At 69.8% G+C, this 113,436-nt stretch carries 100 protein-coding genes and 1 pseudogene (1 of these 101 cut by a window edge); 44 read left to right on the top strand and 57 right to left on the bottom strand.

The features are described from left to right. Nucleotides 1-37 precede the first annotated feature (37 nt). The 3 genes from ACWTPI_RS33185 to ACWTPI_RS33195 form a co-directional block, all read right to left on the bottom strand. Nucleotides 38-2,641 (bottom strand): fimbria/pilus outer membrane usher protein, encoded by a 2,604-nt coding sequence (locus ACWTPI_RS33185; protein WP_454733897.1) that lies wholly within the window; start codon nt 2,639-2,641, stop codon nt 38-40. A gap of 196 nt (nt 2,642-2,837) precedes the next feature. After that, nucleotides 2,838-3,572, bottom strand: coding sequence for a fimbria/pilus periplasmic chaperone (locus ACWTPI_RS33190; protein WP_020202222.1), 735 nt, complete (start codon nt 3,570-3,572; stop codon nt 2,838-2,840). A gap of 89 nt (nt 3,573-3,661) precedes the next feature. Continuing rightward, a complete protein-coding gene (locus ACWTPI_RS33195; protein WP_441602038.1) occupies nt 3,662-4,180 on the bottom strand; it encodes a fimbrial protein in 519 nt (172 codons plus the stop codon). On the opposite strand from ACWTPI_RS33195, the gene ACWTPI_RS33200 reads away from it, so the two are divergent. After that, complete coding sequence (locus ACWTPI_RS33200; protein WP_231401588.1) at nt 4,065-4,352, top strand: hypothetical protein; 288 nt, start codon at nt 4,065-4,067, stop codon at nt 4,350-4,352. The genes ACWTPI_RS33195 and ACWTPI_RS33200 overlap by 116 nt on opposite strands. Before the next feature lie 619 nt (nt 4,353-4,971). Here the strand turns inward: ACWTPI_RS33200 and ACWTPI_RS33205 are convergent. The 3 genes from ACWTPI_RS33205 to ACWTPI_RS33215 are packed head-to-tail and all read right to left on the bottom strand — an operon-like array spanning nt 4,972 to nt 10,736. Beyond that, nucleotides 4,972-8,097, bottom strand: coding sequence for an efflux RND transporter permease subunit (locus tag ACWTPI_RS33205; protein WP_020202220.1), 3,126 nt, complete (start codon nt 8,095-8,097; stop codon nt 4,972-4,974). A 13-nt stretch (nt 8,098-8,110) separates the two neighbouring features. After that, nucleotides 8,111-9,334 carry an efflux RND transporter periplasmic adaptor subunit gene (locus ACWTPI_RS33210; protein WP_052165833.1) on the bottom strand — a complete coding sequence of 408 codons (1,224 nt, stop codon included), beginning with the start codon at nt 9,332-9,334 and terminating at the stop codon, nt 8,111-8,113. Between the two features lie 37 nt (nt 9,335-9,371). Beyond that, nucleotides 9,372-10,736 (bottom strand): TolC family protein, encoded by a 1,365-nt coding sequence (locus ACWTPI_RS33215; protein ID WP_369796874.1) that lies wholly within the window; start codon nt 10,734-10,736, stop codon nt 9,372-9,374. Nucleotides 10,737-11,324: 588 nt separating this feature from the next. Here ACWTPI_RS33215 and ACWTPI_RS33220 point away from each other — a divergent pair. Beyond that, entirely contained in the window at nt 11,325-12,089 is a 765-nt protein-coding gene (locus ACWTPI_RS33220) for a sulfite exporter TauE/SafE family protein (protein WP_454733898.1), read from the top strand. A gap of 30 nt (nt 12,090-12,119) precedes the next feature. Here ACWTPI_RS33220 and ACWTPI_RS33225 read toward each other — a convergent pair whose 3' ends face one another. Next, nucleotides 12,120-12,605, bottom strand: coding sequence for a GFA family protein (locus tag ACWTPI_RS33225; RefSeq protein WP_059411912.1), 486 nt, complete (start codon nt 12,603-12,605; stop codon nt 12,120-12,122). A 690-nt stretch (nt 12,606-13,295) separates the two neighbouring features. On the opposite strand from ACWTPI_RS33225, the gene ACWTPI_RS33230 reads away from it, so the two are divergent. After that, nucleotides 13,296-13,946: an HAD domain-containing protein gene (locus tag ACWTPI_RS33230; protein ID WP_454733899.1), complete on the top strand. Its 651-nt coding sequence runs from the start codon at nt 13,296-13,298 to the stop codon at nt 13,944-13,946. 25 nt (nt 13,947-13,971) lie between these two features. Here ACWTPI_RS33230 and ACWTPI_RS33235 read toward each other — a convergent pair whose 3' ends face one another. Together ACWTPI_RS33235 and ACWTPI_RS33240 are read right to left on the bottom strand one after the other, a co-directional pair. After that, nucleotides 13,972-14,838: a DMT family transporter gene (locus tag ACWTPI_RS33235; protein WP_454733900.1), complete on the bottom strand. Its 867-nt coding sequence runs from the start codon at nt 14,836-14,838 to the stop codon at nt 13,972-13,974. A 158-nt stretch (nt 14,839-14,996) separates the two neighbouring features. Beyond that, nucleotides 14,997-15,155, bottom strand: a complete 159-nt coding sequence (locus tag ACWTPI_RS33240) for a hypothetical protein (protein WP_454733901.1) — start codon at nt 15,153-15,155, stop codon at nt 14,997-14,999. Between the two features lie 192 nt (nt 15,156-15,347). Here ACWTPI_RS33240 and ACWTPI_RS33245 point away from each other — a divergent pair, with 192 nt between their 5' ends. The 3 genes from ACWTPI_RS33245 to ACWTPI_RS33255 all read left to right on the top strand — a co-directional run bounded on the left by ACWTPI_RS33245 (nt 15,348) and on the right by ACWTPI_RS33255 (nt 16,893). Beyond that, nucleotides 15,348-15,551 (top strand): SlyX family protein, encoded by a 204-nt coding sequence (locus tag ACWTPI_RS33245; protein WP_454733902.1) that lies wholly within the window; start codon nt 15,348-15,350, stop codon nt 15,549-15,551. An 80-nt stretch (nt 15,552-15,631) separates the two neighbouring features. Beyond that, entirely contained in the window at nt 15,632-16,222 is a 591-nt protein-coding gene (locus tag ACWTPI_RS33250) for a DUF1439 domain-containing protein (RefSeq protein ID WP_454733903.1), read from the top strand. 191 nt (nt 16,223-16,413) lie between these two features. Further along, complete coding sequence (locus ACWTPI_RS33255; RefSeq protein ID WP_020202209.1) at nt 16,414-16,893, top strand: hypothetical protein; 480 nt, start codon at nt 16,414-16,416, stop codon at nt 16,891-16,893. Nucleotides 16,894-17,276: 383 nt separating this feature from the next. Here ACWTPI_RS33255 and ACWTPI_RS33260 read toward each other — a convergent pair whose 3' ends face one another. Beyond that, complete coding sequence (locus ACWTPI_RS33260; protein ID WP_454733904.1) at nt 17,277-17,894, bottom strand: DUF938 domain-containing protein; 618 nt, start codon at nt 17,892-17,894, stop codon at nt 17,277-17,279. Between the two features lie 153 nt (nt 17,895-18,047). Then, nucleotides 18,048-20,075: a PhoX family protein gene (locus ACWTPI_RS33265; protein ID WP_454733905.1), complete on the bottom strand. Its 2,028-nt coding sequence runs from the start codon at nt 20,073-20,075 to the stop codon at nt 18,048-18,050. 308 nt (nt 20,076-20,383) lie between these two features. On the opposite strand from ACWTPI_RS33265, the gene ACWTPI_RS33270 reads away from it, so the two are divergent. Beyond that, nucleotides 20,384-21,019 (top strand): IMPACT family protein, encoded by a 636-nt coding sequence (locus tag ACWTPI_RS33270; protein WP_454734060.1) that lies wholly within the window; start codon nt 20,384-20,386, stop codon nt 21,017-21,019. Further along, entirely contained in the window at nt 21,016-21,357 is a 342-nt protein-coding gene (locus ACWTPI_RS33275) for a 2Fe-2S iron-sulfur cluster-binding protein (RefSeq protein WP_454733906.1), read from the top strand. The genes ACWTPI_RS33270 and ACWTPI_RS33275 overlap by 4 nt, the downstream gene beginning before the upstream one ends. Here the strand turns inward: ACWTPI_RS33275 and ACWTPI_RS33280 are convergent. The 18 genes from ACWTPI_RS33280 to ACWTPI_RS33365 form a co-directional block, all read right to left on the bottom strand. Next, nucleotides 21,293-22,405, bottom strand: a complete 1,113-nt coding sequence (locus tag ACWTPI_RS33280; protein WP_454733907.1) for an extracellular catalytic domain type 1 short-chain-length polyhydroxyalkanoate depolymerase — start codon at nt 22,403-22,405, stop codon at nt 21,293-21,295. The two genes, ACWTPI_RS33275 and ACWTPI_RS33280, sit on opposite strands and share 65 nt — an antisense overlap. A gap of 222 nt (nt 22,406-22,627) precedes the next feature. Then, on the bottom strand, nt 22,628-23,044 hold the full coding sequence (locus ACWTPI_RS33285; RefSeq protein WP_454733908.1) for a VOC family protein: 417 nt from the start codon (nt 23,042-23,044) through the stop codon (nt 22,628-22,630). A 35-nt stretch (nt 23,045-23,079) separates the two neighbouring features. Next, nucleotides 23,080-24,534 carry an N-acyl-D-amino-acid deacylase family protein gene (locus tag ACWTPI_RS33290; RefSeq protein WP_454733909.1) on the bottom strand — a complete coding sequence of 485 codons (1,455 nt, stop codon included), beginning with the start codon at nt 24,532-24,534 and terminating at the stop codon, nt 23,080-23,082. Between the two features lie 5 nt (nt 24,535-24,539). Beyond that, nucleotides 24,540-25,526 (bottom strand): Bug family tripartite tricarboxylate transporter substrate binding protein, encoded by a 987-nt coding sequence (locus tag ACWTPI_RS33295; protein WP_454733910.1) that lies wholly within the window; start codon nt 25,524-25,526, stop codon nt 24,540-24,542. Between the two features lie 78 nt (nt 25,527-25,604). Continuing rightward, the gene (locus ACWTPI_RS33300; protein WP_454733911.1) at nt 25,605-26,675 is read right to left on the bottom strand and encodes a threonine ammonia-lyase; all 1,071 of its coding nucleotides are present in this window, start codon (nt 26,673-26,675) and stop codon (nt 25,605-25,607) included. Nucleotides 26,676-26,686: 11 nt separating this feature from the next. Next, nucleotides 26,687-27,676, bottom strand: coding sequence for an N-carbamoyl-D-amino-acid hydrolase (locus ACWTPI_RS33305; RefSeq protein ID WP_454733912.1), 990 nt, complete (start codon nt 27,674-27,676; stop codon nt 26,687-26,689). A gap of 254 nt (nt 27,677-27,930) precedes the next feature. Then, entirely contained in the window at nt 27,931-28,890 is a 960-nt protein-coding gene (locus ACWTPI_RS33310) for a LysR substrate-binding domain-containing protein (RefSeq protein WP_231586456.1), read from the bottom strand. 53 nt (nt 28,891-28,943) lie between these two features. Further along, complete coding sequence (gene hutG, locus ACWTPI_RS33315) at nt 28,944-29,741, bottom strand: N-formylglutamate deformylase (protein ID WP_454733913.1); 798 nt, start codon at nt 29,739-29,741, stop codon at nt 28,944-28,946. Continuing rightward, nucleotides 29,738-30,691 carry a hydroxyacid dehydrogenase gene (locus ACWTPI_RS33320; RefSeq protein WP_231586457.1) on the bottom strand — a complete coding sequence of 318 codons (954 nt, stop codon included), beginning with the start codon at nt 30,689-30,691 and terminating at the stop codon, nt 29,738-29,740. The genes hutG and ACWTPI_RS33320 overlap by 4 nt, the downstream gene beginning before the upstream one ends. 35 nt (nt 30,692-30,726) lie before the next feature. Beyond that, on the bottom strand, nt 30,727-32,034 hold the full coding sequence (locus ACWTPI_RS33325) for a Zn-dependent hydrolase (RefSeq protein ID WP_454733914.1): 1,308 nt from the start codon (nt 32,032-32,034) through the stop codon (nt 30,727-30,729). Then, nucleotides 32,031-33,719, bottom strand: a complete 1,689-nt coding sequence (locus tag ACWTPI_RS33330) for an ABC transporter ATP-binding protein (RefSeq protein ID WP_454733915.1) — start codon at nt 33,717-33,719, stop codon at nt 32,031-32,033. The genes ACWTPI_RS33325 and ACWTPI_RS33330 overlap by 4 nt, the downstream gene beginning before the upstream one ends. Before the next feature lie 3 nt (nt 33,720-33,722). Further along, the gene (locus tag ACWTPI_RS33335; protein ID WP_059411926.1) at nt 33,723-34,559 is read right to left on the bottom strand and encodes an ABC transporter permease; all 837 of its coding nucleotides are present in this window, start codon (nt 34,557-34,559) and stop codon (nt 33,723-33,725) included. A gap of 11 nt (nt 34,560-34,570) precedes the next feature. Beyond that, nucleotides 34,571-35,560 (bottom strand): ABC transporter permease, encoded by a 990-nt coding sequence (locus ACWTPI_RS33340; protein ID WP_059411927.1) that lies wholly within the window; start codon nt 35,558-35,560, stop codon nt 34,571-34,573. Between the two features lie 71 nt (nt 35,561-35,631). Next, nucleotides 35,632-37,221, bottom strand: a complete 1,590-nt coding sequence (locus ACWTPI_RS33345) for an ABC transporter substrate-binding protein (RefSeq protein WP_454733916.1) — start codon at nt 37,219-37,221, stop codon at nt 35,632-35,634. Nucleotides 37,222-37,259: 38 nt separating this feature from the next. Continuing rightward, nucleotides 37,260-38,012: a LamB/YcsF family protein gene (locus tag ACWTPI_RS33350; protein ID WP_454733917.1), complete on the bottom strand. Its 753-nt coding sequence runs from the start codon at nt 38,010-38,012 to the stop codon at nt 37,260-37,262. A gap of 25 nt (nt 38,013-38,037) precedes the next feature. Further along, nucleotides 38,038-39,003, bottom strand: a complete 966-nt coding sequence (locus ACWTPI_RS33355) for a 5-oxoprolinase subunit C family protein (RefSeq protein ID WP_454733918.1) — start codon at nt 39,001-39,003, stop codon at nt 38,038-38,040. A 35-nt stretch (nt 39,004-39,038) separates the two neighbouring features. Continuing rightward, the gene (gene pxpB, locus ACWTPI_RS33360; protein ID WP_059411931.1) at nt 39,039-39,782 is read right to left on the bottom strand and encodes a 5-oxoprolinase subunit PxpB; all 744 of its coding nucleotides are present in this window, start codon (nt 39,780-39,782) and stop codon (nt 39,039-39,041) included. After that, nucleotides 39,782-41,008, bottom strand: coding sequence for a pyridoxal phosphate-dependent aminotransferase (locus ACWTPI_RS33365; protein WP_454733919.1), 1,227 nt, complete (start codon nt 41,006-41,008; stop codon nt 39,782-39,784). The genes pxpB and ACWTPI_RS33365 overlap by 1 nt, the downstream gene beginning before the upstream one ends. A 91-nt stretch (nt 41,009-41,099) precedes the next feature. Between ACWTPI_RS33365 and ACWTPI_RS33370 the strand changes: the two genes are divergently transcribed. Next, entirely contained in the window at nt 41,100-41,816 is a 717-nt protein-coding gene (locus ACWTPI_RS33370; RefSeq protein ID WP_231586458.1) for a GntR family transcriptional regulator, read from the top strand. Nucleotides 41,817-41,922: 106 nt separating this feature from the next. Here the strand turns inward: ACWTPI_RS33370 and ACWTPI_RS33375 are convergent, their stop codons facing one another. The 5 genes from ACWTPI_RS33375 to argE form a co-directional block, all read right to left on the bottom strand. Next, on the bottom strand, nt 41,923-42,630 hold the full coding sequence (locus tag ACWTPI_RS33375; protein ID WP_059411933.1) for a GntR family transcriptional regulator: 708 nt from the start codon (nt 42,628-42,630) through the stop codon (nt 41,923-41,925). A gap of 92 nt (nt 42,631-42,722) precedes the next feature. Beyond that, nucleotides 42,723-43,865, bottom strand: a complete 1,143-nt coding sequence (locus ACWTPI_RS33380) for an aminotransferase class V-fold PLP-dependent enzyme (RefSeq protein WP_454733920.1) — start codon at nt 43,863-43,865, stop codon at nt 42,723-42,725. Between the two features lie 22 nt (nt 43,866-43,887). After that, nucleotides 43,888-44,964: a porin gene (locus ACWTPI_RS33385; RefSeq protein ID WP_454733921.1), complete on the bottom strand. Its 1,077-nt coding sequence runs from the start codon at nt 44,962-44,964 to the stop codon at nt 43,888-43,890. Next, the gene (locus tag ACWTPI_RS33390; RefSeq protein ID WP_454733922.1) at nt 44,961-46,322 is read right to left on the bottom strand and encodes an MFS transporter; all 1,362 of its coding nucleotides are present in this window, start codon (nt 46,320-46,322) and stop codon (nt 44,961-44,963) included. The genes ACWTPI_RS33385 and ACWTPI_RS33390 overlap by 4 nt, the downstream gene beginning before the upstream one ends. A 22-nt stretch (nt 46,323-46,344) precedes the next feature. After that, on the bottom strand, nt 46,345-47,502 hold the full coding sequence (gene argE, locus ACWTPI_RS33395) for an acetylornithine deacetylase (protein ID WP_454733923.1): 1,158 nt from the start codon (nt 47,500-47,502) through the stop codon (nt 46,345-46,347). A gap of 419 nt (nt 47,503-47,921) precedes the next feature. Here argE and ACWTPI_RS33400 point away from each other — a divergent pair. After that, nucleotides 47,922-48,002: pseudogene (locus ACWTPI_RS33400) on the top strand (transcriptional regulator); the annotation flags it as partial. A 166-nt stretch (nt 48,003-48,168) separates the two neighbouring features. Beyond that, nucleotides 48,169-48,678, top strand: coding sequence for a DUF6630 family protein (locus ACWTPI_RS33405; protein ID WP_454733924.1), 510 nt, complete (start codon nt 48,169-48,171; stop codon nt 48,676-48,678). A gap of 73 nt (nt 48,679-48,751) precedes the next feature. Here the strand turns inward: ACWTPI_RS33405 and ACWTPI_RS33410 are convergent, their stop codons facing one another. The 6 genes from ACWTPI_RS33410 to ACWTPI_RS33435 all read right to left on the bottom strand — a co-directional run bounded on the left by ACWTPI_RS33410 (nt 48,752) and on the right by ACWTPI_RS33435 (nt 54,578). Further along, nucleotides 48,752-49,672 carry a LysR family transcriptional regulator gene (locus ACWTPI_RS33410; protein WP_454733925.1) on the bottom strand — a complete coding sequence of 307 codons (921 nt, stop codon included), beginning with the start codon at nt 49,670-49,672 and terminating at the stop codon, nt 48,752-48,754. Between the two features lie 104 nt (nt 49,673-49,776). Continuing rightward, nucleotides 49,777-50,862: a Zn-dependent alcohol dehydrogenase gene (locus tag ACWTPI_RS33415; protein WP_454733926.1), complete on the bottom strand. Its 1,086-nt coding sequence runs from the start codon at nt 50,860-50,862 to the stop codon at nt 49,777-49,779. A gap of 143 nt (nt 50,863-51,005) precedes the next feature. Beyond that, nucleotides 51,006-51,863, bottom strand: a complete 858-nt coding sequence (locus ACWTPI_RS33420; RefSeq protein ID WP_020202196.1) for a mechanosensitive ion channel family protein — start codon at nt 51,861-51,863, stop codon at nt 51,006-51,008. 272 nt (nt 51,864-52,135) lie between these two features. Further along, a complete protein-coding gene (locus ACWTPI_RS33425) occupies nt 52,136-52,960 on the bottom strand; it encodes an amino acid ABC transporter permease (protein ID WP_454733927.1) in 825 nt (274 codons plus the stop codon). Beyond that, entirely contained in the window at nt 52,953-53,705 is a 753-nt protein-coding gene (locus ACWTPI_RS33430; protein ID WP_020202189.1) for an ABC transporter permease subunit, read from the bottom strand. Before ACWTPI_RS33430 ends, ACWTPI_RS33425 begins: the two co-directional genes overlap by 8 nt. A 42-nt stretch (nt 53,706-53,747) precedes the next feature. Further along, entirely contained in the window at nt 53,748-54,578 is an 831-nt protein-coding gene (locus ACWTPI_RS33435) for an ABC transporter substrate-binding protein (protein WP_059411940.1), read from the bottom strand. 193 nt (nt 54,579-54,771) lie between these two features. Here ACWTPI_RS33435 and trhA point away from each other — a divergent pair, with 193 nt between their 5' ends. The 11 genes from trhA (at nt 54,772) to ACWTPI_RS33490 (ending at nt 65,773) form a co-directional block, all read left to right on the top strand. Beyond that, nucleotides 54,772-55,389, top strand: coding sequence for a PAQR family membrane homeostasis protein TrhA (gene trhA, locus ACWTPI_RS33440; RefSeq protein WP_020202187.1), 618 nt, complete (start codon nt 54,772-54,774; stop codon nt 55,387-55,389). Nucleotides 55,390-55,752: 363 nt separating this feature from the next. Then, nucleotides 55,753-56,739 carry a 2-keto-3-deoxygluconate permease gene (locus tag ACWTPI_RS33445; protein ID WP_029043417.1) on the top strand — a complete coding sequence of 329 codons (987 nt, stop codon included), beginning with the start codon at nt 55,753-55,755 and terminating at the stop codon, nt 56,737-56,739. Next, the gene (locus tag ACWTPI_RS33450; RefSeq protein ID WP_454733928.1) at nt 56,736-57,965 is read left to right on the top strand and encodes a four-carbon acid sugar kinase family protein; all 1,230 of its coding nucleotides are present in this window, start codon (nt 56,736-56,738) and stop codon (nt 57,963-57,965) included. The genes ACWTPI_RS33445 and ACWTPI_RS33450 overlap by 4 nt, the downstream gene beginning before the upstream one ends. A 72-nt stretch (nt 57,966-58,037) precedes the next feature. Next, complete coding sequence (gene pdxA, locus ACWTPI_RS33455) at nt 58,038-59,039, top strand: 4-hydroxythreonine-4-phosphate dehydrogenase PdxA (protein ID WP_020202184.1); 1,002 nt, start codon at nt 58,038-58,040, stop codon at nt 59,037-59,039. Nucleotides 59,040-59,116: 77 nt separating this feature from the next. Next, on the top strand, nt 59,117-59,896 hold the full coding sequence (locus ACWTPI_RS33460; RefSeq protein WP_020202183.1) for a DeoR/GlpR family DNA-binding transcription regulator: 780 nt from the start codon (nt 59,117-59,119) through the stop codon (nt 59,894-59,896). Nucleotides 59,897-60,344: 448 nt separating this feature from the next. Then, the gene (locus tag ACWTPI_RS33465) at nt 60,345-61,328 is read left to right on the top strand and encodes an ABC transporter substrate-binding protein (RefSeq protein WP_454733929.1); all 984 of its coding nucleotides are present in this window, start codon (nt 60,345-60,347) and stop codon (nt 61,326-61,328) included. 35 nt (nt 61,329-61,363) lie between these two features. Beyond that, nucleotides 61,364-62,131 carry an ABC transporter permease gene (locus tag ACWTPI_RS33470; RefSeq protein ID WP_020202181.1) on the top strand — a complete coding sequence of 256 codons (768 nt, stop codon included), beginning with the start codon at nt 61,364-61,366 and terminating at the stop codon, nt 62,129-62,131. A gap of 3 nt (nt 62,132-62,134) precedes the next feature. Next, entirely contained in the window at nt 62,135-62,953 is an 819-nt protein-coding gene (locus ACWTPI_RS33475; protein WP_454733930.1) for an ABC transporter ATP-binding protein, read from the top strand. 7 nt (nt 62,954-62,960) lie between these two features. Further along, a complete protein-coding gene (locus tag ACWTPI_RS33480; RefSeq protein WP_454733931.1) occupies nt 62,961-64,241 on the top strand; it encodes an amidase in 1,281 nt (426 codons plus the stop codon). After that, nucleotides 64,234-64,977 (top strand): sulfite exporter TauE/SafE family protein, encoded by a 744-nt coding sequence (locus tag ACWTPI_RS33485; RefSeq protein ID WP_454733932.1) that lies wholly within the window; start codon nt 64,234-64,236, stop codon nt 64,975-64,977. The genes ACWTPI_RS33480 and ACWTPI_RS33485 overlap by 8 nt, the downstream gene beginning before the upstream one ends. A gap of 10 nt (nt 64,978-64,987) precedes the next feature. Next, nucleotides 64,988-65,773, top strand: coding sequence for an IclR family transcriptional regulator (locus ACWTPI_RS33490; RefSeq protein WP_020202177.1), 786 nt, complete (start codon nt 64,988-64,990; stop codon nt 65,771-65,773). A gap of 68 nt (nt 65,774-65,841) precedes the next feature. Here the strand turns inward: ACWTPI_RS33490 and ACWTPI_RS33495 are convergent, their stop codons facing one another. Beyond that, complete coding sequence (locus ACWTPI_RS33495; protein ID WP_029043416.1) at nt 65,842-66,816, bottom strand: Bug family tripartite tricarboxylate transporter substrate binding protein; 975 nt, start codon at nt 66,814-66,816, stop codon at nt 65,842-65,844. Nucleotides 66,817-67,204: 388 nt separating this feature from the next. On the opposite strand from ACWTPI_RS33495, the gene ACWTPI_RS33500 reads away from it, so the two are divergent. The 4 genes from ACWTPI_RS33500 (at nt 67,205) to ACWTPI_RS33515 (ending at nt 73,407) form a co-directional block, all read left to right on the top strand. Continuing rightward, entirely contained in the window at nt 67,205-69,076 is a 1,872-nt protein-coding gene (locus tag ACWTPI_RS33500) for a CocE/NonD family hydrolase (RefSeq protein ID WP_454733933.1), read from the top strand. Nucleotides 69,077-69,145: 69 nt separating this feature from the next. Beyond that, nucleotides 69,146-70,132, top strand: coding sequence for a LysR substrate-binding domain-containing protein (locus ACWTPI_RS33505; protein ID WP_020202174.1), 987 nt, complete (start codon nt 69,146-69,148; stop codon nt 70,130-70,132). Nucleotides 70,133-70,620: 488 nt separating this feature from the next. Next, nucleotides 70,621-71,568, top strand: a complete 948-nt coding sequence (locus ACWTPI_RS33510; protein ID WP_454733934.1) for a Bug family tripartite tricarboxylate transporter substrate binding protein — start codon at nt 70,621-70,623, stop codon at nt 71,566-71,568. 81 nt (nt 71,569-71,649) lie between these two features. Then, nucleotides 71,650-73,407: a gamma-glutamyltransferase family protein gene (locus tag ACWTPI_RS33515; protein WP_454733935.1), complete on the top strand. Its 1,758-nt coding sequence runs from the start codon at nt 71,650-71,652 to the stop codon at nt 73,405-73,407. Between the two features lie 96 nt (nt 73,408-73,503). Here ACWTPI_RS33515 and purU read toward each other — a convergent pair whose 3' ends face one another. Then, nucleotides 73,504-74,394, bottom strand: a complete 891-nt coding sequence (gene purU / locus ACWTPI_RS33520; protein WP_052165831.1) for a formyltetrahydrofolate deformylase — start codon at nt 74,392-74,394, stop codon at nt 73,504-73,506. A gap of 263 nt (nt 74,395-74,657) precedes the next feature. Here purU and ACWTPI_RS33525 point away from each other — a divergent pair, with 263 nt between their 5' ends. The 3 genes from ACWTPI_RS33525 (at nt 74,658) to ACWTPI_RS33535 (ending at nt 78,861) form a co-directional block, all read left to right on the top strand. After that, nucleotides 74,658-77,108 (top strand): GcvT family protein, encoded by a 2,451-nt coding sequence (locus ACWTPI_RS33525; RefSeq protein WP_454733936.1) that lies wholly within the window; start codon nt 74,658-74,660, stop codon nt 77,106-77,108. A gap of 62 nt (nt 77,109-77,170) precedes the next feature. Next, the gene (locus ACWTPI_RS33530; protein ID WP_454733937.1) at nt 77,171-77,920 is read left to right on the top strand and encodes an electron transfer flavoprotein subunit beta/FixA family protein; all 750 of its coding nucleotides are present in this window, start codon (nt 77,171-77,173) and stop codon (nt 77,918-77,920) included. After that, a complete protein-coding gene (locus ACWTPI_RS33535) occupies nt 77,920-78,861 on the top strand; it encodes an electron transfer flavoprotein subunit alpha/FixB family protein (RefSeq protein WP_454734061.1) in 942 nt (313 codons plus the stop codon). The genes ACWTPI_RS33530 and ACWTPI_RS33535 overlap by 1 nt, the downstream gene beginning before the upstream one ends. Before the next feature lie 66 nt (nt 78,862-78,927). Here the strand turns inward: ACWTPI_RS33535 and ACWTPI_RS33540 are convergent, their stop codons facing one another. After that, entirely contained in the window at nt 78,928-79,536 is a 609-nt protein-coding gene (locus tag ACWTPI_RS33540) for a helix-turn-helix domain-containing protein (RefSeq protein ID WP_454733938.1), read from the bottom strand. Between the two features lie 167 nt (nt 79,537-79,703). Beyond that, complete coding sequence (locus ACWTPI_RS33545) at nt 79,704-80,597, bottom strand: LysR substrate-binding domain-containing protein (protein WP_063826850.1); 894 nt, start codon at nt 80,595-80,597, stop codon at nt 79,704-79,706. 118 nt (nt 80,598-80,715) lie between these two features. Here ACWTPI_RS33545 and ACWTPI_RS33550 point away from each other — a divergent pair, with 118 nt between their 5' ends. From ACWTPI_RS33550 to ACWTPI_RS33565, 4 genes are read left to right on the top strand one after another with little or no spacing between them, the layout of a single operon-like run. Then, a complete protein-coding gene (locus tag ACWTPI_RS33550; protein WP_454733939.1) occupies nt 80,716-81,492 on the top strand; it encodes an amino acid ABC transporter ATP-binding protein in 777 nt (258 codons plus the stop codon). A gap of 50 nt (nt 81,493-81,542) precedes the next feature. Continuing rightward, entirely contained in the window at nt 81,543-82,364 is an 822-nt protein-coding gene (locus ACWTPI_RS33555) for an ABC transporter substrate-binding protein (RefSeq protein WP_020203762.1), read from the top strand. Between the two features lie 12 nt (nt 82,365-82,376). Next, nucleotides 82,377-83,039, top strand: a complete 663-nt coding sequence (locus ACWTPI_RS33560) for an amino acid ABC transporter permease (protein ID WP_020203763.1) — start codon at nt 82,377-82,379, stop codon at nt 83,037-83,039. A gap of 2 nt (nt 83,040-83,041) precedes the next feature. After that, a complete protein-coding gene (locus ACWTPI_RS33565) occupies nt 83,042-84,328 on the top strand; it encodes a M20/M25/M40 family metallo-hydrolase (protein ID WP_454733940.1) in 1,287 nt (428 codons plus the stop codon). Nucleotides 84,329-84,367: 39 nt separating this feature from the next. On the opposite strand, the gene ACWTPI_RS33570 is transcribed toward ACWTPI_RS33565, so the two are convergent. Further along, the gene (locus ACWTPI_RS33570) at nt 84,368-86,836 is read right to left on the bottom strand and encodes a penicillin acylase family protein (protein WP_454733941.1); all 2,469 of its coding nucleotides are present in this window, start codon (nt 86,834-86,836) and stop codon (nt 84,368-84,370) included. A 287-nt stretch (nt 86,837-87,123) separates the two neighbouring features. On the opposite strand from ACWTPI_RS33570, the gene ACWTPI_RS33575 reads away from it, so the two are divergent. The 9 genes from ACWTPI_RS33575 to ACWTPI_RS33615 all read left to right on the top strand — a co-directional run bounded on the left by ACWTPI_RS33575 (nt 87,124) and on the right by ACWTPI_RS33615 (nt 98,040). Beyond that, the gene (locus tag ACWTPI_RS33575) at nt 87,124-87,960 is read left to right on the top strand and encodes an IclR family transcriptional regulator (protein WP_020203766.1); all 837 of its coding nucleotides are present in this window, start codon (nt 87,124-87,126) and stop codon (nt 87,958-87,960) included. A gap of 3 nt (nt 87,961-87,963) precedes the next feature. Continuing rightward, the gene (locus ACWTPI_RS33580) at nt 87,964-89,019 is read left to right on the top strand and encodes a cyclase family protein (RefSeq protein ID WP_020203767.1); all 1,056 of its coding nucleotides are present in this window, start codon (nt 87,964-87,966) and stop codon (nt 89,017-89,019) included. 68 nt (nt 89,020-89,087) lie between these two features. Next, on the top strand, nt 89,088-90,338 hold the full coding sequence (locus ACWTPI_RS33585) for an ABC transporter substrate-binding protein (protein WP_454733942.1): 1,251 nt from the start codon (nt 89,088-89,090) through the stop codon (nt 90,336-90,338). A gap of 11 nt (nt 90,339-90,349) precedes the next feature. After that, complete coding sequence (locus tag ACWTPI_RS33590; protein ID WP_454733943.1) at nt 90,350-91,492, top strand: thiolase family protein; 1,143 nt, start codon at nt 90,350-90,352, stop codon at nt 91,490-91,492. A 94-nt stretch (nt 91,493-91,586) separates the two neighbouring features. Further along, entirely contained in the window at nt 91,587-91,955 is a 369-nt protein-coding gene (locus ACWTPI_RS33595; protein WP_454733944.1) for a Zn-ribbon domain-containing OB-fold protein, read from the top strand. Nucleotides 91,956-92,011: 56 nt separating this feature from the next. Then, nucleotides 92,012-93,007 (top strand): tripartite tricarboxylate transporter substrate binding protein, encoded by a 996-nt coding sequence (locus tag ACWTPI_RS33600; protein ID WP_020423824.1) that lies wholly within the window; start codon nt 92,012-92,014, stop codon nt 93,005-93,007. 38 nt (nt 93,008-93,045) lie between these two features. Then, nucleotides 93,046-95,151, top strand: coding sequence for an acetate--CoA ligase family protein (locus ACWTPI_RS33605; RefSeq protein ID WP_454733945.1), 2,106 nt, complete (start codon nt 93,046-93,048; stop codon nt 95,149-95,151). Between the two features lie 149 nt (nt 95,152-95,300). Further along, complete coding sequence (locus tag ACWTPI_RS33610) at nt 95,301-96,713, top strand: McrB family protein (RefSeq protein WP_454733946.1); 1,413 nt, start codon at nt 95,301-95,303, stop codon at nt 96,711-96,713. Continuing rightward, complete coding sequence (locus tag ACWTPI_RS33615) at nt 96,706-98,040, top strand: hypothetical protein (protein ID WP_454733947.1); 1,335 nt, start codon at nt 96,706-96,708, stop codon at nt 98,038-98,040. The genes ACWTPI_RS33610 and ACWTPI_RS33615 overlap by 8 nt, the downstream gene beginning before the upstream one ends. Nucleotides 98,041-98,052: 12 nt before the next feature. On the opposite strand, the gene ACWTPI_RS33620 is transcribed toward ACWTPI_RS33615, so the two are convergent. The 5 genes from ACWTPI_RS33620 to ACWTPI_RS33640 all read right to left on the bottom strand — a co-directional run bounded on the left by ACWTPI_RS33620 (nt 98,053) and on the right by ACWTPI_RS33640 (nt 103,040). After that, nucleotides 98,053-99,765: a sulfite reductase subunit alpha gene (locus ACWTPI_RS33620; protein WP_454733948.1), complete on the bottom strand. Its 1,713-nt coding sequence runs from the start codon at nt 99,763-99,765 to the stop codon at nt 98,053-98,055. Continuing rightward, nucleotides 99,762-100,769 carry an FAD:protein FMN transferase gene (locus tag ACWTPI_RS33625; RefSeq protein ID WP_454733949.1) on the bottom strand — a complete coding sequence of 336 codons (1,008 nt, stop codon included), beginning with the start codon at nt 100,767-100,769 and terminating at the stop codon, nt 99,762-99,764. The genes ACWTPI_RS33620 and ACWTPI_RS33625 overlap by 4 nt, the downstream gene beginning before the upstream one ends. Before the next feature lie 115 nt (nt 100,770-100,884). Continuing rightward, the gene (locus ACWTPI_RS33630) at nt 100,885-101,712 is read right to left on the bottom strand and encodes a DUF4198 domain-containing protein (protein WP_020203777.1); all 828 of its coding nucleotides are present in this window, start codon (nt 101,710-101,712) and stop codon (nt 100,885-100,887) included. Between the two features lie 66 nt (nt 101,713-101,778). Further along, on the bottom strand, nt 101,779-102,303 hold the full coding sequence (locus ACWTPI_RS33635; RefSeq protein ID WP_454733950.1) for a DUF2271 domain-containing protein: 525 nt from the start codon (nt 102,301-102,303) through the stop codon (nt 101,779-101,781). Nucleotides 102,304-102,404: 101 nt separating this feature from the next. Next, nucleotides 102,405-103,040 carry a PepSY-associated TM helix domain-containing protein gene (locus ACWTPI_RS33640; protein ID WP_059411961.1) on the bottom strand — a complete coding sequence of 212 codons (636 nt, stop codon included), beginning with the start codon at nt 103,038-103,040 and terminating at the stop codon, nt 102,405-102,407. Nucleotides 103,041-103,422: 382 nt separating this feature from the next. Between ACWTPI_RS33640 and ACWTPI_RS33645 the strand changes: the two genes are divergently transcribed. Then, nucleotides 103,423-104,979 carry a methyl-accepting chemotaxis protein gene (locus ACWTPI_RS33645; protein WP_454733951.1) on the top strand — a complete coding sequence of 519 codons (1,557 nt, stop codon included), beginning with the start codon at nt 103,423-103,425 and terminating at the stop codon, nt 104,977-104,979. Nucleotides 104,980-105,033: 54 nt separating this feature from the next. Here ACWTPI_RS33645 and ACWTPI_RS33650 read toward each other — a convergent pair whose 3' ends face one another. The 6 genes from ACWTPI_RS33650 to ACWTPI_RS33675 form a co-directional block, all read right to left on the bottom strand. Then, the gene (locus ACWTPI_RS33650) at nt 105,034-105,447 is read right to left on the bottom strand and encodes a VOC family protein (RefSeq protein WP_059412046.1); all 414 of its coding nucleotides are present in this window, start codon (nt 105,445-105,447) and stop codon (nt 105,034-105,036) included. A 39-nt stretch (nt 105,448-105,486) separates the two neighbouring features. Next, a complete protein-coding gene (locus ACWTPI_RS33655; protein WP_020203782.1) occupies nt 105,487-105,924 on the bottom strand; it encodes an acyl-CoA thioesterase in 438 nt (145 codons plus the stop codon). Between the two features lie 40 nt (nt 105,925-105,964). Then, nucleotides 105,965-107,230, bottom strand: a complete 1,266-nt coding sequence (locus ACWTPI_RS33660; protein ID WP_454733952.1) for a CaiB/BaiF CoA transferase family protein — start codon at nt 107,228-107,230, stop codon at nt 105,965-105,967. 10 nt (nt 107,231-107,240) lie between these two features. Further along, complete coding sequence (locus ACWTPI_RS33665) at nt 107,241-108,035, bottom strand: enoyl-CoA hydratase (protein ID WP_020203784.1); 795 nt, start codon at nt 108,033-108,035, stop codon at nt 107,241-107,243. Beyond that, nucleotides 108,019-110,193, bottom strand: coding sequence for a hydantoinase/oxoprolinase family protein (locus ACWTPI_RS33670; protein ID WP_020203785.1), 2,175 nt, complete (start codon nt 110,191-110,193; stop codon nt 108,019-108,021). Before ACWTPI_RS33670 ends, ACWTPI_RS33665 begins: the two co-directional genes overlap by 17 nt. A 102-nt stretch (nt 110,194-110,295) precedes the next feature. Next, nucleotides 110,296-111,909 (bottom strand): hydantoinase B/oxoprolinase family protein, encoded by a 1,614-nt coding sequence (locus ACWTPI_RS33675; protein WP_454733953.1) that lies wholly within the window; start codon nt 111,907-111,909, stop codon nt 110,296-110,298. A gap of 118 nt (nt 111,910-112,027) precedes the next feature. Here ACWTPI_RS33675 and ACWTPI_RS33680 point away from each other — a divergent pair, with 118 nt between their 5' ends. Then, on the top strand, nt 112,028-112,987 hold the full coding sequence (locus ACWTPI_RS33680; protein WP_020203787.1) for a LysR substrate-binding domain-containing protein: 960 nt from the start codon (nt 112,028-112,030) through the stop codon (nt 112,985-112,987). A 26-nt stretch (nt 112,988-113,013) separates the two neighbouring features. Here ACWTPI_RS33680 and ACWTPI_RS33685 read toward each other — a convergent pair whose 3' ends face one another. Further along, nucleotides 113,014-113,436 carry the final stretch of a Bug family tripartite tricarboxylate transporter substrate binding protein gene (locus ACWTPI_RS33685; RefSeq protein WP_020203788.1) on the bottom strand. The gene runs 543 nt beyond the window's last position, so only the last 423 of its 966 coding nucleotides appear in the window; its start codon lies off the right edge, out of view — the gene reads right to left on this strand; the stop codon is at nt 113,014-113,016.

Raw genomic sequence — 113,436 nt, forward strand, 5'->3', positions numbered from 1 at the left:
GCGCGGCGCCGCCACCTGCCGTTGCCTTCGGCCGCCGTCAGTCGGCGGCGGGCCCGCAGGTCGTTTCGATCTGCTGGTAGCTGCGCGCGGGCTGCTGCCCCTTCGCCGCCGCCAGCGTGTACGGCATGGCGCACGACGCGCCGCCCTCGTTGCCCCAGCGCACGGTCAGCGTGCCGTGCTCGTCGAGGCCGCGCGCCAGGATGCGGCCGCCCTGGCCGACCACGCCGACCTCCGTGCCCGCCGCGTTGAGCACCTGGGCGCCGAACGGCAGGGCCTCGCCACCGGCCTGGCGCGCGGCGATCAGCGCCGCGCGGCCGACCACGGTCGGGAAGCGGATCAGCGGCACCGCGCCCGCGCGCGGCACCACCTGCTGCGCGGTCACGCTCAGCTCGACGTCGAGCGGCAGCCCCGTGGGATCGAGCTCGACCTCGTTGATCGAGTACGGCGTGAGCATCGGCACCACGGCATAACCGCGGCTGTCCATGCGCACCCCTTGCGAATTGAGCACGCGCGCGCCGGCCGAGCCCGGCGCCTCGACCACGGCGAAGGTGTCGGACAGCGGCTGCGACAGCGTGACGCCGCCGGGATGGACGACCACCCCGCCGCGCGCGCCGACCGAAGCCTGCTGGTAGCCCTGGCCGACGCCGGCGCTCGCCGTGAGCTCGGCATACGGCGCGCGATACACGACCGTGCCGCTGCCGTTGGTCGAGGCGCCGCCGTCCTGCGACGCATGGTTGCCCGACACGCTGTAGAACAGCGCATCGTCGCGCCCGGCGCTGCCCGACAGCGTGGCCTGCGCCTGCGCGCGCCCGTTGGTGTCGAACGACAGCGCCGAGGACGCGATGACCGGGCGCTCCCTGCCCAGCGGAATGCTCACGCTCGCGTAGAACGTCGTGTTGCGGTTGCCCAGGCTGCCGTTCTCGCGCGTTACCGACAGCCGGTAGGTGATCCGGCGGAACACGTTCGAATACGAGGCGGCATAGGTGATGTCCGAGCCGGGACGGTTCCAGTAATTGCTCCCCGACAGCGTCATGCCGAACTGCCCGAAGCGGGCGCCCAGGTTCTGGTTGACCGACAGCGACGCGCGGCTGCGCTGCCGGGCGATGTCGTCGGGCGAGCCGCCGCGCTCCACCTGGTCGCGCATGAGCATGGCGTCGTTGAGGCCGAAATAGCCGCTCGTCGAATAGCGGTACGCGGCGATGGCGATGTCGGTGGAGGTCTGCGTGATCGACTTCGCATAGCTCACGCGCGCGCTGGTGCCGTGAAAGCGCCGGGTGCCGGGCGCCACCGTGGTCGCCTGCGTGACGTCCACGCCGAACGCGCCCACCGAGGTGTTGAGCGCGCTGCCCAGCATGAACGACAGGTAGCCCTGCGCCGCGGTCACGCCGCCGTAGCCCGTCACCAGGTTGGTGAGGCCCTGCCGCCACGTGCCCTGCATGAACAGCGGGTTGCGGCTGCTCTGCGCGGTGCGCACCGCGCCGGCCACGAAGCTGTAGCGGTGCGTGCCCGGGCGCAGCGCCAGCGGCACCGCCGCGTACGGCACGGAGAACTCGTGGACCGAGCCGTCGGCTTCCTTGACCGAGACGTTCAGGTCGCCGCCGTAGCCGGTCGCGTACAGGTCGTCGATCTCGAACGCGCCCGGCGCCACGGTGGTCTCGTAGATCTTGACGCCGTTCTGGCTGACGGTGACGCGCGCGTTGCTGCGGGCGATGCCGCGCAGGACCGGCGCGTAGCCGCGCGCCGAGTCCGGCATCATCCGTTCGTCGGTCGACAGCTTGACGCCGCGGAACTGCGTGGAGTCGAACAGCTCGCCCGACGTGTAGGCTTCGCCGATGGTCAGTTGCGAGGTGAGCCTGGGCAGGTCGCGCTGCACGTAGGTGGCGATGTCCTGGTAATGCCCGCCGTTGTTGTTCGACCAGCTATACGAGCCCTGGTGGCGGAAATGCCAGTTGCCCACGTTGAAGCCCGCCGTCAGGCCGGCGAAGCCCTGCGTCAGCGACGGGCCGTCGTTGTTGCGCGTGGTGTACAGGTCGGCGCTGTAGTTCAGCATGCCGGTGGTCACGCCGGCTTCCCAGCGCTCCGGCGAGACGTAGCCGCGCGGCGTGCGGCGCAGCACGCCCTGCGGAATGCTGAGCGACAGGCGCTGCTCGTCGAACACGAATGCCGCGCTCGCGTCGGCGATGGCCTCGGGCAGCCCGACGCACGCGTCGTCCGCCTTGAGCCGGTCGCGCACGTCGCCGGGCAGCTTCAGCAGGTCGACGCCGAGCTCCTCCAGCAGCGCCCTGCCGAAGCAGGGCTGCGCGTCCTTGCCGTCGGCGGCGGCGCGGAACGGCACCTGCGCGCGCGTGACGCTGTCGCCGTTGACGTAGAGGTCGACGCGGTAGTCCCCGGGCAGCACGCCATTGCTTTTCTCGAAGCGGCTCAGGTCGATGCGCTGCTGGTCGGCGTGCACCAGGAAGCCGCTGTCGAACTGGACGTCGGTGGCGTCGGGCTGCGTGCTCGCCGCGGCGCCCTGGCGGCCCGCGGGCGCGGCCTCGGCCTGCCCTTGCCACAGCAGCAGCGTGGACAGGACGGCCAGGTACAGCGGGTTCAGTCGTGGCACCCGACCACCGTCGATGCCACCGTGGCAAAACAATGTCATATGACTCCTGAGATGTCTCTTGAGACCGGAGGCCGATAAAGCCGCGGGGCACCGGGCAAAGCGGGACCACGTAGCCGGGCAATGGGCGAACACCCGCCCCGCCGGCCGCTGTCGGGGCCTGCAAGGGCGAATGGATGAAACGGGGGCGGGCGCGGACCCGCGGGCGGTGCGCCCGGGATGCCGGCGCGTGGGCGCGTCAGTGGAGCGCGTCGCTCCTGGTGACGCTGGCCGCGGCGGCCGGGCGGATCACGCCCCAGTCGTCGATGCTGCTGAACGTCACGCTCGCGCCGCCAACGGGACCCGTGGCGAGGCGGGGAAGCGGCATGCGGGCCGCGTCTTTCGCGCGGACGTAGGTCGGTTCGACCTCGTATTTCTGCCCCGCCGCCTCGAGCGTCACGCTGCCCAGGTTCACCACGTAGGGGCTGGGATTCGACACCTTCAGCTCATGCTCGCCGCTGTCGTCGCGGCGCACGATCTCCCACCGCAACTGCCGCGCGGCATCTTCCGCGTTGCCGGCCAGCCCGGCCGGCCGGTACATCACCTTGATCCGCGAGCGGAACGCCAGCTGGATCTTGTTGGCTGCCTCGTCGTCGCGCGCCTTGGGCGGGACTTCCAGCACGTTCAGCCAGAACAGCGATTCCTTGTCCGTGGGCAATGGTTCGCCCGTGTAAAACATGCGCAACGTCTGTCCCTTCTCGGGATCGATCCGGAACATCGACGGCGTCAGGATGAACGGCACCTTGATCGACTCCGGCGCCGCCTTCTCGTCGCCCGTGTCCATCCAGGTCTGAACCAGCGCGGGCGTGTTCCCGTCGTTCAGAAGCCGGACGGTCACTTCGCGGCTGTCGCCCGGAAACACCACGCGCGTTCCGGTGATCACCACGCTTGCCTGGGCCATGCCGCTCAGAACGGTTGCGCTCAGAGCCAGCATGGCAACTGCCTTGGATACCCATCGACTCATCTGCTACTCCTTTCTGGTCATCGGGCGGGCGGCTGCCGCCGCCCGCCGCTTTCGTGGACTTACTGGTAGTTCAGCGAGTACTGGATGCGCGAATCCGCGGTGCCGGCGGTCGCCTTGCCGGTGGCCACGTATTCGGCGTAGTACTGCAGCGACGCGGCGCCGCCGTTCAGGTCGACCGTCTGCGAGTTCTGCGTGCCCACGGGCGCGCCGGCCACGATCGGGTTCTGCGCGTTGTTCAGCAGGCGGATGCGGACGTTCGCCGCCACCGGCTTGCCGCTGCCGTCGTCGATCAGGTTGATCTGGCCCGATGCCTGGTCGACCGTGTTGCCGGCCTCGAAGTAGGTCGAGACCTTGGTGGAGCCGGCGGTGCAGCCGCTCAGGTTGATCGAGAACGGCGTGCGGCCCGCGGTGTCGCCGGAGCTGCCCAGCGAGGACACCGACACGGTCGGCAGCTTCACCGTCATGTTGCTGGTGCCGGTCGCGCCGCCGCCGCCGGTGATGGTGCACGTGGTCGACAGCACCTGGCCGCTGAAGGTGATCTCACCATCCGCCGCCATTGCCGCCGGAGCCGACGCCACTGCCGCGGCGATCGCCAATGCCTTGAAAATGGAATTCGTGTTGATTTTCATTTTTGCCTTACCTGTCTTTATATGCCTGCATAGTGAACTCCCCCGGATCGGGTGGACGCTGACGGCGTGTCATTTCAACGCCAGCCCAGATTGTGGCAACCTTGCGTTTTTGGCGAAATAGGACTGCCGCGAAAGCTATTTACAGCCATTTAGTAATCGTACTAAAAGCACGGCAAGGGCCTATTAAGACCCATGATTTGGGCGCGCATCATGAAGATCGCGGCCCGGATCGCGCATCCTGCGGGGGTTTTCGAAGAAGATGAGAGCGGATTCGGGGGTGCTGTGGCGGCGAGGCAAGTCCGCGGGCGGGTGGAGCGGACGGCGCAAACCCGTTCCGGACCGGATTTTCCGATCCGGCGTAGCGGGGTGCCGCGTTATACACCCGGAGGCTGGCCGGTTTTCCGTTGCTCGGTTTATTCCGAATCAATATCGGAACTATCTCGTGTTTTCGGATTTTCGGCAGTAACCCGCGCGGCGATGGCCGCGATGGGAATCACCATATTCCGATAATGCCGGGAAATAAATCCGACGGGGCGATCAGAAAATACCGAGCGATAAACCGGCGGGCGCCGGCATGGCACAGGCCGGGAAATCCGGCGCCAACGACAAAAAAGGCCTGTGCCGTAAGACGGCACAGGCCCTGCTGACAAGGTCGGCTCGCGGCTTGTGGCCCCCCTCACCCGCAAGCGGGAGAGGGGAGCCAGCCGGCGGCAAACCCGGATGCCGCTTTGCCGCGCGGATCAGGCCGGCACCGAATCCGACAGGCGGTTCTCGTCGCCGTTGCCGCCGCCTTCTTCGTCCGGCCAGTTGCGGCCGACCATCCATTCGTACAGCGTGGGCAGCACGATCAGCGTGAGCAGCGTGGCGGTGATCAGGCCGCCGATGATGACGATGGCCAGCGGGCGCTGCGTCTCGGAGCCGATGGCGCGCGAGATGGCCATCGGGAACAGGCCCAGCATGGCCAGCAGCGCGGTCATCAGCACCGTGCGCAGGCGGTCCATCGAGCCGGTCAGCACGGCCTGGCGCACCGGCATGCCTTCGTCGCGCAGCTGGTTGAAATACGTCACCATCACCACGCCGTTGAGCACGGCCTGGCCGAACAGCGCGATGAAGCCGATGGCCGCCGACACCGACAGCGGAATGCCGGTGAGGAACAGCGCGAACACGCCGCCGATCAGCGCGAACGGGATGTTCGAGATGATCAGCGTGGCGCTCTTGAACGACTTGAACGCGTTGAACAGCAGCAGGAAGATCACCAGCACTGACAGCGGCACCACGATCGACAGGCGCGCCATCGCGCGTTCCTGGTTCTCGAACTCGCCGGACCAGCTGATCTTGACGTCGTCGGCCTTGACGTTCTTGGCCACCAGCGCCTGCATGTCCTTGACCACGCTGCCCATGTCGCGGTCGTGGATGAAGATGCCGATGGAGGTGGTGCGCTGGCCGTTCTCGCGGCTGATGTTCATCGCGCCCGATGCCGCGCGGAAGTGCACCAGCTGCGACAGCGGCACCTGCGCGCCGTCCGCGGTCTGCATGAAGATGTTCGGCAGGTTGGGCAGCTCGCGCTCGCCCGGCTTCAGGCGCACGACCACGCTGAAGTGCTTCTCGCCTTCCCACAGCTCGGTGGCGGCCTTGCCGGCCAGCGCGGTTTCCATCAGGTCCTGCACGTCGCCCACGTTGATGCCGTAGCGCGCGGCCTGGGCGCGGTCGAATTCCAGCACGTACTGCGGCAGTTCGCCGTCGCGGTCGATGAACGCGCGCATCACGCCCTGGACCGACTGCACGTTGGCCAGGATCTGGTCGGCCACCTGCTTGTTGTGCTCGAGGCTGTCGCTCTGCACCTTGATCACGATCTGGCCCTTGATCTGGGAGATGCTCTCGAGGATGTTGTCGCGCACCGGCTGCGAGAAATTGGGCTCGATGCCGGGCAGCTGGCGCAGGTTGGCGTTGATCTCGTTGATGATCTTGCGCTTGTCGTAGCCGGCGCGCCACTGCTTGTCCGGCTTCAGGTCCACCAGGATCTCGACGGTGTTGATCAGCTTGGGATCGGTGCCGTCGTCGGGGCGGCCCACCTTGGAGATGGTGGTGTTGACCTCGGGCGTCTTGCGGATCACGCCGCGCAGGCGGCGCGCCTGGTCGCGCGCCTCGTCGAGCGAGACCGAGGCCGGCAGGTCGAAGCTGACCCACATCGAGCCTTCGTCGAGCTCGGGCAGGAACTCGCTGCCGAGGAACTTGCCCACGCCCACGGTGGCCACCAGCAGGCCCAGCGCGATGCCCACCACGGTGCGCTTGTGGTCGAGCGCCCAGGCCAGCATCGGCTCGTAGATGCGCTTGCTGTGGCGGACCACGAAGTTGTCGTCGTGCGCGATGTTCTTGGTCAGCAGCAGGTGGCACAGCAGCGGCACCACCGTCAGCGAGATGATCAGCGAGCCGATCAGCGCGCCGGTCACGGTGTAGGCCATCGGCGCGAAGATCTTCCCTTCGTGGCGCTGCAGCGTGAAGATCGGGATGTGCGCGGCGATGATGATGATCATCGAGAACACGGTCGGGCGGCCCACCTCGGTGGTGGCCTGCAGGATCGCGTGCATGCGCGCGCGGCTGTCCTTGATCTGCTGCTCCTTGAGCTCGCCGAGGCGCTTGAAGATGTTCTCCACCACGATCACGGCGCCGTCGACGATGATGCCGAAGTCCATCGCGCCGAGCGACAGCAGGTTGGCCGGAATGCCCACCCAGGTCAGGCCGATGAACGTGGACAGCAGCGCCAGCGGGATCACCAGCGCCACGATGGCCGCGGCGCGCACGTTGGCCAGGAACAGGTACAGCACCGCCATCACCAGCAGCGCGCCCTCGACCAGGTTGCCGAACACGGTGTGCAGGGTCTTGTCGATCAGCGTGGAGCGGTCGTAGTACGGCACGATCTTCACGCCCTTGGGCAGGATCTGGTTGTCCAGCAGCTCGATCTTCTTCTTGAGCGCCTCCAGCACCAGCGAGGGGTTCTCGCCCTTGCGCATCACCACGATGCCCGAGACGATGTCGTCCTCGTCGTCCTGGCCCATCAGGCCCTGCGGCGGCGCCGCGCCGACCTTCACGTCGGCGATGTCCCTGACCAGGATCGGCGTGCCGTTGACTTCCGTCACCACCACGCTGGCGATGTCGGCCGAGGTGCGGAAGCTGCCCAGCGAGCGCAGCAGGAACTGCTGGCGCCCGTTGGCCACGGCGCCGCCGCCGGCGTTGGAGTTGGCGCGCTGCAGCGCGGTGAACAGTTGCGCCAGCGAGATCTTGGCGTCGCGCATCTTCGCCAGGTTGGGGTTCACCTCGTACTGCTTGATGGTGCCGCCGATGGTGACGAGGTCGGCCACGCCGGGCACCTGGCGCAGGTTCTTCTCCACCACCCAGTCCTGCAGCGTGCGCAGCTCCTGCGCGGTGTAGCCCTTGCCGGTCAGGCGGAAGCGGAAAATTTCGCCGATGGCGGTGGACAGCGGCGCCAGGTCCGGCTGCACTCCGTCGGGCAGGTCCACGCCGCGCAGGCGCTCGATGACCTGCTGGCGCGCCACCACGTCGGTGGCCTTGTCGTTGAACGTGACCATCAGGAAGGACAGGCCGAACTGGGTGTGCGAGAACACCCGCACGGAATTCGGCGTGCCCGCCAGCGCGGTCTCGATCGGGATCGTGACCTGGCGCTCGACTTCCTCGGCGGCGCGGCCCGGGTACAGCGTGATGACGTTGACCTGGATGTCGGAGACGTCCGGGAAGGCTTCGATCGGCAGGTTCTTGAAGGCCGCCAGGCCACCCCCGATGAAGATGGCGAGGCCGAGCCAGACGAACAGCTTCTGGTGCAGCGCGAAATGAACGATACGCGAAATCATGTGGCGGTCTTCCTCACTGCTTCGCGCCGGAGCTGCCGCCGGCTTCGCCGGCACGCGCGGCGTTCACCGCGGTGGCGTCGCGCAGGATGTCCTGCAGGTACAGGTTGCCGTCGGTCACCACCACGTCGCCCGCCTTGAGGCCGTCCACCACCTCGGTGGTGCCGGGCAGCGACACGCCCAGCCTGACCGGGCGGCGCTCGAAGCGGTTCTGCGCGGCGCGCACGAACACGTAGTGGCGGTTGTCGGCCAGGAACACGGCCTTGGACGGCACCGAGATGCCCTGGAACGAGGCCGCCGGCAGCCGGGCCGTGACGAACATCTCGGCCTTCAGGCGGCGGTCCGCGTTGGGCACCGACAGCCGCACCTTGATGCTGCGCGCGACCGGATCGACGTAGTCGGCGACCTTGACCACCTTGCCCGGGAAGGTCTCGCCGGGATAGGCGCTCGACACCAGTTGCACGCTCACGCCGGGCTTGAACAGCGCGAGGTCGGCCTCGGCGGCGTCCACCTGGGCCCACAGCTCGGTCGGGTCGGTGACCAGGAACAGCGGCGCGGCGGGCGGCTGGTCGGGGCGCAGCTCCATGCCGACGTTGATGTTGCGCTCCACCAGCAGGCCGTCGATCGGCGTGCGCAGGGCGAAGCGGTTGACCGCGCCGTCGCCCTGGGCGGGGGCGCCGTACTGGCGCAGCGCGGCCTGGGTGCGCTGCAGGTCGGCGCTGGCGCGCGCGGCGTCGGCCTGGGTCTGCTCCAGGTCCTTCTGCGCCACCACGCCGGCCGCGAACAGCTCGCGCTGGCGCGCCAGCGCCTTGCCGGCGTAGGCGGCATCGGCGGCGGCCTTGCGCGCGTCGGCCTGGGCCATGCCGAAGTCGGTCGAGGTCAGCGTGGCCAGCACCTGGCCGGCCTTCACGCCGGTGCCCGGCTGCGCCAGCACCTCGGTCACGCGCCCGGCGAACGGGCTGGACACGCGCACGGTGCGGTCTTCGTTCCACACCAGGCGGCCGGGCAGGCTCAGCATGCGCTCGCCGCCGCTCTTGACCGCTTCGCCGGCGATGCCGGGCAGGGTCTTCACGGAAGCGGGGAATTCGACCACGTTGCCGGCGACCTTGGGGTCGTCGCTGGGCGGCGGGGCTTCCTGCTTGCCGCAGGCGGCCAGCGCCAGCGCGACCAGCGAAAGCGTGGCCAGGCGCACGCGCAGGCCCGGGCGGGCGGGAGAGATCGAAGCGGGCGTAGCAGTCATCGGGGACATCGAAGCAGACATCGGAGCGGACACGGGATTAAGGGCGCGGCACATCGGTACGAGCCTGGGCATTGGGTGAGGACTGCAGGGCGGCGCGGTAGGCCGACAGCGACTTGGCGTACTCGCCCCGCGCGGCCACCGCGTCGAGGCGGGTCTGGCGCAGCGCGCGGCGCGCGTCGAGCAGGTCCAGCACGCCGCTGGCGCCCCTGGAATAGGCGAACTCGGCGCTGCCGGCCACGCTTTCGGCGGCGGGCACCACGCTCTCGACCATCTGCTTGAGCGACAGGCGCGCGGCCTCGAGCTGGCTGCGCGAGCGCTCCAGCTCGTTCTGCGCCTCGAGCAGCACGCGGTTGCGGTCGTCCAGCGCGGCGTAGTAGTCCACCTCGGCGCGGCGGGCCTCGCCGCCGAAGCTGTGGCGCACGAACAGCGGGATCGACACGAACACGCCGAAGCTGTTGCCGCTGCCGGTCTGGTTGGCGTCGGAGACCGGATAGTGCTCGGCCTGCGCGCCCACGGTGACGTCCGGCACGCGCCCGGCGCGGGCCAGGTCGCGCGCGCTGGCGGCGGCGGCCAGGCGAGCCTCGGCGGCGGCCACGTCGGGGCGGCGCTGCACGGTGTCGGCGTCGGGTTCCGGCACCGGCACGCCGAGCTCGGGCCAGTCGGCCACCAGCCGGTTGTCGGCCAGCGTGCCGGGCACGCCGACGGCCTGCGCCAGCGCGGCCTTGTCGCTGGCGTAGCCGGCCGTCGCCGCGCGCAGGTCGGATTGCGCGCGCAGCACATCGAGCTGGAGCTTGGTCACGTCGGCGCGCGACACGTCGCCCGCCTTCAGGCGCACCTCGTTGGCCTGCTGGGTGCGGCCGTACAGGGCCAGCGTCTCGTTGAGCACGGCCACGCGCTCCTGGCTGACCAGCGCCGCGAAGAACGCCTGGTCGACCGCGCTGGACTGCTGGGTGATGACCGCTTCCAGCATCTCGCCGGCGGCGCGGCTGGAGGCGCGCGCGCTTTCCACGCGCAGGTTGCCCTTGTTGGCGGTCTCGATCACCTGGTCCACGCGCAGCGTGGAATCCACGGTCTTGCTGCGCGGGCCGCCGGAGTTGAAGCCCTGGTGCGGGTTGATGTTGGCCACGCCCAGGCTGAGCACCGGGTTGGGCCGCTGCGAGGCGATCTGGATGTCGGCCTGGCTGGCCTCTTCATTGCGGCGCGCGGCGATGATGTCGCGGTTGCAGCGCACCGCGTCGAGGCGCACCTGCGCCAGGGTCAGCGCGGCCCTGGCGGGCGGCGCCACGCACGGGCCGTCCGCCGGCAGCGGCGCGCTCGGGGGGACATCCGAGCCGGCCACGGCGACGCCGGCAAGGGCGCTGAGCAGGCTCGTCAGCAAGAAACGTGGAAAGGAAAATGACACGATCAATCAGGCTCGGTTCGACTTTAGTGTGCGGTAAACGACCATGACGGCCGATCGGTGCACCGCGGCCGCGAACTTTCACTTATCTCCATGAAACATGCCGCGTTCGTGCCGGCATCCGCAAACGGGCGCCGGTCGGCCGAAGGGGCGCGACATATCCCGTGCGCATTCAAACTGAAACGCATTACAAACGGCTTTCATCAGCGCAGTAAAAGCCGGCGTAATCGTAGGAACGCGCCGATTTCGAGGGAAAACCCTGACGAAAGCGCCACTTTCGTGAGGAAAGCACGCGCGGGCGGCAGCCATCGGCAAAGGCTCGTATGATTACGCACTTTGCGTCCGCGAGACAGAGGCAGCGCGCCGGCATGGAAATGGGTGTTGCAGTGCCGCATCGGCCCGCCGTTTCCCGGCTTGCTTCCTGGCTGGTTTCCCGGCTTTCGGCCGCCCTGTCCCGGGGCGGTCATATTGTCCGGCTAGGCCGCCCGGCACCGTCCGCGGCATCGTTCCGTGCTGCCCGGTATTGCGCCGCGTTGCCCGTGTTGCCGGCGCCGTTTCGCCATTTCGCCATTCCCCCAGCCCTCCGTTCCCATGCCCGACCATTCCCTGCTGTCCTCCCTGATGATCTTCGGCCTTGGCGGGGCGCTGGGCGCTGTGGGCGGCCTGTTCGGCATCGGCGGCGGGCTGATCGCGATTCCGGCGCGGGGCCTGCTGTACGGCATGGACCAGCAGCTGGCGCAGGGCACCGCGCTGGTGATGATCGCGCCCAACGTGCTGATCGGCTTCTGGCAGTACCGCCGCCGCGCCGACATCGCGCTGCGCACGGCCGTGGTGCTGGGCCTGTCGGCGGTGCTGGCCACCTATCTGGCGGCCCGCGCCGCGACCGCGATGGATGCCGTGCTGCTGCGCCGCATCTTCGCCTGCTTCATGATCGGCATGGCGCTGTATTTCCTGTGGCGCCTGCTGCCGGGACGCGCCGCCACCGTGCAGCGGGCGCGCCTGTCGCCGCGCTGGATGCCCGCGCTGGGCGCCGTGGGCGGCGCGTTCTCGGGCTTTTTCAGCGTGGGCGGCGGCGTGGTGGCCGCGCCCGCGCTGGTCGGCCTGTTCGGCTTCCGGCAGGCGGCGGCGCAGGGGCTGGCGCTGGCGCTGGTCACGCCCGGCGCGGTGGTGGCGCTGGCCACCTACGCCAGCGCCGGCCACGTCGACTGGGCCAGCGGCATCCCGCTCTCGCTGGGCGGCATGCTGACCATCTCGTGGGGCGTGGCGCTGGCCCACCGCATGCCCGAGCGGCGCCTGCGCGCGCTGTTCTCGCTGTGCCTGATCGCCACCGCGGCGATCATGCTGGTGCGCGGCTGAGCGCCGCCATCCGCCTCCCCGCCTGAACGCCTACCCCAGCAGGCCCTTGCGCCGGTGCCACTCGGCCAGCGACTCCGCCGGCCACGTGCCGCAATGCACGTGGCCGCGGCCCGTGGGCACGTCCACCCACGGCGCGGCGTAGTCCAGCGCGGCCTCCACCACTTCGGGCGGCCTGGGCAGCGGCGTGTCGATGGCCGACGCCTGCGGGTGCACCAGCTCCGGCCAGCGCGGGTCCCACAGCCACAGCGCGCTGCCGCACTTGAGGCAGAAATGCCGCTGCGCCTGCGAGCGGTACGCGCGCCGGCCCGGCTCGCGCATCACGGCGTGATAGATGCCGACGTGCTTCCTGCCGCGGACCTTGAGCGTGGCGGCGTCGCCGCCGAGGTTGATGGCATAACCGCCGCCGCCGGCCGTCTTGCGGCAGATCGAGCAATGGCAGTGCATGAACGGATAAGGGGAATCGGCCTCGAGGCTGAAGCCGACGGCGCCGCAGTGACAGGAACCTTCGAGATGCATGGGACCTCCTGCTGGTTGGGGGAAAGTCCATTCTAGGCAACGCCGCCGGCGCGGGGCCGGCTGGACAGGACATGCCCGCTATGGCATAAGGACCAGTCCGGCGGCGGCCCGAGATTGCGGCCGTACGCCAACCGCCAACCCGAACCGGCCCGAACGCCGCATGCCCATCGTCCCGACCGCTCCGCGCGCCGCCCTCCCGCCTGCCCCGCAGGCCGCGCCGGCCTGCGCGCGCGCGGCGGCCCCCCGGGGTCTCGCCGCCGTGCTTTTCCTCGCCGTGCGGGGAAGGCGGGACATCGCCATGCTGTCCTGATCTCCCCGCACGGCACCTTGCCAGCGGGCGCGCGCGCCCTTTGTCCAACGTGCAACCGGGAGAACAGCCAATGTCCTCGATCTACCGCAAGACCCTCTGCGCCATCGGCGCCGTCGCCGTGGCCTACCTGCTCATCAACCTGTGAAGCCGCGGGACGCCGCGCACCGGCGCCGGCGTCCCGCGCGGGCGAGCTGGGCGAGTCGGGCGAGTTGTTTCGGCGCGAAACAACTCGCCGCGGCGAACGGATGAAATTTACGAAGCCGCATCTCAAGTTACAGATATGTTGCACATTAGGCCGCATAGCGCACTGCAGATTTCCCGGCCCGCGTCGTAATCTTCAACACGTGCCAACCACGGCGCTGCCACCAGAACAGGAAATCATGTCAGAACGCCTCATCATGCTCGACGTCCCCGGTGTCCTCTATTCGGGCCGCTCCGAGGCCCGGCTGGGCGGGATTCCCGATACCGGCACCCTGCGCGACGTCCGTTTCTTCGATCCGCTCGCGCTCGGCTTCGTGCGCCGCCTGTTCGGCCTCGCCGGCGCGCGCGTGGTGGTCTCCGAAGCGTGGCGCCGCGGTGTGCCCGCGGCGATCCTGCAGCAGCTCGACCTGCAGGTCGAAGGCATGACGCCCGACGTGCCCGGCGGCCATGCCGCGCGCGTCGCCGCCTATTTCGCCAAGCGCCCCGCGCCGCAGGCGTTCGCCATCCTGACCTGCGACACCGCGTCGCTGCGGGACGAGCAATACGCCTGCCTGCGCCCGCACACGGTCGCCGTGAATCCGGCCGAGGGCCTCACGCCGGCCAACTTCAAGCAGGCGCTGGACGTGCTCGGCGTGGCCTGCCCGTCCACGCTGAGCCTCGACACCCAGCCCGACGCCGGCCTCGAAGCGCGCCTGCAGCGCCTGCGCCGGCTGGCCCGCGAAGCCCCCGCGCGCTTCGCGCCGGGCGCGATCGCCACGCCGCTGCTGCAGGGCGTGCCCGAGCTGGTCCTGCCGGCGCAGGTCGTCGCCCCGGCAGTGGCGCACGCGTGACGGCGCGGCGCGCCGCCGCCCGGCGCTAGCGCTGGCCGGCCGCTCGCCCGAACACCAGCGCGAGCCCGGCCACGATGGCGCCCATGCCCGCGAGGGTGGACGCCGTGAGCCGGTTGCCGAGGAACAGGTAGTCCAGCAGCGCCGTCACGGCGGGCACGAGGTAGAACAGGCTGGTCACGCTGACGAGGTTGCCGGCCTGGATCAGCCGGTACAGCAGCAGCGTGGCGCCCACCGAGATCACCAGCGCGAGCCACGCCAGCGAGAGCAGCAGGCCCGCCGCCGGCGTGGCCGTCATCGGCTGGAACGGCACGAACAGCAGGCACAGCGCCAGCCCGGCGCCGTATTGCAGCGGCAGCACGTCGAGCGGCGCCTGCCGGATGCCTTTCTGCAGGATCGCGCCGAACGTCATGCAGGCCAGCGCGGCCAGCGCGAAGCCCACGCCGGTCGGCGACAGCCGCGCGCGGCCGATGCTCGCCGACACCACCAGCACCAGCCCGCACAGCGCGGCCGCGAGGCCCGCCAGCCGGCGCAGCGGATAGCGCCGCTCCACCAGCAGCAAGGTCAGCACCGGCTGCGCGCCCAGCACGGTGGCCAGCACGCCCGGCGTCACGCCGCGCGCCAGCGCGAGCAGGTAGCAGATCGAATAGGCGCCGGTCATCAGCAGGCCGGCGGCCATCACGCGCACGCGCGTGCCCGGCGCCGGCAGCCAGCGCCGCCGCCACGCGGCCAGCGCCAGCAGCACCAGCAGCGCGAGCGCGAAACGCGCGGCCAGCAGGGCAAAGGCGGATGCATACTCGAGCCCGAGCCGCGCGAAGATCGCGCCGCTGCTCCACAGCAGCACGAAGAGCGCGGTCGAGCCATGCGCGCCCAGGGCGGTTTTGTTCAATGTCATGATGTTCACCTGTCGAAGGCATCCGGCCCGTGGCCGGATGCCTTCGAAGACTTCGCGTCGAAAACCTTCGGCAAGCCGGTGCCGGTCACGCGCCGTGCGTGCGGCAGGGGAAAAAGCCGAAGATGGAAAGACGGGCCGGGAGTCGGGGGCCGGCCCGGTCAGCCCCGCGTGGACGGCGGCGGCGGCGCGGTGCCGGCCCGCGCGCGCGGCGGGGAGGCGACAGGAGGAGGAGGCGAGGCGATGAAGACCGCGCACGGCAGCGCCGCGCCCGCGAGGGGAGCGTCGGCGGCAAGCTGGAAGTGCGTGGCTGCGGTCATGATGGTCCGTGTGCCCGGCGCGGATCGCCATACTGGATCGGCCGGTGGATGCGCAACGTTACACCGGCGCGGCGCGAGAGGCAAGCGAGAAGCAAGCCGGGGCCTGCCTTACAATGCGCGGCGCCTCCCGTGCCGGAACACAGCCGGCAGCGGCAGCGGCATGCACACCGAAACGAATACGGAGAACGCGCGATGGAATCCCGCCTGACCGAACTGGAGATCAAGGTCGCCTTCCAGGACGACCTGCTCGAGACGCTGAACCTCGCCGTGGCGCGCCAGCAGCGCCAGATCGACCTGCTGCAGGAACAGCTCCAGGCGCTCTACCAGCAGATGCGCTCGGGCGGCCCGGGCGGTGCCGACAACGGCCCGCAGCACGAAATCCCGCCGCATTACTGAGCGCCGGCGACACGCGACAGGAACATCCCCGCCGCCGCCGCGTCTGACCCTGAACCCGCGCGCCAACCCGGAGGAGCCGCATGAGAACGAAGCCGAACGCCATCCGCGCCACCCGCGCCGCAGCGCGCTTCGTGCTGTGCGGCGCGCTTGCCGCGCTCGGCAGCGCCGGCGCCCGGGCCGGCTACAACGTCTGGACCGGCGACTACACGTTCTCGCGCCAGGAGCTGCAGGAGGCCATCGACAAGCGCTTTCCCGCGCGGCTGCGCTACGGCCAGGTGCTCGACGTGCGGCTGGCCAATCCGCGCCTGGTCCTCGACGACGCCGGCAACCGCGTGAGCACGCAGATGGACGCGCAGGTCAGCAACACGCTGCTGCCCGCGCCGCCGATCACCGGCAAGCTGTCGCTGAGCAGCGGCCTGCGCTACGACCCGGACAAGCGCGCGGTGCTGCTGGATAATCCGTCCGTCGAGCGCGTGCAGGTCGACGGCATGCCGGCGCAATACGGCGAGCAATTGAACGCGATCGGCGCCGTGGTGGCGCAGCAGGTGCTGCGCGATTACCCGCTTTACACGTTCACGCCGGAACAATTGCGCGTGGCCGGCAAGGATATAGAGCCCGGCGCGATCACCGTGCTGCCGGACGGCATCAAGGTCCGGATCAATACCCGCTGAAACCGGCGAAATTACGAAAAGGCCCATACGTGGGCCATATTTTCATCTTCGGCGCGCGCCGGGTCCGGATAAGGGCGTTGTATCGGCGCACGTTTTTCCGTTGGAAATCAACCGCATTTATTTGAACGCGTGGAAGTCATGCCGCGCGAAAGGTTATACTCCGCGCTCCACAAACTAACGGGTAAATCATCATGGCCGTGACCACCAAGAAAGTTGTAAAGACCAACGCAGCAGCAAAGGCCAAGCCGGCCGCCGCCAAGAAGGCCGCCGTGCCCGCGAAGAAGGCCAGCGTCCTGTCGCGCGAACTGGCCGCCGCCAAGAAGGCCCTGCTGAAGCTGCGCGCAGATTCGAAGAAGGCCATCGAGACCGCCAAGCGCGACATCGTGCAGGTCGCCGAAGCCGTGAAGAAGGCCCTGCTGGCCGAGAAGCAGATCGCCAAGGAAAAGCTGGCCGCGCAAAAGGCAAAGGCCAAGGCCAAGCCCGCCGCCAAGAAGCCGGCAGTGAAGGCCGCCGCCAAGAAGGCCGCCGCCAAGCCGGCAGCGCCGAAGGCAGCAGCACCGAAGGCCGCTCCCAAGGCAGCCAAGAAGGCCGTCGCAAAGAAGCCGGCAGCACCCAGGAAGGCCGCCGCCGTGAAGACCGAAGCAGAAGCAGCGCCCGTCGCAGCGAAGTAAATCGCGCTGGGCCCGGCGCGGCCCGGAGGTGCGCGCGGCGATCCGCGCCATGCTCCGCGCCGCGCACCTTGCTCGTGCAGACCGGCTGGCGCCTGGCCGGCCGGCACGCCAGCCCGGCATTGCCGCTTTTCCTGCCCGCCTTTCTGTCCGCCCTCCTGCCCGCGTTCTCCGCGCGCACGGCCTGGTCTTCCTTCCGCTGTGTTTTGGCCGCACTCCCGCCGCGCTTCAGCCACGCTTCAGCCACGCCTTGGCCGCGCCTGAATCCCGCCTTAACTCCGCCTTAGCCGCTTCCCCTATTGCCCCGCGCATTCGCGCAGCGCTCGCGCCCGGCTGCACCGCCACTGACCGCGGCCGCGCATTCCCGGCGCATTCCGGCATTTCCCCTATTTGCGGAATACCAGGCTGAAATTATTCGCCGGCATCGGAATTGGCTCGTCCAGGCGAAAGCCTTCCGCTTCGCCGAGCGCGGCAATATCTTCCATATTGCGCACGCCCCATTGCGCGTCCGCGCTGCGCAATTGCGCGTCGAAGGCGGCATTGCTCGGCGCCGTGTGCTCGCCGTTGCGGCGATAGGGGCCATACAGGTAAAGCACGCCGCCGGCCGGCAGCAGGCGGCCGGCGCCGGCGAACAGCGCCTCGGCCGCCGACCACGGCGCGATGTGGACCATGTTGATGCAGACCAGCGCCTGCGCGGCCTCGATGCCCCACGGCTGCTGGCGCACGTCCAGCGCCAGCGGCGGCAGCACGTTGGCCAGCCCGGCGTGCGCGGTCCAGCCCGCGATCGAGTCGCGCGCGGCCGGCTCCGGGTCGCTCGGCTGCCAGGTCAGGCCCGGCAGCGCCGCGGCGAAATGCGCCGCGTGCTGGCCGGTGCCGCTGGCGATCTCCAGCACCAGGCCGCTGGACGGCAGGACGCGGCGCAGCACCGCCAGGATGGCGTCGCGGTTGCGGTCGGTGGCCGGGGCCATGCGGCGCGCCTGGAGTTGCTCGTCTCGTGTCGGCATCGTGTATCTCCTGTTTTTTGTGGGGCAGCGTGCCGCAAGGTTAGCAGGCATGCCCGGCGGCGCAAAACAAAATGCCCCCGGCGATCGCTCGCCGGGGGCATTTTGCCGCGGGCCCGGCCCGCGGCCTCGCGGCCACGGGTCAGGCTATTGCGCTCAGGCCTTGCTCGTCTTGACGCTGGTGGCCTCGGCGGTCAGGTAGCCGACCGCCGCGCCGAACCTGTCCTTGTAGTTGGCGCGCACCAGCGGGTCCAGCGTGGGCTGTACCTTGGCGTGGAAGGTGGCATTCCAGTCGCCGGCGTGCTGGAAGTTGTTCATGATGTAGGTCCAGCCGTTGAGCTCGTCGACCGCATGCAGGCCGGTCGATTCGGCGCCCGACGGAGTGGACAGCACGCGGGCCAGCTTCTTGGTGTCGACGTTGTAGGCCCACAGGAAGTTGTTGATGTGCTGGCCGCTGTCCTCGCCGATGAACAGGGTGCGCATCTTTTCCGAGAACTTCAGGTTGTCCGGGTTGGCGACGAGGTCCGGGTCGGCCGTGTTGCCCAGCGCATCGGCGGCGATGTCCTTGCCCACGAGTAGCGCGCTGGTGTGCACCGGCACCCATTCGCTGTTGATCGCGGCGCCGTCCAGGTCCTTCTGGCCGCCGGCCAGCTTGTGCTGCATCACGCCGCCGGCCTTGAGGGCCGCGTCGACCGAGATGTTGCTCTGCGCGTTCCAGCCCTTGGCGTTGTTCTTCACCATCGAGTCCTGGATGTTCTGCAGCGCGGAGTAGGCGATCTTGTCCTTGATGTTGACGGTGGTGCCTTCCATCTTGGTGAAGCCCATGCTGCCGCCCTTGAGGAAGGCGTAGCGGTGGGTTTCCAGGAACGCGGCGACCCGCTCCTTGCCCGGCACGACCTTGATCCACTGGGCCGCGCCGTTGGCGAAGATCTTGGTGTAGGTGTTGTCGAGCGGATCGGCGTACACCACGTCCATGATGTCGGCCGGGCGGTGCGACTTGGCCATCGCCTCGACTTCCGCGCTGGTGGCGTGGCCGAGCTTGACCCAGGTCAGGTCGGCGCCGGCGGCGGCGGGATCGATGGAGAAGCCGGTGCCGACCTTGCCCACGTACAGCGTGCCCGCGGAGAGATCCTTCTCCTTGTCGGCCACGAACAGGAACAGGCCGCTGTTGGTGGCGTCGTCGCCCATCAGCACCGTGCGGTTGTCCGGCATCACCTGCACCAGCTCGTGCGAGATGCGGCCCAGGCAGTAGTGCTTCTTGATGCTGGCGGTGCCGTCCGGGTTGACCGTGACCTCGGGCAGGTGGCCGTAGAGATACGGGTTGAGCGGGATGCTCGCGTTGCCGTAGAGATTCGCGGCGTACTTGGCGTACTGGTCGACCAGGTCGAGGTAGGTGGCGTCGAGCGGGTTGGTCGCGTTGAGGAACGCGTCCGGCTCGTATTCCTCGCTCGACAGGTGCGTGTTCCACGGCGACAGGCTCGCGCCGCAGGTGATCCACAGGCCGTTGGCCGACGAGGTGTCGACGTTGTGGTACTTGACCAGGCTCAGCTTGCCGGTGGCGGGATCCTGGTCCAGCGTCAGCACGGCGATCGGCGACGGCAGGCGGCCGTACATGGTGGCGTTCGCCTGGTTGCGGGTGGTGTACTCGAACTGCACCACGGCGAACACCGTGTTGCCCTTCACGCCGGCCACCTTGGCGCCGTCGATCTTCAGCAGCGAGGTGCCGTCCGGCGAGTCGGAGAAGAACTGGCGTTCCTTGCCGGCCACGGACTTGTCGATGATCGGCTGGTTGTTGATGTCGAAGTAGCCGCCGGCCAGGATCTGGCCGCCCTTGACGTCGGCCACGGTGTCGCCGGTCATGAAGAACGGCTGGTAGGCCAGCTTGTAGGTCTGGCTGCTGCCGTCGCTGAACGACACCTTCAGGCTCGAGCCGACCGTGGTGGTCGCCATCGCGGCCGGGTTGGACAGCGCCGGCGCGGACATGCCGGTGAATTCGGCGGTGCTGAAGGTCGCGGCGGGCGTGCCCGGCGCCGCGGGCGCGGCGGGAGCGGGCGCGGCCACGGCATCGTCGCCGCCGCCGCAGCCGGCCAGCAGCGCGGTCGCGCCGAGGCCGAGCGGCAGCATCGGTGCGCCGGCCAGGAATTTGAGTGCCTTGCGGCGGGAAGCATCCGGTTTGTCGATCATTCTTCTTTCCCGTTTATTTTGTGAGTGGGTGAGCGACGCACGTGGCGCCACCGTGCCGCGCGCCGATGGGGACAACGGCCGCGCAGCGATCAGGCCGAGTCGCATGCTATGAACCATTTGTGACAGCTTGTTTAAACTGACTTACTTTGCAGACATCCAGGAGGCCCGCCGCGTCTGCGCGGCGCCCCCGCGCGGCGCCCCAGGCCGGGCCGGGCGGCCCGCTGCGGTACACTGGCGCACGCCCGCAGCCCGCGGCGCCGTCCTTCCGTTTTTTCCGCCCGCCGCCGCAGCCCGGCGTGGCCCGATCAGTGCCGACCTACACCCTCGCCTTTCCGCTCCAGGCCGAACTGGAAATCCGCAAGAGCCGCTTCATCGGCTACGCCATCCCGGTGGCCGACCGCGCCGCCGCCGCCGCCGAGCTGCAGCGCCTGCGCGCCGAACATCCCGGCGCCACCCATGTCTGCTGGGCCCTGCTGGCCGGGGGGCATTCGGGCATGTCCGACGACGGCGAGCCGTCCGGCACCGCCGGCCGGCCGATCCTGGAAGTGCTGCGCCACCATGAGCTGGAGGGCGTGCTGGCGGCCGTGGTGCGCTACTACGGCGGCATCAAGCTGGGCGCGGGCGGCCTCGTGCGCGCCTACACGGACGCCATCGCGGTGGCGCTGAAGGACGCGCAGCGCATCGAGCGCATCGCCTATGCCGGGCTGGTGGTGGAGGTGGACTACGCCGACGAGGCGCGCGTGCGCCGCTGGATCGAACAGGCCGGCCACACGCTGACGCACGGCGAGCACGGCGCCGCCGCGCGCCTGACGATCCGGCTGCCGGCCAGCGAACTGGACGCCGCGCGCGCCGCGCTGCGCGACGCCACCCACGGGCGCGCGCGCTTTCCCGATCCCGATGAGGGCGAGGGTGAGGGCGACGGCGAGAACGGAGCGCAGCCGTGAGCGCGGAAACACCAGCAGCACCGGTCTTCCACGCGCGCGTGGAACCGCTGGGCCGGGGCTTCGCCGCGCCGGGCGCGCAGACGCTGCTGCAGGCCGCGCTGCAGGCCGGCGTGCAACTGCCCAGCTCGTGCCGCAACGGCACCTGCCGCGCCTGCCTGTGCCGGCTCTCGGCCGGGCACGTGGGCTACCGCATCGCGTGGCCGGGCGTGAGCTTCGACGAGCGCGACGAGGGCTACATCCTGCCGTGCGTGGCGTACCCGGAAAGCGACGTGGTCATGCAAGCGCCGCTTGCCCGGCTGCGGGACGGCGAGCCGCCTCCGCCGCCAGGCACTGCATGAAGAACTGCCACGCGATGCGCAGCGCATCGGGGCCGGCGGGATCGCTGAAGGCCTGGCTGGACGGCCCGCCGCTCCACGCATGGCCCAGCCCTTCGATGCGCACCAGCCGGACATAGGGCCGGCCCGCGTCCGACCATGCGAACACGTCGAAGGGCCGGCGCTGGCCGCGCTGGACGCGGCGCGGCGCGGCGGCCAGCGGCGCAGCCGGCAGCAGTTGCTGCCAGAGCGCGGCGGCGGCCAGCGCGTTGTCGAAATCCACCACGTGGTCGGCACTGCCGTGCAGCAACAGCAGCGGCGGCGGCCGGCGTCCCGCCAGCAACAAGCGCGCGGCCTGCAGGTCGGGCTGGCCCTTGCCCTGCATGACGCGCGCCGCCTGCGCGGCATTGCCGGCGCTGAGCGCCACCGCGCCCGAGTGCGAGCCGACCGCGGCGAAGCGGTCCGGATAGCGCAGGCCCAGGATCTGCGCCATCGCACCGCCGGCCGACAGGCCCAGCGCGAACACCTCGGCTGGCCGCACCAGGCGCTGCTCGCAGACGTGGTCGACGATGGCCATCAGCAGGGCCGCCTCGGTCGCCACGCGCGCCGCCGAGCGGAACCAGTTCCAGCAGCGCTGCGCATTGGCGTGCGAGGACTGCTCCGGCATCAGCACCACGCAGCGCGCGCTGCGCGCCAGCGCCGCGGCGCGCGTGCAGGCGGCGAAGCTGGCCGAATCCTGCCCGCAGCCATGCAGCAGCACCAGCAGCGGCGCCGGTCGCGCCGCGCTCACGCCGCTCGGCACGAACAGCCGGTAGCGGCGCTGCACCAGCGGCCCCAGCCCCCAGCTGCCCTCCTCCCAGCGCCCGCCGGCCCGGCTCACCGGCGCCGCCACCGGCGAGGCCACGCCGCTGAGCACGCGCTGCGCGGCCTTGCTCATCGCCTCGCCCTGCCTGACCGCCGACTGGATCGCGCTGCGCGTGACGGTGCGCTGCGCGCGCCGCACGTTGCGCGTGGCGATCTTGCTGAGCGTGTTCCAGAGCTTCGCGCCGCTGCTCGTCCGGCGGCGTGTCATCGGAGGCCTGCCATGAGGGAGTCCCTTCTCGCGGGTGAGGATGCGCCGTAGTATGCCGCCCCGGGCGCCGTTCCCGCCAGATTTCTCGCGATGCGAGAACCGCGCGCCGCGCCGGCGGCCCGCCGGATGGGTCCATTCCGGCAAGCGCTCGCGGCGCGCGAGGCCATGCGCGGCCTCGCGGCGCGCGATGTGGCGCGGCGGCCCGGTACCGAAACCGGCGCGCTAGTGCGCGTACACCGCCTCCCAGGTCTTGAATCCTTTCACTTCGATCGGATTGCCAAACGGGTCGAAAAAGAACATCGTCCACTGCTCTCCCGGCTCGCCTTCGAATCGGACCTGCGGCTTCAGTACGAAGTCCGTGCCGGCCGCGGTCAGGCGGTCGGCCAGCGCGCGCCATTCCGGGAGCAGCAGGATGATGCCGAAGTGCGGCATCGGCACCAGAGCGGTGCCTACGCGCCCCGTGCGCGCGGTCTCGAACGGCTTGCCAAGGTGCAGCGAGATCTGGTGGCCAAAGAAGTCGAAATCAACCCAGGTGTCGGTGCTGCGGCCCTCCTTGCAGCCAAGAACCCCTTGGTAGAAACGACGCGCCTCATCGAGGTCGGTGATATTGAATGCCAGGTGAAAAACGGACTGCGTCATGATTTTCGAGGTTGTTGGGTTAACGGATGGTGGAACTATGCGCGATGGCCGTGCCGGATGACGGTGCCGGCACGCGCGCCGGTCGCCGCGCCGTCGCGCCATGCCATGTCGCCATTGACGAACACACAGGCAATGCCGGCGGCCTGCGCCACCGGCTGTTCGAAGGTGGCCGTATCGATGATGCGCGCGGCATCGAAGACCGTGATATCGGCGAAATTGCCCTCGGCCAGGACGCCGCGGCCACGCAGGCCGAAGTGCCGCGCCGTCAGGCCGCTCATCTTGTGGACCGCCGTCTCCAGCGGAAACAGCCCCACATCGCGACTGTAGTGGCCCAGCACGCGCGGGAATGTTCCCCACAGGCGGGGATGCGGCACGGGATCGTGAGGCAATCCGTCGGAGCCGATCATCGTCTGCGGGAATGCCAGGATGCGGCGGACATCGGCCTCATCCATCAGGAAGTAGATGGCGCCCGCGGGCTGCAATGCGTCGACGGCCGCTTCCGGTGACACCCCCATCCGGGCCGCGATCACGTCGAGGTCCTGCCCCGCGTATTCCGGATGCGGCTGCGACCGGGTCACGATGACGCGGCTCGACACCGCCAGACGGTCCTTGCGCAGGATCGTCGAACCGGCCTGGTACGGATAGCAGTCCAGGCCCACGCAGCGGTGGCGCATCGCCTGTGCAAGATGGCCGAGCGTTTCCACGGAACGCCCATGATTCCTCGGGCCGATCAGCTTGTGATGCGACACCACGGTGCCGGCATCCCCGGCCGCGCCGATGGCCACGGCTTCGTCGATGGCCTCGCATACGCCGTCGCCCTCATCCCGGATGTGGCTGGCATGCACGCCGCCAAAACCTTGTAGCGCTACGGCGACCTGCGCCATTTCCCCGGTCGGGGCCGACATGGCCGCGGGATACGCGGCGCCGGTCGACATCCCGCAGGCACCGCTGGCCATTGCATCGCGCAGCAGGCCCCGCATGGCCGCAATCTCCGTGCCGCTCGCGGCACGGTCCAGCCGGTCCATCACCGCCACCCGCAGGGTGGTATGGCCCACCAGGCAGGCCGCATTGACGGCGGGCGCCGCGCGCGCCAGCGCATCGAGGTAGTCGCCGAACACGGCATAGCGAAAAGCCGAAGGATCGTCGCCGAGCAGGTCCAGCGGCGGCGGCACGGCCTGCCCCGGCGCCGCGCGCCACGGTGCCAGGCTGATGCCGCAATTGCCGGTGACAACCGTCGTTACCCCCTGGCTCAGCTTGGCGGGCATCAGCGGGTTCTGCATCAGGTATCGGTCGTCGTGGGTATGCGCATCAATGAAGCCAGGCGCCACGATGCGGCCCCGCACGTCGAACTCGCGTCGCCCGCGCGCCCCGGACAAGTCGCCGATCGCCGCGATCCGCCTGCCGTCGACAGCCACGTCGGCATCAAAGCGTGGCGCCCCCGTGCCGTCGATCACCGTCCCGCCGCGCAGCACTACGTCGAAATCGGCCATGAACGTCAATCCAGCGTCGCGCCCGAGGCGCGGATCACCCCTGCCCAGACCGGACGTTCCTTGCGGGCCAGGTCGAACAGCGCATTGCGCGGCCCGGTCGTGACCTCGTAGGCCATGTCCGCCAGGCGCGCCTTGATGGCATCGGCGCTGGCGGCCTTGTTGAACGCGCGGTTCAGCAGGTCCAGGATCTGTGGATCGACGGCCGCCGGCGCCACGTAGCCGGTCCATGCCACAGCCTGATAGTCCTTGAGCCCGCTTTCGGCCATCGTCGGCAGTTGCGGCAGACGGCTGTCGCGCTGCCTGCCCGTCACGGCCAGCGGCACGACGCTGCCGTTCTTGAGGTACGGGGAGATCGACGTGATGTTCTCGAACACCAGGTCGACTTCGCCGCGCAGCACGGCCAGATCGGCCTCCGGGCCACCCTTGTACGGAACGTGCGTAATCGAGACACCGGCCATCGACTTGAACATTTCGGCGCTCAGGTGTCCCGTGGTGCCGTTTCCACCCGAGGCCACGGCCAGCTTGCCGGGCGCGCCCTTGGCCTTGGCCACCAGTTCGGCCACGCTCCTGACGCCAAGGTCCTTGCGCACGGCCAGTACGTTCTGCACGAAGCCGGTCAGTGCCACCGGCGCCAGCTGCTTGTCGGCGTCGTACGGCAGCTTCCTGTAGAGCGACTGGTTGATCGCCAGCGTGGCCACGTTGGCGAACCCGATCGTGTAGCCATCGGCCGGTGCGTTGATGATCGCCTGCGTGCCGATGATGCCGGACGCGCCCACGCGGTTCATGACGACGATCTGCTGCCCGATGTCGCGGCCCACCGCATCGGCCAGCAGGCGCGACACGATATCGGGCGTGGTGCCGGCATTGAACGGCACGATCAGCGTGATGGGCCGGTCGAGATATGCCGCAAAGGCCTGGGCGGAAAGCAGCAGGGACGCAGCCGCGAATGCCATGCGCGCGATCGCGCGCAACGGGGTGAACTTGAGAGACATGGCGAAAGGATTCCTGAATCGGCGGGGGTGGCGGTAATCCGGCGCAACGGGATGCGCGCCGGCATGGACACGGTCGTCTCAAGTCCCGTGCGGGGCGGCCGCAGTGGGCTGCAGCATCGTTTGCAGCAGCGGCAGGTCGATGTTGCCGCCCGACAGCACGAGCACGGCATCGCGGCCGGCCAGCTCGATCCGGCCCGCCAGCAGTGCCGCCAGCGCGACGGCGCCGCCAGGCTCCACCAGCAACCGCAACTCTTCCAGCGCGAAGCGGATCGCGGCAATCACTTCGTCATCGCTGACCGCCACCGCCGCGTCGAGATAGCGGCCATTGATCGCAAAGGGCAGCTCCGCGGGCGTGACGGCCTGCAGGGCGTCGCACAACGACGTCGCGCCCGCCGCATTGATCTCGCGCCGGCCGCTTCGCAGCGAACGCACGGTATCGTCGAATGCGGCGGGTTCGGCCGCCACGAGCCTTGTGCCCGGACTCATCGCTTCGATTGCCAGACCGCAGCCGGCGAGCATGCCGCCGCCGCCACACGGCGCGGCGAACGTGCCGAGGTTTTCCCGCGCGGCGCGCGGCAGGTCCTGCAGCGCCTCCAGCGCAAGCGTGCCCTGCGCCGCCAGCACATCGGGATGATCGCCAGGCGGTACGAGCGTACCGCCCGTTTCGTCCAGCAGCCGCATGCCGATCGTCTCGCGGCTTTCGCGGCGCCGGTCGTAGTGCACGACGCGCGCGCCCTGCGCCAGCGCGCGTTCGACCTTGTTGCGCGGCGCATCGGCGGGCATCACGATCGTGGCGGCCACGCCGAGCCGTTTCGCGCCCCAGGCGATGGCCTGGCCGTGATTGCCGGTCGAATAGGCAATGACGCCGCGCGCCCGCGTGGCCTGATCCATCGCCAGCAGCGCATTGAGCGCGCCGCGCGCCTTGAACGAGCCCGTCACCTGCAGGCACTCGGGCTTGATCCAGACCGGCGCGCCGGCGAGCGCATCGAGCGTGGCGTTGCGCAGCAGCGGTGTCCGGACGATATGCGGCGCGAGCGCGCGCGCCGCGCGTTCCACGTCGGCAAAGACGGGCAGGCGCATTTCGCCAAGCATCTCGTGGCGAATCGACGCCGGCAGCGCCGGCCTGGCCTGGGTGACGACCGTTTGCATGGGCCGCTCCTTCAGACCGACGCCGGCGTCCAGGCCGGCGGCGTCTCGCTGCCGGTCTGCGCCGTGATGCGGCCATAGGCTTCCACGCGGCGGTGCAGGCCGAAATTGAAGACCGTGGAGCGGCCCAGTTCGCAGAGGCCGAGGTTGCAGTCGGCCACGATCAGTTCGTCGTCCCACGTGGTGGCCTGCGCCATGATCTCGCCCTGCGGATTGACGATGATCGAGTGGCCGAACATCTCGTGACCGTCCTCGGCGCCGGCCTTGGCCACGGCCACCGCGAACGTTGCATTCTGGTAGCAGCCAGCCTGGATCGAGAGTTGCGAATGGAACACCCGCAGATGGTGCGCCTCGAAGCCGCGATTCTCCTGGTTCATGCTGGGCGTGTTATAGCCCAGCATGACCAGTTCCACCTGCTGCAGGCCCAGCACCCGCCAGGATTCCGGCCAGCGGCGGTCGTTGCAGATCATCATGCCCATGTTCACGTCGACGTCGCCGATCGGCGCACGCTTGACCGGAAACCCAAGGTTGCCGATCTCGAAGTAGCGCTTTTCCAGGTGTTGCACCTTGCGGTGCGCCGCGTACTCGGCATGACCCGGCAGATGGACCTTGCGGTACTTGAGCACGATTTCGCCGGAAGGCGCGATCACGACCGACGTATTGAACCGGCGCTTGCGCACCACGCCGGTCGCGTCGGGCTCGAACGCGATTTCGGCGTATCCCAGGTAGACGGTCAGCCCGTAGCGCCGGATCGCGTCGAACAATGGCTGCGTGGCCGCCGACGGCAGTTCGGTCTCGTACCAGCCATCGGCCTCGTCCAGATCCTCGTGATACCAGCGCGGAAAGAACGTGGTCAGAGCCAGTTCGGGAAACACGACCACCTGCGCCCCACGCCGGTGCGCGCGCTCGAGCAGCCGCACCATGCGGTCAACCGCGACATCGCGGCCTTCATGTTTCTGGATCGGGCCGAGTTGGGCAGCCGCTACGGTGATGAGTCTGGTCATGAATCGGAGGTGCCTGGGGCATCGGGCGTTGAAGACAGCGTCAGTGTAGGAAGACCGCGGCCATGCCGGAAGCGCGCTGCCCGCGCGCCGCGCCGCCCCGCGCCGGCGCGCCTTCGGCACGCCATGCCCTTGATTGGCAAGGCAAAGTGCCGCGCGTCGGGCGTCCCGGCGGCGCGCGGCCATAACCTCGCGTTATGGTTGCCAGACAAAGATTGATGCCGTGCCCGGCGCCGCGCGTCGCCATGCCGCCACACTCAAGCCGGCTGCCGTTGCAGAAGATGGGTCAGCGTGGCGACAAAGCCCCTGGCAAGCGTCGACATGGCTTGCCGCCGCGCATGGATCAGGTAGATCTTGTGGGCCAGCGCGGGACGAATCGGTTTGAGCACGATGTCGCCGGCGCCGTCGGGGGTGTACCCGAACGACTCCATCAGGGCCACGCCGACACCTTCGCGCACCAGCGCCATGGCTTCGGGTGTCGAGCGGATTTCGATATCGGGTGCCAGCGTGCCGCGCTCCGATGTCAGGAACCGCGCGGACAGCCTGCCAAACGGTGTATCGCCGCCATAGCCGATGAAGGTGAAGCCGCGGAGATCGTCAACCGTCAACTCGCCGCGATCGGCCAGCGCATGTCCGCGCGGCAGCGCGCACATGATGTTGCCTTCGCCGATCTCGCGCGCGCGCAGCGCCGAGCCTTCGGGTGGCGCCATCGATGCAATGCAGAGATCGGCATGCCCTTGCGCCACAAACGGGAGCAGCGCGTCGAACGGCAACGGCCGGTAGTGCACGCGCACCGAGGGATGCCGATGCCGGAACCGCTGAATGGCGCGCGGCATCAGCCATTCGCTATAGCTGGGGCTCGACACGATCGACAGCCTGCCGTCGCCATGCTCGGCGAGGCTGGCCGCCACGGCGTTGAAGCGGCTCACGCCATCGAGGATCGGACGCACCTCGGCAAACAGCCGGTGCGCCTCGGGCGTGGGGTGCAGGCGGCCGCGCTCGCGATCGAACAATGCGAAGCGCATGCGCGCTTCTATGGTGGCCAGCACCCGGCTGATGGCCGGCTGCGACACGCACAGCATGCGGCCAGCCTCGCTGAGCGAGCCGGCCACCATGATGGCGTGGAACACTTCGATCTGGCGCAGGTTCAACGGCGTGACAGGTTGCCTGCTCGGCGGCGTGGAAGAAGGCATGCGGGCGAACGTGAAAGCAAGCATACGGCTCGGAACCATCTGCCAGACGCAAGATCCACGCCACGGCCAATCCGCCGCTACAGGGCGGCCATGGCGGCCAATGCTCCGTCCAGCATGTCCCGCAACACGGGTTGCACGCGCTCCGCCGCGTCCGGCAGGTACGGGAATGGCGCCTGCTCATCCATGTAGACGGCCTGCACCATTTCAAGCTGGATGGTATGCACGCCCCGAGCGGGCTGGCCGTAGTGGCGCGTGATATGCCCCCCCTTGAACCGGCCGTCCGCCACCCACGTGAACGGGCTGCCAGCCGCCGCCGCGATCACGGCGTCCCGCATCGCCGGCGCGCAACTGGCACCGCCGTGGGTGCCGATGTTCAGCTCGGGCAGCTTGCCATCGAACAGCCGCGGCAGCACGCCGGCAATCGAATGCGCCTCCCAGACCAGCACATTGGCGTGCCGCCCGCGCAGCCGGGTGATCTCGGCCGCGAGCGCATCATGGTAAGGCTGCCAGTATTCGCGCTTGCGCACGTCGATCTCCCCGGCCGACGGACCATCGCCCTGGAGGTACAGCGGCTCGCCGCGGAACGTCTCCACCGGGCAAAGCGTGGTCGTGGCCTGCCCGGGATAGAGGCTGCTGCCATCGCCGGGCCGGTTCACATCGATGACATAGCGCGAATAGCTGGCCTCGACCACCGACGCGCCCTGCTCCGCCGCGAAGGCGTACAGCCGGCGCATATGCCAGTCGGTATCGGCGCGCTCGCGGGCCGCCGGCGTCAGCCGCGGCACGAGCCAGTCGGGCAGCAGTTCGCCGCCGTGAGGAATCGAGATGACCAGCGGCAGATGGCCTTCGGTGACCTTCCAGACGGGGGCGCTCATGCCTGCACCGCCATCGCGCGGGCCACCGTGCCGTGCCGGCGGCGCGGCCAGACCGACGGATCGAGCATGTTTTCGGGCTGCCGGCCGGCAAGCGCGTCGATGACCTGCGCGGCACACTGGCTGGCCGTGTCGGCCAGGGCCTCCTGCGTCGAGCCCGCCTGATGCGGGCTCAGCACGACATTGGGCAATGCCGCCAGCGGCGACGCCACCGGCAACGGCTCGCGCGCGAAGACATCGAGCCCCGCGCCGAAAAGCCTGCCGGCGCGCAGGGCGTCGACCAGCGCCGGTTCGTCGATCAGGCCGCCACGCGAAGTATTGAGCAGGATCGCGCCGGGCTTCATCGCCGCCAGCGCGGCGGCATCGATGGTGTGGCGCGTATCGGGCCGCAGCGGCCGGTGCAGCGACACGACGTCCGAGACCTCGAGCAGCGCATGCAGGGTCTCGACGCGCTGGACGCCCTGCGCCGCCACCTCGGCCTCGTCGACGCGTGGCGACCACACCACCACGTGCATGCCGAAGCCGGCTCGCGCCATCTGCGCGACGATCTGGCCCGTGCGGCCAAAGCCGACGATGCCCAGCGTCTTGCCGGACAGCGAAAGCATCGGCACGGTATAGCGGTGCTGCCAGTCCGACCGGCGCGTCGCCGCATCGGCCAGTACCGCGCCACGTGCCACGGCCAGCATCAGCATCATCGCGTGTTCGGCTACCGCGCGGACGTTGGCGCCAGGCGTCGACACCACCGGGATGCCGCAGGCGTGGGCATGCGCCACCGCGATCTTGTCGGTGCCCGTACCGTGGTTGCTGATGACAGCCAGGCGCGGCGCGGCGTCGATGGCGGCGGCCGACAGCCCCTCGCGGACGATCGCCGCGTCGACGTCGTGGATTTCGGCAATGCGCCCGGCTTCGTCGGTGGCGGTGCTGTGGCGCACCTCGATACCGGCGGCGCGCATGCGTTCGGCGCCGACAGGATGAATCGGCTGGGTAATCAGACAGACTGGCATGAATTCAATATCGCAGTGGAATGGAAAACACCGGCTCGCGCGCCGAGCACGCCGGCCAGTACGCGCGTCGCCAGCGCAAGATCGTCGAGCCGCATCGACTCGTCCGGGTTATGGCTGCCGTGCGCGTTGCGCACGAACAGCATTGCGGCGGGCACCCCCTGGGCGGCGAACAGCGCCGCATCGTGGCCGGCACCACTGGGCATGGGCCGCGCCGCCACGCCAGCCTCGGCGGCGGCGGCCGTCAGCATGCCCTGCAATGCCGGGTCCATGACCCCCGCCGCGCTCGCCGTGAGCGGGCCAAGGTCGATCTCGACCCGGCAGGCCTGCATGATGTCGGCCCGTATGGACTGGACGGCCGCGTCCATCGCTGCGAGCGTGGCGCGGCTGCGCGAACGCATGTCGATGCTGAAGTCGACACGTCCGGACACCTTGCTGAAATTGGCCTGCGCCGCCTCGGTCGTGCATTGCCCGACCGTCACGGTCAGCTCGTGGCCGGCGGCCTCCAGCGATACCCACGCGCGCTGCAATGCCGTGACCAGCGCCGCTGCCGCCACCACGGCATCGCGCCGGTGGCTGCGCGGCGTGGCACCGGAATGCGCGTACTGGCCGCGGATTGCGGCGTGCCGGTAGCGTTGGCTGCCACAGATGCCGGTCACCACGCCGAGTACGTCGCCCGCTTCATCGAGCACCGGGCCCTGCTCGATGTGGAGTTCCACAAAGCAGTCGATATCGGCGGCCTTCAGCGCGGGAACTCCAGCGGCCACGGCGCCGGGGTCGCCCCCGGCTGCACGCATGTGATCGGCCAGCGTGCGGCCCGTGTCGGCACGGCGCAGCGCCAGTGCCGGCGCGTCGAGCAGTCCGAATGCGGCCTTGCTGCCCGCATAGGACAGGGGAAACCAGGCACTCTCCTCCGCGCGAATGGCCATGACGGTCATGTCGCGTTCCGGCACGATGCCCGCGCGGCGCCATCCTGCCAGGATGGCCAGGCCGGCCACCACGCCAGCGGCGCCGTCGAAGTTGCCGCCGCGCGGCACGGAGTCAAGGTGCGACCCCGTCATCACGACCGGCGCACCACGGTCGCGGCCCGGCAGGGTCAGATACAGATTGCTGGCCGCGTCGCGGCGGACTTCCAGTCCGCACCGCTCGGCCGTCGCGGCGGCCAGTGCATGCGCCGCGCTCTCGCCGTCGCCGTAGCTGTCGCGCGTGATGCCTACGCCGTCGTGGCTCTGTGCCGCCAGTTGCGCGAACAGCGAAGCCGCCAGCGCGTGGTCGGGTTCGATCGCCGGGTTCACGGGGCCTCCACGACTTCGGCTGCGGGCACGCCGGACAACTGCGCGGCCTGCGGATCCCACGCCTTGCCGGGCATGGAGTCGATCAGGCGGCGCGTATAGGCATCGCGCGGTGCTTCGAATATCTCGGCGGGACTGCCCTGCTCCAGCACGCTGCCGCGGTGCATGACCAGTACCTTGTCGCAGATCTGCGCGGCCACGCGCAGGTCATGCGTGATGAAGATCAGCGCGATGCCAAGGCGCTTCTGCACGTCGGCCAGCAGCCTGAGCACCTGTGCCTGCACCGACACGTCGAGCGCCGACACCGATTCATCGGCCACGATCAGACGCGGCTCCATGGCCAGCGCGCGGGCGATGCCGACCCGCTGGCGCTGCCCTCCCGAGAACTGGCTGGGATACCGGTCGAATGCGCTGGCCTCGAGTTCCACGAGCTTCAGCAATTCCCGTGCGCGCGCTTCGGCCTGTGCCCGGGGCACGCCGTTCGCCATCGGGCCGTCGCAAAGAATCCGGCCCACCGTATGGCGTGGATTGAGCGATGCGAAGGGGTCCTGAAAGATCATCTGGATATGCCGGCGCAGCGGGCGGAAGGCCCGCTCGCTGATCGGTGCGATGTCCCGCCCTTCGAATGACATCACGCCGCCATCGTTGCCGGTCAGCTTCAGCAGGCACTTGCCGATCGTCGACTTGCCGGAACCCGACTCGCCGACGATGCCCAGCGTTTCGCCGGCCCGTATCTCGAAACTCACGCCCTTGACGGCCTCCACCACACGCTTGCGCTGGAACAGGCCGCCCGGCGTCGTATACGTCTTGCGCAACCCTTCGACGCGCAGCACCGGGTAGCCCCCGGGCGCAGCGGCGGATACGCCGGCGCGCGCCCGATGGGACGGCACGCTGCCGATCAGGCGGCGCGTATAGGGATGTGCGGGGCGATTGAGCACCGCCTCGGCCGGACCCTGCTCGACGATGCAGCCCTTCTCCATCACGATCACGCGGTCGGCGATCTCGGCCACCACGCCAAAATCATGCGTGACGAACATCACCCCCATGCCCTTCTCCTTCTGGATGCGGGCAATCAGCGCCAGGATCTGCGCCTGCGTGGTCACGTCCAGTGCCGTGGTGGGCTCGTCGGCAATCAGGAGGGCCGGCTCCAGCGCCAGGGCCATGGCGATCATCACGCGCTGGCGCTGGCCGCCGGACAGCGCAAACGGATAGGCGTGGTAGAGCGACGGCGGATCGGGCAACCCGACGAACGCCAGCAGTTCCAGCACCCGCACGCGGCGCGACTCCGGTTCGAGCGCGCCATGTACGCGCATCACTTCGGCAACCTGGTCGCCAACGCGATGCAGCGGATTGAGAGCCGATAACGGCTCCTGGAAGATCATCGCCATGTCCTTGCCGCGCATGCCGCGCAACGTGGCTTCGTCCAGCGTCAGGAGGTCGCGGCTCTGGAACAGGATCTGGCCCGATTCCGGCTTCAGGTAGGTTGGCAGCAGGCCCATGATGGCGTTCGCGCTCATCGACTTGCCCGAGCCCGACTCGCCCACGACGCACACCAGTTCGCCGGCACCGATATCGAAGTCGATGTCGCGCACGGCATGGGGCCGGTCCCCGCCCTTCGGCAGGGCGATACTCAGGTTTCGGATCGACAGCAGCGGCGCAACTGGCGCCTGGTTGCGGGATTCCCTCATCGGTCAGCTCCCTCGTTTGCGCAGTTGCGGGTTCAGGGCGTCGTTGAGCCCCTCGCCAATCAGGTTGATGGCAAGCACCGTCAGCATGATGGCCACGCCCGGCCACAGGCTCATCCACGGCGCCTCGCGCAGCATCGTGCGCGCCGCGCCGATCATGAAGCCCCAGCTCATCAGGTTGCGGTCGCCCAGGCCCAGGAACGACAGGGCCGACTCCGTCAGGATGGCGGTCGCGGTCATCAGCGAGGCCGTGACGATCACCGGCGACGCCGCGTTGGGCAGAATCTGCGTGAAGATGATGCGCGCCGGCGACTGTCCGATCACCACGGCCGCCTGCACGAACTCGCGCTCCTTCAGCGTCATGAACTCGGAGCGGACCAGCCGCGCCACCGGGGGCCACGACACGATCGCGATGGCTCCAACGATCGAATACAGCGACGGCTTGAAGATGGCCACCAGGACCAGCGCCATCGCAAGCTGCGGAATGGTCTGGAAGAACTCGGTGCCGCGCATCAGCGCGTCGTCGATGCGGCCACCGTAGTAGCCGGCCAGCGCGCCGACCACGATGCCGATCAGCACGGCCACCAGCGTCGAGATCACGCCTATCATCAGCGAGACGCGCGCGCCATGGGCGATGCCGGCGGCAATATCCCGCCCGAGCATATCGGTGCCCAGCGGATAAGCGCTGTCATGGAACGGCGCCAGTAGCGGTTCCGCCACCATCATCCAGGGCGGATCTTCATAGAACGTGGAAGCCAGTGCCGCCGTCAGGATCACTACCAGCAGCAGCAGCAGGCCCACGGCGGCGCCACGGTTGGCGCCGAAGCGTTTCAGGAAGGACATCTCGCAGCTCCTCAGGCCCGGCCGATGCGCGGGTCGATCAGGCGGTACACCAGATCGGTCAGCAGATTGAATACCACCACCATCGTCGATGTGACCAGGAACACACCGAGCAGCAACTGGTAGTCGCGCTGCATCAGGGCGTCGAACATCAGACGGCCGATGCCGGGCCAGCCGAAGACGGTTTCCGTCAACACGGCGCCGCCAGCCATCTGGCCGAGCTGGATGCCGGCGAACGTCACCACCGGCAGCAATGCATTGCGCAATGCGTGGCGGCGGATGGTCTCGCCAAGCGGTACACCCTTGGCGCGCGCGGTCTTGATGAAATCCATGCCCAGCACCTCGAGCATCGATGCGCGCGTGAGCCTGGCGTAGACGGCCATGAAGAAGCAGCCGAGCGACACGGTGGGCAGCACCAGATGGTGGGCAATGTCGCCAACCCGCACCCAACCCGACAGATTGCCGCCCACCTGTTCCATGCCGTAGGGCGGCAGCCAGCCCAGATGCAGCGAGAAGAACAGGATGGCCAGCAACGCCAGCCAGAACTGCGGCGTTGCATAGATCAGGAGCGATCCGGTCATCAGCACGCTGTCGAGCCAGGTGCGCCGGCCGGCATAGCGGGCACGCGACGCGATCACGCCGAACAGCACGCCGAATACCAGCGCAAACACGAAGGCACACGACATCAGCAGCAGCGTGGCCGGCAACCGGTCGAGGATCAGGTCGAGCACCGGCAGGCGTTCCCGATACGAGTACCCGAGATCGAGATGCGCCACGCCCCAGAGATAGCGGCCAAGCTGCACCGGCAGCGGCTGGTCGAGGCCGAACTCCTTGCGCAGTTCTTCGACGTAGGCCGGATCGGACGATCCCGATTCGCCGGCCAGCACCGTGGCGGGATCGCCGGGTGCCATGCGCACGAGCATGAAATTGATGATGACCACGCCAAGCACGACGAACAACGCCTTGCCTAGCCTGGCGATCAGGATGGAGAGTGCCTTTTCCACGTGATCGGATCCTTCTTGAGACCGGAATTTCCGAAGCGCCGCCACGCGCGGCGCTTCGGCCCGCAGCAGGATTACTTGCTGATGTAGACGTCGGCGAACGTGTCGTTCAGACCGATGGCCGTCTGCACCAGGTTGTGCACCTTGCCGCTATAGAGCGTCGGCAGCTCCATCTCGAACAGGTAGCCGTTGGCCACTTCCTGGACCAGCGTCTTCTGGATGTTCGAATAGAGTTGCTGGCGCTCGGCGTCGGACGTCGCGGCCGCGGCCTTGTCCCACAGCGCGTCCACACCCGGATTCACATAGCCCTGGTTGTTCACGAACGCCGAACCCTTCACCTGGTTGCGTGCCAGGTAGAGCCGCGAGACACCCAGCGCGGGGTCGCCGTACTGCGACGTGAAACTGAAGGTCAGGTCGAAGTCGAAGTCCGAGACGCGCTTGGCCCAGGTGCCCGCATCGGCGGACTCGATCTCCACCTTGAAGCCGAGCTGCTCCAGGCACTGGCGCGTGTACTCGCCAAGGCGGTCCCAGGTGGCGCCGTACGGGTAGGACAGGATGCGGATGGTGGTCGCCGACGGATCCACGCCCGAATCCTTGATCAGCGCGCGGGCCTTCTTGATGTCGTAGCCATAGGCCGGCACGTTGCCGTCATAGAACGGAGTGGTCGACGAAATCGGCCCGGTGGCGACCTTGCCCAGCCCGAAGAAGATGTTGTTCACCACGAACTTGCGGTTGATGGCCTCCATGATGGCCTGGCGCACCTTCACGTTGTTGAACGGTGCCCTGCGCTGGTTCATCTGGATATAGGCCAGCTTGGAGAACATCTCCCAGCCCTTGGTCGTGTACTCGACGTTGGGCAGCGCGCGCAGGCGCTTGATCTCCACGTTGTCGACGTCGCCGGCGCTGACCACCTGCACGTCGCCGCGCTCGAACGCCACGGCACGCGACGCGGCGTCCGGAATCACGTTGAAGACGATCTCGTCCAGGTAGGGCTTGCCCTTCTGCCAGTAGTTCGGGTTCCGGGTGAGCACGATATAGGCACCCTTCTTCCACTCCTTGAACATGAAGGGTCCGGTGCCGACCGGGGTCTGGTTGGCGGGGTTCTTCGCGTAGTCGGTGCCGTCATAGATATGCTTTGGCACCATCGGCATGTTGTCGCTGACGAACGACTTCAGGAACGGGGCAAACGGCTCCTTGAGCGTGATGACCACCTTGTTGGGCCCCTGCGCCTTGACCGACTGCACGAACTGGTCGATGACCACGCGCGCACGCGGATGCACGGTACGCAGGAACTTGTCGATCGAGAACACCACGTCGTCGGACGAAAACGGCTTGCCGTCATGCCATTTAACGTTTGGCTGCAACTCGAACGTGTAGACCTTGCCGTCAGGCGAGATCGTCCACGACCTGGCCAGGCTCGGCTGGGGCTTCATGTCGGGCGACCAGGTCAGCAGGCTCTCATAGATCTTGCCGGCCACGTATTGTGTCGGCGTCTGCTGGTTCAGACCCAGCATCAGCGTGGGCGGCTCGGGCTGGGCGATGGTACGCAGCGTGCCGCCACGGGTCTGTGCGTGGGCGCCGGCGGCGACACCGACAGTCAGGGCAAGCGAGCACGCCGCGATCTTGAGCAGGCGGGCGGTGGGCAGGGGCAGCTTGATGGGCATGGATTTACCTGGTTATCGAGGAGAACAAGGGACGGGAGTCAGAGCGGTTGGACGGCAACGCCGTCTGCGGACAGGGCATTGCGGATGCGTTCGGCGAACAGGACGGCGCCGGGCTGGTCGCCGTGGATGCATAGCGTGTCGGCCACGATCGGCACCGACCTGCCCGACAGCGCCTGCACGCTGCCGTCGAGCACCATGCGACGCACCTGCGCGATCGACGCCTCCACGTCTTCGATCATGGCGTGCGGCATCGAGCGCGGCGTGAGCGTGGCGTCGTCCTGATACGAGCGGTCGGCATACACCTCGTTGGCGACGCGCAGTCCGGCGGCATGGGCCGCGGCCGCCATGTTGGCGTTGGCGACGTAGATGAGCACATCGGGCGCCACCGCGCGCACGGCGTCGGCCACGGCAGTGGCAAGCACCGCGTCGCGCGCGGTCATGTTGTAGAGCGCGCCGTGCGTCTTGACGTGATGAAGCGGCACGCCGACCGCACGCGTCACGCCAAGCATGGCGCCAACCTGGTACACGGTGAGCGCGTAGACCTCCGCGGCCGTCATTGCCATGGCGCGGCGGCCAAACCCCTGCAGGTCGGGCAGGCCGGGATGGGCGCCGACGGCTACGCCGGCGTTGGCGGCCGCGCGCACCGTGGCCAGCATCACGTCGGGGTCCCCGGCGTGGAAGCCGCATGCAATATTCGCGGACGTGACGTGGCGCAGGATCGCTGCGTCGTCACCCATGCGCCAGGCGCCGAAGCTTTCGCCCATGTCGCAGTTGATATCGAGAGTTGGCATCGAAATTTCCTCGTGTTTCACGGTGTTATTGGGGCGGAAGGCCGAGCAGCCGCGCTGCTTCGGCGGCAATGGTGTCCAGGCGGTCTTCCATCGCCAGCAGTTCGCGTTGCGCGGTTTCGGCCGTCACGGCCTGGAATCTCAGTGCAGTGCCCGGCATGGCCTGGGCCAGCGACGGCAGGTCGGCGCTGATGACATAGGCGATCTTCGGATAACCGCCCACGCTCTGCCGGTCGGCCATCAGCACGATGGGCGCGCCGCCGGGCGGTACCTGTACCGTGCCGAAGCTGACGGCCTCCGACACCATTTCCAGCGGGGACGACAACGCCAACGCGGGGCCTTCGAGGCGATAGCCCATGCGGTCCGACTGGCTCGACACAGTGAACGTCTCCGTCTCGAAGGCCTTGCGCGCCGTCGGCTCGAAACGTTCCCATTGGGGGCCGGGCAGGAAGCGAATGGCATTGCCCGTCTCCGGGCCATTGGCGCCGGCGGGCCTTGCCGCCGCCACGGATGCCATGACGCTTTGCACCATCATCCGCGCCAGCGGCAACATCTCGCGGTACGGGGACGCCACGGCGACACGGTCCCCGGCGCGCAGCGCGCGGCCTTCGACACCACCAAATGCGGCACGCAGGTTCGTACTGCGGCTGCCCAGCACCGCGTCGGGTGCGAATCCGCCGCGCACCGCCAGATAGGCCCTGGCGCCGCGGCGGCAGTGGCCAAACGCGATCGGCACGTCGTGGCGCACCATCACCGCGCAATGCGTGGGCAGCGGCACGCCAGCCGCCGTCACCGCGATGTCGGCGCCTGTCACGGCAATCAGCGTGTCGTGCGCAAAACGCACCGTCGGCCCATTGAGCGTGATCTCGAGCGCGGCGCTGTCGGCGGCGTTGCCCACCAGCACGTTGGCCAGGCGGCACGACCACTCGTCCATCGCGCCGTTGACCGGCACGCCAAACCGCTGGTAGCCGTAGCGGCCGCCGTCCTGCAGCACGGAAAGGATGCCGGGCCGATCCACACGCATGAGGTTCATGGCCGCGACTCCAGCATGGCGTCGAATTCGGCCGGAGAAATCGGCACGAAACGCAGCCGGTCGCCAAGCTGCAGGCGCGTCGGCGGGTTGCGATCGACGTGAAACAGGTTCCAGGGCGTGCGGGCGATCACGTTCCAGCCACCGGGCGATGCGTTCTGATAGATCGACGAGATGCCATTGGCAATGGCCACCGAGCCCGCCGGCACCAGCGTTCGCGGCGTGGCCCGGCGCGGTACGTTCAGACGCGGGTGCAGCGGCCCGGCAAACGGATTGCCCGGCGAGAAGAAGAAGGTGTAGAGCACCAGCGGCGTGGCGCAATGCAGACGGATCACTTCGGCCGTATCGATGTCGCAGGCGCGCGCCACCTCTTCGAGGTCGGGACCGTACTCGCCGCCGTAACAGGCGGGCACCTCCACTTCGCACCCCGCGTGGACCACGGCGGGCACGCCTTCGACCAGCACGTCCCGGATCCGCGCGGAAAGCTGCGCGAAGGCCGGGCCCTTGTCGCGCGCAAACCTCTCGGGACGGAAATGCACAGCCACCGTGGTGAACGCCGGCACCACATCGCGCACGCCATCCCAGCGCTGCCGCAGCAGCCACTCGGTCACGGCATGCACGGTCTGGCTGACCGATACGCTGACCTGATCGCCCAGGCGGATCTGAAGGCAGCGATCGCCGACAGGCTCGATACGCCAGTCGGTCAGCGCGAGCAGCCCGGCGTCCGGTCGTGCGATGGCCATCACGCGCGCTCCAATGCGGCGCAGGCCATGACGATGCGCTCGCAAGCGGTGCGCAGGCGATCATCGGCCAGGGCATAGGCCAGGCGCACATAGGGCGCCAGCCCGAAAGCCGAACCGGGCACCACCGCCACGTTCGCGGCGTGAAGCAGGTACATCGCGAAGTCGATATCGGTTTCGATGCGCGTCCCGTCCGGTGTACGCATGCCGATAGCTGCGCTGCAGTCCGCATAGAGATAGAAGGCGGCGGCCGGGCGACGCATGGTCAGAACCGGTGCCGCGCCGGCCAGGACAGACAGCGCCAGATCGCGGCGTGCGCGCAGCCGGGCGCGCCAGCCATCGAGGAAGTCCTGCGGACCGTCGAGGGCAGCCGCTGCGCCCGCCTGGCTGATCGCGCTGGGGTTGCTGGTGCTTTGCGACTGCAACAGCGCCATGGCCTTCACCAGCCAGGCGGGCCCGGCCGCGTATCCCAGGCGCCAGCCCGTCATCGCGTAGGCCTTGGATACGCCGTTGACGGTCAGCGTGCGGTCGCGCATATCCGGTTCCGCTTGCGCGAACGACACGAACGCGCCCTCGAACGCGATCTCTTCATAGATCTCGTCCGACAGGACCAGCACATCAGGGTAAGCACGCAGTTCGTCGGCCAGCGCACGCAGTTCGTCCGCCGAATAGAGCGCGCCCGACGGGTTGCACGGCGAGTTCAGCATGAGCCAGCGCGTGCGAGGCGTCAGTGCCGTGCGCAGCGCGGTGGGCGTGAGCTTGAAATCGTCGGCGGGTGTCGCCGTGACCTGCACCGGTGTGCCGCCCGCGATATGCACCATATCGCTGTACGACACCCAGTAAGGCGCCGTGACGATGACTTCGTCGCCGGCGTCGACGGTTGCAAGCAGGCCGTTGAACAGCATCTGCTTGGCACCGGTGCCAGCGATGATTTCTGCATCGTCGTAGTGCAAACCATTGTCGCGGGCCAGTTTTCGTGCAATCGCGGCTTTAAGTTGGGGCGTGCCGGCCACGCTCGTGTACCGCGTTTCCCCCCCGGTCATCGCCTGGATGGCGGCAAGCTGGATATGGGCCGGCGTGTCGAAATCCAACTCGCCCTCGGACAGGCTGATCACCGGCTTGCCCGCAGCGGCAAGCCGCCTGGCGGCCTCGGACATGGCGCCGGTGGCGGACGGACGCGCCATGGAGAGGCGCTGGGAAAGACGGGGGATGGCAGATGAGCTCGGCATGAAAATCGCGTATTGTCTGAACCGGCATTCCCTTAGAATGCCATTGGTATACCAGTGGCATTCAAGCAAACCCCGTGCCATACTTCGCGTCATGATGAAAAAGACCGCCTTTGCCTATTCAGCGCCCGCCGTGGAGACCGACCTGGGCGCCGAGCCGCTGGCTGACGAATTGCCCAAGGAGCGCGCCTTGGGAAACCTGGCCTATGACGCGGTGCTCGATCTGCTGGTGTCAGGCGGACTGCATCCCGGCGACCCGATCCAGGAACGCGCCCTCGCCGCCCAGCTCGGCTTCTCGCGTACGCCGTTGCGCGAAGCCCTGCATCGGCTCGAAGGCGAACGGCTGCTCGAGCGCGGCGCGAACAGCCGGTTGTTCGTGCGGCAGGTAACCGTGCAGGAAATCCTCGAAGCGTTGCATGTACGGCGCCTGCTCGAGCCTGACGCGGCCGCCCGCGCGGCTGGGCAGGTGCCTGGACCCGAGCTCGAACGGCTGCGCCAGCGCGTGGAAGAGTTGCTGGCGCGCAATGAGCCCGGAAACCCCGAGCATCAGGTGCTGGACGCAGATCTGCACGGCGTCATCTGCAACTACTGCGACAACGAGATGTTGGCCGGCATCATTGCGGAGGTACGGCGCAAGACCCGCATGTTCTCGCTCAAGCGATTGGAAAGGCGCCTCGGGCCGGTCTGCCATGAACACCTGGCAATGATCGACGCCCTCGAACGGGGCGACGGCGAGGAAGCTGCGCGTCAGACAGCCGAGCACATCGACAATATTCGCGCCTCGATCCTGGAAAAATTGGCGCGGTGGTAGCCGAAATCGCTTGAGCCGAGGCCGGCAACTCTTGAGGAGCAATCAACGACAAGGACATCCAGGATGGGAGCCCGCATTCGCGGGGCCCCCGTGACCTGTGGCTGGCCTAGGTGCGCGCCCGCGGCGATGCGCGATCGAGCCAGGCGAAGTAGGTTTCCTCGGCCTCCAGCATGAACGCCAGCATGGTGGTCCTGACCCGCTCCGGGTCGCGGGCGATGAAGCCGGCCAGCAGCGCCTTGATGCCGTCCGCGACCACCTTCTGCGTTTCCACATGGCTGAGCGTGCCCAGCCGGATCAGTTGGGCGTGGTCGACGAATCGCAGGATGGCGCCGCGCAAGCGGGTGTTGGTCACCGCATCCAGCCAGGCCTCGCGAAACGCCACGTTGGCGGCGAACATCTGCTCGATGTCCTTTGCCTTGAAGGCCTGTTGCACGCTGCGGTAGGCGGCCTTGAGACGTTGCTCGTGCGCCTTGCTCAGGACAGCCGCCGCATTCGCGGCCGCGGGTGGCTCCAACAAGCGGCGTACTTCGAATATCTCGCGGATGTCCTGCTCGGTGATCGAGGGGATGACGAAGCCGCGTGTCGTGCCGACCAGAAAGCCCTCGTTGACCAGCCGCAGCAGCGCCTGGCGTACCGTGGTTCGGGTGCAGTCGAACTCTTCGGCGATCTCGTAATCGAGCAGGCGGTCGTGCAGGCCGACCTTGCCCCGCTGGAGGCGTGCGTGCACCTCCTGGTAGATGGTCTCGATGAGCGTCGTCTGCTTGAGCCGGGAATGCCGCGGGGGCCGGGGCGTCTTGTCCTCGTCTTGAGCCAAGATACCTCTCGATGAAGTGATGTCGGAAAGGCGATTGTATCCCGAGCATGTCCCAACCCCGGCGTGACAGCGATCCGCGCCGCCTCGGGCGATCAGCCCGGCAATGCGTGTTCCAGGCGGTCGATCACGCTGTCGTGGGTCAGCACGCCTGGCGAGAAGCGCATCACCCGCCCGCGCACATCGGTAAACAGGCCGGCGTCTTCGAGCTGCGCCGGCAACGGACCGGGTTCCAGATGCGCCGGTACCTCTGCCATCACGCTGCCGCCGCGCCGATGGTCCTCGCGCGGCGAGCACAGGCGAAAACCCTTGTTCTCCAGCACCGTCATGAGCGCGCGGCACAGGCGCAGGTTACGATCGCGCAACCCTCCGGCGGCGCCGGACAGGCGCCAATCGAGACCGGGCTCGGAGGCAACGAAGGGCAACAGCGACGGCGTGCCGGTATCGAAGCGCCGTGCCTCGCGCGCGAGGGAAAACTGCGACAGGTCCCAGTTGAACGGATCCGGCTGGCTGAACCAGCCCACGATGTCCGGTTTGATATCGCCGTCGAGCAGCGCCGGGCTCAGGTAGGCCAGTCCGGCCCCCGGCGCGCCGCACAACCACTTCAGCGTGGTGGCGGCGGCGAAGTCCACGCCCAACGCCGTCGCGTCGAATTCCAGCACGCCCACGCCCTGGGTGATGTCCACGGCGACCAGGCTGCCGCGGTGGCGCGCATGGTCCACCAGTCGTTCGAGGTTGGCGCGCTTGGACGCGGTCGAGGTCACCCAGGTAATCACCGCCAGCGCCACGGAATCGTCCCAGGCGTCGAGGTAGGCCTCGTCCTCGACCCAGCCTTGTTCGGCATCCAACGGCACGGTGTACAAGGTGAAACCCATGCGCCCGGCCAGGTGCGACAGCAGGAAATGCAGGCTCGGAAAGCAGTCGGCAGCGATCAGTACCTTGCGGCCCGACAGCCGGCGCCCCAGAGACGTGACGAACCTGGCGAACGCCTCGGTGACGTTTTCGGCAGCGAACACGTGCTCGGGTGCGGCGTTGATCAGCCTGCCCCACTGTGCCAGCACGCGCTGGCGAGCGGCCAGCCCCTCCTCCCAGCGCCGCTGGCTGGGCGCGTACCAACTGGCGGCGAAGCTGCTTAGCGCCGCCTCCACTGCGGCCTGCTGACCGGGAAACAGGCCGACGGAGTGATACATGAGCCAGCCTTCGTAGGCGGCCGGATCGGGATGCTTGATGAATGGCATGGGTTGCTCCAGGGAAAATCCATCAAAACGTGTGACGCAGGCCCACGCGCAGCAGGGCTTGGTTGCTTCCGGACGCGCCCGGCATGCTGATGATCGCGGCGGTCGCGCCGTGACCGCCGGCCCGCATGGTGATGAGCTGCAGGTAGAGGTCCGTGCGCTTGGACAGGACGTAGTCGAACGTGAGGTTGAACTGGTGATAGCGCTTGGCGTCCAGCATGGTCAGCCCGTAGCCGAAGCCGTAGCGCTGGGCTGATGTGGCCCGATAGGACACGCCCGTCTGCAGGTTGCGGAACGATGCGCGTGTCGCGCCGACATAGCGGGCCTGGGTGTAGAGGCCGTAGACCGTCACGTGCTTCAGCGCGTAGCTGGCACCCGCGCCCCAGGTTCGCATGCGATCCCCGCCGGCCCGCAACGGTGCCGGGGCACCGACCAGCGGCGCGATATCGAGCGTCTCGCCGCGGCTATCCGTATAGGCCAGCCCCGCGCTGAACGCCTGCCGGCTATAGGATCCGCCCACGCTGTAGGTACGTCCCTTGCCGCTGGCCTCGTCCTTGTGGATGGCAAAGCCGTACAGCAGGCCGGCTTTGAAGCCGGCGACGTCCGGCGTCTGGACCTTCACCGCCTGGTCCACGCGCCGGCCACTGAGCCGGTCATTGTCCAGCGGATTGTTGGCATAGCCGCCCGCCGACCAGGTGGGCGTGTAATAGGCGCCCAGCACCTCGTACATGAAGTCGTACTGCCGGCCCAGCGTGGCGGTGCCCCAACGTGGCAAGGCCAGCCCTACATAGGCCACGCGGCCGAAGATCCGGCCACCCTGGCCGAGGCTGCCGTCGCGCAGCTGAAAACCCGATTCGAGGTTGAACAGCGCCCGGCGGCCACCGCCCAGATCCTCCGCACCGCGCAAGCCCAGGCGATTGCCCTGCATCACGCCGCTGTCCATGAACAGCTTCGCGTGCCCGCCACCGTTGCTGAGCCAGGTCAGGCCGTTGTCCACGATGCCGTACAGGGTCACGCTGCTTTGGGCGACGGCAGCGGACGATAGACCGATACCCAGCCCGGCCGACAGCGCGGCCGAGGTCCTTCGACCCGGCCACATCATGGCCGCTCTCCCGGGCCGGCGGCGGCCATCGCGGCGTGCTCGGCGGCCAGGCGGCGGGGTGTCGGCAGCACCAGCACCAGCAATCCGCCGGCGACGGCCAGCATGGCCACCCCGAACAGCGCCATTTGCGTATTGCCCATGAGGTCCTGCCCCAGTCCCATGAGGTACGGGCCGAACACGCCGCCCAGGGCCGCCAGCGCATTGATCAGCGCGAGGCCCGCGGCCGCGGCGCGCTCGCGCACGAAGACCGAGGCCAGCGCCCATACCAGCGGTGTGGCGCCGATGAACGCGGCAGTGGCCAGGGTGACGCCGGCAATCGCCCACGTCGGATGCGCGCTGGCGCTCAAGGTCAGGACCAGACCCGCAGCACCGGCCAGGCTCGCGCCCGCAATGTGCCAGCGGCGCTCCGCAAGCAAATCCGAGCTGCGTCCGATCAGTGGCATGGCGATGGCCGAGGCCAGGTACGGTAGCGCGGAAATCAGGCCGATCGTGCGGTAGCTCGTGACCCCGGTCTGGTGAATGATCGTCGGCGTCCAGAACACCACCGCGTAGATGCCCAGGTTCAGGCACGCAAGCACCAGCCCGAGCAGCCACACCCGTCCTTGAGCGAAGGCGTCCCTGAGATGCGCGCGTTGCGCGCTTGTCTGCCGATCGGCACCGATCAGGGTGGCGAGTCGCTGCCGCTCGGCATCGGTCAGCCATTTGGCCGTGCGCGGGGCCTCCTCCAGCAGGCACCATACGACCACCCCCATCAGCACCGCGGGCGCGCCCTGCAACAGGAACAGCCATTGCCAGTTGCGCAGCGGGGCGACGTCGGCGAAGGTGTCCATCATCCACCCCGACAGCGGGCCGACGACGATGCCGCCCACGGCCGCGGCGGTAATCAGCAAGGCGATGGCGCGGCCGTGGCGACGTTGCGGGTACCACTGCGTGAGGTAATAGACCACCCCCGGCAGGAACCCGGCCTCCGCCGCGCCCAGAAGAAAGCGGATGGCATAGAACGCGGCCGGCGTCGTCACGTAGAGCGTCGCCACCGAGATGACGCCCCACGTGACCATGATGCGGGCGATCCAGCGGCGCGCGCCGACCCGGTACAGCAGCAGGTTGCTCGGCACTTCGAACAGGATGAAGCCCAGGAAGAACACGCCCGAACCCAGGCCGTAGACCGTCGCGCTGAAGCCCAGATCGTCGAGCATCTGCAGCTTGGCGAAGCCGATGTTGATGCGGTCCACGTAGGCGATGACATAGCTGACGAACAGCAACGGCATCAGGCGCCAGGTGATCTTGCGGAACAGCCGTGCATCGAACACGGCATCGGCATCGGCCGGCAGGCCGACGGCGGAAGGCACAGGGGTCATGGAAAACTCCAGAGAGGGCGGTTCAGCGCAGGCGCTGGATCAGGCAATCCAGGAAGCGTTCGCAGGCGCGCAACTGATCCAGGGTGACGTACTCGTCCGCCTTGTGCGCCTGGGCGATCGAGCCGGGTCCGCATACCACGCTGGGCACGCCTGCGCGCTGGAAGAACGACGCTTCGGTGCCGTAGGCCACCTTGCCGGCGTCCTTGGCGTCCACCTGGAGCAGGTCGGCCACCAGGCCCAGGACAGCCGCTTCGCGGCCGGTGTCCAGCGCGGGAATGTCGCCGATGCACTCGAAGGCAACGGCCGCCTGCGGATGGCGCCGCCGCATGCGCGGCAGCAGGCTCGTGTCCACGTAGCGCTGCAGGTCGCCAATGAAGCCGTCGGGATCGACGCCGGGCAGGTAGCGATACTCGAAGTGGAAAGTGCACTCCGCCGGGATGATGTTGCGCCCGTTGCCGCCGTCGATGGTGTTGGTCGAGATCGTCGAGTACGGCACGTCGAAGCCGCCGTCGTGGCGGCCGTGCATTTCCTCGGACTCGGCGAGATCCTGGATGCGCGAGACGATGCGCGAGGCATACTCGATCGCGTTGAGTCCCTGGGGCGTGAGGGAGGAATGCGCGGCGCAGCCGCGCACCTGGCAGCGGTAGATGCGCCCGCCCTTGTGCGCCGCGACGACGCGCATGTCGGTCGGTTCGCCAACCACGCAGCCCGAGGGCTCGATGCCCGCCTCGGCCATGCTCGCCAGCAGTCCGGGCACGCCCAGGCAGCCGACCTCTTCATCGTAGGTGAGGGCGACATGCAGCGGCTCGCGCAGCGGCGCACGGCCGACCTGCCGCACCTGAGCCAGCACCGTGCCGATAAACCCTTTCATGTCGCAGGCGCCGCGCCCGTACAGGCGGCCGTCCCTCACGCTGGCGCGGTAAGGGTCGGACGTCCAATCCTGTCCGTCGGTGGGCACCACGTCGGTGTGCCCGGACAACACGATGCCGCCCGGCCCCTCGCCGAAACTGGCGAACAGATTCGCCTTGCTGCGGTCGGCGTTGTAATCCAGTTGCACGCGCGCACCGGCCTCGTCGAGCCAGGCGGCGGCCCACTGAATCAACGCCAGGTTGGAGTGCCGGCTGGTGGTGTCGAAGCCGATCAGGTGTGCAATGCAATCGAGCGTGGTCCGGCTGGGCATGGTGGTCGAACGAGGGTGAAGTGGTTGCAGGGAAAAAACTGAAACCAGAAAACTGTTTTCAGTTATTGGTGCTGACTTTATAGATCGCTCGCTCGGCCGGAATTGGGATTTCTACCTACCTCGGCGATTGTCTGAAGCCAGGGCGGGCTCCAGGCGTTGACGAGCGTTTCGCCACCCCAAGGTCGCGGTCGACCGGCAACCTGCCTCGGTCAGAGCAACTGCGTAGAAAGGCAGCCCTGCCGGGAAGTCCCTAACGGGAAGTCAGGTTCAGGCGAGATTCGGAAGACACACTGATGTTCAGGAAGGCGCTTTGATGTTCGGAACGGGACATTGACCTGCAAGCGGGATTTTAGTGTCCGAGGTCAGCGCGGCCCAAGGCCGACCTATACTACGATCGTCGTTTCGTCGTGGACTGAACTATGGAATACGCTCCCGGCATCAGCCACCGCGCCGGCCTCCTGGCGGACCCGGGACGCGCCGCCATGCCGTGGGCGCTGATGGCGCGCCAGTGAATCGAGCCGGCTTCCGCCTCGCGCGCGCTGCGCGTGACGCCGCTCGGCCAGCGCGAGATCCCGCTGGTCGCCGGCTGAGCGACTATCGGGCACCGGCCACGTTGTTTTCCCCAGCCATGCGCCGCGAGGCGCCGCACCGAAGGAGGCAGATGCAATGAGCGACGGACTGAACGACGAAGCGCGCCAGGCACTCTGGCGCCTGATCGAGCTGATCAACTTCGACGACGCGGCCATGATCGAGAAGCAGCAGACGCTGTTCGACGAGGAGCTGGCCGACGCCGACGATGCCGACGAGATCGAGGGCCAGGAGCTGCTGTGGATCCTCAAGGACGTGATCGACTGGGAATCGGGCTTCTACGTGGACTGGAAGGACTGCGCGTCCTTCATCGGCTGCATGGACGCGCTGTGCGCGCGCGTCGACGTCACGCTCGACTGGGGCGCGGAGGACCCGGAGGACGAGGATTTCCTCGAGAGCACCAGCGTGCCCGAACTGATGGAGCTGGCGTTCGAGCAGTTGCGGGTGGCGGGCTTCACCTTGTGGAACTGGAACACGGAAGGCGATGCCTACGCGGGATGGATCGCCCGCGGCGAGGACGACGAGGAGATGATGACGGTGGCGGAAGTGCTGGGGCTGGACATCCGGCCCGGGGACCAGCCGTATTGATGCCCGCCGGCATCCGATGCCGGCATCGCGGAATCCGCCGGGCTTGCCGCTTCACCTCCCCGGCACGGGCATGTCAGACCCGCGGCGGCGACAGCCGCGGATCGATCCGGCCCAGCGTTTCTTCCAGCACGTCGAGGAACACCCTGACGCTGGCCGGCATCAGCTTGCGCGCCGGCATCAGCACGAAGACCTTCAGCGGCGACGTGGTATAGCCGGGCAGCACCCGCACCAGCCGCCCCTGGTCCAGTTCATCCTGCACGTAGCGCGGCGACAGCCGCGCCACGCCCAGCCCGTCCATCGCCGCCTTGAGCCGGATCTCGGCGTTCTGCGTGCGCATGCGCGGGTCCACCTGGAGGCTGAACACCTCCTTGCCGTCGCGCAGGAATTCCCAGCGGCGGTCTTCGGCGTTGCCCAGCGTGGGCCAGCCGTCCATGTCCTGCGGCGTGCGCGGCAGCCCGCGCGCGCGGATCAGCGAGGGCGCGGCGAAGAAACCGCGCTCGATCAGCACCACGCGCTTGCTGGCGAAGGAGCTGTCGTGCAGGCCGGTGTTGGTCATGACGAAGGCGAGATCGTAGCCACGCTCGATCAGGTCGGGCTGGTCCCAGGTCACGTCCACTTCCACGCGCAGGTCCGGGTGCAGCCGCAGCAGCCGCGTGAGGCTGGGCGAAAGATGCAGCGAGCCGACCTCGTAGGGCGTGGAGATGCGCAGGGTGCCGCTGACCTGCTCGCTGACGGACAGCGCCTCGGCGCTGATCTCGCGCAGCTCCGTGAACAGCGGCGCGACGCGGTCGTAAAGCTGCTGGCCGCGCTCGGTCACGCGCACGCGGCGCGTGGTGCGCTCGAACAGCCGCACGCCGAGCTGTGTCTCGAGGCGGGACACGGCGGCGCTGGCGGACGACTTCGGCACCTCGGCCAGCTCGGCGCCCCTGGTGAAGCCGGCGCCTTCCACCACGCGGCAGAAAATCTCCCAGTCCTTCCACTCGATCGTCTTCATGCGCCGTTCCGCTCTCCGTGCCCGATGGCGCGCCGTGCGCGCGCGCCGGGCCATTGTCCCACAGGGCGAACAATAACGAGCGATTGCACGCGGGCGTCCCCCGCTCAATCCCCGAACAGGATCACCGAGCGCGCCAGCTCGCCGCGGCGCAGTTCGTCGAAGGCGTCGTTGATGTTTTCCAGCGGCATGCGCCGCGAGATCAGTTGGTCGAGCTTGAGCTTGCCGGACAGGTAGAAATCCACCAGCCGCGGCATGTCCACCGGGAAGCGGTTGGAGCCCATCATCGAGCCCTGGATGCGTTTCTCGGCGAGGAAGTCGGTGCCCTTGAGCTCGATCTTCACGCCCGGCGCGATCATGCCGATCACGGTGGCGGTGCCGCCGCGGCGCAGCATCGAGAAGGCCTGCTCGGCGGTCTGCTTGAGGCCGATGGCCTCGAAGGCGTGGTGCACGCCGCCGCGCGTGAGCGCGCGCACGGCGTCCACCACATCGGTGTCGGCGGCGTCGACCACGTCGGTGGCGCCGAACTGCTTCGCCAGCGCCAGCTTGCCGGGCACGCGGTCGATGGCGATGATGCGGCCCGCGCCGGCGATGGCCGCGCCGTTGATGGTGGCCAGGCCGATGCCGCCGCAGCCGATCACCGCCACGGTCTCGCCCGGCTGCACGCGCGCGGTGTGCACCACGGCGCCCACGCCGGTGGTCACGGCGCAGCCGATCAGCGCGGCGCGGTCGAGCGGCATCTCGGGGCGGATCGCCACCAGCGCGTGCTCGTGCACCAGCATCTGCTCGGCGAAGGCCGACAGGTTGAGGAACTGGTTCATCGGCGCGCCCCTGGCCAGCAGGCGCGGTTCCTCGCCTTCGCGGCGTCTGGTGTCCGGCTCCACGCACAGCGACAGGTGGCCGGTCAGGCAGTGCTCGCAATGGCCGCAGTAGGCCGACAGGCAGGTGATGACGTGATCGCCGGGCTTGACCGTGCGCACCTCGGAGCCAACTTGCTCGACGATGCCGGCGGCCTCGTGGCCGAGCACCACCGGCGTCGGGAACGGGTAGGCGCCGTCGAGGAAGTGCAGGTCGGAGTGGCACACGCCCACCGCCGCCGTGCGCAGCAGCACCTCGCGCGGCCCCGGCTTGCCGATGGCGACGTCCTCGATCACGAGCGGGGTCCTGGGTTGATGCATGACGGCGGCTTTCATGGGTCTCCTCGGCTGGTCTCGTTGTGGCCTCGTTGTGGCCTCACTGTGGTCTCGCTGTGGCCGCGGTGTGTCTCGCTGCGCGGCAGCGCCTACCATACCGCCGAAACGCGATTCGGTGAAGCGCCCGGCCCACCCCGCTGTGCTCAGGACCGCGCCGCCGCCTTGCCGTCCTGCTGCGCCGCCAGGACCTCGCTGCGCTGGCGGTGGTAGCGGCGCAGGATCTGCTGCCCGACCGTCATGCGCGAGGCCACCGGCACCGGGAAGCGCACCAGCGCGTCGAGCTTGTCGGCGGCCACCGGCTCGAACAGCACGCGCGGCTCGAACTGCGACAGGTCCATGAAGCGCGAGCCGCCATATTCCTGCAGGCTGTGCCGCGCCTCGGCCAGGAACGGCGCGCACACCGCCTCGGTGATCGCCAGCAGCTCGGCCTCCACGCGGTCCGGGTCGGACTTCTCGGGCAGCGGGATGCGCAGCGTGTCCTGCGTGTACCTGCCAGCCTGCGAGTGATTGCGCACCGCCACGGTCAGCAGCATGCTGTTGGGCACCTGCACGGTGGAGCCGGTGAACTGGCGCGTGCCGGCGATCTCCGCCAGCGTGGTGGTGAGCACGTCCATGTCCACCACCTCGCCCGAGTGCGGCCCGATCTCCACCAGATCGCCGAGCTGGAACGGGCGCGCCATCATGCGCAGGAACGCGCCTAGGAAGCACATCACCAGTTCCTTGCCGCCGATCACCAGCGCCACCGCGAAGGCGGTCAGCGAGATCGCCACGCTCTTGAGCTCCGACACCCAGATGCCCAGCAGCAGCAGGAACACCACCGCCGCGATGGCATTGCGCGTGGCCACGGTCCAGGTGCGGTAGCTGCCGCGGTTCTCCTTGTCGGCGAGCTGGCGGCCCTGGAAGAAGCGGTTGACGAACTTCACCACCACCATGCCGGCGAGCACGATGGCCGCGCTCAGTCCGATGTGCAGCAGGTAACTGTCGTTGAAGGGCAGGTTCATTGAGGCATGTCCGAATACGGCCGGGCGGCAGCGCCGGCAAGGCGGCGCGCCATGAGCAAACCCCCGATTCTAGCCATGCCGCGTGGCCGGGCCGCAAAACCCGGCCGCCGCGCGTGGCGGGGCCGGCGCGAGCGCGCCTCGTCGTGGCATGGCGCGGCATGGCGAGACGTTCCCCGGCGGACGTTTTCTCTCCTGGGATGCCGCTCCGTACCAGGCGACGGATGCAAGGCCTGCCTGACGTGGGTTTCCGCGCGCCGGACGCGCGCGGCTTGTCAGGGCGGCGCCGGACGGGACGGTGAAGACGCGCGCGGCGCCGCGACCGGAGGCCGGCCGGCGCGCGCGCGGAACAAGCGGAACAAGCGGAACAAGCGGGGCATGCGCGCCGCGCGCGGCAAGCCGTGCCGGCCGCGCGCGGCGGCCAGCAGCAGCGCGGCCACGCCTTCGATGCCCATGCAGATGAGGAAGTACAGCAGCGCCACCGCGCCGAACACCTGCGCGGCGTAGCCCATGCTGCGCCCGTTGACCTGGGCCGCCGCCGTGGACAGTTCCACCACGCCGACGATGTAGGCCAGCGACGTGTCCTTGGCCAGCGACACCCACACGTTGCCCAGCGACGGCAGCATGGCGCGCAGCGTCTGCGGCAGCACGATCTGCCACAGCGCCTGCGGCGGCGTCATGCCGAGCGCCAGCGCGGCCTGGCGCTGGCCGCGCCCGATCGCGTCGAAGCCCGCTTCCATGACCTGGGCGATGTACGCCGCGCCGATCAGCGCGAGCGCCAGCACCACGGTGCGCACCTCGCCGACGTGCACGCCGGCCAGCATCGGCAGCAGGAAGTAGGTCCAGAAGATCAGCATCAGCACCGGGATCGCGCGCAGGCCGGCGAGCAGCGCGCGCAGCGGCAGCGCCGGCGCGGTGGGCATCAGCTCGAGCAGCATGGCCAGCCCGATGCCGAGCACGGTGGCGCCGGCGCAGGCCAGCACGGCGATCCACAGCGTCAGCGCGGCGCCGGCCAGCGGGCCGTCGGGGAAGGTGCCCTTGAGCAGGTAGGGCAGCTGGGCCAGCACCACCGCCCAGCCGCCGGCAAGCGCCTCAGGCACGGGCCGCCTCCGTCCAGCCGAGCCGGCGCAGCAGCGGCGGCGCGGCGGCCTGCAGCAGCAGGATCAGCGCCGCGTACAGCAAGGTGGCCAGGCCGAAGGCCTGGAAGGTCATCAGGCTGTCGGTCTCGACCTGGCGCGCGGCGTAGGACATCTCGGCAAAGCCGATCGCCATCGCCAGCGAGGTGTTCTTGATGGTCTGGCAGAGCTGCCCCACCATCGGCCGCGCGGCGATGCGCAGCGCCTGCGGCAGCACCACGCGCCAGAACGCCGCCGCCGGCGTGAAGCCCAGCGCCAGCGCCGCGGCGCCCTGCCCGGCGGGCACGTTGGCCAGCCCGGCCTCCAGCTCGCGCGCGTAGAACGCGCTGGCATACAGGCCGATGCCGATCAGGCTGGCCAGCGCCTCGAGCGACGGCGCGGGCAGGTGGATGGCGCCGAGCCGCACGCCCTGCCAGTCGTACAAGGCGCCGATGGCGGCGTCGCCGAGCAGTTGCGCCGCGCCGAAATACCAGAAGAACAACTGCACCAGCAGCGGCGTGCGGCGCAGGAAGCCGACCGCGCCGCGCGCGGCCAGCCGCAGCGGCGCGAACGGCACCAGCGCCAGTGCCAGCCAGACCGCGGCCAGCACGCAGCCAAGCGCGAACACGGCGGCCGACAGCGCCACCGTGAGGCCGAAGCCGGAGACGATCCAGCCGACGTACTTCGCCGGCAGGGGCTGCATCAGGATGTCAAGCACCGGCATGGCCATCCTTCACGCCATCCTTCACGCGGCAGGGGCAAGCCGGCCGCGTCACTTCACCGTGCTGCCGATGGTGAAGTCGCGCGCCAGCGGCGCGGCGCTCTTGGGGCCGAACCACTTGTCGTAGATGCGCGCGGCGGTGCCGTCCTTTTCCAGCGCCAGCAGGATGCGGTCGATCTCGGCGGTCAGGCGGTCCTCGCCCTTGGGCACGCCCACGCCCATGTACTCGCGCGTCAGCGTGAACGAGGAAATCTCGAACTGGTCCTTGTTGGGCAGGGTGGCCAGCAGCGCGCCGAGCTTGGCGCCGTCCTGCGCGAAGGCCTGGATCGCGCCGCTGCGCAGCGCGGTCAGCGCCAGCGGGGAGTCGTCATAGGCGATCACGCGCGCGTCCGGGTACTTCTGGCGCAGCGTGGTTTCCTGCGTGGTGCCCTTGTCCACGCCCAGGCGCCAGGTCTTGAGGTCGTCCGGCTGCTTGAGCGTGCCCTTCCTGGCGATCAGTTGCAGGCCGCTGGCGAAATACGGCGTGGAAAAGCCGATCTGCTGGCGGCGCTCGTCGGTGATGGTGAAGTTGGCGGCGACGATGTCCACCTTCTGCGAGGCCAGCAGCGGGATGCGGTTGGCCGGGTTGGTGGCGCGGAACTCGGTCTTCACGCCCAGGCGCCTGGCGATCTCGGTGGCGTAGTCCACGTCGAGGCCCGCCGGCGTGGTGCTGCCCGCCTCGACGAAGCCGAACGGCGGGTTGGCGTCGAACACGCCCACGCGCAGCACGCCGGCCTTCTTGATGTCGTCGAGCCGGTCGGCGCGGGCCGCGCCCGAGGCCAGCACCGAGATGCCGAGCGCCAGGCTCAGCGCGGCCTTGATCAGCGGGGAGGAAATTCGCATGGATGTCTCGCGATGGTTGTGTTGGCGAGACGATAGCGATCCCTTGACCCCAAGGGAACGAAGGGTTTTGCAGATGGTTATTCCGTGCAAAAATACTAGCTTGGCGCACCGCAGCAAACACTGTGTGGCGCAAGAATGTCCCTGAAGACCGTCGCCGCGGATGCCGCGGCGACCAACAGGAGAGCCCGAATCCATGTATCACGGAGAGCGCTTCAACGGCTACAGCCACCTCGCCGGCGCCATCCTCGCCGCCGCCGGCTCCGCCGTCCTCGTCACCTCCTCCGCCCTGTACCACGACGCCTGGAAGGTCGTCAGCTCGGTGGTCTACGGCAGCACGCTGGTGTTCCTCTACACCATCTCCACGCTCTATCACAGCCTGCGCGGCCGGCCCAAGGACATCCTGCGCCGGCTGGACTACTGCGCCATCTACCTGCTGATCGCCGGCAGCTACACGCCGTTCGCGCTGGTCACGCTGCGCGGGCCGTGGGGCTGGACGCTGTTCGGCGTGAACTGGGGGCTGGCGGTGATCGGCATCGCGCAGGAGCTGTGGATCGGCAAGCGCACGCGCATCTTCTCGCTGCTGATCTACGTGCTGATGGGCTGGCTAGTGCTGTTCGCGTTCGGCCCGCTGGTGGCCGCGCTGCCCGCCGGGGGGCTGTACTGGCTGGTGGCCGGCGGCACGCTGTACACGGCGGGGATCGGGTTCTTCCTGTTCGATGAGAAGGTGCGGCACTTTCACGGGATCTGGCACCTGTTCGTGCTGGCGGGGAGCGCCTGCCAGTTCGTGAGCATCTTCTGGTACGTGGGCTAGGGCGCCCGCCTTCCCGGCGCCGGGGCAGGGCGACCCGCCTTGCCCGCGCGTGCCGCGCCCCCGCCGCCGCCGCCCAATAACATGCGTCCAGCCGCATGCCGGCCAGCCCGGCGCGCCGGCTCCCCGCCCGCGGCGGTCGATTCCCTTCCCTGCCATCCGCTTCCCCGCACGGCCGTCCCCCGGACGGCCGCGCTCGCTTCGGCTCCGGGCGCCGTCCGCATCACCCGGCCAAGATGATCGATTCAATCACAATTTGTGATTGAACTAGTCAAAATTCGCGCGCTGTCCTAGAATTCCGGTCACACGATGATTGAATCGATCATCGTCAACACGACTGATACGCACAAAAAGCGACAGGAGACAATGATGCAGATACGAATCAAGCGCGCGATCGAGCGCGTTCCCGGCGGCATGATGATCGTGCCGCTGCTGATCGGCTCCCTGGTGGCGACGTTCGCGCCCGACACACCCAAGTTCTTCGGCTCGTTCACCGGCGCGCTGTTTACCGGCGCGCTGCCGGTGCTGGCGGTGTTCTACGTCTGCATGGGCGCGAGCATCAATATCAAGGCCACGCCCTACATCCTCAAGAAGGGCGGCGTGCTGTTCGGCACCAAGGTCGGCACCGCCGTGCTGCTCGGCGTGATCCTGGGCCATTTCCTCGGCGAATCGCCGGTTTCCGCGGGCGTGTTCGCCGGCCTGTCGACGCTCGCCGTGGTGGCCGCCATGAACGACACCAACGGCGGCCTGTACATGGCGCTGATGGGGCAATACGGGCGCCCCGAGGACGTGGGCGCCTACAGCATCATGTCGCTCGAATCGGGGCCGTTCCTGACGATGGTGACGCTGGGCGTGGCCGGGCTGGCGGCGTTCCCCTGGCCGACGATGGTCGGCAGCATCCTGCCGCTGCTGCTGGGCATGCTGCTCGGCAACCTGGACCGCGAGATGCGCGACTTCCTCTCGCGCGCGGTGCCGGTCATGATCCCGTTCTTCGCGCTGGCCCTCGGCGCCAGCCTCGACCTGCACAAGGTGTGGCAGGCCGGCATGCTCGGCATCGGCCTGGGCATCGCGGTGGTGGCCATCACCGGGACCACGCTCTACCTGGCCGACCGCCTGAGCGGCGGCAACGGCGTGGCGGGCGTGGCGGCGGCCAGCACGGCCGGCAACGCCGCCGCGGTGCCGACCCTGATCGCGGCGGCCAATCCGGTCTACACCGAGGCCGCCAAGAGCGCCACGCTGCTGGTTGCCGCGTGCGTGGTGGTGACGGCGATCCTGACCCCGGTGCTGACCGCCTGGGTGGCCCGGCGCGGCGCGCTGGCGGCACCCGCGGGCGCCGCGCGGAGCGCGCCGTGAGCTGGCTCGTCATCGCCGACGACCTGTCCGGCGCGGCCGACTGCGCGATCGGGTTCACGTCGCCCAGCACCAGCACGGTCGTGACGCTCGACGCCCACGCCGGCCCCGCGTTCCAGGCCGACGTGATCGCGGCCGACGTCGACAGCCGGCGCCAGGACCCGGCCACCGCCGCGGCGCGCAACGTCGCCGCCTGGAACCGCTTCGGCGGCGCCGGCCGGCGCCTGTACAAGAAGATCGATTCCACGCTGCGCGGCAACTGGGCGGCGGAAACCGCGGCGCTGCAGCGCGTCGCCGGGCTGGCCATCGTCGCGCCGGCGTTCCCGGACGCCGGCCGCACCCTGCGCGACGGCTGCGTGTACGTGCATGACGAGCCGCTCGAAACCACCGACATCTGGCGCCTGGAAGGGCTCGCCGGCCGCGCGGACGTCACCGCGCTGCTGGCCGCGCAGGGCCTGCGCGCCGAACGGCTGGAGACCGGCGGCGCCATGCGCTGCGCCGACGCCCTGCGCGACCGCCTCGCCGCGCTGGCCCGCCAGGGCGTGCAGGCGGTGATCTGCGACGCGCAGACGCAGGACGACCTCGACAGGCTCGCGGCCGCCAGCGCGGACCTCGGCGTGCCGGCCTTCTGGGTCGGCTCGGGCGGCATGGCGCGCGCGCTGTCGGCCGGCGGCGCACACACGCGGGCGGCGCAGGCAGGCCACGGCAACGCGCCGCTGCCGCCCGTGCGCGGCCCGGTGCTGACGCTGGTGGGCAGCCTGTCGGGCGTCTCGGCGCGGCAGGCGGCATGCCTGTGCGAGCGCGGCCAGGTCGAAAGCGTGGTGATCCCGCCGCAGGTGCTGCGCGCCGGCCCCGCGCATGCGGACTGGGCCCGCTGGCAGGACCGCGTGGCGCTGCCGCTGCTCGCGGGGCACGACGTGCTGGCCGGCATCGGCCGCGACGAGCACTTCAGCGCGGACGAAGGCCCGCGCCTGAGCGCGGCCCTGGCCAGCCTGATCGCGCCGCATTTCCATTGCGTGGGCAGCCTGATCGCCACCGGCGGCGAGACCGCGCGCGCGATGCTGGAAGCCGCCGGAATCCGCGCGCTGGCGCTGGTGCGCGAGATCGAGCCCGGCGTGCCGCTCTCGAAGACGCTCGGCGGGCCGGCCCGGCGCGTAGTGACCAAGGCCGGCGCATTCGGCAGCGAGGCCGCGCTGTGGCTCGCATGGCAGGCCGTGCGCGAGGCCTGAGCCGCGCGCGCGGGACGACCAGACAATGACCCCCGGTTGGCGTCGACGCCAACCACGAACCTGAAGCGAAACATGAGCGATTACCTCCCCATCATCGGCATCACCATGGGCGATGCCAGTGGCGTCGGGCCTGAAGTGATCATGAAGAGCCTGGCGCACGCCAGCGTCTACGCCCAGTCGCGCCCGCTCGTCATCGGCGACGCCAGGCGGCTCGAGCTGGCCGGCAAGCTGGTCGGCAGCCCGCTCGCCGTGCGCGCGATCGACAACCCGGCCCAGGCGCAATACGCGCAAGGCACGGTGGACTGCATCGACCTCGGCCTGATTCCGGCCGACCTGCCGTTCGGCAAGCTCTCGCCGGTCGCCGGCGACGCCGCGTTCCGCTATATCGAGCGGGCCGTGGCGCTGACGCAGCAGGACCAGATCGACGCCATCTGCACCGCGCCGCTGAACAAGGAAGCGCTGCACGCGGGCGGCCACAAGTTCCCGGGCCACACCGAGATGCTGGCGCACCTGACCGGCACGCCGGAAGTGTCGATGATGCTGGTGGCGCCGAACCTGCGCGTGATCCACGTGACCACCCACATCGGCCTGCTCCACGCGATCCGCAAGATCGACACCGGGCTGGTGCAGCGGACCATCGAGCGCGGCCACGAGACGCTGGTGCGCGCCGGCATCGCCGAGCCGCGCATCGGCGTGTGCGGCATCAACCCGCACGCGGGCGAGAACGGGCTGTTCGGCTGCGGCGAGGAAGAAGAGAAGATCATTCCCGCGGTGCTGGCGCTGCGCGAGCGCGGCTGGAACGTGGAAGGCCCGCTGCCGGCCGACACCCTGTTCTTCCGCGCCGGGCGCGGCGATTTCGACCTGGTGGTGGCGATGTACCACGACCAGGGCCACGGCCCGGTCAAGGTGCTGGGCCTGGAAGCGGGCGTCAACATCACCGTGGGGCTGCCGGTCATCCGCACCTCGGTCGACCACGGCACCGCGTTCGACATCGCCGGCAAGGGCATCGCCGACGAGCGCAGCCTGCTCGAGGCGCTGCGCCAGGGCGCGGAGCTGGCCACGCGCCGGGGCTGAGCGGCGGCGCGGGCGGGCGGCGCCGGTGGCTGTATGATTTCGCTTTGCCCGCCACCTTGCCGATGCCCCCGCTGCCAATGAACGCCGCCGATCGCCGCCGTGCCATCCTCGAACTCGTGCTGTCAGGCAGCGAATCGAGCGTCGAGCAGCTTACCGGCAGCCTCGGCGTGTCCGAGGCCACGGTGCGCCGCGACCTCGCCGCGCTCGCGCGCGAGGGCCGCATCGTGCGGACCTACGGCGGCGCCGCGGCGCTCACGCAGATCGGCGCGCACGAGCCGGAAACCCCGCTGGAAGAGCGCAACGTCATCCAGCGCGCGCAGAAAGAGGCGATCGCGGCCGTCGCCGCCGGCTTCGTCCACGACGGCGACGCCATCCTGCTCGACAGCGGCAGCACCGCCACCGCGCTGGCGCGGCAGCTGGCCGCGCGCGCGGACCTGCACGTCTACACCACCAACCTGCTGGTGGTCGGCGCGCTGGCCGGCGTGCCCGGCATGCGCATCACGCTGGTCGGCGGCGACGTGCGCCCGTCCAGCATGGGCACCATCGGCCCGCTGGCGCAGATGACGCTGGCGCGCATCAGCGTGGACAAGGCCTTCCTCGGCGCCGACGGCGTGGTGGCGGGCGTCGGCCTGTGCGAGGCCACGGCCGAGCAGGCCTACCTGAAGGAATGCATCGTGCGCCAGTCGGCCGAGATCTTCGTGCTGGCGGACGCCACCAAGCTCGGCCGCGCGCGCCAGCAGCACTGGACGCCGCTCGAGCGGCCGTGGACGCTCGTCACCGACGACGGCGCCTCCGCGGCGCAGCTCGAAGCGTTCCGCGCGCTCAAGCACGTGCGCGTGGCGCTCGCGCCGGCCTGACGGCGGCCGGTCCACGGCCGGTCCGCTCCGCGTCCGCCCGCGCCGCGGCTGGCGCGGGCAGTCCCGGCGCGTCTTCGCTTTTTCCCTTCTTCCCGATGGCCGCCGCCCGCGCGGCCCGCTCATCCGCGTAGAGAACCCAACCGGCAGGATCGCCTGTTCTGCCCATTCCACCCGTTCCGCCTGTTTCATCCATTGCGCCCGTTTCGCGGCGCGCCACGGCCCGCCGCGCCCCACGCGCCAGCATCCCGCCCCAGAAACGGGCCTGCGGACGGGCCCGCATTCCCGCTTTCGGCGCACGGCGCCGGTTTCCCCCCCGTTCCGGCGATTTTCTCGGGTTGGCCCGACTCTTGCGTATTGAAATTCAAATTTTAGAGACGTATCGTCCCGAAAATTTGAATTTCCACTCAACATTTGCGCACGCCCCAGAAACCGTGCGCCAGGAGTCCGCATGTTTCTCCGTTCCATGACCCGCCGCGCACGTGCCGTTCTGGGCCTGGCGCTGATCGCCACCAGCTTGTCGGCCGGCGCCGCCCAGGTCGTCAACATCGGCGTCCAGCCCGCCACCCAGCCGATCTACATCGCCAAGGCAGCCGGCTACCTGGCGCCGCTGGAGGCCAAGTACGACGTCAAGTTCGAATTCCACAGCTTCCCCTACGGCGCGCCGGAGAACCAGGCGATGGCGGCCGGCAATCTCGATCTCGCCTCGGCGGGCATGGGGCCGGCGGTGGTCGCGTCGGCGCGGCTGCCGGTCAAGCTGCTCGGCATCACCATCCTGGAGCAGACCGCCATCGTGGTCCCCTCCGACTCGCCGGTCCACACGATCGCCGATCTCAAGGGCAAGCGCATCGCCTACCCCGGCGAGGGTTCCCAGCAATATCCGCTCCTGCTCAACGCCCTGCAGAAGGCGGGCCTGAAGCTGGCGGACGTGCAGTTGTTCAAGACCTCCGGCTCGCAGGTCGGCACGCTGGTCGAGCAGCACAGCGTGGACGCCGGCATCACCTGGGACCCGCACATCTCGGTGGCGCTCGCCGGCGGCAAGACCCGCGTGCTGCTGAAGGCCGAGAAGATCCTGCCGCTCAAGAACGGCCATTACGTCGGCGACGGCTTCTACGGCCGCACCGAGTTCATCGATGCCCATCCCGACCTGGTGCGCGACATCATGGCCGCGCAGATCCGCGCCATCAAGCTCATCAACAAGACGCCGCAGAAGGCCGTGGAGATGTGGAGCAAGGAAATCGGCTTCCCGCCCAAGGTGATCGAGTATTCGCTCAAGGAAGGCATCTCGGTGTACTCGACCGACATGGTGCCTGACGCGCAGACCATGAAGGTCTACGCCTCGTTCCTCAAGCAGGCGGCGATCCTGCAGGACGGCGACGAGCCCAAGCTCGCGCCCGAGCCCGCGCGCCAGGCGCTGGCGGCCGAGAAGCCCTGATTCCCCTTTTCCACTTTCCTTCAGAGGAGAAGCCGATGGCTTCGTTTTTCCGGTCGGCGGCGAGCCGCGTGTTCCCTTACCTCGCCGCGATGCTCGCGGTGGTGCTGGTGTGGGAGCTCGTGGTCGTGCTGACCCATCCGAGTCCGGCGGTGCTGCCGTCGCCGGAGCTGACCGCGCGCACGCTGTACGGCCTGTTCGCGTCGGGCACGATCTTCCGCGACATCGGCGCCAGCCTCGGCCGGGTGCTGGCCGCCTGGCTGCTGGCGGCGTGCCTGGCGATTCCGCTCGGCCTGCTGCAGGGCACGCGGCCGCGGCTGGCGCGCGTGCTGGAGCCGCTGGTGGAGCTGTTCCGGCCGATCTCGCCGCTGGCGTGGATCCCGATGGCGATCCTCTGGTTCGGCATCGGCGAGGCGGGCAAGGTGTTCATCATCTTCATCGCCACCTTCTTCCCGATCCTGCTCAACACGGTGTCGGGCGTCAAGGCGGTCGATCCGGTGCTGGTGCGCGCCGGCCGCGTGCTGGGCTGCAATTCGGACGCGCGGCTGTTCTGGCAGGTGATCCTGCCCGCCGCCATGCCGACCATCCTGGTCGGCCTGCGCATCTCGTTCGGCATCGGCTGGGCCGCGATCATCGCCGCGGAGCTGGTCGCGGCCAACAAGGGGCTGGGCTACCTGATCGCCAACGGCATGGAGATCCTGCGCTCGGACCAGGTGCTGGCGGGCATGGTCATCATCGCGTTGCTGGGCATTCTCATCGACACCGGCTTTCGCATTCTCGGCCAGCGGCTGGGCTTCAAGGAGTAAGACATGGACCGCACTGCGGCCGCCGCGCCCCGCGAGGGCGTGGCCATCAACAACGTTTCCAAGCTGTACTACACGCGCGCGGGCGACGCCGTCGAGGCGCTGCGCCCGGTCTCGCTGGACATCGCCGCGGGCGAGTTCGTCGCGCTGATCGGCCCGTCGGGCTGCGGCAAGAGCACGCTGCTCAATATCGTGGCCGGCTTCGAGGCGCCCAGCGCCGGCTCGGTGCTGGTCGACGGCGACAAGGTCGTGCGGCCCGACATGCGGCGCGGCATGGTGTTCCAGCAGTACGCGCTGTTCCCGTGGCTCAACATCCGCGACAACATCGCCTTCGGCCTGCGCCAGCAGGGCATGCCGCGCAAGGAGCGCGAGGCGGTGGCCAACCGCTACCTCGAACTGGTGGGGCTGGCCGAGTTCGGCGACGCGCGCCCCGACGCGCTCTCCGGCGGCATGAAGCAGCGCGTGGCGCTGGCGCGGGTGTTCGCCACCGAGCCGAGCACGATCCTGATGGACGAGCCGTTCGGCGCGCTCGACGCGCTCACGCGCGGCTTCCTGCAGCAGGAGCTGCTGCGCATCTGGCGCGAGCACCGCAAGACGGTGCTGCTGGTGACGCACTCGGTGCAGGAGGCGCTGTTCCTGGCCACGCGCGTGGTGGTCATGACCAGCCGCCCCGGGCGCATCAAGCTCGACCAGCGCGTGGACCTGCCCTACCCGCGCGCGCTCGCCACGCCCGGCTTCCGCGAACTGGAGGCCAATATCCTGACCGCGCTCGACGACGAGCTGCGCAAGACCTACGGCAGCGCGCCGGCGATGGTATCGGACTGACCACGACATGCTTTCCCAAGATTCATTCCAGCCCGCGCCGGCCAGCGTGCGCGAGCGCATCGCCGCCACGCTGGTGCGCGCGCGCCAGCGCGACCGCACGCTGCACGCCTTCATCGAGCTCGATGCCGCGCGCGCCGCGCGCCGCGCGGCGGAACTCGACGCCCTGCCGCCGCGCGCGCGCGGCCCGCTGCACGGCATGCCCGTGGCCGTGAAGGAGATCATCGACATGGCCGGCGCGCTGTGCGCGTGGGGCTCGCCGCTGCACGCGGGGCGCCGGCCCGCGCACGATGCGCTGCTGGTACAGCGCCTGGCCGCGGCCGGCGCGGTGCCGGTCGGCGTCACCGCCTCCACCGAATACGCGCTGGCCGCGGCCGCCGCGACCGTGCATCCGCGCGACGCGCGGCGCTCGCCGGGCGCGTCCTCGAGCGGCTCCGCCGCGGCGGTCGGCGCCGGGCTGGTGCCGCTCGCGCTCGGCACGCAGACCATCGGCTCGGTCATCCGCCCCGCGGCCTATTGCGGCGTGGTGGGGTTCAAGCCGAGCTTCGGGCGCTATCCCACCGATGGCATCCTCTGCCTCTCGGCGCGGCTCGACCACGCCGGCGTGCTGGCCGCGCGCGTGGCCGACGTGATCGCCGCGGACGCGGTGCTGGCCGGCATCGCCGCGCCGGCGTCACTGCCAACGGCAGCGCATGGCGCCACCCCCGCGCTGCGCGTGCTGCAGCCGTGGTTCGGCGAGGAAGTGTCCGCGGCGGTGTCGTCGACGCTCGACGGCGCATGCCAGCGCCTGCGCGGCGCCGGCTTCGGCCTCGCGCCGCTGTCGGTGGACGCCGGCATCGCCGCCGCCGAGACCGGCCTGACCGACACGCTGCTGACCTTCGAGCTGGCCCGGCGCCACGGCGCCGCGCTGCGCGCGGCACCCGACAAGGTGTCGGCGAAGCTGCTGGCGATGACCGAGCGCGGCGCGCGCGTGAGCGAGGCGCGCTTCGACGAAGCCGTGCGCGAGCAGGCCGCGCTGTCGGCGCGCCTCGACGCCATGCTGCGCCCCGGCGAGATCGCGCTGGCGCCGGCCACGGTGGGCACCGCGCCGCTGCTGCCGGAGGGCTCCGGCTCGCGCGCGCCGCAACGGCTGTGGACGCTGGCCGGCATGCCGGCGCTGACGCTGCCGGCGGGCACGCACGGCGGCCTGCCGGTGGGCCTGCAACTGATCGGCCGCCGTGGCGAGGATGCGGCGCTGCTGGCCGCCGCCGCGCGCATCGAAGCCGTGCTCGGCGCCGCGTCTCATGACTAGCCCGGCCTGGATGCCGCTGGCGGCGACCACCCTGATCGTGTTCTCGGGCACGCTCGTGCGGGCGGTCTCGGGGCTCGGCTTCTCGCTCGTCGCCGTGCCGCTGCTGTCGCTGGTCTGGACGCCGGCCCAGGCCGTGGCCATCGCCGTGCTGTTCCAGACGCTGAGCGCGCTGCCGCTGGTCGCGGCCGAATACCGCGACATCGACTGGCGCCTGCTCGCGCGCATCTGCGCGGGCGGGCTGGCCGGCATGCTGCCCGGGCTCGCCCTGCTGCAATGGCTGCCCGAACCCGCGATGCGCGTGGCGCTGGCGGCCATCCTGCTGCTGTCGGTGGCGCTCATCGTGGTGGGGCGGCGCTTGATCCGCAACATGACGCCGGCGCGCATCCTGCTGGTGGGCCTGTGCGCCGGCGTCGCGCAGGGCATGGCCGGGGTGTCGGGGCCGCCGCTGATGGCGGGCCTGATGGCGATGCCGGGGCTCGACCCGCGTACCATCCGGCTCACCGCCACCTCGGTGTTCCTGATCCTCGGGCTGGTGTCGGTCGCCACGCTGGGGTGGCATGGCGCCTTCGGCGTCATGGCGCCGGGCAGCTACGCGATCGCCACCGCGGGCATGGTGGGCGGCCATCTGGCCGGGGAACGGCTGTTCGCGCTGGCCGGCGCGGCCGGCTTCCGCCGTTACGTATTGCTGGTATTGTTCGCGTCCGCGCTGCTGACGCTGGCGCCTTTGTGGCGATAGGATCTTGTTGATGATGGATATGGAAGACCAGGAGCGCGCCCGCACCACGGGTTCGGCGCTCGAAAAGGCGGTGGGCATCCTGGAGACGCTGGGAGAGCAGGTGCGCGGCCTGAGCCTGGCCGAACTGGCCGAATTCACCGGCATGCCGAAGCAGACCGTGCACCGCATCGTGCGCCAGCTCGAGGAGCTGGACCTGCTCGCGCGCGAGGCCGGCGGCGACCGCTTCATCTTCGGCGCCCGCCTGCGCCAGCTCGGCGTGGCGGCGCTGTCGGCGCCGCGCCAGTCGCTGGCCACGCGCCAGATCCTCACCGAGCTGGTGGACGAGATCGGCGAGACCTGCAACATCGGCGTGCTCGACGGGGAGGAAGTCCTGTACGTCGACCGCGTCGAATGCCACTGGCCGCTGCGCGTGCAGCTGCGCCCGGGCAGCCGCGTGCCGTCCCACTGCACCGCGATCGGCAAGCTGCTGCTCGCCCACCTGTCCGGCGCGCAGCGCCGCGAGCTGCTGCCGCGCCTCGCGCTGACCGCCTACACGCGCAATACGCTCGCCACCGTGCCGGCGCTCGAAGCCGCGCTGGCGCAGATCCGCAGCCAGGGTTACGCCATCAACCAGGAGGAAGACTCGCTCGGCCTCAACGCGATGGCGGTGCCGGTGCGCGACGCGGCGGGCAAGGTGCTGGCGGGACTCGCGGTCCACGCGCCCAGCGCGCGGCTGCCGCTCGACGAGATGCTGGCCCGGCGCCCGCTGCTGGAGGCCGCCGCCGGCCGGGTGGCGTCGGTGCTGTTCAACGCCTGAGCGCCCGGCGCGCGCGACGCGAGGCGGCGCGCGTCGACGCGAAGCGCGGGCGACCCCCGCGCGCCGCGTCACGAACTCTGGATGCCCCGCTTGCGGATGAAGTCGCCCCAGACCTTCGACTCGGACACGGCGCGCTGCCTGATGGCCTCGGCCGAGCCCACGACCGGGAAGAGGTAGAGCGAAGCCAGCTTCGCCTTGATCTGCGGGTCCGCCAGCGCGGACTGCACGGCGGCGTTCAGGCGGGTCACGACCTTCGGGTCCATGCCGGCCGGGCCCACCAGCGCGTACCAGCTCGGCATGAGCGGCGCGTCGATGCCGGCCTCCTTCAGCGTCGGCACGTTCGGCAGCTCCTTGACGCGGTGCGGCCCGACGATCGCGACCGGCACCACCGTCCCTCCCGTCACCTGCGGCAGCGCCGCGCCGAGCACGCTGACCATCGCATCCACCTCGCCCGCCACCACGCCGGTCAGCGCCGGACCGGAGCCCTTGTAGGCGACGTGGGTCATCTTCAGGTCCAGCTTGTCCGCCACCACTTCCATCGCCAGGTGCGTCGAGTTGCCGACGCCGGCGCTGCTGAACGTCAGCCCGCCCGGCTTCTGCCGGGCCTTGTCGATGAAGCTCCGCGCCGACGTGATGCCGCTGGCCTTGCTGGCCACCAGCACGAACGGCGTGTCGACGACCGGCGAGATGAACGTGTAGTCCTTCTGCGGGTTGTACGGCAGCGACGCATACAGGTGCGGGTTGAAGCTGATCTGCGACACGCCCGTGAGCAGCACGGTATAGCCATCCGGCTGCGCCTTGGCGACCGTGCTCATGGCGACGATGCCGTTCGCGCCCGGCCGGTTGTCGACGACGATGGTCTGCCCGAGGTCCTGCGACAGGCGGTCGGAAAGCAGCCGCGCCACGACGTCGCCGCCCGAGCCCGCGGACTGCGGCACGATCATCCGGATCGGCCGGCTCGGAAACGCATCCTCGGCCTGCGCGGCGCCATGACACATGGCCGCCGAGGCAATGAACGCAGAAGCAATCAAACGTCGGTACATCAACACTCTCCCATCGAAGCGAAGCCAATCACGGAATTTTCATAGCGATGGTATGGATACGCACGCCGAACAACCAATACGGATTGTCGATGCCAACATAGGCAAAGGCTATGCCCCCGGGAAACCATGACGCGCCTGCCCGCCGGTGGGGCACGGACGCGCCATTGCAATGCAGCCCCGCGGCGCGGCGCACAGAACGAGTGCGCGAATGCGCGAGGCCAGTCATGCTCCGGCGCGCGGGCGCCCACGAAACCGTATCGTCATAGGACCAGCCTATGACCGGATCGGAATTTCGTCTTTCCGGATGGCGCGCCGCGCTCCGTACCATGACTGCCGTCATCCCGGGCCCTCCCCGGGCCCTCGGCCCTCACGCAAGAGCGCACAAGTCATGTCCGACATCGATACCCGCGGCAACGCGTGGCTGACGCCACCGTCCGCCTACCTGGCAAGCCGCCCGTCCACCTTTTCCGTTCCGGCCCGCCCGGCGTCGCGCTACCTGCCGATGCGGGACGGCTGCCGCCTCGCCGCCGACATCTACGTCCCGCAGCCGCTGCCGGGCCAAGCCGCGCCGCGGACGTTCCCGGCCGTCGTCATCTTCACACCGTACTACCGGCGCTTCCGCCTGTCGGGCGCGGGCGCCGAGCCCAGCCCCAACACCGCGAAGTACCACGATGCGTTCGTGCCCAGGGGCTATGCGGTCGTGGTGGTGGACGTGCGCGGCACCGGCGCGAGCTTCGGCACGCGCGACGCGCTGCGCTCGCCCACCGAACGCGACGACTATTACGAAGTGGCCGAATGGATCGCCGGCCAGCCCTGGTCGAACGGGAAGATCGGCTCCACGGGCATTTCCTACCTGGGCGCCGCCGCGTGCTTTCTCGCCAGCACGGGCCACCCCGCGGTCAAGGCGATCGCGCCGCTGTTCTCGGTGTCCGACATCTACAGCGAGCAGCTCTATCCGGGCGGCATGCTGTCCAAGGTCTGGGTGGAAGCCTACGACGAGCTGATGCTCGCGCTAGACCAGGACCGCCGCGACCTGGTGGCCGGGTTTCCTTATTTCGACGACCCGCGCTTCGCGGGCCCCGAGCGCTGCGACGAGGACGTGGACGGCACGCTCGTCGCGGCGGCCATCGCCGAGCACCGCAACAACTTCACGCTGGCCGACCTGGCGCCGGAATTCGCCTTCCGCGACGGCGCGGCGTTCCACGATGCGTCGCTCGACTCGGGAAGCTGCAGCCCCTATCGCTACCTCGACGGCATCGCGCCGGACGTGTCGGTGTATTCGATCTCGGGCTGGTACGACGGCGGCGGCTACGCCAACGGCGCCATCACGCGCTTTCTCTCGCTGCCGTCGAACGACAGCCGCCTGCTGCTGGGCCCGTGGGACCACGGGGCCCGCACCAACATCTCGCCGTGGCGCGACCACGCCGCGTCGGATTTCCCGCTGCTGGGCGAAGTCCTGCGATTCTTCGATCACCACCTGCTCGGCCTGCCGACCGGCCTCGAACGCGAAGCCCGCGTGCACTACCACAGCATCCACGACGACCGCTGGCAGCCGGCGGACACGTGGCCGCCGGCGCCGGATGCCACGCGGCTCTACCTGGCCGGGGACGGCACGCTTGCCGACACGCCGGCGCCCGCGCCGACGGAAGTGCGCGCCCAGGTCAGCTTCGACTGGACCACCGGCCGGCAGACGCGCTACGAGCGCCTGGGCGCGCTCAACATCGAGGACTACTACGCCGACTGGGGCCGGCGCGAAGCCGCGCTGCCCCACTTCGATTCCGCGCCGCTGGCGTCGCCGCTGGCGATCGCCGGCCACGTGGTGGCCCATCTCCGCGTGGCGTCGTCGCAGCCCGACGCGGCGCTCTTCGTCTACCTGTCGGAGGTGGAGGCGAACGGCACGGTCCGCTACATCACCGAGGGCATGCTGCGCGCGTCCCACCGGAAGCTGGAGCCGTGCCCCGCGGAGTACCGCACCACGTGGCCATATCGCGCGCACCGCCGCGCCGAGGCCGAGCTCCTGACGCCCGGCGCCGCCGTGCCGCTCACGTTCGCGCTCCTGCCGGTGGCGTGGACGCTGGCGGCCGGCAGCCGCCTGCGCGTGTCCGTCGCCGGGGCCGACCGCGGCCATTTCCCGCCGGTTCCGCTCGGCCGCCCGCCGCTGCTGACCCTGACGATGGGCGGCGGCGAAGGCTGCCATCTCGACGTGCCGGTGGCGGATCCTGCCGCGGATCCCGCCGACGACCCTGCCGGCGGGCGCTAGCGCCGGCCCGATGCCCGCCCGCCACCCGAGGTGCTAGAGTGGGCATCCGTCCTTCCCTCCGCCCCCGTCATGGACTTCCGGCAGCTTCGCTATTTCGCGCGCATCGTCGAACTCGAGAGCATCACCGCGGCAGCCGATGCGCTGCATATCGCCCAGCCGTCGCTGAGCCAGCACGTGGTCAACCTCGAAGCCGAACTGGGCGCGAAGCTGCTGGTGCGCGGACCGTTCGGCGCGCGCCCCACCGAGACCGGCCAGATCCTGTACCGGCATGCCAAGATGGTCCTGCGCCAGATGGAGGAAGCGCACGCCGCCGTGCGCCACGGACGCGACGTGCCGTCGGGCCACGTCCGGGTCGGCCTGCCCACCAGCACCTCCCGCGTGCTGGCCGTGCCGCTGCTGCAATTCGTCAGCGGCAGCGTCCCCGACGTGACCGTCGAGATCGTCGAGGGCAGCAGCGCCGACCTGGCGGAACTGGTGACGGCGCAGAAGCTCGATCTCTGCATCGCGATGGATGCCCAGCAGCGTCCCAACATGCATCTGGTGCCGCTGCTCGACGAAGACCTCATGGCCGTCGGCCCCGCCCCGGCGCAGCGCGACACGGCGCTGACGCTGGCTGAAATGGCGGCGCTGCCGTTGCTGCTGCCGAGCTTTCCCAATTCGATCCGGGTGCTGACGGACCGGGCGTTCGTCGCCGCCGGACTCGAACTCAAACTCGTGGCGGAAACCAGCGCGACCTCGGTCCTGCTTGCCGCGGTCCGCGCCGGCATGGGATGGACGATCCTGCCGTGGAGCGCGCTGGCGACCGAGCACCCGGACGCATTCGCCTGCGTGCCGATTTCCGATTCGTCGCTGGTGCGGCGCGTGTTCCTGTGCGTAGCGGGCTCCGCGCGCCTGAGCCTGGCCTGCAAGACCGTGGAAGACGCCCTGCTCCGGCTGATCGGCGAGGCCATCGCCACGCGCACCTGGAAAGGCGTCAGCCCGCTGAGCCGCCTGCTGGGCCAGCGCGGCGAGGGCAACGAGGGCGGCGAGGGCAACGGGGACGGCGGGGGCGGCTAGCCCGGCGCGTTGCCGCGGATGCGCCGGCCTCGCCGCGCAGCGAAAGCGCACGCTTCGTGCCCCGCATCTCCGCCCCGGCCGCGCGCATGGGGACGCCATTCGTGCCATAGCCACGGCGCAAGACCTTCCCGCCCACGCGCGGTAGACCGTTTCACCCCGCCGATGATCCGCGAGAGAATCGCGCGCGCCGCATGCCGCACGGACATGCCCGCCGGCCGTCACGACGCCCGCGCCCGACGGGCGCCGTTCCGCCATTGCCGCACGGCGGCGGGCGCCAGCGCACGTCCCCCGGCCCCGGTTTGGTGCGGCATGACGAAAAAAACCAACATACCAGCACGCTATTCGAGAAAAAAACGTGGCATAATTTTTGCACAGAAAACTTGAGTACACAGAATTTCTCTTGTACTTCCAGGTAGCTCACACCTGGCTGCGTCCGTTCAGATTGGCTACGTTGAAGGAGCTTCACGATGCGGTCCCCAGTTTTCCAGATGTTGTCCAGCATTCTCCTAGGCCTCACCCTCGGGCTCGCGGGCCAGGCGTGGTCGGCAAGCGGCGTGCCGCTGCGGCTCATCGTGCCCTACCCCGCCGGGGGACCCACCGATATCGTTGCCCGGACCGTCGCGCCGGCCTTGGGCGCGGCGCTCGACCAGACGGTGATCATCGACAACCGCGCCGGCGCGAGCGGCTCGATCGGGGCCGGCACGGTGGCGCGCTCGGCCCCGGACGGCAACACGCTGCTCCTGAACACCTCGATCCATACCATCCTTCCGCATCTGACCAAGGTGCCGAACGACGCGATCAAGGACTTCACGCCGCTCGCGCAGGTCAACAGCATTCCGTTCGTGCTGGTCGCAAACAAGGATCTGCCATACAAGACCGTGCCGGAGCTCATCGCTTACGCAAAGGCGCATCCGGGGCAGATCAACTTCGCCACCAACAGCGCGGGGTCCGCCTCGCATATGGCCGCGGAGCTGTTCGCGCGGGCCGCGGGCATCGAGATGCGGCACATTCCCTACAAGGGGAGCGCCCCGGCCCTTACCGACCTCGTGGGTGGCCAGGTGCAGATCATGTTCGAGCAGGGCCCCTCGGTCGCGCCCTTCCTGAAGAGCGGCCAGCTCCGCGCGCTTGCCGTCACGAGCCCCGCCCGCACGCTGAACAATCCCGAGCTTCCCACATTGGCGGAACTCGGCCTCAAGGATTTCAGCTACTCGAACTGGCAGGGCATCTGGGGCCCCGCGGGCCTCCCGCCCAACGTGACGAAACGCCTGGTCGACGCGCTGCAGAAGGCCCTGACCCAGCCCGAGGTGCAGCAGAAGCTCCGCGCGCTCGGCACGGAGCCCGCCAACCGGTACGGCAGCGATTTCGAGACGTTCGTGAAACAGCAGTTTGACCAGCAAGGTACCCTGATCAAGAGCGCGGGTATCAAGATCGAATGATGGCCGTCACCGGCTGTTTTTCCTGTTCGAATTCCCGTCATCGAAGCCCGATGCGGGCAGCATGCAAAGGATCGAGGAGCTATGTCGGTTGATTCCGTTTCCCAGTCGGGCTCGAGTGTCGAAAGCGCGTACAAGGCGGGCCGCGCCGTCATTGCCGCGCGCCGCCATTGCGTGTCGACCGGCCACTACCTCGCCACCCAGGCTGCCTTCCAGATACTCGAGGCGGGAGGCAACGCCATAGACGCCGGCGTCGCCGCGGGCCTGGTGCTCGGCGTGGTGCACAGCGACCAGGTGAACATCGCGGGCGTCGCGCCGATGATCATCTACCTCGCCAACCGCCGCGAAGTGGTGACGATCGACGGCCTTGGCGTGTGGCCCGCGGCCGCGAGCCTCGAGCACATCAGGAAGGAGCATGGCGGCGAGATCCCCGAGGGCCTCCTCAGAACCGTGGTGCCGGCCGCGCCCGCGGCATTCATCAAGGCGCTCGGCGACTTCGGCACGCTTTCGTTCGGCACGGTCGCTTCTTTCGCCCTGCGCTTCGCCCGCGAAGGCTTCCTGATGTATCCGTTCATGCACGAGCAGTTGCAGATGGTGAAGCACAAGCTCGAGCGATGGCCGTCCAACCGCGACATCTACCTGCCCGGCGGGGACGTCCCCGCGGTGGGGGCGCTTTTCGTCCAGAGCGACCTTGCCGGCAGCATCCAGTATCTGATCGACGAAGAGCATGCCGCGCTGGCGCGTGGCGGCAGCCGGCTGGCGGGATTGCAGGCCGCGCGCGACGCCTTCTACAAGGGCGACATCGCGAAGAAGATAACCGGCTACCACGCCGCCCACGGGGGCTGGCTCACGCCCGGGGACATGGCGAACTTCGAGGTGAAGTTCGAACGGCCCGTGGTGACGCGCTACCACGACCTGGAAATCCATGCGTGCGGCTTCTGGTGCCAGGGACCGACGCTGGGCCAGGCGCTGAACCTGCTCAAGGGTTTCGATCTCAAGCAGATGGGGCACAACACCCCGGCCTATATCCACCACGTCGCCGAAGCACTCAAGCTGGTCTTCGCGGACCGGGAGGCATTCTATGGCGATCCGCGATTCAACGACACGCCGGCCGACTGGCTGCTGTCCGACCGCTATGCCGACGAAAGGCGCAAGCTCATCCGCGAGGACCGCGCCTGGCCCGGTCTTCCGCCATCGGGGGCGAACACCCGGCCGGCCGCCAGCGGCGACGCCGGTGGCCAGGCAGGCGGCCCGTTCGATACGTCCTGCGTCACCGTGGTCGACCACGCCGGCAACGCGATCTGCATCGCCCCGAGCGACGTGTGCAGCGACACCCCGGTCATCCCGGGAACGGGCCTCGCGCCATCTTCGCGCGGCTCGCAGTCCTGGGCGCTGAGCGGGCACGCCTCCTGCCTCGCCCCGGGAAAGCGGCCCCGGCTCACGCCAAGTCCGGCCCTGGTCATGCGGCCCGGAAAAATGGTCATGCCCATCGGCAGCCCGGGCGGCGACAGCCAGACGCAGGCCAATATCCAGGTCCTTCTCAATATGGAAGTCTTCGGCATGGATCCGCAGACCGCCATCGAAGCCCCGCGCTTCATCACGTACAGCCATCCGGACTCGTTTTCCCCGCACAAGGCCTTTCCCGGCCGGCTCTGCCTGGAGGGCCGCATCGCGCAGGCCACGGCGCAGGCGCTTTCGGACCTGGGGCATGAGGTGGTCATCTGGCCGGACCGCCTCTGGCGCGCGGGCGGGGTCTGCACGGTGCGGCACGACCTCGAGCGCGGCGTGTACGAGGCCGGCGCGGATCCCCGGCGGGCCGCTTCGTCGGCGCTCGGCTGGTAAGGCCGGGACCGGACGCGCGCGGGGCTTCGGGAGGTCAACCCTTCGGGCTGGCTTCCCGACGCCGGGGCGCGGCAGCCACCGCGGCCCGTTCGTCGCTTACCTGAAGACGACCGTCTTGTTGCCGTTCAGGAATACGCGGCTCTCGATATGGAATTTCACGGCGCGCGCGAGCGCCACCTTTTCGGAGTCCCGTCCGGCCGCGACCAGCAGGTCGGGGCCAAAGACGTGATCGACGCGCTCCACGACCTGTTCGATGATGGGGCCCTCGTCGAGGTCGCCGGTGACGTAGTGCGCCGTTGCGCCGATCAGCTTCACGCCGCGCTCGTATGCCTGGTGATACGGCTTCGCGCCCTTGAACCCGGGCAGGAACGAGTGGTGGATGTTGATCGCTTTGCCGGACAGCGCGCGGCACAACTCGTCCGACAGCACCTGCATGTAGCGCGCCAGCACCACCAGCTCGCTGCGCGTCTGCGCGACGAGCTGCAGCAGCCTGGCTTCCTGTTCCGACTTCGTCTCGGGCGTCACGGGCAGGACGTGGAACGGGATGTCGTGCCGCTCCACGAGATGCCTGAGGGCCTCGTGGTTCGACACCACCGCGGTGATGGTCATGGGCAGCTCTCCCGTCCGCTGGCGATACAGCAGATCTTCCAGGCAGTGGTCGAACTTCGACACCATCACGAGGACCCGCGCCCGCTCGTCCCGGGACCGCAGGTTCCACTCCATGTCGAAACGTGCCGCGGTCGCCTTGAACGCGTCGCGCAGCTCCTCCAGCGAGGGCGCCGGAGTGGTGTCCGTGCGGAACACGACCCGGGAAAAGTAGCGGCCCTGGTTCTCGTCGTCGTACTGGGCCATCTCCGTGATGTTGCAGCCCCGGTCCGCAAGGAAGTTGCCGATGGCGGCGACGATGCCGCGCGTGCCGGGACACGCCACCTTGAGCACATAGGAGCTGGGGACGGACGCTTGGCGTGCTGGGGAATGGGATTGCATGGGCGTTGGCGGATGAAAGAGGGTTGGTCGGCCGAATTTTTTGATTCCTTGTGTGAAAAAAATATATCACTAAATTTTTCTTGCGAGAAGTTTTTTGTAGATTTATAGTCATCAAAAGAAATTCTGGACCTGACCAACGCAACATCCGCGCCCGCGGCATGCGCCCGGGGACCGCGTGGAACGGTGCCCGGCAAGGCATCTTCCGGGAGCGCGGCGTGGTGAAGCCTTGCGTCGGGACTTCTCGGAACCACAAGGATCCATTCATGGCAAACAGAGTTCCTGCCCAGGCAGAAGTCGTCATCGTCGGTGGCGGTATCGTGGGATGCTCGATCGCATACCACCTGACCAGGCTCGGCATCACCGATGTCGTCCTGCTCGAGCGCAGGCAGCTGACTTGCGGCACGACCTGGCACGCCGCCGGCCTCATCGGCCAGCTGCGGAACAGCCGGCAAATGACGGAACTGGCAAAGTACACGTCCGACCTGCTCTACGAGCTCGAGCGCGAAACCGGGCAGGCCACCGGCTTCAAGCAGAATGGCTCGATCAGCCTGGCGCTCAATGCGGCCCGTTTCGAAGAGCTCAGGCGCGGCGCGTCGATGGCGAAGAACTTCGGCCTCGATGTGCAGGTCGTCGGCCCGTCCGACATCAAGAGGCTGTGGCCCATGCTCAACCTCAAGGACGCGGTGGGCGGCGTGTTCCTGCCCAAGGACGGGCAGGCAAACCCCACCGACATCACCCAGGCCTTCGCCAAGGGGGCCCGCATGCGCGGCGCCAAGGTCGTGGAGAACCTGAAGGTCGAGAAGCTGCTCGTCGAGAACGGCAAGGCGGTCGGCGTGCAGACCGAAGAAGGCGTCATCAAGGCCGGCACCGTGGTGCTTGCCGCCGGCATGTGGTCCCGGGAACTGGCGGCGCAGGTCGGCGTGTCGATCCCGCTCCATGCCGCGGAGCACTTCTACATCGTGACCGAAGCCATCGACGGCCTGCCCGGCAATCTTCCGGTCCTGCGCGTGCCCGACGAATGCGCCTACTACAAGGAAGACGCCGGGAAACTCCTGCTGGGCGCGTTCGAGCCCGTGGCGAAGCCCTGGGGGATGAAGGGCATCCCCGAGGATTTCTGCTTCGATGCCCTGCCCGACGACTTCGACCACTTCGAGCCGATCCTGACGAGCGCCGCGGAGCGGGTTCCCGTCCTGCAGACCACCGGGATCAAGACCTTCTTCAACGGCCCGGAGAGCTTCACGCCCGACGACCGGTATCTGCTGGGCGAAACCGCGGAGGTCAAGGACCTCTTCGTTGCCTGCGGATTCAACTCCATCGGCATCCAGAGCTCCGGCGGCGCGGGCAAGGCGCTCGCCGAATGGATCCGCGACCGCCGGCCGCCGGTCGACCTGTCCGACGTGGACGTGCGCCGCATGCATCCCTTCCAGGGCACGCGAACCTATCTTCGCGAGCGCACGACCGAGACCCTCGGCCTGCTCTACGCGATGCACTGGCCGTTCCGCCAGTTCGAGACCGCCCGCGGCGCCCGCCGCTCGCCGCTGCATGACCGCCTCGTGGCGGCGGGCGCGGTCATGGGCGAAGTGTCCGGCTGGGAACGCGCGAACTGGTATGCCGAGCCGGGCGCGCAGGCGAAGTACGCGTATTCGTGGGGACCGCAGAACTGGTTCGAGAACGCCGCGCGCGAATGCCGCGCGGTCCGAGACGCGGTCGCGCTGTTCGATCAGACGTCGTTCGCCAAATTCCTCGTGCAGGGTCCCGATGCGACGCGGGCGCTGAACCGGATCTCGGTGTCCGATGTCGACGTCCCCGTGGGCAAGATGGTGTACACCCAGTGGCTCAACCCGCACGGCGGCATCGAGGCGGACCTGACCATCACCCGCACCGGCCCCCGGTCCTACCTCGTCGTGACCGCCGGCGCCACGCAGACCAGGGACTTCTCCTGGCTCGAGCGGAACATTCCCGCCGACTGCCGCTGCGTCGCCACCGACGTGTCTTCCGGCATGGCGGTCCTTGGCGTCATGGGGCCGAACGCGCGCGCGCTGTTGCAGAAGGTTTCGGAAGAGGACCTCTCCAACGAGGCGTTCCCCTTCGCCACCTCCCGGGAAATCCAGATCGGATACGCGCGCGTGCGGGCCAGCCGGATCACGTTCGTCGGGGAGCTCGGATGGGAACTGTACATCCCGACCGAGTTCGCCCTGCATGTGTTCGAGACGCTCAGCGCCGCGGGCGGCGAATTCGGCCTCACCCTGGCCGGCTACCACGCCATGAACAGCTGCCGCACCGAGAAGGGCTACCGGCATTGGGGGCATGACCTCACCATCGAGGACAACCCGCTCGAAGCGGGCCTCGGCTTCTGCGTGGCATGGGAAAAGCCGGGCGGCTTCATTGGCGACGACGCCCTGCGGCAGGCCAGGGCGGCCGGTCCGCTCAAGAGGCGGCTGGTCCAGTTCCAGCTGGCGGACCCGGGCAAGCTTCTCCATCACGAAGAACCGATCTGGTGCGATGGCAGGATCGTCGGCTCGATTACCTCCGGCATGTTCGGACACCGCCTCGGCGCCTCGCTGGGCATGGGGTATGTGACGAACCCCGACGGCGTCACCGCGGACTGGCTCGCGCGGAACACCTTCGAGATCGAAGTGGCGTGGCAGCGCATCCCCGCACAGGCGAGCCTGTCGCCCTTCTACGACCCCAGGAACCTGCGCATCAAGTGCTAGGGAACAGCCTCGATCCACGTACTCAACCTACTCAACGTATTCCACGTATGACGGTGCAACAGATGAAAGTCCTGGTTGGCGTGAAGAGGGTGGTGGACTTCAACGTGAACGTCCGTGTCAGGTCCGACCGCTCCGGCGTGGACACCGACAACGTCAAGATGTCCATCAACCCGTTTGACGAAGTGGCCGTGGAGCAGGCCGTGCGCCTCAAGGAGGCCGGCGCCGCCGCCGAGGTCATCGTCTTCTCCGTGGGCCCCGACCGCGCGGCCGAGACGATACGCACGGCCCTGGCGATGGGCGCGGATCGCGGGATCCTGGTGCAGACGGACCAGGCCACGGAACCGCTGGCCGTGGCGAAGGTGATCGCGGCCCTGGTGGCGCGGGAAGCGCCGCGGCTCGTGCTCCTGGGGAAGCAGGCCATCGATGACGACTGCAACCAGACCGCGCAGATGGCGGCCGGGCTGCTGGGATGGCCTCAAGGCACGTCGGCCTCGGCATTGCGCCTTGCCGGGGATGTCCTGCAGGTCACGCGAGAGGTCGACGCGGGCACCGAGGAAGTCGAACTGGCGTTGCCGGCGGTGGTCTCCGTGGACCTGCGCCTCAACGATCCCAGGCATGCGTCGCTGCCGAGCATCATGAAGGCCAGGAAGAAAGAGATCGCGTCCGTGACGCCGGACAGCCTCGGTGTCGACGTGGCGCCGCGCCTGTCCGTCCTGGAAGTGCGCCCGCCGGAAGAACGCAAGGCCGGACGGAAAGTCCGCGGCGTTGCCGAACTGGTCAGTGAAATCAGCGCCGTTCTGGAGGACGCATGATGGCCGCACTCGTCTTTGCCGAGACCGGCGCGGGGGGACTGAATCCCGCCGCGCGCAACGCCGTCACTGCCGCGCGGCAGATGAGCGCCGACGTCGATATCCTGGTCTGCGGCGCGGACTGCCGCGCGGCGGCCGGGCAGGCGGCGCATCTCCAGGGCGTTCGGCGCGTCCTCCAGGCGCAGGCCGCGTCGCTGGCGAACCAGCTTCCCGAGGACGTGGCGCCGCTGCTCGTGACGCTTGCCGCCGATTACGACTACATCGTCGCCGCCGCGACCAGCGCCGGCAAGAATGTCCTTCCCAGGGCGGCCGCGCTGCTCGACGTCTCGCAGATTTCGGAGATCAGCGCGGTCGTCTCTCCCGATACGTTCGAGCGCCCGGTCTACGCGGGCAATGCCAACGCCGTGGTGCGCTCGGCCGACGCGAAAAAGGTCGTCACCGTCCGTGCCACCAGATTCGCCCCGGCGGGCCAGTCCGACGTCGCCGCCGAGATCGTCCCGCTGTCGTGGAACGAAGGCCCGGGACTCGCGAAGTTCATCCGCGGCACCGCGACGGCGAGCGGCCGTCCGGAACTCACCACGGCCTCGGTCGTGGTGTCCGGGGGACGCGGCATGGCCTCCAGGGAGAACTTCCGGCTGCTGGAGTCCCTCGCGGACAAGCTCAACGCGGCGATAGGCGCTTCGCGCGCGGCGGTCGATGCCGGCTTCGCACCCAGCGACGCGCAGGTGGGGCAGACCGGGAAGGTCGTCGCCGCGGACCTGTACATTGCCGTCGGCATCTCAGGCGCGATTCAGCACCTCGCCGGCATGAAGGATTCGAAGACCATCGTGGCCATCAACAAGGATGCCGACGCGCCCATCTTCCAGGTGGCCGACATCGGCCTGGTGGGCGATCTGTTTGACGTCTTGCCTGCCCTGACGCAGGCGCTGGACGCCGCGGGCTAGCGGGGCGGGGAAGGGGTGGGGAAGGGGCGCAGAAGGGACGTGGGGTGGCCCCCTGGAAATGCCGGTTCAGTACGTGGGTGGCGCGATCACCCACACCACCACCGCCTCGATCCTGCCGCGATTCGCCCAGCGGAACGGCTCGCGCTCGATGCGGAAACTGTCGCCGGCATTGAGCTCGAAGAAGTGCTCGCCGATCCAGACGTCGAGCCGTCCCTTCACGAGATAGCCCTCTTCCTCCGTATCGCGCAGGCTCGGCTCCAGCAGCATCGCTCCCGGCTCGAATGTGCTGAGGAACGTCTCGAACGAACCGCCGATGTTCGGCGACAGCAGTTCTTCGACAAGGCCGTCCGTGACGGTGCCCAGCCGCCGCCGCGAGCCGGCGCGCTGGACCCGCCCCACTTCCGCGGCCGGCTTCGATTCGCTCACGAAGAACCAGCCGAGCGGCACCCCCAGCGTCAGCGCCACCCGCTTGAGGTCCGAGATGGACATTTCGGCGCGCCCTCTTTCCAGCTGGCTCATGAAGCTCGTCGAGCGGCCCGCCGCTCCGGCGAGGTCCGCCAGGGTCTTCCCCCTGGCCTTGCGCAGCTTGCGGATCTCCGCGCCCAGCGCAGCGGTATCCAGCACGGGCCCGTCGGCCTGTTCAACGACATTCATGGCTTGCGGATGTTCTGGCATGGTTCGTTCGAGCCCCACGGAGAGAGCCACCCTGAATTTTTCCATTTTTTCGGATGGAAAAATTCTACTCCATTTTTTTACCCACAAAGATTCCTGGCACCTTCCCGGCGTCTGCCCGCTCGATTCGCGCCCGGCCGCCAGGCCTCGCCTTGTTCACATTCGCCGGATCACAAGGCGCCGTGCGCCAGCAGATATTCGTCGAACTCGGCGGCAAAGGCGTAGGCCAGCTTCGACATCGGCCGGTCGTGCGGATGGAAGACCGCGAAGTGATAGGCCAGCGGCGGCGAGAACGGGCGCACGAGCAGCGCATCCGATTTCATGTCCTCGGCGCTGATCGGGTCCACCAGCGCGACGCCGACGCCGCGCGCCGCGAGCGAGATCGCGCTGGCGAAGTAGTCGCACTCGGCGACGATGCGCAGGTGCGCGCCCGCCTCGTCGAACACCTTGCTGGCGCCCAGCTGGGCGGCATGGCCCCGGAACATGCCGATGAAGGGCGTGCCGTCGAGCAGGCGCGGGGTGAGCACGGGATGCTTCGCCAGCGGATTGTCACGGTGCAGCACCGCCACGAACGACATCTGGTAGCGATTGACGGCGACCAGCGGATGCTCGACCGGCAGCTCGGCCACGGCGAGGTCGAATGCGCGCGAGGGGATGAGGTCGCGCACGCCCTGCGACTGGCGCGAGATCAGCTTGACCGTGACGCCCGGCCGCGTCGCCACGAAGCGCGCGATGACCGGAGGCAGCCAGGAAATGCTCGGCCCCGGGTGGCTGGCGATGGTGAGCGAGCCGGCCCGGGTTTCGTGGATGTCGTGCGCCGTGCGCGACAGCTGGGCGTGCCGGTCCAGCACCTCGGCGACCTCCCCGACCAGCGCGATGGCTTCGGCCGTCGGCGTCAGCCGGCGGTGCTCGCGAACGAACAGCGCATAGCCCACGGCCTCTTCCAGTTTGTTGAGCAGGGTGCTGACGGCGGGCTGGCTGATGCCCAGAACCTGTGCGGCAAGGGTGGCGGAGCCGCGCTCCATGACGGTGCGAAAGACCTCAAGCTGCCTGATTTCGAGCATATCCATATGAATCGATTATGGATTGAAAACCCAGCAAAATCAATGGATCGAAAAACACGGCGCGGCGAGGATGGCACGCAGATTGCAAGGTAGATTCAACTTCAATATGTGAGCCGTGATGACGTCCGACGCAGATTTCCCCAACCTCCTCATGTCGGCCCGCGGCGTCGTCAAGACGTTTCCCGGCGGCAAGCCGGTGCTGCATGGCATCGACTTTTCCGTGGCCCGCGGCGAAGTCGTTTCGCTGATCGGCCCCAGCGGCTCCGGCAAGACGACCCTGCTGCGCTGCCTGGCGATGCTCGAGACGCTGACCGAAGGCGAGGTGTTCGTCGAAGGCCAGCGCGTCGCCTGCCCCAAACCCGGCCGCGACATCGCCCGGGCCGCCAGGGCGGTGCGGGCCGACGTCGGCATGGTGTTCCAGCAGTTCAACCTGTGGCCGCACCTGTCGGTGATGGAAAACGTCATCGAGGCGCTGATCCGCGTGCGCCGCATGGACCGCGACGCCGCCGTGAAAAAGGCCGAGCCGCTGCTCGACAAGGTCGGCCTGCTGGGCAAGCGCGACGACTACCCCAGGCGCCTGTCCGGCGGCCAGCAGCAGCGCGTGGCCATCGCCCGCGCGCTGGCCATGACGCCCAAGATCCTGCTGTTCGACGAGCCCACCTCCGCGCTCGACCCCGAGCTGCGCCAGGAGGTGCTGCTGGTGATGCGCGAGCTGGCCCGCGAGGGCATGACCATGCTGGTGGTCACCCATGAGATGGGCTTCGCCAGCGACGTCTGCTCGCGCGTGGTCTTCATGGATGCCGGGCGCATCGTCGAAGACGCGCCACCGGGCCAGTTCTTTTCCGCGCCCGCCACCGAGCGCGCCCGCAGGTTCCTCAGCCAGCTTTCCTCCTGAATTCTTCCGCCCGAATTTCCTACCGAATTTCTTCCCGAAAAGGCTTCGCCATGTCCATCTCCTCCCCAGTCTCCTTCCTGCGCAAGACGGCCCTCGTGCTGCTGGCGGGCGCCGCCGCGCTGTCCGCCGCGCCGGCGTCGGCCCAGCAAACGCAGTCGCGCCTGTTCGAGATCACCAAGAGCAGGAAGCTTCCCGTGTGCATCTACCCGCTGTACTACGCCATCTCCTTTCGCGACACGAAGACCAACGCGCTGACCGGGCTGGACATCGACATGGCCAGGGAGCTGGGCAAGGAGCTCGGCGCCGAGGTCGAGTTCGTCGAGTCCGGCTTCGGCACCTTCATCGCCGACCTGCAATCCAACAAATGCGCGATCGGCATGTTCGCGCTCGGAGTGACCACCAAGCGCGCGCAGGCGGTCGAGTTCAGCAAGCCCTACATGAACGCGTCGGTCTACGGCGTGGTGCGCAAGGGCGGCAAGGTCAAGACCTGGGCCGACATCGACAAGCCCGGCGTCAAGGTGGCGGTCCTCCTGGGCAGCTACATCGAGACCTACATGAAGGGGTACCTGAAGAAGGCCACCATCGTCTCCATCCAGCCGCCGGCGACCCGCGAGGCCGAGCTGTCGGCCAACCGCGCCGACGTGATCCTGGTGGACTACCCGACGGTCCTGCGCGTGAAGCAGGAGTTCGACTGGGCCCAGAGCGTGGAGCCGCCGAAAAAGCTGGCCCCGACCCCGGTCGCCTATGCCATTCCCCAGGGCGACCAGATCTGGCTGAACTTCGTCAACCAGTTCATCGACATCACCAAGATGGACGGGCGGCTGGCGGCCATCGCCAGGAAGTACCAGCTCGACGGCAACGTCGCGCCCTGAGGCAAGCCGGCCATGCACTACGCATTCCGCTGGGATGTCATCCCCAACAACCTGGACTTCCTGCTCTCCGGCCTCGGCCAGACGCTGCTGATCTGCGCGTGCACGCTGCTCGCCTCCATCTTCGGCGGGCTGGCCATCGCGCTGCTGGACATGTCGCGCCACCGCGCCCTGCGCTGGTTCGGCATGGGCTTTGGCGAGGTCATCCGCAACACGCCGATCCTGGTGCAGATCCTGTGGGTGTACTACGTGCTGCCGATGGTGTTCGACATCTCCATCGACGCCCTGCCGGCCGCCATCATCGCGCTCTCGGTCTACTCCTCGGCGTTCCTGTCGGAGGCGTACCGGGCCGGCATCCAGGCGGTGCCGCCGGGCCAGCGGGAGTCGGCGCTCGTGCTGGGCATGAGCCCCTGGCACACCTTCCACCGCATCGTGCTGCCGCAGGCGGTGCGGCTGACCCTGCCGGCCATCGCGGCCAACTTCGTGCAGCTCATCAAGTACTCGTCGCTGGCCTCGGTGATCTCGGTCAGCGAGATCACGCGGCGGGGCATGGAGCTGTCCGCCACCGCCTTCCGGCCGCTGGAGATCTTCACCTTCATCGCCGTCGTCTATTTCGTCATCTGCTGGCCGCTGGCCATGGCCATCCGGCTCTGGGAACGGCGCCTCGCGCATCAATGAACATGCAAAATCAATCGGAAATCCAGGCTGCCCAAGCGCTGGAGAGCGAACTGCTCGCCGCCGTCGCGGCGCGCCGGGACCTGCTCGTCGACATGACCCGCGCGCTGGTGGCGGCGGCGTCGCCCAATCCCCCGGGCGACGTGTCCGCCGCGGCGCACGCGGCCTTCGGCCTGCTGAGCGCGATCCCGGGCGTGGCGATCTCGCGCCACGAGACCGCGCCCGGCATCGTCAACCTGGTGGCCCGCATCGACAGCGGCAAGCCCGGGCGCCGGCTGGTGTTCAACGGCCACCTGGACACCTTCCCCATCGGCGAGGACCTCGGCTGGACCGTCCCGCCGCTGGGCGGCGTGGTGCGCGACGGGCGCCTGTACGGCCGCGGCGTGTCGGACATGAAGGCCGGCATCGCCGCGTCGATCGCCGCCGCCACGGTGCTGGCCGAGCGCCGCGGCGACTGGTGCGGCGAGGCCGTCGTGACCCTCGCCGGCGACGAGGAAAGCATGGGCGTCCTCGGCACGCAGTGGCTGCTGGACAACGTGCCCGAAGGCCGCGGCGACGTCATGGTCAGCGGCGACGTGGGCTCCCCGCTGGTGGTTCGCTTCGGCGAGAAGGGCCTGTTCTGGATCGAGATCAGCGCCACCGGCGAGCCGGCCCACGGCGCCCACGTGCACAAGGGCGTCAATGCCATCGACCGGCTGCGCGTCGCGCTGGACGCGGTCAAGCGGCTCGAGTCGCTGGCCGTCGACGCGCCCGCCGAGATCGGGGCGGCCATCGCGGTGGCGGCCCCCGTGTCCGAGCCGATGTCGGGGGCCGGCGAGAGCGAGGTGCTGCAGCGTGTCACCGTGAACATCGGCACCATCGACGGCGGCGTCTCGCCCAACCTCGTGCCCACGCTGGCCCGGGCCCAGGGAGACATCCGCCTGCCGGTCGGCGTCAGCACGCGGCAGGTCATCGAATGCCTGGACCAGTGGCTGGGTCCGATGGCAGGCGTCAGCTGGAAGGTGGTCCAGCGCTACGAGCCGAGCTTCACTTCACCGGACCATGAAATCGTCCGGCGCGCCTTGTCGGCATCCGCGCGGGTGACGGGCGGCGCGCCGGTGGCCAACATGCGCGTGGGCGCCTCGGATGCGCGCCTGTACCGCGCGGCCGGCGTGCCGACCGTCGTGCTGGGCTGCACGCCGCATGGCATGGGCGGGCCCGACGAGCACGTCTACATCGACGAGCTGGTGAGCGTCGCGCAGATCCACACGCTGATCGCGTTCGGCTACCTGGGCCAGGCCGCCGCGGCATAGCCGTTCCGGCAGCGGGGGCGGCACGAACCACGGTCCCCGCTACTGCGGCGCCAGCGGCACCAGCTCCACCCGCTCCCGGCTCTCCTTCTCCACCGCCTTGCGCGAATAGACCAGCGGGAAATACTCGCCCCTGGCCCACAGCGGCGCGAGGTCGCGGTAGTGCGGGCTGGCCGGGTTGCCCGACTGGCCCGGCGTGTTGATCACGCGCGAGGCGTCCCAGTTGCCCACGTCCAGCACCATGCGGAACGACGCGCCGGCGGTGAGCTGGAAATCGCTGTTGCGATAGCTGGTGTTCATCGGCGTGAAGGACGAGCCGCCGATGGGGCCGGCGTTGACGTCGTAGCGCTGGCGCGCGGCCGCGTCGAGGATCGGGTGCAGCGGGTGGTCGAACACGGCGGCGTGCAGCTTGCCCCATTGCCAGGCCCTGGGGTCGGGGCCGAGCTTGCGCTCCACCTCGGTCATGGCGCTCTTGAGCGAGCTCACGATGGCCTCGTTGCGGCGCTCCAGCGGCATCCACGGCTCGGGCCGCTCCAGCACCGCCAGCACGCGGCTGGCGTCGCCGTAGCCGGCCAGGCGCGCGCCGTCCGGCGAGAGCGCCGCGCGCACCACGGCCGGGCGCAGGTACTTGCTGAACCACACCTCGAACAGCGCCGCCGGCGCGCTGTCGGCGCGCTCGTTGCCGTCCCAGCCGCGCAGCAGGTCGAGGCCGCGCTGCGCCTGCGCGTCGTCGCTGCGCACGTTGGCCAGCACGGCCACCGCGCGCAGCGCGGGCAGCGAGACGGTGTCGTTCTGCCAGGCCATGCTGTCGGCCAGCGACGAATGCGCGTTGGCCGCGACCAGGCTCTTGAGCCGGCGCGCACGCGCGGTGTCGCTCCACTCGTAGCCGATGCCGAGCCGGGCGGCGGGATGCCTGGGCGGGATGTTGTTCTCGTTGGCCGTCACCACGTAGCCCGCGCTCGGGTTGAAGGCCCACGGCAGCTCGTCCATGTTGCGGTAGCCGGCCCATTCGTAGCGGCCGTCGCCGGGCACCGGCATGAGGCCGTCCCAGTTCGGGCGGATCGGCGTCAGGCCGCCGGGCAGCCAGCCGATGTTGCCGTCGCGGTCGGCGTAGACCTGGTTCTCGCCGGGCGCGCCCCAGCGGTTCATGGCGGCGCGGAACTGGTCCCAGTTCTGGGCGCGCATGTAGTCCATCGAGCCGAAGTACGGCGCCATGCCGAAGTCCAGCCACGCGGCGCGCAGCACGTAGGCGCGGCCGCTCTTGGCGTCGGCGTACAGCACCGGGCCGTGGCGGGTGAAGTCGATGCCGACCTTGCGCGGCGCGGCCTCGCCCTTGACGGCGATGTCCTCGGTCACGGTCTCCATCGGCTCCCAGCGGCCGCGGTAGCGGTACTCGCGCGGCTGCGCCGGGTTGGTCTCGTAGACGTAGAGGTCTTCCTGGTCCATGTAGAAGCGCGTCAGGCCGAAGCCCACGGTGTCGTTGTGGCCGATCGAGATGCCGGGCAGGAACGGCTCGCCGGCGCCGATCACGGACAGGCCGGGCGCGTTCAGGTGGCTGATGTAGCGCAGGCTCGGCGCGCCCTGCGCGCGGTGCGGGTCGTTGGCCAGGATCGGGCGGCCGGTGGCGGTGCGCGCGCCGGCGATGACCCAGTTGTTGGAGCCGAGGCTGCGCGCGGTGTCGCTGTTGCCGTCGAGCACCGCGTAGAGCGCCTCGTGCGGGATGTCGCCGGCCGCGGCCGAGGTCCACCACTCCTTGGGAAAGCGCGGCGCGGCGGTGGCCAGGTCGTAGGCGCGGCGCAGCTCGGCCACCGGCAGCGCGCACGGGTCCAGGCCCTCGGGCAGCCGGGGCGTGACCGGCGGGTCCAGCTCGCGGCGCACCCAGTCGGCGCGCACCGCGTCGGGCTTCACGTGGCAGTAGATCTGCGCGCGGTCGATCTCGCCGGTGAGGTTGAGCGTGAGGCCGTGGTGGCGGATGCGCACGATGTCCTCGGCGCGCCAGCGCGCGGGCTTGTAGTTGAGGATGCGGAATTCGGGCGGCAGCAGCTCGGGACGCGCCTCGGTCTGCGCCACGAAGGCGTTCACGCCGGCCACGAAGGCCTCGGCCACGCGCTTGGCGTCGGAGCCGTAGGCCAGCCACTCGCGGTACATGTCGCCGCGGAACAGCACCGCGCGCGCCATGCGGTCGCCTTCCACGTAGGCCGCGCCGAAGTCCCTGGCCATCTCGCCCAGGCCGCGCTTGCGCCACAGGTCGATCTGCCAGAGGCGGTCGCGCGCGGCCATGAAGCCCTGCACGTAGAAGGCGTCGTACAGCGTGCCCGCGTAGATGTGCGGCACGCCCCAGCGGTCGATCAGGATGCTGGCCGGCTTCTCCAGCCCGGCCACCTGGTAGCGCTCGGTGCCGGATGCCGCGGCCGCGTTGTTGGCCGCCGCCGGCACGGCCTGCGCGGCGCCGGCGCCCAGGACGGCACTCAGGCCAAGGACGGCGGCAAGGCGGCGGGCACGGCGGACCATCTGGAATCTCCTCGGAATGGCGGGAACTGCATGCGGGGCGGCGCGCCCGGCGCGCGGCGAAATGTCGCCAAGGATAGCGGAAGACGGCACGCGCGGGCGAAATCCGGCGCGGTGCCGGGCGCGCGCGGCAGGCCCCGGCGGGCCTTGCGCGCGGCTTGTGCGCGGCTTGTGCGCGATGTTTTATCCCGCAAAACTTTGATGCAGCGCAGAATGACGCCCCGCGTCCGGGCGTCTATAACCTGGGAACCGGTTTCACTCCCCGAAACTGCCCATCCCGGAGCCTGCGCGTGACGGTCCCCACGACCTCCCTCCAGAAAGCCTGCAAGCTGCTGCGCGCGCTGTCCGACCCGCGCAATACGCGGCTGACCGATCTCGCCGCTGTCACGGGCGTGGACAAGGCTTCGGCGCTGCGCCTGCTGGACACGCTGGCGGCCGAGGGTTTCATCGCGCGCGACGCCGACACCAAGGCATTCTCGCTCGGCCCCGAATGGCTGGCGCTGCGCGCGGCCAGCGTGCGCCGCATCGACCCGCGCGCCGCCGCGCGGCCCGCGCTGATCCGGCTGGCGCAGGCGTTCGAGGACACCGCCATCCTGTCGGTGCCGAGCGGCTGCGAGTCGGTCTGCCTGGAACTGCGCCCGGGCACCTTCCCGATCCGCGCCAACTATCTCGACGTGGGCAGCCGCCGTCCGCTCGGCGTGGGCGCCGGCAGCCTGGCGCTGCTGGCGGCGCTGCCCGATGCCGAGGTGGAAGCCACCGTGCGCGCCATCGCGCCGGCGCTGCGGCGCTATCCGCGCATCGACGGCGCGCTGCTGCTGCGCGAGGTGCAGGCCACGCGCGCGCGCGGCTACGCGGTGCTGCTCGACGTGGTGGTGGAGCGCATGGGCGGCATCGCCATCGCGCTGCCCGGCCCGGACGGCTACCCGCTCGGCGCCATCAGCATCGCCGCGCTCAACGAGCGCATCACCGAACGCGAGCCGGCGCTGGCGCGCGCGCTGCGGCGCGAGGCCGAGGCCGTGTGCGCGGCCTGGCTGCCGGCGGCGCAGGGCGGCCCGGCCGGATCATCCACCGCGCGGCGGCCACGCAAGGCCGGCGCCGCGCGCGTCCAACCACAACCGGAGGCATAGCGCATGCGCTGGAAACAACGACCGCAGGGATCCAACTGGGGCGATTTTGGGCCCGACGACCAGCTCGGCCGCGTCAACCTGATCGGCCCCGAGCAGGTCCGCAAGGGCGCGCTCGAGGTGCAGGCCGGGCTGTCGTTCTGCCTGTCGCTGCCGCTCGACTACCCGGGCGGCAACAAGCTCAACCCGCGCCGCCACCCGCCGGTGCTGCGCCCGACCTTCCGCGACGACATCCCCTACGTGAACTTCCCGCTGGCCAAGGTCGATGCCGCCGCCACCGACGTCATCAGCGACGACCAGGTGCTGCTGTCGCTGCAATACTCCACGCAGTGGGACTCGCTCGCGCACGTGGGCGCGCTGTTCGACGCCGACGGCGACGGCCGCGCCGAGCGCGTCTACTACAACGGCTACCGCGCCAACGAGCACATCGTCGGCCCGGTGGACTACGCCGAGGACGACCATTTCGCCGCGCACGCCTGCGGCCACGAGCACAGCGAGGCGCGCGCGCTCGGCATCGAGAACTTCGCCGTGAAGGGCATGCAGGGCCGCGGCGCGCTGGCGGACCTGGCGCACCACTACGGGCTGGACTTCCGCAACGTCGGCTACGACGACCTGATGCGCGTGCTCGAAGCCGACCGCGTGGAGGTGGAGCGCGGCGACATGCTGCTGCTGCGCACCGGCTTCGCCGAGGTGGTGCTGTCGATGCGGCGCGAGCCCGACGAGAACGTGCTGCACCACGCCTGCTGCGCGCTCGACGGCCGCGACAACCGCCTGCTGAACTGGATCACCGATTCCGGCATCGCCGCGCTGATCGCCGACAACTACGCGGTGGAGCGCTACCCGGCGCTGCCCGCGCCGGCCGGCGAGACGCACCACCCGCTGCTGCCGCTGCACCATCACTGCCTGTTCAAGCTCGGCCTGCCGCTGGGCGAACTGTGGTACCTGCAGGAGCTGGCCGCGTGGCTGCGCGCCAACCGGCGCGCGCGCTTCCTGCTCACGGCGCCGCCGCTGCGGCTGCCGGGCGCGGTGGGCTCGCCCGCCACGCCGATCGCGACGGTCTGACCGGACCCGCGCCTCAAGAAATCAAGAAAAAAACGGGCCATGCAGGCCCCACGCTGGAGGAGACAACCATGAACCGCAACCATCCGTGGCTGCGCCGGCCGCTCGGCGCGCTGGCGCTGGCCGCCGCCCTGCTGTGCGGCGCCGGCCAGGCCGTGGCGCAAGCCGCCAAACCCGGCATTTCCGACGACGAAGTCAAGATCGGCCTGATCCTCGACATGAGCGGCCTGTATGCCGACGTGACCGGGCGCGGCAGCGCCGTGGCCGCGCAGATGGCCATCGACGACTTCGGCGGCAAGGTGCTCGGCAAGAAGATCGAGCTGGTCGTGACCGACCACCAGAACAAGGCCGACATCGCCGCCAGCAAGGCGCGCGAGTGGTTCGACACCGGCCACGTCGACGCCATCCTCGACGTGGCGGCCTCCGCGCCCGCGCTGGCGGTGCTGGAAGTGGCCAGGCAGAAGAACCGCATCGTGGTGTTCTCCGGTCCCGGCACCGAGCGCATCACCAACGACCTGTGCACGCCGGTGTCGGTGCACTACGCCTACGACACCTACGCGCTGGCCAACTCCACCGCGCGCGCGGTGGTGCAGCGCGGCGGCAAGACCTGGTTCTTCCTGACCGCCGACTACGCCTTCGGCCACACGCTGCAGGAGTCCGCCACCGCCGTCATCAACGAGACCGGCGGCAAGGTGCTGGGCGCGGCGCGCCACCCGATCGGCGCCAGCGACTTCGCCTCCTACCTGCTGCAAGCGCAGGCCAGCAAGGCGCAGGTGGTGGGCCTGGCCAACGCCGGCGGCGACTCGGTCAACGCCATCAAGGCCGCCAGCGAGTTCGGCCTGACCCGCGGCGGCAGCCAGCGCATGGCCGGGCTGCTGCTGTACATCAACGACATCCACGCCATCGGCCTGAAGACCGCCTCCGGGCTGCTGCTGACCGAAGGCTTCTACTGGGACATGAACGACGCCACGCGCGCATGGTCGCGCCGCTACTTCGACAAGCTCAGGAAGATGCCGAACATGAGCCAGGCCGGCACCTACTCCTCCGTCATGCACTACCTCAAGGCCATCCAGGCCGCCGGCACCGACGAGACCGCCGCCGTGATGAAGCAGATGAAGGCCATGCCGATCAACGACTTCTTCGCGAAGAACGGCCGCATCCGCGAGGACGGCCGCATGATCCACGACATGTACCTGTTCGAGGTCAAGACGCCGGCCGAGTCCAAGTACCCGTGGGACTACTACAAGCTGCTGGCCACGGTGCCGGGCGACCAGGCCTTCATCCCGCCGGCCAAGTCGCAATGCCCGCTGATGAAGCGCTGAACGGAACGCCCATGCTCAATCCCGTTTACCTGCGCGGCGCCGGCAATACGCGCTTCGGCCGCATCGAAGGCAGCACGCCGCTGACGCTGATGGCCGCCGCCACCGATGCCGCGCTGGCCGACGCCGGCCTGGCGCGCGCCGACATCGACGGCGTGCTGTGCGGCTACGCCACCACGCTGCCGCACCTGATGCTGGCCACGCGCTTCTGCGAGTACGCCTCGCTCGATCCCGCCTACGCGCACGGCGTGGCCTCGGGCGGCGCCACCGGCGGCGTGATGGCCATGCTGGCGCGCGAGCTGGTGCGCGCCGGGCGCTGCCGCCACGTGCTGGTGGTGGCGGGCGAGAACCGCCTGAGCGGCCAGAGCCGCGACCAGTCCATCCAGACCCTGGCCCAGGTCGGCGAGCCGGAGATGGAGGTGCCCAACGGCGCCTCGGTGCCGGCGTACTACGCGCTGCTGGCCTCGCGCTACCTGTTCGAGACCGGCCTGCGCGCGGACGACCTGAGCGGCTTCGCGGTGCTGATGCGCGAGCACGCGGCCGGGCATCCCGACGCGCACCTGCGCGAGCCGATGACGCCGGAGGCGGCGCGCGCCGCCCGGCCCATCGCCTCGCCGCTGCGGCTGTCGGACTGCTGCCCGATCTCCGACGGCGCGGTGGCGGTGGTGATCTCCGCCGAGCCCGGCGGCGGCCGGCCGGTGCGCATCGCCGGCGCCGGGCAGGCGCACCGCCACCAGCACCTGAGCACGCTCGACAGCGTGCTCGCCACCGGCGCGGCCGACGCGGCGCGGCGCGCGCTCGGCGAAGCCGGCAGCACGGTCGCGGAGGTCGACTACCTGGCGATCTACGACTCCTTCACCATCACGCTGGCCATGCTGCTCGAGGAACTCGGCGTGGCGGGGCGCGGCGAATCGCCCGGGCGGCTGGCCGCCGGCGACTTCGGCCGCCACGGCGCGCTGCCGCTCAACACGCACGGCGGGCTGCTCGCGTTCGGCCACTCGGGCGTGGCGGGCGGACTGATGCATCTTGCCGAAGCCGGGCGGCAGCTCGCGGGCAAGGCCGGCGCGCGGCAACTCCCGCCGCGCAGGCGCGCGCTGTTCCACGCGGACGGCGGCGTGCTGTCGTCGCACGTGAGCCTGGTGCTGGAGGCGCAATGACCACGCCGCTCGCCAGTCCCCTTGTCTTCTCCCCCACTTCGCGGGAGAGGGAAGCAAACCCCCTGCAACGCACGGCGCCATCGCGGAACCAGCCATGACCACCGACCAAGCCGACCATCCCTACCAGTCCGGCCTCGACGCCGGCATCGTGCGCTACCAGGCCTGCGCCGACTGCGGCGCGTGGCAGCCCTTGCAGCGCCACGCCTGCCGCGCGTGCGGCGGCACGCGCCTGGGCTGGCGCGACGCGGCGGGCACCGCCACCATCCACTCGGTCACGGAGGTCGCGCGCGCGCCGACCGATGCGTTCCGCGCGCTGGCGCCCTACACGCTGGTGCTGGCCACGCTCGACGAAGGCCCGCGCGTGATGGCGCATGCCGAGCCCGGCGTGGCCATCGGCGAGCGCGTGCGCGCCGGTTTCCTGCGGCACGGCGAACGCACGTTGCTGCGCTTCCTGCGCGAATAGCACGCGGCGCGCGCCGGTCGGCGCGCGGCGCTTCCATCACAACCGAGGAGACCGACATGAACCGAACCTTGCCGCTTCGGCGGCCCGCGCTCGCCCTGCTGGCGGGCGCCATCGCCCTCTCGGGCGCATTGCCCGCGCCGCCGGCGCGGGCGCAGGCCTGGCCCGCCAGGCCGGTGCGGCTGATCGTGCCCTACCCGCCGGGCGGCCCCACCGACATCGTGGCGCGCGTGGTCGGGCAGAAGCTGGCCGACCAGCTCAAACAGCCGGTGGTGGTGGAGAACCGCCCCGGCGCGGGCGGCAACATCGGCGCGGAAGCGACCGCCAAGTCGGCGCCCGACGGCTACACGCTGCTGGTGGCCACCACCGCGCACGCGATCAACATGACGCTGTTCAGCAAGCCCGGCTACAGCACGCAGAAGGATTTCGCGCCGGTCTCGCTGCTCACGCGCGGGCCGCTGGTGCTGGTGACGGCGCCGGCCACGCCGGCCGGCAGCGTGGCCGAGCTGATCGCGCTGGCCAAGGCAAAGCCGGGACAGGTCAGCTTCGCCAGCTCGGGCAACGGGCAGTCCACCCATCTTGCCGCCGAGCTGTTCAACAGCATGGCGGGCACGCGCATGACCCACGTGCCGTACAAGGGCAGCGCGCCCGCGCTGACCGACGTGATGGGCGGGCAGGCCACCGTGATGTTCGACACCATGCTCTCGGCCATGCCGTTCGTGCGCGACGGCCGGCTCAAGGCGCTGGCGATCACGGGCGCGGCGCGCTCGCCCGCCGCGCCCGACCTTCCCACCGTGGCGCAGGCCGGCCTGCCCGGCTACGAGGCCACCGCGTGGAATGCGCTGCTGGCGCCGGCCGGCACGCCGCCCGCGGTGGTCGGCGCGCTCAGCAGCGCGCTCAAGACCGTGCTCGAGCAGGACGACGTGCGCGCCAAGTTCGCCACGCAGGGCTTTGCCGCCGAGTGGACCTCGCCCGCCGCCACCGGCCAGTTCCTCGCCCGCGAAATCGACAAATGGGGCAAGGTGGTCAAGGCCTCCGGCGCCACCATCGACTGACTCCCCCGCTTCTCTTTGCTGCCACGCCGCAATCCACCATGAACCAGACCCTGCAAGCCCTGCTGGCGCCGCGCTCGATCGCGGTGATCGGCGCCTCCGACCACATCCACAAGATCGGCGGCCGGCCCATCTACTACATGCGCGAGCACGGCTACGCCGGCAAGCTCTATCCGGTCAACCCGCAGCGCGACACCATCCAGGGCCTGCCCGCGTTCGCCTCGCTCGACGCGCTGCCCGAGGTGCCCGAACTGGCCATCATCGTGGTGGGCGGCGAGGCGGCCGTCGCCGCCGTGCGCGACTGCGCGCGCCTGGGCGTGGCCGCGGCCATCGTCATCGCCTCGGGCTTCGGCGAGGCCGGCGCGGAAGGCCGCCGCCAGCAGGACGAAATGGTGCGCGTGGCCGCCGGCGCCGGGCTGCGCCTGGTCGGCCCCAACAGCCAGGGGCTGGCCAACTTCGGCACCGGCACCATCGCCAGCTTCTCCACCATGTTCATCGAGGTGCCGCCGCAGGACGGCCCGGTGGCCGTGGTCAGCCAGAGCGGCGGCGTGTGCGCGATGGTCTACGGCCTGCTGCGCGGGCAGGGCATCGGCGTGCGCCACATGCACGCCACCGGCAACGAGGCCGACCTCACCGTCAGCGAACTGGCGCTGGCCGTGGCGCACGACCCCGACGTGAAGCTGATCCTGCTGTACCTGGAAAGCCTGACCGACCCGGCCGTGCTGGCCGAGGCCGCGGCGGTGGCGCGCCGGCGCGGCGTGCCGATGGTGGCGGTGAAGGCCGGGCGCTCCAGCGCGGGCCAGCGCGCGGCGGCCTCGCACACCGGCGCCATCGCCAACGAGGACCGCGCGGTGGGCGCCTTCCTGGCGCGCCACGGCATCTTCCGCGTCGACGACGCGCACGCGCTGGCGCGCTGCGCGCCGCTCTACCTGCGCGGCTGGCAGGCCGCCGGGCGCCGGCTGGTGGTGGTCAGCAACTCGGGCGCGAGCTGCGTGATGGCCGCCGACGCCGCCGAGCCGCTCGGCCTCGCGCTGGCGCCGCTGTCGGCCGCCACCCAGGCCGCGCTGGCCGAGCGCCTGCCCGGCTTCGCCGCCACCGCCAACCCGGTCGACGTGACCGCCGCGCTGCTGACCAACAGCGGCCTGTTCGGCGACGTGCTGCCGGTGGTCGCCGCCGACCCCGCCGCCGATCTGGTGCTGCTCGACATCCCGGTGGCGGGCATGGGCTACGACCTGCCGCGCTTCGCGCGCGACGCCGCCGGCTTTGCCGACAGCGCCGGCAAGCCGATCGCCGTGGCCGCGTGGCAGGCGCCGGTGGCGGCCGCGTTCCGCGCCGCCGGGGTGCCCACCTACGCCAGCGCGGCCGACGCGCTGGCCGCCTTCGCGCAACTGGCCACGCACCAGCGGCAGTTGCGCGAGACCGCGCAGGAAGACGGCGCGGCGGCCGCGCACCGGCCGCCCGCGCGCGCCAGGGCCCGCGCGGCGGCGAACGCACCGGCGCAAACCCTCAGCGAAGCCGCCAGCCTGGCGCGCCTGGCCGCGGCCGGCATCCCGGTGGTGGCCCACAAGCTGTGCCACGGCGTGGACGAAGCGGTGGCGGCCTGGCGCGAACTGAAAGGCCCGGTGGCCGTCAAGGCCAGCTCGCCGCAGGTGCCGCACAAGAGCGAGCACGGCCTGGTGGCGCTCAACTGCAACGACGAGCACGCCGTCGCGCACGCCTACATCGTCCAGACCGACATCCTGCGCAAGATGGGCGCCGCCTGCGAAGGCGTGGTGGTCGCGCGCATGGAGCGCGGCCAGCGCGAATGCATGGTCGGCGCGCACTGGGACCCGGTGTTCGGGCCGGTGGTGGTGGTCGGCGACGGCGGCAAGTACGTCGAGGTGCTGCGCGACACCGCCGTGCTGCTCGCGCCCTGCAGCGAAGCCGCGGTGGCGCGCGCCGTGGCCGGCCTGCGCATCGCGCCGCTGCTGGCCGGCGTGCGCGGCGAGAGCGCCGTGGACGTGGCCGCGCTGTGCCGGATCGCCGCGCGCGTCGGCCGGTTGATGCACGAGGCCGGCGGCGCCATCCGCGCGCTCGACCTCAACCCGGTGATGGTGAGCGCGGGCGGGGCGGTGGTGGTGGACGCGCTGATGGAGGTGGCGGGCTGAGGCGCGATGCGGGCGGCAGGCCCGCGTCGGAGCAATCCGATTCCGGCCATTGTCAAATGCGAACAGACCGGATTTTCCGTTGCTTGCCGCGTGCATCGGGCCGCGTCCGCTCATTAGAATGAGCGGACGATTCAGTCCGGATGCACGCAATGGAATTCACCGCCGGGGAAGTTCCCCACCAACTCATCCTGTTCGGCCCGCCGGGCACGAGCAAGAGCCATACCGCGCTGCACGTGCTGGCCGGCGTGCTGGGCGTGGACAAGGACGACATCTTCCCCGTCACCTTCCACCCCGAGTTCGGCTACGGCGATTTCGTCGCCAGGCTGATGCCCATGTCGCGCCGCGACGGCGGGATCAGCCGGATCGAATACAGCGTTCACGCCGGGCCCTTCATCGAGGCGCTGGGCCGGGCATACGCGGCGCCCGACAGGAAGATCCTGCTGCTGATCGACGAGATCAACCGCGGCAACTGCGCCGAGATCTTCGGCGACGTGTTCCAGCTGCTCGACCGCAATGACGATGCCTGGTCCAGCTACGAAGTGATGGCGTCCGAGATCGTCATGCAAGCGCTGCGCGACAAGTTCGACGGCGCCGGCAGCGGCGACGGCAACGTCGCGGCCGTGTACGGGAAGAAGAAGCTGCGCCTGCCGCCGAATCTCCATCTCGTCGGCACCATGAATTCGAGCGACGAATCGGTGTATTTCATGGACACGGCATTCAAGCGGCGCTGGCACTTCCAGTTCGTGCCCGTGGATTTTGCCACGGTGCCGGCAACGCAGAAGGCCGCGCTGCTGGAAAACGGCACCATGCCGGCGCCGGACTGGGAGGCGTTTCTCACCGCGCTCAACCGCTTCATCGTGGCGAAGTGCCAGGCGGCCAAGCTCGACGACAAGCTGGTCGGGCCGTGGTTCATCAAGGCGCGCAGCGCGGGGCGGCTGGCGGACAAGTATCCGGCCGCGCTGGGCGAACTGAAGGTGCTGGCGCCCAAGGTGACGACGCTGCGCAGGGGTGCCGACTTTAGCCGCGCCTTCGACGAGCAATTCCATGCGTTTGCGGAACAGCTCCCCCAGCCAATGCGCGACGCCGTGCTGGAATTCGCCCGCTACGAGAACCAGGAGGTGCGCAAGATCGGCAGGATCCCGTTCAATCTGGAGTCCGCTTACTACTACGCGCGGGATACGAAGCCCGCGACGATGGAAGACGGCCAGCTCGTCATCGAGGATTTCGTCGAGGCGCTGGGCCAGCTCGCGCTGGCGCCCCGCATCAGCCGCCACGACATCGCCGGCAAGCTGTGCCTGTACCTGTGGGACAACGTGTTCGACCGCGACCGCCGCCCGCTGTGCGAGGTGATCGGCTGCGGCCGGGAAGCGCTGCGCACCTTCGGCGATTTCGCCGGCAAGGTGGACGCCTTCGTGGGCGGGATCATGCGCGACTACGGCGAGCGGCCGGAGACGGCGGCGGCCGCCGGCGCCACGAACGCCAGCAACGACGAAGACCGCGGGAACGACGGGAACGACGAGGACGGCGAGGACGGCGAGGCGGAAGCGGCGGCCGATGCTTGATTTCTCCACGCTAACGGTCGAGGCGGCCGGCGGCTACGTCGGGCTGGAGCGCAGGCAGGGCCGGGCCGTGCTGCGCCTGCCGTACCACCTGTCGCACCTGGAGCGCGAGCCGGTGCGCGCGCTGGCGATGCTCTACAAGGTGCTCGGCGTGTTCAGGACCACGGACAAGGCGGCCGGGCGGCTGGCGCCGGTGGACGGCATCGAGCACAACGGCGCTTCGGTCCGGGGCACGCGGGACGAAGGCGTGTCGTTCCATGACACGCTGGGGCTGGAGGCGCTGTTCCAGGCCTTCGATCCGCTCGGCCTGCTGAGCCTGGTCGAGCGGCGCGGGCGCACCAGCCGCGTCGACTACGGCAAGCTCCACCGGCATCTGCATCGCGCCGTCTATCTCGACGACGGCGCGCCGTTCGTCGAATACGCGAGCGGCCCGCGCCGCGAGCTGCGGCTGGCCGCGCACGATCTGGTCGGGCTGTACTGCTTCGTCGCCGGCGATTTCTACACCGGCTTCCTCGGCCTCGCGCCCGAGCAGGCATGGGGCGACTTCAGCGGCGAGGCGCTGGCGCAGGCCGCCGATTTCCGCCACCGCTTCCTGCACGCGGACAGCGGCCTGTTCGGCGGCGACGCCTTCGTCGCCACCGACACGCGCGAGCGCCTGCGCGAGATCCTCTTCCGCATCGAGCGGCAGACCCCGTTCAAGAGCCAGGTCTTCCTCACGCTGTTCGACGGCCTGCGCCGCTACCTCGAGCAGGGCTGGCTGGCCGACCGCGACGACGGCATGGTGTGGGGCATCGGGGATTTCTGGTCGGTGTGGGAGTCGGCCTGCCTGGCGCACGCGCTCGCGCGGCATGCGCCCGGGGACATCTTCACCTGCGACTACCAGCACCTGCCCGCGGCATTGCTCACACGCGAGCGCGAGCAGGCGTGGCAGGCCAGCCGCGAGGCGGTCTTCGCGCGGAACGAATACCGGCGCCGCCCGGACCTGGTGGTGCGGCGGGACGGCGGCTATCGCATCGCCGACTTCAAATACTATGCGGAGCTTGCCGCGCGCCGGCCGAAGCCGGACGGCGCCGCGTCGGCCAAGCAGGTGGCGGACTTCGACAATATCGAGCTCTACGGGCTGCTGCTGCGCGACCATCTGCATCGCACCGGCCAGCCCGGCGCGGCGCGGGTGGCGCTGGAATTCTGGCTACCGGCGGCGGCGCGCCACGAGCGCGCCTTCACGCGCGCGCCGGCGTGGTCGCCGCCGCTGCGCGTGGTGGGCCAGCCCGTCGCGGCGCTGCTGGACGACTACGCGAAGCTGTTCCGCGTGCAGCCCGCGCGGCGGTAGCCGCGCGCGGCGTCAATACACGTCGCGCCGGTAGCGGCCTTCCTCGCCCAGGCGCAGCAGCGCCTCCTCGCCCAGCACCTCGGCCAGCGCGTCGTTGACGCCGCCGGCCATGCCCTTGAGGCTGCCGCACACGTAGATGGCGGCGCCGTCTTCCACCCACTCGCGCAGCGTGCCGGCGTGGGCGCGCACGGCGTCCTGCACGTAGCGCAGCGCGCCGCCGTCGCGCGAGTAGACCAGGTCCATGCGCTCCAGCACGCCGCCCGCCTGCCACGCGGCGAGTTCGTCGTGGTGGAAGGCGTCGTGCTGCGCGGTGCGCTCGCCGAACAGCAGCCAGTTGCGGTGGCGGCCGGCGGCGGCGCGCGCCTTGAGGTGGGCGCGCAGGCCGGCCAGCCCGGTGCCGTTGCCGATCAGGATCAGCGGGCGGTCGTCGGCGGGCGGGTGGAAGCCGCGGTTGGCGCGGATGCGCAGCGCGATGGCGGCGCCGGGCGCGGCGTGCTCGGTCAGCCAGCCGGAGGCGAGGCCGAGGCGGCCGTCGTCGTGGCGGGTCTGGCGCACCAGCAGTTCGAGGCGGCCGTCGGCGGGCAACGAGGCGATCGAGTATTCGCGATGCGGCAGCGGCGGCAGCGTGTCGACCAGCCGCTGCGGCGCCACGCCGGCGAGCGCGGCGAGGTGCGGCTCGGGCAGCACGATGCGGGTGGCGAGCGCCTGCGCCAGCGTGGCGTCGGCGCCGTCGCAGCGCACCGGCGTGGCGCCGTCGAGCCTGAGCTTGCCGAGCACGCGCGCGACCTCGGCCAGCGACAGGCGCGGGCCGATCTCGGCGATGTCGCCGGCCTGCCAGCCGGGCGCGGGCGCGCCGGCGGGCGGCGCCAGGGCGAGGTGGAAGGCCGGCGCGCCGGGGCTGCCGGCGTTGAGCAGGCGGCGCTCGGCCAGTTGCCAGTCGGCGTAGCGCGGCTTGTCCCAGTCGGCGATCTCCACACCGCCGCCGAGCGCGCTGAGGTGGTTCTGCCAGTGGCGCAGCGCGCCGGGGTCGCCGTTGTCGACCTCCACCATGTCGAACAGCGCCTGCGCGTGCTGGCGCTGCAGCCACGCCGAGAGCGCGTGGCCGAAGGCGCAGAAGCTGGCGTAGCTGCGGTCGCCAAGCGCGAGGATGCCGTAGCGCAGCTCGCGCAGGCCGCCCGCGCCGGCGGCGGCGCTCAGGCGGCGCGCGAAGCCGGCGGCGCTGTCGGGCGCGTCGCCCTCGCCGGTGGTGCTGACCACGAACAGCACCTGCGGGCAGCGGGCCAGGCGCCCGGCTTCCACCTGGTCGAAGGACAGGCATTGCGCGGGCACGCCGGCGTCCTGCAGCGCCTGCGCGGTGTGCTGCGCGACCTGTCCGCCAAACCCGCTCTGGCTGGCGTAGATCACCAGCGTGGCGCCTTCGCGCGGCGCCGGCAGCGCCCGCGCCAGGCGCGCGCGGTGCCGGCCGATCACGGCGGTGCTCAGGCCGAGGTAGGCCAGCGCCACGCCGGCCGCCATGCCGGCGCGGCTGGGGGCGAGGAAACCCAGCGCGATGCCGGCCAGCCCGGCCGCCACGCCGAGCGCGGTCGCGGCGCGCAGCACGCGGAGCCGCCGGGTGGCGCGGCTGGCGCTGTCGGCGCCGTCCGCGCCGTCGGCGGGATGGCGCCGGGGCGGCGCGCCAGCGGGCGCGTCGATCGGCAGGGAGGAGGCGCTATCGGGCGTGGTCATGCCAGCATGGCCGCGAAGGCCGGGGAGAGTCGTTCATCGAAGCCGCCGCTGCGGCGGACCAGGAAGCGCGCGGCCAGCGCGTGGCGGCGCGCGAACACCATGCCGGCTTCGGGGCCGAGCACGGTCAGCGCGGTGGACAGCGCGTCGGCCATCATGCATTGCGCATGGAGCACCGTGACCGAGGCCAGCGCGTGGCTGGCGGGATAGCCGGTGCGCGGGTCGAGCGTGTGGGCATAGCGGCGCCCGCCGCTGTCGAAATAGCGCCGGTAGTCGCCCGAGGTGGCCACGGCCAGGCCGTGCAGCGCGACCAGCGTGGCGGTGCCCGCCGAGGCCTCGGCGGGCGGCGTTTCGAGCTCGACCCACCACGGCAGGCCGTCGGGCTTGACGCCGTGGCCGCGCAGCTCGCCGCCGACTTCCACGAGGTGGCTGGCGACGCCCTGCGCGTCCAGGTAGCGCGACACCGCGTCGACGCCGAAACCCTTGGCGATGGCGCAGAAATCCAGCCGCACGCCGCCGGGCTGGCGCGCGCGGCGGTGCTGCGCGTCGAGCTCGATGCGCTGCCAGCCGCACCGCGCGCGCGCCTGCTCGATCTCGGCCAGCGCCGGCGCCGTGTCGCGGCGCGGCGCCGGGCCGAAGCCCCACAGGTCGACCAGCGGGCCGGCGCTGGGGTCGTAGGCGCCGCCGCTGTCGCGCGCCACCTGCAGCGCGGCCTGCAGCACGGCGAAGCAGTCTTCGGGCAGCGCCTGCCAGGCGCCGGGCGCGGCGCGGTTGAAGCGGCTGAGGTCGGAGCCGGCTTCCCAGTTGCTCATCTGCGCGACCACCTGCGCCAGCACCGCGCGGATGCCGGCGCCGAGCACGGCGGCATCCGGCGCGCGCGCCGGCGCGGCCCACGCCACCGACCACGTGGTGCCCATGCTCTCGCCGTGCAGCCGCTGCACGCGCGCGGCGGCATCGGGCGCGGGCGGCGCCGCGCCGAGCGAAACGGGAATCAGGACACGCTGCATGCGGGTGAACTTGCTCGAGACGGGACTGCGAAAAACGCAAAAAGCCCGCTGGGGGCCTGTGGCTTACGCGGACCGCCGGACTTGCGCCGGGCGGCCCGCTCGGGCGGGGTGCTGCTTACTGCGGCAGCACTTCCACGGTGGCCGCGTAGCTGGCGCGGCGGGTCTTGGCTTCCTTGACGGCGGCCTTGTCGTCGCGCACCTCGGCTTCCATCCAGTACATGCCCGGCGCCGGCCACTTGACGCTGAACTTGCCGTCGGCGTCGGTGGTGAGCGCGATCTCCTGCAACTGGTCGCGGTAGCGGATGCCGCCCGGCACCACGGCCACCTTGACGTTGGCGGCGGGCTTGCCGTCGAGCAGCAGGCGGAAGCTGGCGGCGTCGCCGGCGACGAGGTCGTTCGGGTGCGTGACCGGCGCCAGCTCGAGGCCGACGCCGGTGGTCTGCAGCACCCTGGCGCTCGGCTTGCCGGCGGTGACGAAGGCTTCCACGCGGCTGTCGGCCTGCGTCACTTGCAGGTCCTGGGCGCCGGCCGGCACTTCCTTGGCGAAGGTCTCGGCCGTGCCGCGCCAGCGCTTGGTCTGGCCGTTGCCGTCCTTGTAGCTGGCGAACAGGCCGCGGTTGACCACCGCCACCTTGTAGGTGCCGGGCTGGGTCAGGTGCACGTCGAAGGTGCTGCGGTAGCGGCCGGTGCCGGCGTTCTCGACCTTGGCGGCGGCGCCGTCGGGCGCGGTCACGGCGAGGTTGTCCAGGCGCAGGGGGAAATGCTCGAAGTAGAACAGGTCGTTCGACACGGCGGCGTCCACGGTCACCCACGGATCGCTGCCCGACAGCACGGTGGCCGACGGCAGCAGCCACTGGCGGTGGGCGTGGGCGGCCAGCGGCATCAGCGCGGCCAGGGCCAGCGCGGCGGCGCGGACGGACAGTTTGGTGGCGATAGTCTTCATCGTCATGCTCCTAGAAGTGCGGCCAGAGATCGGAAACGGAATAAGGCGGGCGGGCGCGCGGGCGCGTCAGGGCTTGAGGTCGACCGTGACGGTGCCGAGCTCGTGCGCGCCCGCGGCCTTGGCCGAGGCGGCCGCCTTGGGCGGCCACGCGAACGGCACGCGCAGCAGTTCGCGGCCGCCCACTTCGCGCGCGGCCTCGACCACCAGTTGGTAGTCGCCGGCCGGCAGCTTGCCCAGCGGCGCCTTGCCGTCGGTGAAAGTGAGCATGTGCTCGCCGGCGGCGCGCGTGGCGCCCGAGATGCCGTCGGCCGGCATCTGCATGTCGCGCCCGGCCTTGCGCCACCACTGGCGCATGTCCTTGAGCCACTTGGTGCCTTCGCCGTCCTTGTGCTTGACGTCGTACCAGACCGCCAGCGTGGCGGCCGGGCTCTGGTCGGCGCGCTCGATCCAGATCGAGACGTAGGGCTTGTGGTATTCCGCGACGTTCAGGCGCGGGATCTCGACCTTGACGTTCATTTCGGCCGCCACGGCCGGCGCGGCGAACGGTGCCGCGGCGAGGCCGGTGAGAGTGACGGTGAGCAATCGGCGCATAGCGAAACCTCGTTGTTAGCTGCTGAAGGTGAAGGTGGAAAGCGTTGAAAGCGGTTGAATCCGGTTGCGGGCGATGACAGGCGGCTGGAAGGCCCGCGCGTTCAGTGAATGAACAGCAGGGCCAGCACCAGCGGCGCCGCCAGCCCCAGGCCGACCAGCGGCCACGTCGCCATGCGCCCGCCCGCGTGCAGCTTGAGCAGGAACAGCCCGGTGACGCTGAAGATCAGGCAGGCCGCGGCGAACACGTCGAGGAACAGGCTCCAGGCGCGGCCCGTGTTGCGGCCCTTGTGCAGGTCGTTCAGGTAGGAGATCCAGCCGCGGCTGGTCTGCTCGTACTGCGCCTCGCCGCTGTCCAGCGCCAGGCTGACCCAGGCGTCGCCGCCCGGGCGCGGCAGCGCCACGTAGACCTCGTCGCCCGACCACTCGGCCTCGCGGCCGGCGGCGTCGATGTCCAGCGTGCCCGCCAGCCACGCCGCCAGCTGCGGCGGCACCGGGCCCTTGTCGCCATGCTTGACCTGGCGCAGCGCGTCGGTCAGCGCGGCCGGCGCGTTCGCCGTGCGCGTGACCACCTTCGGTTTTGCCTCGATCTGGCCGGCGTGGTTGAGCGTGAATCCGGTCACGGCGAACAGCAGCATGCCGATCAGGCAAAGCGCCGAGCTGATCCAGTGCCACTGATGCAGGTGTTTGAGCCAGAAGGCCCGGCGTTGCTGGCCCGCGCCCAGCGTGGTTTCGGTCATATCGGTGTTCCGGCGCGCGGCAAGCTCGCCGTGCCTTCCTGGGTGGCGCCCGTGGGGCCGCCTCGTCCGGCGCGCGCGCGTCGCGCCGCCATGCAAGGTGACGCTTCAGGCAAACAAGCCGAAAGGATAATGGTTCTCATTTGAAACCGCAATGGCTGGCGGGACAGGATCGGCGACAACCGGATTACAGGAGCTTACAGGGTGCTGGCGAGAACACATCGGGATCGTTTGTGCGGCAGTGCACACTTACCCTGTACCCCGCCGCGAGGCTTGATGCACTTGAGGAAACCACCTAGTCGCGCCGCGTCAAGTTTGGCTTTGCAGCAGCCGTTATGGCGTCTGTGGAGTGAGTCGATATCTAAAAAGACGAGGAGAGGAAAACATGCTGGCGCGTCTTAGCCTGAGGAAGAAACTGCTGTTGCCGTTGCTGCTGAGCTGGCTGTGCCTGCTCGGCCTGACGCTGTGGGATGCCTGGCAGATGCGCGACCTGCGCCTGGAGGAACGCAAGCTGGACCTCGTCCATGTGACCGATACCGCGCTGTCGGTGGTGCAGGAATACGAGGCGCTGGGACGCAGCGGCAAGCTGCCGATGGAGGAAGCGCGGCAGCAGGCGCTGGACCGCGTGCGCGCGATGCGCTTCGGCGAGGACGGTTATTTCACGCTGATGCATTCGGACATGGTGGTGGCGATGCACCCGTTCAAGCCGGAGATGAACGGCAAGAACATGAGCGACCTCAAGGACCCCGACGGCACCTATCTGTTCCGCGAGATCGCCGCCATCGGCAAGGGCGTGGGCCACGGCTACGTGCATTACCTGTGGGCCAAGCCCGGCGCCGAGGCGCCACAGCCCAAGCTGAGCTACGTGGCGATGTTCAAGCCGTGGGACTGGAACTTCATCGCCGGGGTCTACCTGGACGACATCGACGCGGCCTTCCGCCACGCGCTGCTGAAGTCGCTGCTGTTGCTGCTGGCCATCGGCACCGTCATGACGGTGGTGGTGATGCGCATCGCCAACGGCCTGCACAGGCAGCTTGGCGGTGAGCCTGCGCTGACTTCGCAGATCGCCGCGCGCATCGCCGAAGGCGACCTCGCCGGCGAGGTGCGCACCGCGCAGGGGGACCGCCACAGCGCGCTGTTCGCCATGCAGCAGATGCAGGGCCGGCTGACCGGCGCCATCGGCAGCATCCGCGGCTCGGCCGACTCGATCGCCAACGCGGCGCGCGAGATCGCCGCCGGCAACTCGGACCTGTCGCGCCGCAGCGAGGAGCAGGCGGCCTCGCTGGAGCAGACCGCGGCCAGCATGGAGCAGCTCACCGGCACCGTGCGCCAGAGCGCCGACAACGCGCGCCAGGCCAGCCGGCTGGCCGAAGGCGCCTCGGAGATCGCGGTGCGCGGCGGCGAGATCGTCGGCCAGGTGGTCAGCACGATGGGCGAGATCAAGGCGGCCTCGGGCAAGGTGGTGGACATCATCGGCGTGATCGAGGGCATCGCCTTCCAGACCAACATCCTGGCGCTCAACGCCGCGGTGGAGGCGGCGCGCGCCGGCGACCAGGGCCGCGGCTTCGCGGTGGTGGCCGGCGAGGTGCGCAGCCTGGCCCAGCGCAGCGCCACCGCCGCCAAGGAGATCAAGGGGCTGATCGGCAACTCGGCGCAGCGCGTGGACGACGGCGCGGCGCTGGTGGAGACCGCCGGCCAGGCCATGCACGAGATCGTGGAAGCGGTCAGGCGCGTGACCGACCTGATGGGCGAGATGCGCGCGGCCACCGAGGAGCAGACCGGCGGCATCGAGCAGGTCAACCAGGCGGTCACGCAGATGGACCAGATGGCGCAGCAGAACGCGGCGCTGGTGGAGCAGGCGGCCGCCGCCGCGGCCTCGCTGGAGGACCAGGCCGACGCCCTGCACAAGGCGGTCGGCGCGTTCCGGCTGGCGGGGGCCTGACGGCAGCGGCGGCGGATCGGGCGGCAAATCGGGCCGCGTAGTCAAGCCACGCAATCAGGCCGCGTAGACGGCCTCGAACGACTTGAAGCCCTTGACTTCGATCGGGTTGCCGAACGGGTCGTAGAAGAACATGGTCCACTGCTCGCCGGGCTCGCCCGCGAAGCGGACCTGCGGCTTGAGCACGAAGTCGATGCCGGCGGCTTCCAGGCGGTCCGCCATCGCGCGCCAGTCGGGCAGCAGCAGCGCGATGCCGAAGTGCGGCATCGGCACGAGCTTGTCGCCCACGCGGCCGGTGCACGCGGTGGTCAGCGGCTCGCCGAGGTGCAGCGACAACTGGTGGCCGAAGAAGTCGAAGTCGACCCAGGTCTGGGTGCTGCGCCCTTCGGTGCAGCCCAGCACCTTGCCGTAGAAGCGGCGCGCCTCGTCGAGGTCGCGGATGTTCAGGGCCAGGTGGAATACGCTTTGCAGCGCGGTGACGTTATCGGAAGGCATGGTCGGGCAAGCTCATCAAGTGGAATGGTTCAGACAGAATTGTCGCAGGGCCGCGGGCATCTCGACCGGCCTTTCCGAGACCTTGTCGACCCAGACCCAGGTCACGCAGGCGCTCGCGTATGCCGCGCCCGATCCCGCGTCGGCGATCTCGAAGGTCAGGCCGACGCTGCTGCGGCCGACGTGGCCGCAGCCGACGCGGATGTCGAGCTCGCACGGATAGCCGACCGGCGCGCGGTACACGCAGCCGAGGCTCGCCACCACCGGCATCATGCCGGGGGCCTCGCGCGCCAGCGCCAGGCGCGCGGCGAGCTGCATGCGGGCTTCCTCGACATAGCGCAGGATGGTGACGTTGTTGACGCGGCCGTCGGCGTCGAGGTCGCCCCAGCGCGCCGCCAGCCGCAGCGTGAACAGGGCCGGCGGCGGCGGCGCGCCATCGTCGGCCAGCTTCAGCATGGCGCGCCCGGCGCCGCCGCCGGCATGGCGCGGCGCCGCCTCATACGATGCCCGCCTGGCGCAGCGCGGCGATCTCGGCCGCGCCGTAGTGCAGCTCGTCGAGCACGGCGTCGGTGTGCTCGCCGCGGTCCGGCGCCGAGGTCCGCACGCGGCTGGGCGTGCGGCTGAGCGTGAACGGCTGGCCGACCACCTCCACCGTGCCGAGCCGCTTGTGCTCCACCGGCTGCGCGATGCCCAGGTGCCGGACCTGCGAGTCGGCGAACACCTCGTCCATCGTGTAGATCGGCCCGGCCGCCACCTGCCCTTCTTCCATCGCCGCCAGCCATTCGGCCGAGGTGCGCTGGCGCGTGATCTCGGACAGCTCGGCGTTGAGCGCGTCGCGGTTGTCCGAGCGCCCCTGCTCCGTGCTGTACGGCTCGCGCTCCATCAGGTCGGGCCGCCCCAGCGCCTTGCACAGCCGCAGGAACATGGCCTGCTCGCCGGCCGCGATGTTGATGTGCCCGTCGCGGGTCGGGTACACGCCGGTGGGGATCGAGGTCGGATGGTTGTTGCCGGGCTGGGTCGGGATCTCGCCGAGGAACAGCCAGCGCGCGGCCTGGAAATCCAGCATGGCGATCATCGACTGCAGCAGCGACACCTGCACCCACTGGCCCTGCCCGGACGACTCGCGCTCCAGCAGCGCGGTCATGATCGCCATCGCGCAATAGAGCCCGGAGCCCACGTCGGCCACCGCGATGCCGGTGCGCATCGGCCCGTGCGCCGGGTCGCCGGTGACGGACATCAGCCCGCCCATGCCCTGCACGATGTGGTCGAAGCCCGGCCGGCGGGCGTAGGGGCCGTCCTGGCCGAAGCCCGAGATGCTGGCGTAGACGATGCGCGGATTGATCTTGCGCAGCGACTCGTAGTCGATGCCGAGCCGGAACTTCACGTCCGGGCGGAAGTTCTCGGCCACCACGTCGGCATTCTTGACCAGCTCGTAGAAGATCTCCCGGCCCTTCGGCTCCTTCAGGTTGATGGTGAGCGAGCGCTTGTTGCGATGCAGGTTCTGGAAATCGGGGCCGTCGCGCAGGCCGCCCCAGCCGTCGCTGACCTCCATGTGCTCGGGACTCTCGATCTTGATCACGTCCGCGCCCCAGTCGGCGAACTGGCGCACGCAGGTGGGGCCGGCGCGCACGCGCGTGAGGTCCAGCACGCGGAACCGCTTCAGCGGCCCTTCCCTGCCCGCGGACTGGCCGGCGGGTTGATCCACTGGCTGGCCGGCCGACTGCGGCGCGGCATGTGGCTTGATTTCGGCATTCGCGTTCATCTCGTTGCCCTCATTTTCCGGTGAAGGCCGGCGCGCGCTTCTGCGCGAACGCGGCGCGGCCTTCCTTGTAGTCGTCGCTGCCGAAGCACGTGTCGATCAGCGCCTGCGCGGCCGTCATGTCGGTGGCGCGCGCCGCCGCCTCGAGCTCCAGGTAGGCGCGCTTGATCGCGCGCAGCGTCAGCGGCGCGTTGGCGGCCACGGTCTCGGCGTAGGCCAGCGCGTGGCGCTCGATGTCGGCCAGCGGCACCACCTCGTGCACCAGGCCCATCGCCAGCGCTTCCTGCGCGTTGTAGCGGCGCGCGCTGAAGAAGATGTCGCGCCCGCGCGCGGGGCCGACGATGCGGTTGAGCCGGATCTGGCCTTCATAGCCGTAGCCCACGCCGAGGCGCCCCGCCGGAATGGCGAAGCTGGCGGTGTCCGAGCAGATGCGGATGTCGCAGCTCGCGGCGAAGTCGAGCCCGCCGCCGATGCAATAGCCCTTGATCAGCGCGATGGTCGGCTTGGCGCACTGGTAGATCGCGTCGTAGGCGCGCTCGCTGGTCTGGTGGTAGTGGTGGTTCTGCGCGGCGCTGTCGCGCACGGCGCCGAACGCCGAGATGTTCGAGCCCGCGGCGAAGGCCCGCTCGCCGGCGCCCTGCACGATCACCGCGCGGATCTCGTCGTCGTCCTCGAACGCGCGCATCACGCCGGGCACGGCCTCGGCCATGTCCATCGAGATGGCGTTGTGCTTCTGCGGGTCGTTGAAGACCAGCCAGCCGATGGCGCCGCGCTTGCTGGCGACGATCTTTTCAGTCTGCGTGTTCATGTTGCCTCTCGTGGCTGGCCGCCGGCGCGCCGGCGGCGGATTGCGGTTCGGACTTGCCGGCGGGCGCGGGCTGGGCCAGCTGCACCAGCAGGCTGAGGCTGGCGTCCACGCTGGCGCGCGCGCCCTCGGGCAGGATCAGCGTGGAGCTGGCTTCCTGCACGATGGCCGGGCCGGCGATGGCCTGCCCGACGCCGAGCGCCTCGCGCTCGTAGACCGGCACCTCGGCGTACTGGCCGCGCCCGCCCAGGTACATGCGGCGCGTGCCGCGCGCGGCCTGCGCGCCGGAGATCGACGCCATCTTCACGTTCAGCTCGCTTTCCTGCGGCGTCACCGACACCGCCACGCGGATGTTGACGATCTCGATGTCGCCGGCCGGCGGCACCTGGCCGAAGGTCTGCAGGTAGCTGCGCAGGAAGGCATCGCGGATGGCCTGGTAGGTGGCGGCGCCGTAGGGGCCGGCCGGCAGGTCGGTGATGACCTCGAAGCCCTGGCCGGCGAAGCGCAGGTCGGCCGCGCGCTGCCTGGCCGCGCCGCCGCTCTGGCCCGGCAGCGTGGCGTCGATCACGGCGCAGGCGTCCTGCTCGATGCCGCGGTAGGCCTGCTCGAGCGCGTCCCAGTCGACGCGCTCGAGCGTCCAGCCCACGCTGAGCATGCGGTCGATGCGGGCCGGCGCCATCAGCAGGCCGAGCGCCGACGCCACGCCCGCGCCCGGCGGGCACAGCACGCGCTCGATGCCGAGCCGGGCCGCCACTTCGCAGCCGTGCAGCGGGCCGCCGCCGCCGGTCAGCAGCAGCGCGAACCTGCCGGCGTGGTGGCCGCGCTCGGCCACGTGCACGCGCGCGGCAGCCGCCATGTTCTCGTTGACGATGGAGTAGATGCCCCAGGCGAAGTCCGCCACCGACAGCCCCGAGGCCTCGGCCAGCGGGCGCATCGCGTCCTCGGCGCGGGCCACGTCGATGGTCATGGTGCCGCCCGCGAACGAAGCCGGGTCGAGGAAGCCGAGCACCAGGTTGGCATCGGTCACGGTCGGCTGCGTGCCGCCGCGCCCGTAGCACGCCGGCCCCGGCGTGGAGCTGGCGCTCTCGGGACCGACCTTGAGCAGGCCCAGCGCGTCGAGGTGCGCGATGCTGCCGCCGCCCGCGCCGATCTCGATCAGCTCGATGGTGGAGATCGACAGCGGCAGGCCGCTGCCCTCGGTCAACCGCTTCTCGCGGCTGGCCTCGAAGTGGTGGGCGATCACGGGCACGCCGCCGTCGATCACCGCCAGCTTGGCGGTGGTGCCGCCCATGTCGAACGCCAGCACGTCGCCGATGCCGGAGCGCGCGCCGAAGAACGCGCCGGCCAGCGCGCCCGCCGCGGGGCCCGACTCGAGCAGCTGGATCGGCACGCGCTTGGCTTCCATCACGTGCGTGAGGCCGCCGTTGGACAGCATCATGAACAGCGGCGCGGCAATGCCGAGCGCCCCGATCTCGCTGGTCAGCCGGTCGAGATAGCCGTCGGCCAGCGGCTTCACGTAGGCGTTGGCCACGGTGGTGGAGGTGCGCTCGTACTCGCGGATCTGCCGCGACACCTCGGACGAGATCGACACGAACAGCTCGGGGTACGCCGCCTGGATCGCGGCGCGCGCCATTTCCTCGTGGACCGGATTGGCGTAGGCGTGCAGGAACACGACGGCGATGGAGGTCACGCCCGCGGCCGCCAGCCGGCCGGCCTGCGCCACCGCCTGGGCCGGGTCGAGCGCCAGCTCCACGCTGCCGTCCGGGCCCAGGCGCTCGTCGACTTCGAGCCGCAGGCTGCGCGGCACGATCGGCCTGGGCAGCTCGATGTGGAGGTCGAACAGCTCGTACTTGTGCTCGCGCGCCATCTCCAGCGTGTCGCGGAAGCCCGCGGTGGTGATGAGCCCGGTGAGCGCGCCCTTGCGCTCGATCAGCGCGTTGGTAAACAGCGTGGTGGCGTGGATCACGCGATGGACGTCGGCGAACGCCATGCCTTCGCGCCCGAACAGCGTCTTCACGCCGCGGATCACGCCTTCGTACGGCGCGCTCGGCGTGGTCAGCTCCTTGTGCGAGACCGAGGTCTTGCCCACGCTGTCGTAGACCACGATGTCGGTGAACGTACCCCCGATGTCGATGCCGAGGGAGTAGCTTGCTGCTGTCATTGAGTTTCCCCTGTTTGCTTCAGGTGCTTCAGGTACTTCATGTGCTTCGTATGCTTTGGATGCCTGGCGTGGCACGCTTCGGGGCGCGCCTCGGGACACGCCTCACGGCGCGCTGACGTAGCCGTCGAGCCGGTCGCGCTCGCGCAGCGCGTCGTCGCGCTCGGCGGGCGGGCCGAAGCCGCCGCCGCCGGGCGTGAGCAGCTCCACCACCTGCCCCGGCGCGAGCACGTGCTGCACCTTCGGGTTGACCGCGACGCCGTCGATGAGCACCGCGCCGGGCTTGCCCGGCTCGCCGCCGTCCAGGCCCTGCGCCGCCGCCTCGGCGCGCGTGCGCTCGGCCATGAAGCTGACCACGATCGGCGTGCGGTTGCGGTTCTCGAAGGCGATCACCTGGCCGGTGCCGCCGCGATGCTTGCCGGCGCCGCCGCCGTCGGCGCGCAGCTCGCGCCTGAGCACCCGCAGCGGCGACATGCGCTCGATCATCTCCACCGGCGTGGACGAGATGTTGCTCGGCCAGGACAGCACGTTGGCGCCGTCCTGCTTGTGCGAGCCGCCGTAGCCGCCGTTCATGAAGAACAGGTTGGTGAAGGGCGTGCCGCTCTCGCGCACGCCGGACAGGTTCACGCACCACAGCGGCGAGCCCACCGCGGCGATGGCGCGCTCGGGCATGGCCTCGGCCAGCGCGCCGATCACCATCATCGGCACGAAGTGGCCGATCAGCGCGCGCGCGCCGCCGGCCGCGGGCGGCTTCGAGTTGAGGATGCAGCCCTCGGGCGCGGTCACGCGGATCGGCGCCATCACGCCTTCGTTGTTGGGCACGTTCGGCAGCAGCACCGCGCGCAGCCCGTAGCAGGTGTAGGCGATGGTGTAGGCCAGGCAGACGTTGATCGAGCGCGGCACCTGCGCGTCGGTGCCGGTGTAGTCGACCGTGATCTCGCCGTCCTTGACCGTCATGGTCAGCTCCAGCCGCACCGGCTGGTCGAGCCCGTCGCTGATCGCCGTGCGGCGGTACACGCCCTCGGGCAGGCGGCGGATCGCCTCGCGCATGGCCTGCTCGGAGCGCGCGTGGATCTCGCCGGCCAGCTCGCCGAGCGAATCGAGCCCGCGCTCGGCCATCAGGTCGAGCACGCGGGTCTCGATCATGCGCAGCGCGGTGAACTGTGCGAACAGGTCGCCCATGACCTGGTCCGGCTCGCGCACGTTCTTGCGCAGGATGGCCTCGAAGGTGGCGTCGATCTCGCCCTTGCGCACCACCTTCATGATCGGGATCTGCAGGCCTTCCTCGAACACCTCGCGCGCGTCAGCCGAGCGGATGCGCCCGCCGATGTCCGGCGCGTGCGCCACCGAGCCGGCCCAGCCCACCACCACGCCGTCGCGGAAGATCGGCTTGGCCACCGAGATGTCGGGCAGGTGCCCGGTGCCCTGCCAGATGTCGTTGGTGATGAGGATGTCGCCCGGCTCCAGCGTGTGCAGCGGGAACGCCGCCAGGAAATGGCGGATGGTGCGCGGCATCGTGTTCATGAACGACGGAATGCTGTTGGTCGCCTGGGCGATCGAGGCGCCGTCCGCGGTGGTCAGCACGCACGCGAAGTCGTTGGACTCGCGCACGATGGTCGAGAACGAAGTGCGCACCATTGCGGCGGCGGCCTCGTCGACGATCGAGATCATGCGGGTCCACAGCAGCTCCAGTGTGACCGCGTCAAAGCGTTGACTCATTTTTTTCCCCTGGCGCGGCGGCGCCATCGTGGTGCCGCCGCAGGTTGGTTGACACAAATCGAATGTACCGATTTAGACTATGTATTCCCAATGCTGTTTTGCCGGTACGGTATTCCAGATGAACATAGACTCGCCGCCCGACCGCGCCGCCCCCGCCAGGCCGGTCACTACCGCCACGCTCAAGATCCACGAGCTCGAGGCGTTCCGCGCCGTGATGCTGCGCGGCACCGCCACCGAGGCCGCCGTGCTCATGCACACCACCCAGCCGGTCATCAGCAAGCTGATCGCGCGCTTCCAGCACAGCATCGGCATCCAGTTGTTCGAGCTGCGCAAGAGCCGGCTGGTGCCGACGCCCGAGGCGCACATCCTGTTCAAGACCATCGAGCGCACCTACGTGGGCCTGGACCACGTGGCGCAGGCCATCGCCGAGCTGCAGGGCGGCCACAGCGGGCGCCTCATCATCGGCAGCCTGCCCTCGTTCGGCATGGGCCCGCTGGCCGGCATCACCGCCGAATTCCTGCAGGCCGAGCCCAATCTCGAGGTGCTGATCGAAACCGTGAACTCCAGCCTGATCCGCCACAGCGTGGTGTCGGGCAAGGTCGACCTGGGCATCGCGCTGAAGTCGGTCGATACCGCCGGCGTGCGCGCCGAGCCGCTGGTCTCGGTCAACACCGTGTGCGTGATGGGCAAGGGCCATCCGCTCGGCGCCAGGCGCGAGATCGGCGTGGCGGACCTGCGCGGCCAGCCGCTGATCCTGCCATCGCGCGACAGCGCGTCGCGCGCGGCCATCGACCAGGTGTTCGGCGAGGCCGGCATCACGCCGCGCGTGATCGCCGAGACCTCGTATGCGATGACCATGTGCCTGCTCGCCATGCAGGGCAACGGCGCGGCGCTGGTGAGCCCGTTCGCCGCCATGCACCTGCGCAAGGCCGGCCTGGTGGTCAAGCGCTTCGTGCCGCGCATTCCGGTCGAGCTGCTGCTGCTCACGGCGCTGGACACCTCGCCGTCGCGCATCGCGGCGCGCTTCATCGAGCGCATGCACCGCTCGCTCGACCGCTTCGAGGAAGTCTGGGGCTGACACCGGCATGATGCGCGGCGCCGGCATCAGTTCGCCACGATGTGCGCTTCCTTGATGACCTTGCCGAACTTGGCGGTCTCGGCGGCGATGAAGGCATTGGTGGCGCTCACGTCCTTGTTGCCGGGAATCACGCCCATCTCCGCCAGGCGCGGCTGCATGTCGGGCGCCTGCATGATCTCGCGGATGTCGTGGTTGAGCTTGCGCACGATGTCGTCGGGCGTGCCGGCCGGCGCGGCGATCGTAAACCACGCGGTAAACACGTAGCTCGACAGGCCGTCCTCGCCGATGGTCGGCACGTTGGGCAGGCTGGCGGCGCGGCTGGGGCCCGTCACCGCCACCGCGCGGATGGCGCCCGAGTTGATCAGCGGCAGCGCGGTGGGCAGGTTCTCGAACATCATCTGCAGGCGGCCGCCGACCAGGTCGGTCAGCGCCGGGCCGCTGCCCTTGTA

It is taken from the genome of Cupriavidus ulmosensis, from assembly GCF_977008105.1.

Bases quoted from the DNA above. Each gene is read 5' to 3' on its own strand.
- ACWTPI_RS33305 (WP_454733912.1), bottom strand. From the start codon at position 27,676: ATGACCAGACTCATCACCGTAGCGGCTGCCCAACTCGGCCCGATCCAG.
- argE (WP_454733923.1), bottom strand. From the start codon at position 47,502: ATGCCCAGCCGGACCACGCTCGATTGCATTGCACACCTGATCGGCTTC.
- ACWTPI_RS33580 (WP_020203767.1), top strand. From the start codon at position 87,964: ATGCGCTGGAAACAACGACCGCAGGGATCCAACTGGGGCGATTTTGGG.
- ACWTPI_RS33680 (WP_020203787.1), top strand. From the start codon at position 112,028: ATGAACATAGACTCGCCGCCCGACCGCGCCGCCCCCGCCAGGCCGGTC.
- ACWTPI_RS33645 (WP_454733951.1), top strand. From the start codon at position 103,423: ATGCTGGCGCGTCTTAGCCTGAGGAAGAAACTGCTGTTGCCGTTGCTG.
- ACWTPI_RS33200 (WP_231401588.1), top strand. From the start codon at position 4,065: ATGTTGCTGGTGCCGGTCGCGCCGCCGCCGCCGGTGATGGTGCACGTG.
- ACWTPI_RS33435 (WP_059411940.1), bottom strand. From the start codon at position 54,578: ATGCGAATTTCCTCCCCGCTGATCAAGGCCGCGCTGAGCCTGGCGCTC.
- ACWTPI_RS33625 (WP_454733949.1), bottom strand. From the start codon at position 100,769: ATGCAGCGTGTCCTGATTCCCGTTTCGCTCGGCGCGGCGCCGCCCGCG.
- ACWTPI_RS33610 (WP_454733946.1), top strand. From the start codon at position 95,301: ATGGAATTCACCGCCGGGGAAGTTCCCCACCAACTCATCCTGTTCGGC.
- ACWTPI_RS33595 (WP_454733944.1), top strand. From the start codon at position 91,587: ATGACCACCGACCAAGCCGACCATCCCTACCAGTCCGGCCTCGACGCC.
- ACWTPI_RS33630 (WP_020203777.1), bottom strand. From the start codon at position 101,712: ATGAAGACTATCGCCACCAAACTGTCCGTCCGCGCCGCCGCGCTGGCC.
- ACWTPI_RS33470 (WP_020202181.1), top strand. From the start codon at position 61,364: ATGGCTTCGTTTTTCCGGTCGGCGGCGAGCCGCGTGTTCCCTTACCTC.
- ACWTPI_RS33590 (WP_454733943.1), top strand. From the start codon at position 90,350: ATGCTCAATCCCGTTTACCTGCGCGGCGCCGGCAATACGCGCTTCGGC.
- ACWTPI_RS33540 (WP_454733938.1), bottom strand. From the start codon at position 79,536: ATGCCAGAACATCCGCAAGCCATGAATGTCGTTGAACAGGCCGACGGG.
- ACWTPI_RS33185 (WP_454733897.1), bottom strand. From the start codon at position 2,641: ATGACATTGTTTTGCCACGGTGGCATCGACGGTGGTCGGGTGCCACGA.
- ACWTPI_RS33510 (WP_454733934.1), top strand. From the start codon at position 70,621: ATGTTGTCCAGCATTCTCCTAGGCCTCACCCTCGGGCTCGCGGGCCAG.
- ACWTPI_RS33225 (WP_059411912.1), bottom strand. From the start codon at position 12,605: ATGCATCTCGAAGGTTCCTGTCACTGCGGCGCCGTCGGCTTCAGCCTC.
- ACWTPI_RS33480 (WP_454733931.1), top strand. From the start codon at position 62,961: ATGCTTTCCCAAGATTCATTCCAGCCCGCGCCGGCCAGCGTGCGCGAG.
- ACWTPI_RS33535 (WP_454734061.1), top strand. From the start codon at position 77,920: ATGGCCGCACTCGTCTTTGCCGAGACCGGCGCGGGGGGACTGAATCCC.
- hutG (WP_454733913.1), bottom strand. From the start codon at position 29,741: ATGAGCGCCCCCGTCTGGAAGGTCACCGAAGGCCATCTGCCGCTGGTC.
- ACWTPI_RS33545 (WP_063826850.1), bottom strand. From the start codon at position 80,597: ATGCTCGAAATCAGGCAGCTTGAGGTCTTTCGCACCGTCATGGAGCGC.
- ACWTPI_RS33475 (WP_454733930.1), top strand. From the start codon at position 62,135: ATGGACCGCACTGCGGCCGCCGCGCCCCGCGAGGGCGTGGCCATCAAC.
- ACWTPI_RS33660 (WP_454733952.1), bottom strand. From the start codon at position 107,230: ATGAACGCGAATGCCGAAATCAAGCCACATGCCGCGCCGCAGTCGGCC.
- ACWTPI_RS33565 (WP_454733940.1), top strand. From the start codon at position 83,042: ATGCAAAATCAATCGGAAATCCAGGCTGCCCAAGCGCTGGAGAGCGAA.
- ACWTPI_RS33205 (WP_020202220.1), bottom strand. From the start codon at position 8,097: ATGATTTCGCGTATCGTTCATTTCGCGCTGCACCAGAAGCTGTTCGTC.
- ACWTPI_RS33265 (WP_454733905.1), bottom strand. From the start codon at position 20,075: ATGATCGACAAACCGGATGCTTCCCGCCGCAAGGCACTCAAATTCCTG.
- ACWTPI_RS33320 (WP_231586457.1), bottom strand. From the start codon at position 30,691: ATGCGCGCCGCCGGTATCGAGGTGCGCCACAGCACCGCCACCGACGAA.
- ACWTPI_RS33495 (WP_029043416.1), bottom strand. From the start codon at position 66,816: ATGTACCGACGTTTGATTGCTTCTGCGTTCATTGCCTCGGCGGCCATG.
- ACWTPI_RS33345 (WP_454733916.1), bottom strand. From the start codon at position 37,221: ATGCCCATCAAGCTGCCCCTGCCCACCGCCCGCCTGCTCAAGATCGCG.
- ACWTPI_RS33235 (WP_454733900.1), bottom strand. From the start codon at position 14,838: ATGACATTGAACAAAACCGCCCTGGGCGCGCATGGCTCGACCGCGCTC.
- ACWTPI_RS33490 (WP_020202177.1), top strand. From the start codon at position 64,988: ATGATGGATATGGAAGACCAGGAGCGCGCCCGCACCACGGGTTCGGCG.
- ACWTPI_RS33335 (WP_059411926.1), bottom strand. From the start codon at position 34,559: ATGTCCTTCCTGAAACGCTTCGGCGCCAACCGTGGCGCCGCCGTGGGC.
- ACWTPI_RS33390 (WP_454733922.1), bottom strand. From the start codon at position 46,322: ATGACCCCTGTGCCTTCCGCCGTCGGCCTGCCGGCCGATGCCGATGCC.
- ACWTPI_RS33410 (WP_454733925.1), bottom strand. From the start codon at position 49,672: ATGAAGACGATCGAGTGGAAGGACTGGGAGATTTTCTGCCGCGTGGTG.
- ACWTPI_RS33255 (WP_020202209.1), top strand. From the start codon at position 16,414: ATGGCCGTGACCACCAAGAAAGTTGTAAAGACCAACGCAGCAGCAAAG.
- ACWTPI_RS33365 (WP_454733919.1), bottom strand. From the start codon at position 41,008: ATGCCGAGCTCATCTGCCATCCCCCGTCTTTCCCAGCGCCTCTCCATG.
- pxpB (WP_059411931.1), bottom strand. From the start codon at position 39,782: ATGGCCATCGCACGACCGGACGCCGGGCTGCTCGCGCTGACCGACTGG.
- ACWTPI_RS33220 (WP_454733898.1), top strand. From the start codon at position 11,325: ATGCCCGACCATTCCCTGCTGTCCTCCCTGATGATCTTCGGCCTTGGC.
- purU (WP_052165831.1), bottom strand. From the start codon at position 74,394: ATGCAATCCCATTCCCCAGCACGCCAAGCGTCCGTCCCCAGCTCCTAT.
- ACWTPI_RS33260 (WP_454733904.1), bottom strand. From the start codon at position 17,894: ATGCCGACACGAGACGAGCAACTCCAGGCGCGCCGCATGGCCCCGGCC.
- ACWTPI_RS33300 (WP_454733911.1), bottom strand. From the start codon at position 26,675: ATGCAAACGGTCGTCACCCAGGCCAGGCCGGCGCTGCCGGCGTCGATT.
- ACWTPI_RS33380 (WP_454733920.1), bottom strand. From the start codon at position 43,865: ATGCCATTCATCAAGCATCCCGATCCGGCCGCCTACGAAGGCTGGCTC.
- ACWTPI_RS33285 (WP_454733908.1), bottom strand. From the start codon at position 23,044: ATGACGCAGTCCGTTTTTCACCTGGCATTCAATATCACCGACCTCGAT.
- ACWTPI_RS33585 (WP_454733942.1), top strand. From the start codon at position 89,088: ATGAACCGCAACCATCCGTGGCTGCGCCGGCCGCTCGGCGCGCTGGCG.
- ACWTPI_RS33500 (WP_454733933.1), top strand. From the start codon at position 67,205: ATGTCCGACATCGATACCCGCGGCAACGCGTGGCTGACGCCACCGTCC.
- ACWTPI_RS33550 (WP_454733939.1), top strand. From the start codon at position 80,716: ATGACGTCCGACGCAGATTTCCCCAACCTCCTCATGTCGGCCCGCGGC.
- ACWTPI_RS33245 (WP_454733902.1), top strand. From the start codon at position 15,348: ATGGAATCCCGCCTGACCGAACTGGAGATCAAGGTCGCCTTCCAGGAC.
- ACWTPI_RS33230 (WP_454733899.1), top strand. From the start codon at position 13,296: ATGTCAGAACGCCTCATCATGCTCGACGTCCCCGGTGTCCTCTATTCG.
- ACWTPI_RS33515 (WP_454733935.1), top strand. From the start codon at position 71,650: ATGTCGGTTGATTCCGTTTCCCAGTCGGGCTCGAGTGTCGAAAGCGCG.
- ACWTPI_RS33640 (WP_059411961.1), bottom strand. From the start codon at position 103,040: ATGACCGAAACCACGCTGGGCGCGGGCCAGCAACGCCGGGCCTTCTGG.
- ACWTPI_RS33530 (WP_454733937.1), top strand. From the start codon at position 77,171: ATGAAAGTCCTGGTTGGCGTGAAGAGGGTGGTGGACTTCAACGTGAAC.
- ACWTPI_RS33670 (WP_020203785.1), bottom strand. From the start codon at position 110,193: ATGACAGCAGCAAGCTACTCCCTCGGCATCGACATCGGGGGTACGTTC.
- ACWTPI_RS33385 (WP_454733921.1), bottom strand. From the start codon at position 44,964: ATGATGTGGCCGGGTCGAAGGACCTCGGCCGCGCTGTCGGCCGGGCTG.
- ACWTPI_RS33465 (WP_454733929.1), top strand. From the start codon at position 60,345: ATGTTTCTCCGTTCCATGACCCGCCGCGCACGTGCCGTTCTGGGCCTG.
- ACWTPI_RS33405 (WP_454733924.1), top strand. From the start codon at position 48,169: ATGAGCGACGGACTGAACGACGAAGCGCGCCAGGCACTCTGGCGCCTG.
- ACWTPI_RS33415 (WP_454733926.1), bottom strand. From the start codon at position 50,862: ATGAAAGCCGCCGTCATGCATCAACCCAGGACCCCGCTCGTGATCGAG.
- ACWTPI_RS33210 (WP_052165833.1), bottom strand. From the start codon at position 9,334: ATGACTGCTACGCCCGCTTCGATCTCTCCCGCCCGCCCGGGCCTGCGC.
- ACWTPI_RS33570 (WP_454733941.1), bottom strand. From the start codon at position 86,836: ATGGTCCGCCGTGCCCGCCGCCTTGCCGCCGTCCTTGGCCTGAGTGCC.
- ACWTPI_RS33675 (WP_454733953.1), bottom strand. From the start codon at position 111,909: ATGAGTCAACGCTTTGACGCGGTCACACTGGAGCTGCTGTGGACCCGC.
- ACWTPI_RS33420 (WP_020202196.1), bottom strand. From the start codon at position 51,863: ATGAACCTGCCCTTCAACGACAGTTACCTGCTGCACATCGGACTGAGC.
- trhA (WP_020202187.1), top strand. From the start codon at position 54,772: ATGTATCACGGAGAGCGCTTCAACGGCTACAGCCACCTCGCCGGCGCC.
- ACWTPI_RS33635 (WP_454733950.1), bottom strand. From the start codon at position 102,303: ATGCGCCGATTGCTCACCGTCACTCTCACCGGCCTCGCCGCGGCACCG.
- ACWTPI_RS33615 (WP_454733947.1), top strand. From the start codon at position 96,706: ATGCTTGATTTCTCCACGCTAACGGTCGAGGCGGCCGGCGGCTACGTC.
- ACWTPI_RS33525 (WP_454733936.1), top strand. From the start codon at position 74,658: ATGGCAAACAGAGTTCCTGCCCAGGCAGAAGTCGTCATCGTCGGTGGC.
- ACWTPI_RS33350 (WP_454733917.1), bottom strand. From the start codon at position 38,012: ATGCCAACTCTCGATATCAACTGCGACATGGGCGAAAGCTTCGGCGCC.
- ACWTPI_RS33310 (WP_231586456.1), bottom strand. From the start codon at position 28,890: ATGCTTGCTTTCACGTTCGCCCGCATGCCTTCTTCCACGCCGCCGAGC.
- ACWTPI_RS33330 (WP_454733915.1), bottom strand. From the start codon at position 33,719: ATGAGGGAATCCCGCAACCAGGCGCCAGTTGCGCCGCTGCTGTCGATC.
- ACWTPI_RS33290 (WP_454733909.1), bottom strand. From the start codon at position 24,534: ATGGCCGATTTCGACGTAGTGCTGCGCGGCGGGACGGTGATCGACGGC.
- ACWTPI_RS33370 (WP_231586458.1), top strand. From the start codon at position 41,100: ATGATGAAAAAGACCGCCTTTGCCTATTCAGCGCCCGCCGTGGAGACC.
- ACWTPI_RS33665 (WP_020203784.1), bottom strand. From the start codon at position 108,035: ATGAACACGCAGACTGAAAAGATCGTCGCCAGCAAGCGCGGCGCCATC.
- ACWTPI_RS33555 (WP_020203762.1), top strand. From the start codon at position 81,543: ATGTCCATCTCCTCCCCAGTCTCCTTCCTGCGCAAGACGGCCCTCGTG.
- ACWTPI_RS33620 (WP_454733948.1), bottom strand. From the start codon at position 99,765: ATGACCACGCCCGATAGCGCCTCCTCCCTGCCGATCGACGCGCCCGCT.
- ACWTPI_RS33240 (WP_454733901.1), bottom strand. From the start codon at position 15,155: ATGACCGCAGCCACGCACTTCCAGCTTGCCGCCGACGCTCCCCTCGCG.
- ACWTPI_RS33280 (WP_454733907.1), bottom strand. From the start codon at position 22,405: ATGACACGCCGCCGGACGAGCAGCGGCGCGAAGCTCTGGAACACGCTC.
- ACWTPI_RS33445 (WP_029043417.1), top strand. From the start codon at position 55,753: ATGATGCAGATACGAATCAAGCGCGCGATCGAGCGCGTTCCCGGCGGC.
- ACWTPI_RS33655 (WP_020203782.1), bottom strand. From the start codon at position 105,924: ATGCTGAAGCTGGCCGACGATGGCGCGCCGCCGCCGCCGGCCCTGTTC.
- ACWTPI_RS33430 (WP_020202189.1), bottom strand. From the start codon at position 53,705: ATGGCCATGCCGGTGCTTGACATCCTGATGCAGCCCCTGCCGGCGAAG.
- ACWTPI_RS33505 (WP_020202174.1), top strand. From the start codon at position 69,146: ATGGACTTCCGGCAGCTTCGCTATTTCGCGCGCATCGTCGAACTCGAG.
- ACWTPI_RS33600 (WP_020423824.1), top strand. From the start codon at position 92,012: ATGAACCGAACCTTGCCGCTTCGGCGGCCCGCGCTCGCCCTGCTGGCG.
- ACWTPI_RS33485 (WP_454733932.1), top strand. From the start codon at position 64,234: ATGACTAGCCCGGCCTGGATGCCGCTGGCGGCGACCACCCTGATCGTG.
- ACWTPI_RS33560 (WP_020203763.1), top strand. From the start codon at position 82,377: ATGCACTACGCATTCCGCTGGGATGTCATCCCCAACAACCTGGACTTC.
- ACWTPI_RS33460 (WP_020202183.1), top strand. From the start codon at position 59,117: ATGAACGCCGCCGATCGCCGCCGTGCCATCCTCGAACTCGTGCTGTCA.
- pdxA (WP_020202184.1), top strand. From the start codon at position 58,038: ATGAGCGATTACCTCCCCATCATCGGCATCACCATGGGCGATGCCAGT.
- ACWTPI_RS33190 (WP_020202222.1), bottom strand. From the start codon at position 3,572: ATGCTGGCTCTGAGCGCAACCGTTCTGAGCGGCATGGCCCAGGCAAGC.
- ACWTPI_RS33605 (WP_454733945.1), top strand. From the start codon at position 93,046: ATGAACCAGACCCTGCAAGCCCTGCTGGCGCCGCGCTCGATCGCGGTG.
- ACWTPI_RS33250 (WP_454733903.1), top strand. From the start codon at position 15,632: ATGAGAACGAAGCCGAACGCCATCCGCGCCACCCGCGCCGCAGCGCGC.
- ACWTPI_RS33295 (WP_454733910.1), bottom strand. From the start codon at position 25,526: ATGTCTCTCAAGTTCACCCCGTTGCGCGCGATCGCGCGCATGGCATTC.